The sequence below is a fragment of the Acetomicrobium sp. S15 = DSM 107314 genome, assembly GCF_016125955.1.
In the GTDB taxonomy this organism is placed as follows: domain Bacteria; phylum Synergistota; class Synergistia; order Synergistales; family Thermosynergistaceae; genus Thermosynergistes; species Thermosynergistes pyruvativorans.
In genome coordinates, this window is the sequence record NZ_JADEVE010000273.1 from 115,344 (window position 1) to 197,700 (window position 82,357).

The following is an 82,357-nucleotide window of genomic DNA, read 5'->3' on the forward strand; positions in this document are numbered from 1 at the left end:
GACGTAGCCCTCTGGGTTAGCGCCATTGCTATCGCCGTTTTAGGTATCCGAGGTATCATAGCTGTCATCTGATAGTTAAGCAAACCATTTTGAATGCTAAATAAAAGAGTATATGCTTGTTCTGGCGCTTGCCAATAAGAGGAGGCATTCCTGTTTCTCCCTTATTGGCAAGAATGTTGCTTAAAAGGCGTATAAATTTTTAAAATAGCGAAGACAACAGAAGCGCAACTTAAGACAAGGGTATCTATTGCGGCACGAGACATATGCGCGTCGTAACCCTTGTTCGGCGGTGTTAACGTGAGAAAAAGTATGTCTAATAAAATATTGCTTTGGCTAAGAAGGCAGAGCGACTAAGAATAAAATAAGGGGGTGTGTGCTGTGAATGGAGAGGAAGAGAAAAAGGGGTTTATGGATTGGTATTTTAAGTCGAATCTCCTGATGCGCATCCTCATCGGCCTAGTCCTTGGGGCTATTATAGGGCTATTGGCGGGGCCGTATATTTTGTGGGTGCAACCCTTTGGCGATCTCTTTGTGCGACTGCTGAAGATGATCGTTGTGCCGGTGATTTTTTTCAGCCTCATAGTCGGGACAGCCAGTATCTCTCCCAAAAGGTTGGGAAGAGTGGGGGTAAAGATCATCCTTTACTATTTACTTACCACGGTATTTGCGGTGGCGATAGGGTTGATCTTTACCAACCTCCTTAAACCAGGCACAGGCCTTGAGCTTGCTGCAGGCGAAGCTGCGGGAAAGGAGTTGATACGCCCTTCCATAGTTAACACGCTTCTTGCCATCGTACCTACCAATCCCGTAGAGGCGTTAGCCAAAGGGGACGTGCTGCCCATCATCTTTTTTGCTATTTTCTTCGGCATAGGGCTTGCCGTTTTGAGGGAGAGCGAAAAAGAGGAGATAAAATCTGCGGCGAACGTAGTGTTTGCTTTCTCTAACGGTGCAGTTGAGGTTATGTATAGAGTTGTGGGTTGGGTTTTGCAATACGCACCCATAGGAGTGTTCGCCCTTATAGCCGTGGTTTTCGCCAAACAAGGCCCCAAAGTGGTGGGTCCCTTAGCCTTGGCGACGCTTACAGTTTATCTCGCCTTGGCCGTTCACGTGCTCTTGGTCTATGGTTCCATCCTCAGGGTTTTTGGCTTAAGGCTCGGCAAATTTCTAAAGATGGCGAAGGAGGCAATGATAACTGCCTTTGTTACGCGGAGCAGCAGCGGAACGCTGCCGGTAACGATGAAAAACGCTGAGGATATGGGAGTCCCTCGAGGAATATATTCTTTTACCCTTCCCTTGGGGGCGACGATAAACATGGATGGCACATGCATTTATCAAGGAGTGTGCGCGCTCTTTGTGGCCTTCGCCATAGGGCGGCAGTTGGCGTTTTCTGAGCAGATGATCGTAATCCTCACGGCCACTCTCGCTTCTATAGGCACTGCAGGCGTTCCTGGAGCTGGAGCCATCATGCTCCTTTTGGTCCTCGATTCTGTAGGCCTTCCGGTAGAGCCGGGCTCTGCGGTGGCAGCCGCCTATGCAATGATTTTGGGCGTGGATGCCATATTTGATATGGGGAGGACTTGCATCAACGTGACGGGTGATATGGTTGGCACCGCTATAGTAGCTAAGAGCGAGGGAGAGCTCGATATCACCAAGTGGGAGGCTTAGGCTCGTAAAAATTAAAAGGAAACATAGCTCTGGGTCATGGCTTTTTACGCAGCATGACCCAGAGCTAAAGTTAAAAGTGCGATTCTTTTTAGCTTCTTTTAGAAGGCAAAAACTATGACGTCGGCTGAAGGGAGAAGAACGAATGCCTTTTTCTGTGGCTACGTTTAATGCCAATTCTGTGCGCAGCAGGCTTCACATAATAGAGCGATGGCTCAAGGATAACCATGTCGATATACTATGCCTTCAAGAGACAAAGGTTTCCGACGATGATTTTCCCAGGGAGGCATTTGAGGGATGGGGATACCGTGTGGTCTATAAGGGAGATAAGGGATACAGCGGCGTAGCAACGGCGTCGCTTATCTCCCCCGACGAAGTGTGGATTGGCTTCGACGATGGAGAAGAGCCCAACGACGGGGCGCGCCTCCTAAGGGCACGGTTTGGCGCTCTACACGTAGTCAACACATATGTTCCTCAAGGAAAAGCGATAGATCACCCGGATTACGCTTATAAATTCCGCTTCTTCAGGCGCCTCAGATCGCTCTTTGAGCGCAACTACACTGCAGATGATTTGGTTTTGTGGGTGGGAGACATGAATATCGCCCCTACCGAGATTGACGTAACTCACCCCGAAGCCAAGAAAAACCACGTATGCTTCCACGAGGACATACGAAAGCTCTTCGAAGAAGTGAAATCCTGGGGCTTTGTAGATCTCTTCCGCAAACATCACCCCGGCGAGGTAGAGTTCTCCTTTTGGGATTATCGAGTTAAAAACGCCTTTGAGCGCAACATAGGATGGCGCGTGGACCATATATTGGCAACACGCTCCTTGGCTGCGCGCTCCATCGATTGTTTTATAGATCGCAGGCCTCGTTCTTGGGACAGGCCTTCCGATCACACCTTCATGGTGGCGCTTTTCGAGTTATGATTTAGTCTTTCTGTAGTTAGCAAGCTTTGACATGTTCCGTGAAACGCGCCTCTGGTAGGCCCCCGAGGCCATGCCGAGGTAAGAGGCCAACGCTCCTTCGACGGAACCTTTTTCTCTCAGGTGACGGGAGAGCAACAGGCACCCTGCGGCGATCCCTTTCTCGGGGTCGCAGAGCTCCTGAGGTGAGAGTATGCCGTTGGCTTGCATCAGATCGCGATGGAAACGCCACATCACCTGCATTACCCCAAGTGCTCCTTGCCTACTTTTGGCTTTGGGGTTGAAGTGGCTTTCTGCATTCGCCACAGCCACTGCCAAGTCTACAGGCACATCATATTTGTTGCAGTAGTGGACGAAGGCAGCAGCTTCTCTCCAGGCAGTTTCGGCGCTCAGTCTACTGTTTTGCTCCTTTATATATCGGGCCAGTAGGGCGAGCTCTTTTTGTCCCCGAGGCTTCATTCCGTGGAGAAAGCGAAGAACCGAAGACGAATTGCTGCTCCATTGGAGGAGTTCTTCATAGGAGGCACCCGTAGCCTTTAAAGCCTCTTTAATAGCTGGGTCTAATATGACTATTCCTTGACCGCTCTTCATCGCACCATCTTTGGCTTCTACAGATCCAGGATAACCCCACATCATTGTCGACGCACACACGCTGAAAGCAAAGGCAAGAAGGAAAAGCTTTCTTTTGCTCATCGCAGCTTCTCCCCTTTCTTAAGGATTTGACACCCGTAGGCGTCAGTGTAAGAGGTGTGGTGATTATTATAGCATAAGCTGTGGATCGGCCTTGGCGAGGTCTGTAGTTATGTTGCAATCTCAGCATTGCGCTGTGATTTCGGTAGGCGTATTACGAACGCAGCTCCTTCTTTCGTCGGCTCAAGGAAGATATCGCCATTGTGGGCTTCTATGATTCTCTTTGCTATGGAAAGCCCCAGGCCGTATCCCCCTTTGCCGAAGCGAGATCGAGAGGCCTCCCCCCTCTGAAAGCGCTCGAAGATTTTATCGGCTACCTCTGGAGGGATTCCGACGCCGTTGTCCCGGACGCGAAGGGCCCAGTTGTTTCCTTCGTCAGAAAGCGCAATCGAAACCCTCCCGCCGCTCGAATTGCCGAAGCGCTGATGGACGTATTTGACCGCGTTGTCCAACAGGTTCCCTATGGCCCGCCTCAACTCCTCATAATGCCCTTTTAGCGGTGCCGAGGGGGGCAGAGAGCATTCGATCTTTATGCGGGAAGCCAGCGGATGTGAGGCATACTCCTTTGCGAGGAATGCTACGGTGTAAGCGAGGTCTATTTCACTCGTCTCCTCCAACGGTGGGCGAGACTCCAACCGTGACAGGAGAAGGAGGTCATCTACGAGGGCACTTATGCGCTCTTGCTGCTCTACGATGCGCCTCAGAATTTTTTCCTTTTGTGGCTCTTCTATGTCCGGGTTTTCTATCAGCAACTCCGCCGCTGCCCTGATGGCTGTGAGGGGTGTCTGCAGTTCATGGCTCGCGTCGGCCACGAAATTGCGCCGCGCCTCTTCAAGTTGATATTGTTCTGTGAGGTCTTCCAGCGTGACGAGGATGCCTTGACGAAGTGGCCTGGCCTGGGCCCTCAAGTAGCGCTCCGGCTCGGTTAGTGCCTTAAAAATGATGGGCTCGGGTGTTGTGCCAGAATGGACTACATCGGCCAATTCCAGCAGTTCGGAACGGTTCAACAGGCCAGTTATCGGCTTATTGGCCCATTCGCGGGGCAAGTTCAAAAACTTTTCAAGAGCGCTGTTCGCATAGCGCAGGCGACCGTGCTCGTCTGTGACCATCACGCCTATGGGTAGCGTCTCCAATATAGAAGCTAAGTCATCACGTTCCATCTGAAGGGTGGATAAGGCACTTTGCAATCGTTCAAGCCATCCCTTCATCTTTGCCGAGAGCCTTCTTATCTCGAGACTTCCGACGAGGGGAATAGATGTGGCTTCCCCGCGCTCCACGCTCTCTGCGGCCTCGGTCAGCTCCGTCAATGGATGCACTATATTGCGGACCACCCACAACTCTAAAAATAAAGTTATCGCCGCCGTGATCGTTATCGCCAGAAAAACTTGCGCTCTCCACCCAAATGAACTTCCGTGCAGGATGCCCTCTATGAGCAGCCAGCTCAATGCGAGGGCGCACACGGTAGCCGCAGCGACTAAGAGGGAAAGTTTTCCCTTAAGCGTTTTCACGCTCTTTCCTCTCGAAACGGAGTCTATATCCCCTGCCGCGGACGGTCTGGATGAAACGCTCCACATCGCCGTCGTCAGCCAATTTGTGGCGCAGCCTCCAGATGTGCACGTCCACAGTCCTGGAGTCGCCGAGCGTCGTACCCCATACTTTCGCCAACAGCTCGTCCCTGGAGAGGGTTCTTCCCTCATTGCGGGCCAAAACCTCAAGCAGCTTGTATTCCGTAGGGGACAGATCCAAGGCATTACCGTTGAGCGTGGCCTCTTGCGCTTCCATGTCAATCTTAAGTGGGCCTATATCCAAAACGGCGCCGAGGACACCCCGTCGACGGGATCTGCGCAATAAAGCCTTGATCCGAGCTGAGAGTTCGGATAGAGAAAAGGGCTTACTTACGTAGTCATCGGCCCCCAGTTCGAGCCCTTCAATTACATCGCGCTCGTCTCGCCTGGCTGTGAGCATGAGGATTAGGATATCCCTGGTGTTCCTTTCTGCTTTAAGTCTGCGGCATATCTCCCAACCGTCGAGCTTGGGCAACATAAGATCCAAGATCAAGAGATCGGGGAGCGTCTCGAAAGCCAAATCCAAGCCTTGATCGCCGTCATAGGCTATGAGAACTTGATATCCTTGTCGCTTCAAGGATTCTGCGATCAGCTCGGCTATGGCCTCCTCGTCTTCGATGATAAGAATGCGCTCTCCGGGCACACGCTATCCCTCCACAGGTTTTCTTCGCAGCTCAGAAGCGCGCACCCTTCTCCCCGTGGCGATCAGTATGATCCGCTCTGCGATGTTGGTGACATGGTCCCCGGCGCGCTCAAGTGTCCTCGCCACAAAGAGGAGATCGGTGGCTTGTTCTATGTTCTTCGGGTTTTCCATCATGAGTATCAATAGCTCGCGGAAGATTTGTTTCTCGAGCGCATCGATCTCGTTATCTTTGTTGCATACCTCTTCGGCCAATGCGGCATCGCGATTCATAAAGGCCAAAAGCGCCTTGTCGACCATCTCCCTGATCGTGGCCTCCATCCGGGGTATGTCGATCAACGGTTTTATCAATTTTTCCTTCGATAACCTCAAGGCAAATTTGGCTATATTCGTGCCGTAGTCTCCTATGCGCTCGAGGTCGATGGACATGTGGATGATCGAGGACACTATCCGCAGATCCACCCCCAGCGGTTGAAAGCGGGCCATGAACTTGAGGCAGTCTTCATCTATGGAATCGGCCAGTTCGTCCAAGGTGTTATCTCCATTTATTACCTCCACGGCCAAGTTGTCGTCTTTCTGCCGAAGTGCCCAGACCGCCTTCGAAAGTGCATCCTCGGCGAGTTTGCCGAGCTTAAGGAGCTTCTGCTCGATCTTCTCTAACTCCATATCCATGTGTTCTCTCGGGTTCACCGGTGTCATCTCTCGGTTCCTCCTCTCTTTTATCCAAAACGTCCAGTTACATAATCTTCTGTGCGCTTATCCGCCGGAGCTGTGAAAATGACCTCTGTGGGACCTACCTCTACGAGTTCTCCCATCAAGAGAAATGCTGTGATGTCAGAGATGCGGGCAGCCTGTTGCATATTGTGGGTTACTATGACGATAGTATAATGTTCTTTGAGTCTACGCACCAAATCCTCGATGCGAGCTGTGGCGAGAGGGTCGAGCGCGCTGGTAGGCTCGTCCATGAGGAGAACCTCCGGCCTTACGGCTATGGCTCGCGCTATGCAGAGCCGCTGTTGCTGTCCTCCCGAAAGGGCTACTGCGGACAATGTGAGTTTGTCGCTCACTTCATCCCACAATACTGCCTCTTTCAAGCTCCTTTCGACGATTTCGTCCAACTTCCTTCTGTCGGTTATGCCGTGTATTCTGGGACCATAGGCTACGTTGTCGTATATCGACAGCGGAAACGGGTTGGGCCGCTGGAACACCATGCCGACTCTCCGGCGAAGGCTTATCACGTCCGTGTTCGGCGCATAGATGTCTTCCCCGTCCATAAAGATCTTTCCTTCTGTTTTCACGCCCCGTATAAAGTCGTTCATTCGGTTCAGACAGCGCAGAAGGCTGCTCTTGCCACATCCCGAAGGGCCTATGAGAGCTGTAACGGCGTTACTCGGGATGGAAAATGACATCTTTTTGAGGGCCTCGAAGTCTCCGTAATATAGTGAGAGGTCTTGGATATCGAATTTGCTCTCCTTTAGCGAAACGCCGTTGACGTTTGTCTTTATCATATTTCTATCCATCCTCAATCCTTTAGCGCAATGCGCGCATTCTGATGCGGGCTCGCCATATGACACCCACTAACGTTACCCCCAAGACCAGCATCAACAGCACCAAAACGGTGCCATATTGGATGCTTCTGGTCTCGCTGATACGAGTTCCAGCCGTGGCCAAGATGTAAACGTGATACGGAAGGGCCATCACTTCCATAAACAGGCTTGTGGCGTATCGCGGCGCATAAAAAGCGGCACCAGTAAATATGATGGGGGCAGTCTCCCCTGCCACTCTGCCGACGCTCAGTATAACTCCGGTGAGGATCGATGGGAAGGCTGCAGGGAACACTACCCTGCGTATGGTTTGCCACCGTGTGGCTCCAAGCGCGAAAGAGGCATCCCTGTAATCTTGAGGAACAGCCCTTAGGGCTGCCTCCGAGGCCCCCACAATAAGAGGAAGGGCGAGGCATCCCAGCGTCAGCCCGGCCGAGAGCAGACACGGGCCGAACTTTAAAGATATAACGAAGAGCGAAAGGCCGAAGAGGCCATATACGACCGAAGGCACGCCTGCAAGGCACCTCACCGCTAATCTCAACGCTTGGGTGAAAGCCGTCTCTCTGGCATACTCGACCAAATATATGGCAGTGGCCACACCTATGGGAAAGGCAAACGCCATTGATACTGCCACGAGCTGCAGCGTCCCGACGATTGGGGTTGCGATCCCGCCCTTCGTCATGGAGTCTCTGGGTGGCTGGGTGAGGAACTCCCAGCTCAATGCTTTCCAGCCTCGTTCCGTCAGAAATGCTATGATGCCCAAGAGGATTAGGATCGCCATGGCCATAAACGTCCACAGCAGCACGGTAGCAGCCCTGTCCTTGAACAGCCTCCATCTCATGCATTCCACCTCCAGCGCCGCTCCACCCAGAGGGCTGTGAGGTTTATCGCGAGCGTCATGATTAAAAGCAACAACCCTGCGAAGAAAAGGGCGTGATAATGTGGAGATCCTACAGGCGCTTCGCCCATCTCTGCAGCTATGGCCGATGTAAGAGGGCGCACGGGATCGAAGATGGAGCGTGGAATTACGGCAGCACCGCCGGCGGCCATCAATACGACCATCGTCTCTCCCACGGCGCGCATGATCCCCAAGAGACATGCTTCTACTATGCCCGGGAGGGCCGCCGGGAAGAGGACATGGATTATCGTCTCAAGCCTGGTAGACCCCAAGGCGTACGCGGCATCTCTCAAGTCTTGCGGCACCGCCCTGAAGCTGTCTTCAGCTATCGAAGCCACTATGGGCACGATCATGATGCCCATCAAGACGGAGGCGTTGAACATGTTCAGGCCGGATAGGATATTTAAGTTCATCTGAAGCCACGGGGCCAAAAGCACCATTCCGACAAATCCCAACACGACAGATGGGAGGAAGCCTAATACCTCAAGTGTAGGTTTAAAGAACTCTCGCAAAGTCCTGGGGCACACTTCCGAGAGGAAGATCGCCAATCCCAAGCTAAGGGGTATGGCCAAAACCGAGGCAAGCAACGTGACGGCGATGGAGCCGATTATTAAGGGCAGCATGCCGAAGTCGGGAGGGTTATATGTGGGATACCAATAAATCCCGAACAGCAGGTCTTTCAGAGAGGTGATCTTCAGTATGGGGATGCTCTCTCTAACTAAAAAGACGAGGATGAAGATCAGGATGAGCAGCCCCACTGCCGCCACAATCGTTATAGCGGCTTGTGGCACCCTATCCCCCCTCATCGCTCCTTCTGTCGGCATGTTCGTCTTCACCACCTGGGGTCAAATTTATCGGGCCTGCCGGACGAGCAGGCCCGACTTAGTTCAATTTTACACGAACCGAGGTTTTAATAAAGGGCTATCGGATTGGGACGAACCCCTCGTTGGCCACAATCTTCTGTCCCTCATCGCTCATTACGAAGTTGATGAACTTGAGCGCGGCGCCAGTAGGCCAGCCGCCGGTGAACATGAAGAGATAACGAGATACGGGGTATTCGCCGCTGCGGGCGGTCTCGATCGAGCCCGTTATGCCGTTCACCGTTATAGCTTTCAACTCGTTGTTCAAGTAACCGATGCCGATGTAACCTATGGCGGCAGGATTGCTGGCCACAGTCTGGACCATGGCGCCGTTGGATGCGACTATCAAGGCCTGAGGCGCCACGCGATCGCCCTTCAGGACCTTTTCCTCCCAGACTTCGTAGGTACCGGAGCTGGTGTCGCGGCTCACTACAGCTATAGGCCTGTCTTGCCCGCCCAGCTCTTTCCAGTTCTTGATCTTGCCCGCGTAAATGTCATGGAGCTGTTCGATGGTCAGGTCCGCGATCGTATTAGACGGGTGCACGACGGGTATTATGGCGTCTATGGCTACGCCGAATGGAACGGGGTATCTACCTTTCTCCACAGCCATCTTCACCTCTTCCTGTTTAATGAAGCGGGAAGAATTGGCTATGTTAGCGGTACCGTCAATCAGGGCCTTGATGCCGTTGCCGCTGCCGCCGCCAGAGACGGATACCGTGATGTCGGGATTAGCCTTCATGAACTGCTCGGCTGCCGCCTGGGCGATGGGAAGGACCGTGGTGGAACCGTTGATCACCAACTGCTCCGCCGCGATAGCGCTGCCCGCCAAAAGGGCTCCTAAGGCCAAAACTGCTGTCGCTAAAGCAAATCTCCTCATGGAAACATTCCTCCTTGCGAGTTTTTTAAACCTTGCCTTCGTGCCCAGTATATGGGAGGTATGTAACGAATTCTTTACCGGCGAGTAACAACTTCGTTACACTTGCGGGTTTTGCCCTTCGCCGCTTACCCCATCTGATCCGACGGCTTTGGAGCCTTCCAAAGAAGGCTCTATGTGTATGGTGATGTGCGTATCTCTCCCGAATTTGTTCCTCAGCTTTTCCTCCAGATCTTCCGATATATCATGCGCTTCAACGATGGAAAAATCGCGAGAGACGACCACATGCACATCCACAGCATAATCTTTGCCGATCTTTCTCGTGCGCAGTTTATGATAGTTTACAACTTCAGGCACTTGAGCTATGACCCTTTCTATCTCTTCCTCCGTCTCGCGGGGGAGGGATCCCTCCATCAGCTCATGGAGGCTCAGGATCAATATGGATATGGCGACCTTGGCTATAAAGAAACTCACCGCTACGGCTGCTATGGGATCTAAAATCCTCCACCTTTCGCCCAAAAACATTGCGCCTCCGATGCCGGCGAACGTACATAGCGAGATGAGCGCATCGGATCTGTGATCCCAGGCTTTGGCGACCAGCGTATCGCTCGAAAGCTCTTTTGCTCTCCTTATCGTGTAACGGTATAGAGATTCCTTTGAGAGGAGTGTTGCGATGGCCGCCCCCAAGGCTATCGGGCCGGGTCTCGGCAAGTCTCTGCCGTGCATGGCGGAGGCGATCCTGCTGCCTCCTGACCAGAGGATGAGTATTGCCACGATCAACACAAAGGCTCCGACCACGAGCGAAGCCAACGTCTCGACTTTGCCATGTCCGTAGTCGTGGTTGTAGTCTATGGGCCTCTTGGATATATGGAAGCTCACCATGGCTATTATGTCGGTAAAGACGTCCGATAGGGAGTTGGCCGCGTCTGCGATCATAGCAGAACTGTTCCCCAAAATACCCGCTGTATATTTGAAAGCAGCCAGAGCGATGTTCGCCCAAAGCCCTACGCGAGAGGCCGCTATTGCCTTATTTGCCCTTTCTGTTGCAGTTAACCCTTTCATAGTCTTTTTTCCTCAATCCTCAAGCGAGGAACACGTTTTGAGCCAAGTTGAAGGTTAGCACTGAAGCGGTTTTTTGCCAAGCTTAAGGATGCCTCGATCCGTCTATCCCCCTTGACATATACCCATCATGGTATTTACACTTTACGGCACGGGGCAATGAGGCCTTTATTTCATATGGGAGGAGAAGCGTGATGGCGCCAGAAGCTTCCGTTTCTTTTGTAGTGGCCTTCTTTGCGGGATTGGCCTCCTTTATTTCCCCCTGCATCTTGCCCTTGGTGCCCGCGTTTTTATCTTACCTCGCGGGAAGCGCTGCGACTTTTGACGACCGAGGAAGGGCGAATGTGCGCGCCAAGGCCATCATTAGCGCCCTCGTCTTCGTTTTGGGGTTTACCCTCGTTTTTGTGGCCTTCGGTCTGTCGGCCAGCGCTATCGGGAGGTTTCTGATCCGGCATCAATTGATCGTGCAAAAGTTGAGTGGGGCGGCCATCGTCTTTTTTGGCCTCAATATGACCGGCGTTTTAAGGATAGGCGCGCTGGGGAAAGAAAGGCGCCTTGCCTTTGGGTGGAATAGAAGAGGGTGGATCGGTTCGCTGCTTTTGGGCATGGCCTTTTCGGCAGGGTGGACGCCGTGCGTAGGGCCGATCTTGGCCTCGATCCTTATCATGGCAGGAAGCAGCGCGAGCATGCGCTACGGTGCATTGCTGCTTGCCGTATATTCCTTGGGGTTGGCCCTGCCTTTTTTGGCGGCAGCTGCCTCTTTGGGGTGGCTTGAAAACTTATTAAAGCGGCATTCTGAGGAGCTCGCCTTGATGACGAAGGTAGGCGGATGGGTGCTCGTGGCGATAGGGGTCCTTATGGCGACGGGCACTTTGTCACGCTTAAGCGGCATGGCAGGCGCGCTGCTTTGACTTTGGCTTCACGATGAGGAGGTTCAACAACATGAGAGGCAAGACTACGATAGCGGCGATCACAGCGCTTTTTGTGGTGGCCGTGCTGTGGTTCGTTCTAAGGCCTTCAAGCGATGTTAAAACGATCCAAGAAGGAAGAAGCGCCGTGGAAACAGGCGTAGAAGTGGGTAAGGTCGCTCCTGATTTCACGGCGAGCGGGCTTGATGGCACCCTCATCAATCTTTCTGATATGCGCGGTAAGCCCGTGCTTTTGAATTTTTGGGCTACCTGGTGCCCGCCGTGCAGGGAAGAGATGCCCGTCATTCAGCGCTATTTCGAAGAGGCCGGGTCCGTTGTGCACATATTGGCCGTGAACTTGACGACTAACGAGAGCTCCCCGAAGGAAGTCGAAGAGTTTCTGCGCCGTGAGGGGTATAGCTTCCCTGTGGCTTTGGATGTTGACGGAAGCGCGGCAAAACTATATATGATACGCTTCATACCTACGTCTTTCTTCATCGACGAAGATGGGATCATCCGCCAGATCCACATCGGCCCACTCTCTCGAGAGATGGTCGAAAAGGTCTTTGGGGAGATGTAACTCAATATGCCTCCGGCAAGCGATCCTCGAAGACGGGGAGGAACCTTCGCACCTCGTCGACTTTGGCTATGTCAATTTCCGCTGTCCCGAAGGCTTCTTCTTCCCCCGCCTCATACAAGATCGACCCCCACGGGTCTATGATCATGGAGTGTCCTCCGAAGGTCGTGCCTGCAGAACTGCCGCACCTGTTGCAGGCGACTACGTACATTTGGTTTTCTATGGCCCTAGCTAAAAGTAAGATCCTCCAATGCTCTATGCGCTCTTTGGGCCACTCGGAAGAGACGAACAAAATCTTTGCCCCCTCTAAGGCGAGCCTTCGCGCCAATTCCGGGAAGCGGATATCGTAACAGATAACACAGGCGGCCTTTATGTTATCGAGATCGAAAAGGCATCTCTTTTTGCCGCGGATGAAGTATTTGTCTTCTTCCATGAGCCTTATCAGGTGGATCTTGTCGTATATCGCCACAAGTTCACCTTTCGGGTTTATTACCTGTGCCCTGTTGGCGAAGCCGCCAGTAGTTTTAGCCAGGACAGATCCGCCGACGAACCACATGCCGTATCTTTTTGCCAGCTCTCCCAAAAAGTGTGCGCTTTCTATCCCCTCTGGCGAGGCCAGTTCATCTGCCCTCTCTAAGGCGTATCCGGTGCTCCAAAGCTCGGGCAACACGAGGGCTTGCGGCAATACCCCCTTTGCGCTTTCTCCTTCGAGCATTTGGGCTACTTTTTTGAAGTTTTCCGCCGGTTTGCCAAGCTTTACATCGAGTTGAACTATGCCTACCTTCATATTGCAACCCCCTTGTTATTTATAAAGCTGTGCCATCGTCTTGAACATTTTAAAACTGTTTAATATATAATACACGTTGTTGCCTGAAATGACAATTGTTCTATTGGGGGGGTGCAGATGTTAAGCAGTTTAAGGGGAAGGCTGATGGCAGCGTTTCTTATAATTGGTATTGCAGCTGTCGGCGTTGTTGGCTACATCGCTATTGCTCACTCACAGAGGAGCTTGGTCGAAATAGCCCAAAGAGAAGGAGAAGCTTTGGTAGTGGGTTTATCAGGCGAAATTGACCAATACATTAAGAGTCGGCTTGCCTTTTTGGAGTTGCAAACTGAGATAGACGACATTAAATCCATGGACTGGGCCAGACAACAACCACTATTGGCTCGAGCTTTGAAGCGCTTTGGGGGCTTTGAACAGCTTGTGGTTGCAGATGTTGCAGGTAATACCATTTCCACACAGGGCTTTAGAAGTTCTATCGCTAATAGAGATTACTTTCGTGAAATGCTTAGCGAGCCGAGGACGCTTGTGAGCGAGCCCGTGGTGTCAAAAGAGACGGGCAACGTCGTTGTTGTAATGGCATGCCCTATTTTTCGCGACGGAGCGCTCGTAGGCGTGCTTGTAGGTCCTTTGGATTTGAAAGAACTGTCCAACATCATATTGAGCACAAAATGGGGCAAGAGCGGGTATGCTTATGCCGTGGACAAAAACGGAGTTGTACTTATTCACCCCGATCAAAGTCTTGTGGGCAACCTTAATGCATCTATAAAAGGCGAAGAGGTGTCAGAAGAACTCGCAGCGGGAACGAGGCAGGCGCTCGGAGGAAAACGCGGAGTTATGCGTTATACTTTTAAAGGAGTGGATAAATTTACAGCCTATGCGCCCATACAATCTGTCGGGTGGGCCGTTTCCATTACGTCTCCTACAGTGGAGTTTTTGGCGCCGATAAGCGCGTTGCGAAAAAATCTATTCATCACTATTGCTGTCGTCGCTGTGGCTATTGTTGCAGTTGCTTTGTGGATAGCAAGCGGAATTTCTCGTCCTGTGGCTGTAATAGCGGATAAGATGCAACAATTAGCAAGTGGAGATCTTTCTTCTAAACTTGAAGTAAAATCATCGCTTGCCGAGATAAAGGTTCTATCGCGAGCGGTAAATGACATGATACATGGAGTATCGGGTTTAATTGCTTCTGTTTCAGAAGAGGCGAAAAGCGTGACGACGGACGCTGAAGACATCAGTGCGAGTGCACAAGAGAATACCGCTTCTGTTGAGGAAATATCTGCATCCATGTCCAAGATAAACGAACGCGTGCAAGAGGTAGCGGGTGCTGTAGAAGAGACCACTGCTAGCATACAGGAGATAGCCTCTTCGGCACAGAATGGCGCTCAAGCTGCGGCCGAGGCAGGGGAGCAAGCGGAGGAAATTTCAAGACTTGCAGAAAACGGGTCGGAAGCGGTAAGTGAAATTGCCCGTAGAGCAGAGCTGGTCGATCGAGCGCGCCGAATGTCTGACGATGCCATGCGCAATTTGGTTGCCTCCGTGGAAAACATTTTGAAGTTCGTCAGCCTCATATCGGGTATCGCTGACCAAACTAATCTGCTTGCTTTAAATGCGGCAATCGAAGCCGCAAGGGCAGGCGAACACGGTCGCGGGTTTGCCGTCGTCGCCGAGGAAGTGAGGAAGCTGGCAGAAGAGACCTCTAAGGCGGCAAAAGAGGTAAGTCAAGTGGTGGCCCAAGTTAAACAGAGGACTGACGAGGCCCTTAATGACCAAGCGGAAGCCGCCAAAAACATAGAAGAAATGGCAAAACAGACTAAAGGTGCCCAAAGGGCTATCGTTGAAGTTGTGGGAAAAATTAAGGCCGTAGCGGATAAGGTACAGAGCTTAGCCGCAATCATGGAAGAACAATCAGCAAGCTCTCAAGAAATGGCGTCAGCAGTTGAGCACATTTCCAAAACCATTCAAGAAATAGCCGGCGACGTTGACAGTGTTACTAAATCCATAAACGAACAATCTAAAGCTATAGAGTCGCTCGCTAAGATCTCAGAAGACCTCCTTAAGTCAGGCGAAAACATGCGCAAAAGCGTGCAACACTTCAAGTTGGCACAAGAAGGAGGCGGTAACTTAGCTTTAGCGACAATTTAACTTGATAGCCGGGGCACACTATGACTTTATCAAACTTTATGTTTCTAAAGCTCAAGCGCTGCCCCGGATCCTGCCCAGTCCACGTCGAAAGCGGAGGCGAGCATCGCAGCGGCACGAAATCCCGTGCAGTGACAGGGCCTGAAAATGGCGATGGAGAACCTGTCGGCCAACGCGGCTACGGAGCGCTCGAGGAACTCCTTCGACTGCTTTTCCATGTGCATGCCCCCTATGACGGCATAAAAGTTTTTGGTGTCGAAGCGACGCGATGCGGCCCCGAGGATGTTGACCGCCCCGGCATGAGCGCAGCCCAAAATCACGCTGTAACCGAATCGTCCTTTCACTACCAAAGATAGGTCATCCTTTAATGGGTCTGAAATTAAATCTGTGCCCTCTGGCACGACAAGGTCCGGGTCTTTAGGCGCAAAATCTGGATTCCTCTCCTCGTCTGGGACGGAGATGGCCCAAATGCCTTCGATGATTTCGACACTTCCTTCGACGGGCTTGAAGTCGAAAGAGGCTTTGGCGAGGTGAGCGCCGCAGTAGCGAAGCCTTCCGCCTCTTTTGGTGTGGTGGGGCGCTTCAAAAGCCGGGTGCGCCCAAAGCGGGAGCCTGCCCGCCTCCTGGAGGACCTTGGGTATGCCCCAGGAGTGGTCGTAATGTCCGTGGCTTAAGACCAAGTGGTCCACCAGCCCCAAATCGAGCCCCAAGGCGTGCGTGTTGTGCGAAAGGCAGATTCCTTGCCCTGCGTCGAAGAGCACATTTCCCCTCGGCGTTTTGAGATATATGCTCAGGCCGTGCTCAGCCACCAGATCACTTCTGCCGTTGCAATCATCCACTACGATTGTGCAGTGCATTTCTTAAGCCCTCTCTTTCTTCTCATATGAGGCATTCGTGATCATTATATGTCATAATAAGCGAAACTAATTGTTTTGGGAGGGCAAAATATGTCTCGATGCGAACTCGCTGCGCAGGTAGAGGAGATCATAAAGGATTTTGTGCGCCACTATCCGGACAACTCGTTGAAAGATCCCTCAAACGAGAGGGCATGGGACGAGCCCATCGTGGGGTTTTCGTCCGGCGCCGATGAGCTCTATGAGTTTTACAAAGATCACATAGGACCTTTTCACTGGACACCTCACGAGATATTTTCACTCACCTTTCCCGATGTATCCGGCGTCAGTCCGAAGGACCTCGCCGTAATCTGTTGGATACTGCCGCAGACCGAGGCCACGAAGGCGGACAACCGCAAGGAGAGAATTTATCCGTCGGAGAGATGGGTGAGGGCTCGCGTATTTGGCGAGGAGGCGAACGAAAGCCTCCGAAGGCATGTGGTAGAAGCGCTTTCCGCGCAAGGATACAAAGCTGTAGCCCCTGTACTCTCTCCTTTTTGGAGCAGGGAGACCTCACCTCGCTTCGGGAGGGCTTCGCGCTGGTCTGAGAGGCACGCCGCGTATGTTTCGGGGCTTGGCACTTTCGGGCTGTGCGACGGTCTAATAACACCCCTTGGTAAGGCCATGAGGGTAGGTTCAGTCGTGGCGCTGATGGACTTGCCTCCGACGCCAAGGCCCTATAGCGACCACCGCCAGTATTGCCTCTTTTTCTCCGATGGCACATGCGGTAAATGTATGGGTCGCTGTCCCGTTGGGGCCATAACTAAGGAAGGGCATGACAAAGAAAAATGCTACCAGCACGTCCACGTGGCGGCAGCGGCATACGCAAAGGCCAAATTCGGAATAGACGGCTTAGGGTGCGGTCTGTGCCAGACCGGCGTTCCCTGCGAGTCTCACATCCCAACGGCCGAAGACGTTTAGTCGCCGCTTTTGCATCTCCAGGCGGCGTCGAAGAAATCGCGCTCGCAGAGCATGGCGTAGTTGTAAGTTTCGCTGACAGATTTAGAAGGAGTGGCGTATAGGTCCAAGAGGTTTTCGAGTTTTTGGCTTAGCGCCTCAAATTCTTGGCTGCTATAGCTATTTATCCAATCTATATAGGGATTGTCTTTGCGGCTGCATTCTTTGGCCACCTCTTGTCCTAAATGCGCGTAGAGGCGCATGCAGGGGGTGAGCGCGGCTGCCGTAACGCCTGTGTCGTATCCCCACGCGGTGGCGAGCAAAAAGTCCGTATACCGCCGTGTGGGGGCACTCGGCTTCACCTCGTTTAAATCGACGCCCCAGCGCGAGGCGTATCTCTTGTGGAGGTCGGTCTCTTCGATCGCTCCGGCCGCCAGGGCGTGAAAGGCCTTTGTGGCATCCCAATCCAACCCTTTCGCTGCGGCTATACAATATGCCCTGGTGAAGGCATGGAGGTAAAAGTAGTCTTGTCCGACGTACCAGGCGAAATTTCTTTGCGGGAGCGACCCACCCGCTATTCCTCGGATGAAAGGGTGCCTTAGGCATGCCCTCGCAAGATCCGCATTCTCGAGCCAAAGGCGTTCCGCCAAAGACATTTAAAGCCTCCTCCCTTTTTGAATTCTTTTTCTCAAGGGATTATACTGCTCTTTGAGGGGGCGGAGCCATGAAATGTCACGAATGTGCGGATAAACCTTGCAGGAACGGCAACCCTTGTGTCGCCAAAGATAGCCGTTCCTTGTACGAGGGAGAGGAACAAACGCTTCAAGTGGCGGCGGAAGTGGAGGCGTTGTTTTACGGCGAAATCTGCAGACTCGAGGAGATAATGGAGTACGCCCGCCGTATGGAGTACAGAAAGCTGGGGCTTGCTTTTTGCGTTGGGCTTTCTGATGAAGCTAAGGTTGTGGGGGATATATTGTCTAAGGAATTTGAACTGCATTCGGTCTGTTGTAAGGTCGGCGGTTTGGGCAAGGAGGAGATGGGGCACCCGTTGCGAGTCTGGCTTGGCCCGACGTCGTGCAACCCGGCCGAGCAGGCTCGCGTTTTAGATGAAGAGGGGTGTGAGTTGACTATCGTTTTGGGGCTGTGTGTGGGGCACGACTCGCTCTTTTACCGCCACATAAAGGCTCCCGTTACGACGCTTGCCGTAAAGGACAGAAAATTGGGCCATAACCCCATGGCAGCCGTATATTGCCAATATATAAGGAAACGGCTCGGAGGAAGGCCTAAGGAAAGGGAATTTTGAGGTGTGAGCGCATGGGAAAAGAGAAGATCATCTTAGACGTGGACCCCGGATCCGACGATGCCATAGCCATTGCGGTGGCCGGCAGGCATCCGCGCATAGAGCTTTTGGCTATAACGGTTGCGGCGGGTAACCAGACGTTGGAGAAGACGGCGAAGAACGCCCTCAAGGTTTGTTCACACTTGGGGATAACGGGAGTACCCATAGCGGCGGGCATGTCGCATCCCCTGGTGAGGGAGCCAATAACCGCTGCAAATGTTCACGGCGAATCTGGACTGGATGGGGTGGAGTTGGAAGAGCCCAAACTTGACCTCGACCCGCGACACGCCGTCGATCTCATCGTAGAAATGCTCTCCTCTTTGAGCGGCGATATAAATTTCGTCGCCACCGCTCCGCTGACGAACCTTGCAGTGGCCTTGAGGAAGAAACCAGGCATAGCAAAAAAGATAAAGAGGATCGTCATGATGGGGGGTTCCTATGGCCTCGGCAACATAACGCCGGCCGCGGAGTTCAACATCTACGCCGACCCAGAGGCGGCACACATCGTCTTTTCCTCCGGTGTGCCTATTGTTATGATGGGGCTCGACCTCACTCATCAGGCAGTGGTGACGCGGGATGTGACAAAACGCGTCGAGGACATAGACAACGATGCCTCTCGGCTCTTCGTCGGCCTGATGGGTTTTTACAGCGCCCGATACAGGGAGCGCTTCGGTTTCGACGGAGCACCGCTGCACGACCCGACGACGCTCGCCTGGTTGATAGACCCTTCAATTGTGGAGACAAAAGCTATGCATGTGGATGTGGAACTTAGAGGAGAACACACCTACGGGAGGACGGTTTGCGACTACTGGTGTGCATTGGGCAAGCCACCGAACGCCGACGTAGGAGTGAGACTCGAGGTGGAGCGCTTTTGGGACGCAATCTGCAAGGCGCTGTCTTTCTATTCATAGCCTTCGCTCTCTGGTAAAATGATCCGAAAATAAAATCCTTTGACTTTTTCCGCGAAGGGATGCAGATACTATATGGATGAGAAGGTTTTGAGAGGTTTAGCTCAAGATTTGGTCGGCGGCAAGCTTTCGGTGGACGATTTCCTCGTGCGCTTGAAAGAATTGCCCTATCTCGACATGGGAGATGTGAAACTCGATACGCACAGGGCGCTTCGCAAAGTTTTTCCCGAGGTGGTGTATTGTCCTGGAAAGAGTGATGACCAGCTCTTGCGGATAGCGGAGGCCATAGCCGAGAGTGATGGCCCGGCCCTCTTTTCCCGCGCTACGGAGGTTCAATATGCCATCATAAGGCGCGCTCTGTCCGAGGTGGAATATTTCCCGGTGGCGCGCCTTGTGGCTGCTCGCCTTCCGGCTGAGCATCCTTACGATGGCGTGGTGGTGGCGAGCGCGGGTAGCAGTGATGTGCCCGTAGCGGAGGAAGCTGCCATGGTTGCCATCGCCATGGGTTGTAAGGTAAAGCGCATTTACGATGTCGGTGTGGCTGGGCTCCACAGGCTTCTTGCCCACATCGAGGAGCTTCAGTCGGCCAAGGTCGTCGTGGCGGTGGCTGGCATGGACGGTGCTTTGCCCAGCGTCATCGGCGGCATTGTCTCTTGCCCCGTCATAGCAGTCCCCACCAGCGTCGGATACGGCGCATCGTTCGGCGGTCTTGCCGCGCTTCTGACGATGCTCAATGCCTGCGCCTCTGGCATTTCGGTGGTGAACATCGACAACGGCCTCGGTGGTGGATATTGTGCCGCTCTGATAGCTCGGCAAGCATGTAGAGAGAAGGAGTGAGCCTCTCTTGGAACGCATTCTTTACCTGAACTGTCTTTTTGGCATAAGCGGAGACATGTTTTTGGGGGCCATGATAGACCTTTTGAGCGACGACGGAGCGCTGGACACGGCCTTGAAGGGATTGCAGCTCGGAAATTACGAGATCGCAGTGAGTCGCGAGAGGAGAAGGGGCATCACGGGGGTGAGAGTTAGCGTAAAATTTGACTCCGAATCTCACCACGGTCGAAACCTCGGCGACATCGTTAAAATAATAGAAGATAGCAGCTTAAGCGATTTTGTGAAAAGCGAAGCTCGGGAAGCTTTCACCCGCCTGGCCGAGGTCGAGGGAAAAATCCATGGTGTTCCTCTTGAGTTCATCCACTTCCACGAGGTTGGAGGCATAGATTCCATAGTTGACGTAGTGGGAGCCTTTGCCTTGTCGGAGCGCCTCGAGGTGAACCGTGTTGTGTCATCTCCCGTCAATGTGGGTTCTGGCTTCGTAAATTGTGCCCATGGAATCTTGCCTGTGCCAGCTCCAGCCACGGCTGAGCTCCTTAAAGATGTGCCGGTGTTTTCCTTTGGCGAGCCTATGGAGCGCACCACCCCTACAGGGGCGCTCCTTTTGAAGATGCTCGCCTCCGCTTTCGGCCCTCTGCCGCTTGGTGTTTTGAAGAAGGTGGGCTACGGGGCTGGAGAGAGGGAGTCTTCCTTGCCCAATGTCCTCCAGGCCATATTGCTCGAGGGAGAGGCCCCACTTCAATGAAACACGAGAGGCATCGCGCCCATGTTTTCATGAGTGCCGACGCCGAAGGATATAGTGTTATCCTACAAGCGCTTCAGTATCTGCAGGCCAGGGCTTCCGTGCGCAGGCTCTCGTCGTTCTTCGAGCTCGCTCCTCGAGCAGCGAAAAAAAAGGGCCGCATAGGCGTTGCCTGCGAAGTCGACGTCTATGACGGCATAAATGCGTTATCTTCATTCTTGGAGTGGATCGAAAAGCGAACAGCGCACGGTGGCCATGTCTTTCCCGTCTCGGCGGAGCTTTTGGCTTACGACGGCCGCCTCTTGGACGATATATCGCCCCATGCGACGGCCGCCTTGATCGACATCGCCCCTCAATTATTTTCAGGCCAGGACTTTTCTGTGCCAGAAGGAGTTCGTCCTGTTAAGGAAATTCAGAAGGTTAACTCGGCTGAGGATGTGCAAGAGAGGTGCCCGACCGTGCCGATCGCCTTGAGCCGCGTGGGTATAACCGACGTGCGACGTATCATTCGCCTTGACGTAGACGGCGAGGTGAAGCTCTTTTACGCAAACCTCGATCTCTTTGTCCAGTTGGACTCCTTGCACTCCGGCATCCATATGTCGCGCTTCAACGATGCGCTCGAGGAAGTGGTGGAAGAGGTCACGAAGGAGCCGTCGCCCGATATAGAGTCCCTCGCCGAGAGGCTCGTCCTCCAGGTGGTGCGGCGGCAAAACGCCGCCTACGCGGAGGTTCGCATAAGAGCGCACTTTCCGCTGCGCAAAGTGACGCCTGCATCTGCCAAGAGGGTGGAGGAGTTGTATGAGTTCATCGGGATGGCCTCGAGCGATGCCGACAAGCGCGTTAAACGCGTCTCCGGCGTAGAGGTGGAGGGTATGACGGTCTGCCCTTGTGCACAAGGGATGATGGCGGCATATGCCGAAGAGCTGCTGGTCAAGGAGGGGTATTCTCAAGAAGAGGCAAGACGGATAGTCGAGATCTTTCCGGTACCGTCCCACAACCAGCGGGCCAGGGGGACACTCCTTCTGGGCTCTCCGGTCCCAATAAAAGCCGAAAATTTAGTTCACGTAGTGGAAGCTTCTATGAGCTCGGAAATTTACGAGTTGCTGAAGCGCCCCGACGAGTTTTTTGTGGTTAAAAAGGCGCATGAAAACCCGAGGTTCGTGGAAGACGTAGTGAGAGAGATGCTTAGAAATGTGATAGGGATATTTCCGGAGCTTCCGGACGAATCCTTCGTCCTGGCGAGGACGGAGAGCTCTGAGAGCATCCACCAGCACAACGCCTTTGCCGAGCGCTCCGGGTATCTGGGCGATATCAGGTGCGAGTTGGGTTCATCCGGTGCAATGATGAGGGGTCTTACCCTCGAAGAATATCTTCGCTCGTGAAAACTTGAGCGTAATGGAGGGATTATAGCGTGAAAGGTGCCGAGATTTTATTGAAGATACTTGAAGCCTATGGCGTGGAGCACGTCTTCGGTTTGCCGGGAGAGACGACGCTCCCCTGGTATAAAGAGTGGCATAAATACCCGCAGATTGAGCATGTGCTCACGAGGGACGAACGTAACGCCAGCTTTATGGCCGAGGCTTACGCCAAGGTGGCGTTTAAACCCGGCGTGTGTGAAGGGCCGAGCCCCGGCGCTGCCCATATGCTGCCCGGGGTGGCCGAGGCTTTCAAGGCTTCTGTCCCTGTGATAGTCTTTACGTCGGATGTGCCGCTCAATATGGAGCTCAGAAACATGCTCACCGGTTGCAACCAAACTCGCCTTTTTGAGCCGGTCACCAAGGCCGCTTTTACAGTCACAAATAGCGGTGAAATCCCTTTCATACTTCGCAGGGCCTTTCGTATCGCTACGACCGGCAAGCCCGGGCCCGTGCACATCCGGATTCCCTCGAGCGTCTTCGATGAGGAGGCAGACGCGAAAGACCTGTACGCTCAGGGTCCATTTGCAAGTTACCCTGGTCACTGCCCCGTGGCCGACCCGGAAGAAGTTTCTAAGGCTTTAAAGCTCCTTCTCGCGGCTGAAGCCCCCCTTATAATATGCGGTCAGGGCGTTCTTTACTCCCAGGCGTGGGATGAGGTTTCGAGGCTCGCTGAAAGGCTTGAAATACCAGTAGGAACGACGATGACCGGCAAAGGGAGCATCTCCGAACTGCACCCGTGGTCCATCGGAGTCGTGGGGGCGCGCGGCGGGACGAGCCTTTCTAATCGCTATGTGGAAGAGGCGGATCTGATCTTTTATATAGGGTCCAATACCGATTCGGCTGGCACGGATGGGTGGAAGTTGCCCAACCCCGCGTCGGGCAAGCGCTTTATCCAGCTCGATGTAAGCGAAGCCGAGGTGGGAAACGTCTATCCGGTCGACGTGGCCTTGATAGGCGACGCCAAATCTACGCTGAAAGCAATGCTTGAAATGCTTGAAAACACGAAACTGACCTTCGGCAGGCGTTTTACGGCTCGAGACATAGAGCGGATGAAGCTCGAGCGCGAGGCGCTCGTAAAAGAGGCAGAATCGTGTGATGACTTTCCCTTTCACCCGTTGCGGATACTTAAGGAATTTAAGGAAGTTATGCCCGAAGACGGCCTCATCGCCGTAGATGCTGGCGTGAGCAGCATATACAGCACTGCCTTTTACACACAAAAGAGGGCGGGTAGGCAATTCTTGTCCGGGTACTCCATGGGTGCTTTGGGTTATGCCATCCCAGCAGCTTTTGGGGCATGGGTCGGTGGCAATGGGAGGGTCGTTGCGGCATTGACGGGCGACGGCAGCTTCGCCTTTACGGTGGGCGAGCTTGAGACGTTGGTCAGGTTTGGGGCGAACGTGAAGATATTTCTCTACAAAAACGACGCCTATGGATGGATCCGCGGCGAGAGCGTCTGGGCGGAGAAGATGGAACCCTTCGCTGCAGATTTTTCCTCGGTAGACCACGCTGCGATAGCTCGCGCTTATGGTCTTGCTGCCTTCCGGCCGGTTACCGCAGCGGAGCTTTATTCCGCTGTAAGGGAGGCATTCGCCCACGACGGACCGGCCTTGGTGGAGCTCGCAGTTGCGACGCAGGATAGGCTCGTCCCACCGGTGCCTAAGTGGGTCGCCGAAGCGAAGATGATGAAAGCTCCTTATATCTATTAAATTAAACTTGAGGAGGTGTTTTGTGCTGTGACGAGCTTTTACTCGGCCAGGAGGGCAGTCTTGGGCGTGATAGTGGCCGTTATGGACCACGAGAGGAGCGACAGAAGGCTTTGCCTATTGGACGTTCCGTCGAGGATACTTAAGCGCGGCGAAATCCACGAGGTGATCCTCACCGGCGAAGAGCCTGGGGAGGAGAGGGTCGTAAATCATGCGGTATACTTGGGCTTCGTAGAAGTGACGCAGGGCGGACTCGTAATACCCGGGGATGAGCTTCTTATCAGGCATAACAACATAGGGAGACTTTTGGGCTTTGACGATACCCACATGCCCAATCACCTCAATCTGGTGGTCAAAGCCCAGAACATCGCAAGCGGGGCGAAACTCGGAATCCACCTCGACGATCCCGTCGAATTTGTCTCTATTTAATAATGGCGTTTAATGAACATTAAAGCAGTTTTGTTATAAAATAGCGTACTATTAGGAAACTGAGGTATATTTGCGCTTATAACGAAGGAGGTTCCTCGTTGGTCAACTTTAAGGTTCGCTCTGCATATATACTGATATTGAGTTTGCTTTGTTCGTTTAGCTCCGTTTATTCCCGAGCAGAAGCCGCTCCGTCGCTGATAGCTCGTGGCGACGGTAGGGCCAAGGTCGTAGCCCTCACCTTCGACGACGGCCCTTATCCCATTTATACGGAGCGCCTCCTTGCCGTCCTCGATGCTTATGACATTAAAGCCACGTTCTTTTTGGTGGGTGTGAACGCTGCATCGCATCCGGACTTGGTGCGAGAGATAGCGCGTGGTGGACACGTTGTAGGAAATCACAGCCATCGTCACTTGAGAATGAAGGATCTTCCTGAGGAGGATATCAGGTGGGAATGGCAGATGTGTTCTCACACGATAAGGGCCATCACCGGAAACCTACCTCGCTTTTGCCGCCCGCCGGGCGGAGGGTATAACGGCACGATAGTTTCAGCTGCCCGCAAAGAGGGGCTTTCTGTCGTGCTTTGGACGGCCAACGGCGCTGATTATACAGGTATATCGCCCAAAGCCATCGAAAGGCGCGTTTTGGGCGCCACGGGCTCTGGCGGCATCATCCTACTTCACGAAGGGGTGGACAACACGATCGAAGCCTTGCCCGTGATCATCGAGACGCTCCGCTCCAAGGGTTATCGCTTCGTAACAATTGATAAGATGGTTGCCTCTTTTTAGCTTTTTCAAGGCAAACAAAAATGTGTATACAATATGGAACAGTTGTGGTATCACGATAGGGAGCTTATAATAAAAACAATCAAATGGGGGGTGAAGTAGGATGCGAATTAGATCGGTGTCGTGTTTGGCAATATGCGCGATGGTGCTATCCCTGGGATTTGCCGTGATCGGTTCTCCAGCTGAGGCCGCTGAAACGGTGAAGATCGGCGCTGTTTATCCATTGAGCGGCAACCTGGCGAGGTTAGGCGAAGAAAGCTATAGAGGTGCAGAGCTTGCCAGGATCGAGAGGAACGCCCAAGGAGGCGTGTGGGGGAAACAGGTCGAGTACGTGGTGGCCGACGCGCCGGATACGAACGCTGCCAGGTCCGAGGCGGAACGGTTGATCACAAGATCTAACATGAAGCTCCTCTTGGGCACTTATTCAAGCTCTTTGGCGTATGTAGCTACAGAAGTGGCCGAGCGCAACAGGGTGCCCTTCTTCGAGTTCGGCGCTATATCCGATCCCATTACAGAGCGAGGGTTCAAATATACTTTCAGGACCTGCGCACCTGCCTCCGGCTTTGGGACGATAGCCGTCAGAGTCATAGCAGAACTGGCAGCGCCGAAGATGGGCATGGCACCTAAAGACATCAAGCTCGCCATAGTTTATGAAGATTCCCTTTACGGCACAACCTGCGCCAAGTATGCCAAGGCTGAAGCGGAAAAGGTTGGTATGCCCGTCGTAGCCGATGAGCCGTACAGCGCTAAGACCAACGACCTTTCGCCGGTTATCCTAAAGCTCAAGGCTGCAAACCCAGATGCGGTGATTCATACCGCCTACATCGCCGATGCGATCCTCTTCTCGAGACAGGCTAAGGAGCTCAACTTCGACGTGAAGGCCTACGTGGGGCAGGGTGGAGGCCATTCCATGTTGGATTGGGCTAAGGCCATCGGTGATGTCTCCGGGTTTTTGAACGTGGACTTTCCCCAATTTAAGATCAATAAGGCCTATACGCCGGGTTTGGATGAGTTCATTAAGCTTTACGAAGACACGTACAAAGAGCCTCCTCACTCGGGCCATTCGCTGGTCAACTACTTCGGGGCTAAGGTAATGTTCGACGCTATGGAAAAGGCTGGTAGCCTCGATGCCGATAAAATAAGAGAGGCTGCCCTCTCTCTCGACGTGCCGGAGGGACAGACCTGCACCGGGTGGGGGGTCAAGTTCGACCCGAAGACCGGGCAGAACGTGAGGGCTTTGCCTTACGGCCTAATGTGGACCAAGGATCAAGAACAGGTGACGATTTATCCTTCAGAGGCTGCGGTGGCTGAGATCATCGTCCCCATGCCCACTTGGCGCGAACGGGGACAGTAGCCTTGCTTATCGTTCAGCGTGGATGAATTATTAGAAATAGGCCCCGCATCCCTTATGAGCTTACCGTAAGGGATACGGGGCTTCTGTGATGTCTTCGCGAAGAGGTGGCCACTTTGATGAGTTATACGTTTATTCAAGTCTTGATCTCCGGTGTACTGCTCGGGGGCATTTATGCCCTCATAAGCATAGGCCTCACCTTAATATTTGGCGTCATAAAAGTAATCAATTTTGCCCATGGCGAGTTCCTGATGCTCGCCATGTATTTTGCCTACTGGATGTGGCATTATTGGGGAGTGGATCCATATGCCTCTGCCATCGTGCTCGCCGCTCTCCTTTTCCTCATAGGAGCAGCCACTCAAAGAGGAATAATCCAGCCGCTGCTGAAGTCGCCCGCATCTATGCAGATATTTGCCACTGTCGGGCTTTCCATAACGTTGCAGAATGTGGCGCTGTTTTTGTGGAAGGCCGACTACAGGACGATTCAAACGGCTTATCAGGCATCAAAAATAACCATTGGCGAGCTCGCTATAGGTTACCCTCGTCTTGTAGCCTTTGCCGGAGCCACGGCCATGACGATCGTCATATTTTGGTTCCTCAAAAACACATTCACCGGCAGGGCCATAAGGGCCATAGCTCAGGATAGGATGGCGGCGATGCTCATGGGGATCAACCAAAAGAAGATGTATATGCTCGCCTTCGGTCTCGGCTCGGCATGCGTCGGAGTGGCCGGCGGACTGCTCATGCCCATATATTACGTCTTTCCCACCGTAGGCACGTATTTTTCGCTCACTGCCTTTGTAGTGGTCGTGTTGGGCGGCATGGGCGATATTAGGGGAGCATGGATAGGAGGCATCATAATAGGCCTTGTGGAGGCTATAAGCGGCTTCTATGTGCCCGCCCTGAAAGAGGCCGTGTATTTTGCCATATTCATTTTGATACTTCTCTTCAGGCCTTCGGGGATCCTTGGGTTGGGGCGCGGTTTTGAGGAGGTCGCTCAGGAATGAAGAGGCTGGTATGGAGCCTGTTTATTTTGGCCTTGCTTTCTGCATTGCCTCTGGTGGTGAGGACCCAGTTTTATCTCCACATCTTCATATTGACCTTCCTCTACGCCTCCTTTGCCAACTCATGGAACCTCATCGGTGGATATGCGGGGCAGCTGTCATTGGGACACGCTGCGTTTTTCGGGATAGGCGCCTATGCCTGTGCCATAGGGAGCGTAAAGTTCGGCATTTCCCCTTTCATCGGGCTTGCGATAGGCGTAATAATAGCAGTCCTTGTGTCAGGAGCAATAGGTTACCCTTGTTTTAGGCTTAGGGGACCCTTTTACACGCTTTCTACCATTGCCTTTGCCGAGGTGGTTAGGCTTTTGACTCTTTACTGGAGGGATCTGACCGAGGGAGCCGTGGGCATATTGATACCGTTCAGACCCGGCGTTGCCAACCTGATCTTTTCTGGCAAAGTTCCTTACTACTATATAGGTCTGATCATGATGGCTCTCTCGACACTTCTCTGCTATCACGTGGAAAGATCAAGGTTCGGCTATTACTTAGTGGCCGTGAGGGAGGATGAGGATGCGGCGGAAGCGTGCGGCATACGTAGCGCGCGATACAAACTCTACGCCGCGATGATTAGCGCTGCGATTGCAGCCATCTGCGGAGTCTTTTATGTGCAGTATATGCTCTTCATAGATCCTGAAGGGGTGTTCAACCTCAACGTCTCCATCCAAGCTGCCCTTATGGCGATCATCGGCGGAGCCGGGACTTGGCTTGGCCCCGTCGTGGGAGCTGCCCTGCTCATCCCCTTGGGAGAGTTTTTGCGCGGTTGGTTGGGCGGAGCTGCCAGGGGGTTGCACATGGCCTTTTATGGTATCGTCCTCATCGTGGTAGTGATGGTTATACCTCAGGGGATAGTTGTCACCGTAAGGAACTTGCTTAAGGTTAAGGCCGCCCGTAACGTTGAGGAGGAGAGAAGATGAGGCGGAACGTGCTTGAGGTAAAGGACCTCACCAGGCGTTTCGGCGGCTTGGTGGCCGTCGATGGCGTAAGCTTTCAAGTAGCCGAAGGGGAACTTATGGGCCTCATCGGCCCGAACGGCGCTGGAAAAACTACAATATTCAACCTCATATCTGGACATCTCCTCCCTACCTCTGGCAGCATTCGCTTTTTAGACATGGACATCACGCATCTTAAGCCGCCGGCTGCGCGCTGTTTGGCTGGAATAGGCAGGACCTTCCAAATAGTCAAACCTTTTGGAGGCCTGACGGTCTGGGACAACGTTACTATAGGGGCTCTTGCACGGCATCCTGATATGGGCGAAGCCAGAGAGAGAGCAAGGCAGATGCTCGAGTTTGTCGGACTGTGGAGATATAAAGAAGTTGCGGCGCGCAGCCTCACCCTCCCCGGCAGGAAAAGACTCGAAATGGCCAGGGCGATGGCCACAGAGCCCAAACTGTTGCTCTTGGACGAAGTCATGGCCGGGCTTACGCCGACCGAGATCTCAGAGGTGCTTACCATGATCAGGCGCTTCGCGGAAGAGTTTAACGTAGCTATCGTCGTGGTAGAGCATGTAATGGCTGCAGTTATGCGACTTTGTGAATGGATAGTGGTGATCCATCATGGCAAAAAGATCTCCGAAGGCACTCCCAAAGAGGTTACCAAAGACCCTAAGGTCATAGAAGCCTATCTCGGCGAAGAAGCGTTTATAGCGTGAGAATTTGGGGGCGATAGAGCGTGATCTCTGTTAAAGAATTGGATGCCGGCTACGGGGACATACAAGTGCTTCGAGGTGTCTCTTTGGAAATAAACGAAGGCGAGATCGTAAGTCTCGTGGGGGCTAACGCTGCCGGCAAAAGCACCATGGTGAAGGCCTTGAGCGGCATTATAAAGCCATGGCGCGGCCAGGTTTTGTTCGACGGCGTTAGGGTCGATACTCTCGAGCCTCACGAGATCGTAGAGTTAGGGATCATCCAGGTGCCCGAAGGCAGAAGGCTTTTCCCCCAAATGAGCGTGCTGGAGAATCTGCTTTTGGGCGCATATACGCCCAGAACGAGGAGGGATTACGAAAAGACGCTCGGAGACATCTTTGAGATGTTCCCCATTCTCAAAGAAAGGCAAAACCAGCTGGCCGGTTCTCTCTCCGGCGGGGAGCAGCAGATGTGCGCTATAGGCAGGGGGCTAATGGCCAAGCCCAAGCTTTTGATGCTGGATGAGCCTTCTTTAGGGCTTGCCCCTATCTTGGTAGCTCAAGTTTTGAGCATGGTGAAGACTATAAGAGAGCAGGGGGTCACCGTGTTGCTGGTGGAGCAGAACGTAAGACAGTCGCTATCTTTAGCTGACCGAGGCTATGTCTTGGAAAACGGCAGAATAGTAATGGAAGGGCCTTCGGCAGCACTCCTCGCCGATGACCGCTTGAGGCAGGCCTACCTCGGTATGTAGTGGCGCCGGATTCAAATAATCGCCCGTTTCTAAGGCCGCGATAGCCAGCGATCGGCAAAATAAGGCGTCATCAGTCAAGCTGGGAGCGAGCTAATGGTGTCACATTATGCCATTCAGCCTATGCAAGCCCGTTCTCTATTCATTGCCATCGAAGTTGCCTGGGGCGTCATAGATTTTCGCAGCGATCCCTCTCTTTGAGCTGTTTTTGCCCCTCTTGAGCATCTGGCAAGCGCTGCACAAGAGGGGTTATAGTTAAGTGCATAAATATCCATAATTAAAGGCTATTCTGGATAGGAATTTCGCTGCCCATGACTTAGTAAAGCTCAGCTTCTGGGAGAGCCTGCAGAAACTGCTCCCTATTATCTCTTTCAGTTCATCGACATGCTTAACGAAGCTCACGGAAATGACCCTCTTTATAGCCTTCCAAATGAATTCTATGGGATTGAGATCTGGAGAATACGGCGGCAGATATACGAAGTATATCCCCATCTCCTGGGCCCTCCGCCTTACCTTCATGCTTCTGTGGGTGGAGAAGTTGTCCAGGACTACGATGACGGCCTTGTATTCCTCGTTACGTCGCCTTACCTCTTCCAGAAAGTCGAGGAATCGCTCTATCTTAGAATCGATGGCGAACTCCCAAACTGCCTCTCCTCTCAATGGGTAAAAGCCCATGGTATTGGCTCTCATCTTCTGGGTATTTTTCCTCACCCCTACTTTGCCTGAGCTCCATACCCTTACCGTATTGGCTGTAAGTTGCGGAGATCTCTCATCGGCAAAGCCGATGGCTATCTCCTCAAACCTGTAGCCTTTTGCCTCTATAAGATATTTGTAGGTCAACTCCAATTGCTCCTTGAGAGACTCCTCTGCATTATCGGGTCTTCGATAATCCTTTGGATAGGGTTTAGCGAAGTTCAACCTAAGTTTGTGCTTTAGAATCCTCCTCACCTGATGCTCCGACAGCTTCACTCTAAATTCCTCCAGGATAAGCCTTACAACTTCTTGGGTCTGCCAAAACTCCTTTCTCTTGAGTAGCTCCTCGAGCTTTTTTAATTCTTCAGGCGTAAGCTTGGAAGGCCTGCCCCTTTTTGAACCCTCTTTAGAGGCTATTCCTTCATATCCTGCGCTGTTCCACTTCCTTATCCACTCATATGCTGTAGGGTGAGGCAGGAGGAATATCTGTGTAGCCTGCTCAAATGGGAGCTTCAGGTTTGCTACAGCGTTCAAGAACGCGAGTTTCCTCCAAATGCCCCAGTCCTCTTCCTTTTCCAATAATTCCTTTACGAGTTGAGGATCTTTAACTGCTATCCTTTCACCTTTCATAATGGTCTCATTATAGTAATTATGGAGATTTTTGCAAGATACTATAAAAACACAAAAGCAAAGACTTGACCTCGAGGGTCAGTTTTGGGGCTGAGCTATGTCTATGTATCTCTCCATGTGAGAGAGGGCATAATTCTCTGCTTCCTTCGAGACCTCGTCCATGTCTATGAAAAAGCCCTGGGGGAACAATGCTCCCCAGCCATAGGGAGGATTATCCGTCCAGCGTATGAGGCCGAACGATTTTAGCATGTTGAGTTGATCGGCGATGATATCGTTATAAGCAGCTATCAAGCCGGCAATCCTTATTATGACATTGTCGAGGGGCTCCATGATCTCCTCTGGGACAAATTCCGCGCCGTCCAAAAACTCATCTGCTATTGATTTGATGGCTATTTTCATGCCTGCGTAGTTTGCAAGGGTTTTAAAGACTGAATTGCGCCATGAAGCTATGAGTGCCCTAGCCGGCTCGTCATCTGAGATACAACTGTTTGCGTACCAGCTATCCTCAATTCCCTTTTCTTTTAGAGAAGAGATTGGAACGGGAATGGAGAGTTGCATTTTAGTCGTTGCCAAGATGCCTTGCTCGCGAGACGCTTGGAGGTTTAGTGCCTCTCGGGGCAATTTTACCAGATGGATTTGCTCAGGCTCGATCTCGTGTTCGATGGTGAAGACATTGAAACCGGCTATCTTTGCCGTTTCATCGCTTTCATGTTCTTCAATCCAATTGTTCCATGACCGTATCATTATGCCCTTTTCCCTTTGAAAGTCTCCTTCGTTGAGGTATCGTTCTTCTTTGCTGAAGTAATCATCTATGGAGACATATGCCCTCCCATCGATGACGCGCTCCTCCAGCTCTAAGGATGCAAGATGCCTTTTTGCCTCTAAGAGGATGGCGTATTGCGTCTCTTTGTCTAAGATTTCGGGCTCCTCCTCCTCCTCCTCCTCTTCTTCTTCTTCTTCTTCTTCTTCGTCGTCGTCGAATTCTTCTTCGGTCGCACTTTCAGCGTAGTCCTCTTCAGACAAGGAGTCGTCCTCGGATTCTTTTTCGTCTTCTTTTAGCTTGAATATGATTGGCCATGCAAGAGGATTATTTTCTTCCAAATAAACTGTTTCATACCTTCTGTCCAGAAGGATTTTGACCCACTCGAGCAGCTCAAGGGCTGCCTTGTCTATCCATTTTTCTTCGATCAAGGGTATATTCGCCATGAAGTAATTGGGGAAATCGTCCGGCTGCAATATCTCACCTGTTTCGAATACGCCGGCATGCGAAAGTGATTCCACCTCTTTCACCAAAGCCTCGACAGCCCTGTCGAATTCTTCGTCCCTTACGTCTGCAAGGCCGTGAGTGAAGTCTCTTTTGTTTAGGAAGTCGTCAAAGGCTTCGGGAGATTCGAAGATCGAACGCGCTTCTTCTATCTCTTCGCTAAAAATGCTTTCCGCGCCGCTCTCTGAGGGGTTAGAAGCACGCAGCAGGTGTAGCCATCGTAATGGTATTTCCTTCTTGCCCTCCATTACGAAGCTTTCTTTTACCATATACGGCAATATCCTTTCTTTCATTTCATTACAAGGCTCCAGGGCATGTTCATTGAGGCTCAAAAGTAGATCGGCCATTCCTTCGGAGAGCGGGTATGGCATGCTCGACAGGGATTCAAACGTTAGCCTGGCTAATTCAGAGGTCGTCAAGGCTCCAACGATCCTCTTGAACTTTTCCACAAGCAGCGCTGTTTCGAGGCTCATCTCTCTGCGCTTTTTATCGATTTCCTCATTTATGCTGTAGATCAAGGAACCCACGAATTCGATCTGCGGCTTCAGTTCGTTGAATGCTTGCTTTACAGCCTTAGGCCCCTTACCCTTCTGTTCTCTCATGAGGGCCTTTATGATTTTTTCTCCCAGAGTCTCTACGGAATCGTCGGATTTTTTATCTTTAGGCTCAGGGGCCAACATGGTCTCGCTGAGCCATTCCTTAACGGCCTCTTTCACTATCGGAGATATATCATTACCGCTGGTAAACGCCCCAAGTTTGCCCAAGGGATCCACTCCTTCGTTGACTTTCGGTGAATTTTGCCTATTGTAAAACTTTCGAGGTTAGAATACAAATAACGAGTCGGCTTAAATTGTAGAAGGGGATGAAATCATGGAACGCAATGTCGCATTAAAAGAACGTGCTGCTGAGCCGTATGCGATCGAGGTTTCGCCGGACGTTACGCTCACTCTCTTGGATTTGCCTGTGGATATGGAAGGGTTTCACCATTTCATAGGTATATGGCTGATCCAAGACCGGCATTTAGGCAGGACGCTTCTCGTAGATGTGGGGCCCGCCTCGGCATCGCCCCTGCTTCTGGAACGGCTTTCGGATCTGGGCGTTCGCGCAGTCGACTTTTTGCTTTTGACCCACGTGCACATCGACCATGCTGGTGGAGTCGGACACCTGGCGAAAGCCTTCCCAGGCCTCAAGGTGGTTGCTCCCGAAAAGGGAAAACGCCACCTGGTCGATCCTTCTGTTCTTTGGGAGGGGAGTTTAAAGACCTTGGGAAAGGTGGCCGAGATCTACGGCAAGATGATACCGTTGCCGGGAGACCGCCTCATAGAAGGCTTAGAGGGAGTTACACCGATAGACACGCCGGGGCATGCTCCTTATCATAACTCTTATGTTTATGCCGCCTCTGGGCGCAAAATCCTCTTCCCAGGCGAGGCAGCAGGTGTGTTTCTGCCCAAGGGCTTAGCATATCCGGACGGGACATCGACCGACTTTCCTTACATTCGTCCGGCCACGCCGCCCAAATTCTTCTTCGATGTCACATTAGAATCACTGAAGAAAGTGGAAGCCGTGGGCGCTGAGTGGATATGTTACCCCCATTTCGGTCCCTCTCATGAGCCGGAAACCCTCCTGCGCCTTCACGAAGAGCAACTCTTTCGATTTAAAGATACCACAATTCATGTGGTGAAAGAAGGCGCAGGAGAGGGTGAACAGGCGGTCGAGATCATCTTATTAAGACTGCTCGAGGAAGACCCCTTGCTCTCCGAGTTTGCGCGTTTGCCGGAAGATATTCGCTCGAGAGAACGCTTCTTCTTGCAAAACAGCATAAGGGGCTTCCTCGACTACGTCCTAAGAGAAGGACCGAAAGCTTAGAGCGTCAAGGGTCCTTGGGACTCTTTGAGGTCAAGCCTTAACGGCTGCCTCTTGCAAGATTCGTGCGGCCCTCACCTGATTGAATATGCCACAAGGGCATAAGACGGCGAGTTCCTCAGCTGCTTTTTCTGCGGACTTCCTGCCCTTTTTGACCTCTTCCATTTTCTTTCGGATGAGGTTAGCAGCAATCATGTGGTGGCCGCACATAGAGGTTACGGCGAGCACGTCCTCCTCTGGGAGGAGGTCCTTCTTTCCCCAAACGCCCAAGGAGTAGTTTATGGTGTGAGGGGTAAGTTCTGCCTCCTCGCAAGACGGCAGGACCTCATCCAAAAGACCGCTTATGATGACCGAAAGACCTAAGTCCGCCTTCTTCATCTCCTTCAGGAATTCGACCACCTGTTCTCTTTTGGTAAAGACGCCCCTGATGCGCGATTGCCTTGAGAGGTTGGTCACTATTTCGTTCACTGGGCATTTCAGTTTGCAGCCCAATTTGACGTCTCCCCAGTTTTCTGAACCGCACTTTTCCGCTATGGTTATAGCTCGGCGCGCCTTCTCCTCGAAGTCAACATCGTTTATCCCCTTCGATTGATAGATGAACCATACGAAGTCGTTTCGTTGGGATTCTATGCTTCCGAACCTGTGCAGCGAGTGTGTCATATTCGCCTACCTCCTACTATTATGGGATGAGAGGCCTGCCCAGCCCTACGTTCACCTTGCCCCTGAAGGGCTTCGGTATGCCCAACTTCTCCAAAGTCTCGAAGAAGAAAGAGACTTCCTCCTGCTCTGCACGCGAGACTATTCCCAGGCAAAAGGTGGTCTCTATCTCTTTTTCTACGCGCTGTAAAGCCATTAAGACGTCTGGCAGTTTCTCCTTTGGGCATTTCCCCTCTATGATCACTGAGAGGACGTTTGTGTCCAAGGCCTCATCTATGAGTTTGCCGGTCTTTATATCGGTCATGAGCGTAGCCAGCGGTGTGATTTCCGGCCCTTCGAGCACAACTCCGGCTTGCGCTACGGCCATCGCCACTTTTTCGGCATCTCGCAGGCGGCAGCCGATTCCAGGGCGCCCCATGTCTATGCAGATGCCGAACTCTCCCCTTCCATATCGCCCGGTTACGTCGTTCGTTTTTGCCTCTTCGGTGCCCCTACCGGGAACGCCCGTCCCTTCACTCGTAACTGTGGGGTCCGAGATGACGTGTTGAAACTGCTTCATGAAGTTATCGAGACTGCTCTCTTCGATGGCGCCGACGGGGCACACTTTATTCCTTATGCACACGTAACAATTCGTGCAAATCCCTTCGTCGACATATACTTTCCTTTCTTCTGCCTCTTTTTTAAAGGCTTCGACCGGGCAGTAGGGTATACAGGTTGCACATCCCACGCAGAGTTTCCGGTTGATCTGAACCAATGCAATCCCTCCATATAGTTATATAGATTGTTGTCTTTTATTTCATATGAGCAAGAGTTGCAGCACATGCGTTTTGCAAGTGCTCCTTTAAGAGACGATCCGCCTCTTCTGTCTTTTTTTCTTTTATTGCTGCTACGATCTCTTTGTGCTCGGCGAGGGCTGCCTTGGGCCTCCCAGGAAGATGGAGCGATTGAAAGCGGAAGCGCTGGATGTTGTCCTGTAAGGTCTTGAGCAAGGTGCATAGGATACGGCTCTTGCTGGCCTGCGCAATAGCGTCGTGAAAGAGGGCGTTGGATTGTACTACTCCGTCCAAGTCGCCGGAGGCTGCGGTTTCCTCCATCCTTAAGATCGCTTCGTCCAGTTTTTGTATGTCGTCTTCATCGGCATTTTCGATAGCCCATCTTGCTGCCAATCCTTCGAGTTCGGCCCTGATCGAGTAAAGTTGGACTATCTCTTCTTTGTCGGCCCTGGATACTACCACTCCTTTCCTAGGGATGCTGACGACGAAGCCTTCCGCCTCGAGCCTCCTGATGGCTTCCCTAACGGGGGTGCGGCTAACGCCCATCTCCTGGGCCAACGTTTGCTCGACGAGTTTTTCCCCCGGCTTGAAGTGTCCCTTTATGATGGCTTCCTTTATTTTCTCAAAGGCTGCCTCTCTCGCGTTCTTGTAATCCCTGATCTTGAGATCTACAGTATCCACCTTCTTTCACCTACCTAGGATACAATATTCGCTACTCCAGTTTATTGTATCCACGCAGGGGGCATTTGTCAACATAGCTTTATATGGTTTTGCTGATAATTAGGGGAATTTGAGATGAGTTTCAGTAAGCTTCACTCTGCTAAAACCGTAACCTCAAGCTGTCCAGGCTACTGCCGCATGACCTCTAGTGGGAGTTCGTCTTGGCCGGGCCTCAAAACGGCGTGACGGTTGACTGTATCCGAATAAATGTTTTGCGGCGGCATCGCAAATTATTTAAAATGCCTGCGATGCCGCCGCTTTACTGTGTAAGTCTTAATGCTTGAGGCTCAGTTCGTGGCAGTTTGATCTTATGGTGACTATTAGCGTGTGTGTGTCGGAATCGAAAGTTATGAACTCCACAATTCCCGAGATGGGCGAGTGCACCGTCTCCAGCGTATTGAGCTCCTTTCCCACAGGGTCGCCTTCCGCGACGTGGACACCCGAAAGGACGCGCACGCCTGCGGTGGCGTCGACTCGGACGTTAACGCGCCTCATTTTGATATAGCACCAACTGCGGTTAATTCCTTCTCGCCCAAGTTTATCGCAAATGACCGATCCGACAATTCTCCTACCTGTTCTGCGCCCGTCTTGGTCTCTTCGGCCTTGACGAGCTCAGTCTTAGCCATCTCGCGCACCAACGAATCTGGGTACCAAAACGTGTTTACTGAGAGTTTATCGCCTGATAGCTCCATAACGCGGTAGGCAAGCGGATAACTGGATATCGCTGGGGATGAGATATCATAGAGGCCATCTTCTTTGGTGATGTCTGTCACATGGAGGTGGCCGGTTATGACCGTCTTGACTCCGCCCTCGCGGAGGATTTTCTTGACGGCGTCGGCGTTTTCCGCGTAGTTTCTGGGGTCATCCTTGCCCTCGTGCTTTATGAGCGCGTGGTGCACCATGACTATCACCTTTTTGTCCTTATTTGCCTTAAGCTCTTCTTCAAGCCACTTGAGCTGTTCGTCGCTTACTTTGCCGCCCCAGGAGTTGGAAAATTTAGGATCTGAAGCCGAGTCCAGCCCTATTAACTGAAGGCCAGGAACAGGATCTACGCTGTACCACGACTTGCCGCTTCCGTCATAACCGTGCCCCGCATAATAGCGGGCGAAATCGGCGACCCCGAGGTTGCCCTGAGGCATCCAATCCTTCTTGACATCGTGGTTGCCAGGAATGACGTAATACGGGACGTTGAGCTTGTCGAGCATTGCCTTGACGGCTCTTTGGTTGTGAGGCTCGGAATCCTTGGTGAGGTCGCCTGGCACCAATACGAAGTCTATGTCTTGCTTCTCGTTGATCTCGTCGATGGCCCAGGAGAGGACATCTTGGTTGTAGTGAAACATCTTCCACGTGTTTTCTGGCTCGTTCAAGGCCATGTGGAGATCGCTCAAGACGGCGAAGGCGACCTTTTTGGCAACGCCGCCCTGAAGCTGGAATATGGTTTTACCTATGTAGGTATTGTCTTTGATGCCGGAAAAGAGCGCAGACCCTGGCCCGTAGGCAAACAGCGGAACCATGCAGCCGTCATGTTCGTGCGTAGTCCAACCAGTGTTGGCACGCACGTTTATCACAGCCACGACGGGATCGGTGGCTGCCCATTCGCCTTCGATTGTAAGCCCTCTTTGAATGGCGGCTACTTCTTCATCGGATAGATCCGTTACACCCATATACTCAGCTGCAATCCTCTTTATAGCCTCAGGGGAGGGGTCTTTCTTCAGCATCGGTGCGATCTTTTCCTCGGCCGATCCTTTCACGGCAAAAAACACCTCGGGTTTTGCCCACTGTTTTTCGCCCATGCCTATGGAAAGTCCTCCGTTGGCATGGTCTGCCGTCACGATTACGAGAGTATTACTGTCTGCCTTGGCGAAATCGAGGGCCGCTTTGACGGCCTCGTCGAACGCCAGCATATCAGCCATCGTCGTCGGGGCGTCGTTAGCGTGCGAAGCGTGGTCTATCCTTCCCCCCTCGACCATGAGGAAGAAGCCTTCAGGGTTTTCCTTCAAGATCTCTATGGCTGCTTCTGTCATCTCCGCGAGGCTTGGCTCTTTGTCAGGGTTTCTGTCGAGCTCATAGCTCATGTGGCTGCCTTTGAAGAGGCCTAAAATTTTACCCCCGTTGTTAGTAGCATCCAAGAGTCCCTGGCGATCCTTTACGAAAGCATATCCCTTGGCTTCCATTTCTTTGACCAAATCCCTGTCGTCATTCCGCTTGCTTCCTTGTTGCCCTTTTGGGATAAAATGGCGCAAGCCTCCACCCAATAGGATATCTACGCCGGAGTCCACATACTGCTCCGCTATGGCGTTTTCGTTATCCCTGTCATCTATGTGTGTAGCAAATACCGCAGGCGTCGCATGTGTTATGCGAGTGGTGGTCACAAGCCCCGTGGCTTTCCCCTTGTCGCGGGCGTTTTCCAAAACCGTATAAAGCGTCTTACCCTCTGGCGTCTGGGATACGATCCCGTTGTCGGTCTTATATCCCGTGGCCAACGCCGTGCCTGCTGCAGCCGAGTCTGTGATGACGCCGCTCGACGGCAAAGGTTGTGTCGTCATAGCCCCTCCTACTTGGCACTCCTCTATGGCGAGGCTACCTTTGGCCAGTTTCCCTAAGGTGAGCTGGGGGAAGCCCATGCCGTCTCCGATCATCAAGATGACGTTTTTGGGCATTTCGCCGTCAGGAGCGGCGGCCATAGCCCATCCCGTGAAAAAGGTTGCGAGGAGCAGGAAAGTCGCTCCCCATTTTGCAAAGATGCGCCTCTTCATTTCGAAAAACCTCCTTTTGCACATTTTGTCTTGCCCGAGTACGGGCGTTCCGCTAAACCGCAGTGCTCTCGGCAGTTTGTTCGCTTAAAAAAGAAGCCTCCCCCCTTCGAAATAGCATTTGTCATGCAACGGCTTAATTCTATTTATCTAGTGTTTCAGATTTGTTGAAATCTCATTAACATTACGTAAAAGCTTTTGTCTCTTTGTACCCTTTAGGGTTCAGGTTTTCACTTTTTGTCCTTCTTGGCCTCCACCTTTCACTTTCTAAAAACAGGACCATCGCGAGATTGACATTACTCACTCCTTGTCCATAGAATTGATGCGGCTTGAAATATTACTGAGATCTAAAGAGGAGGACACGCGTAATGTCAAAGGGAGCTTACAATGCTTTGATCATGCATGAAAATGACAACGTAGCTACTGCGATCAAAGATTTGGAGGCAGGGGATATAGCCATAGCCAAGGGCGAGTCGGGCACGTTTGAGGTGAAGGTCCTCAAAAAAATCCCTTTCGGCCACAAATTTGCGCTAAAGGATATCCCCGCCGGTTCCGCGGTGACGAAGTATGGCGAGACGATCGGCCTGGCTTCGCAGGATATAAGAAAGGGAGATCATGTTCACGTTCATAACGTTGAGGGAACGCGCGGCAGGGGAGACAAAGTTAGACAGGGGGCACATTAAATGAAGATAATGGGATATCTAAGGCCCAATGGGGCCGTAGGGATTAGGAATCACCTTTTGGTATTGCCATCTGTAGTGTGTGCCAACGATGTGGCCAGAAAGATAGCGGAGCAGCTGGCCGGTGCTGTGTGGGTCGATCATCAGCACGGCTGTGCCGAGCTTGCGCCCGATGCCGAACAGACCCACAGAACGCTCGCAGGGTTTGCCAGCAATCCAAATGTGGGAGCGTGCATCATCGTGGGATTGGGCTGCGAGGTGGTGAACGCCCATGGTTTGGCGGAGGCTGTGGCAAAAACTGGCAAGCCAGTTGAGTGCTTCGTAATTCAGGAGGTAGGAGGCACCGTAAATACGGTCGCAGCGGCGGTGAAGGCGGGAAGTCGAATGCTTGAGATGCTTTCTAAACAAGAGAGAGAGGAGTGCGACCTCTCGAGCATCATCCTGGCGCTCGAATGTGGTGGCTCTGACGCCTGTTCCGGCATTGCGGCCAATCCCGCAGTGGGGGCGGCGAGCGACATGCTCGTCGAGCAAGGGGGAACTTCTATCTTGTCCGAGACTCAGGAGCTGATAGGCGCCGAACACCTTCTGGCTAAGCGTGCCGTCTCTCCCGAGGTCGCCGAGCGCATTTGGTATATCTGCAAGCGCGCCGAGGATGGGGCACTCAAGATGGGCGTTGACATAAGATACACAAACCCGGCCCCCGGCAATATCGAGGGGGGCATAACCACGCTTGAGGAAAAATCCCTCGGTTGCATACACAAGGCAGGCCATGCCCCGATTCAAGAGGTGCTCGAATACGCCGAGGCACCCAAAAAGAAGGGGCTCGTCATCATGGACACCCCTGGCCACGATGTTGAATCGATCACAGGCATGGTGGCCGGAGGCGCACAGATTGTGGTCTTTACTACTGGCAGAGGAACGCCCGTGGGCTGTCCTATAGCTCCAGTCATAAAGGTCGCGAGCAACACGACCATGTACGAGCGCATGAAAGACAACATGGACATAAACGCCGGCGAGATCGTCGATGGCAAGAAGAGCATCCGCGACGTTGGTAAGGAGATCTTCGACGAGATCATAGCTGTGTGCAACGGCAAGAAGACGAAGGCCGAAGTCCTCGGCTTCGGCTCCTTTGCCATAAATCGCATAGGACCTACGCAGTGATCGCGCTTTCGCCGCAGGTGGGCAATGTGAGGGCATGAAAGAGGGCGCTGAGCCGCATCGGACTCAGTGCAATTGGCGTAAGGCGGGAAGGGAGGGGAAGGGTATGTTGAACAAGGCGGAGCCGTTTTTCGTCTCTGCGCTGGAGGATATGGAGCATTCCGGACGGCGCAAAGGCAAGGAGAACATCGTCGTGGGCGTCAAGAGGCCGGAGGACGGCAAAGGACCTCGTTATTTGGTCAGGGGAAAAGAGGGGCAGGAGTTTATTAGGATGAACTCAAACTCCTATCTGGGTTTTTCCTTAAACGAAGAGCTCCTTGTCGCCGAGGAGACCGCATCCAGAGCATACGGTGTCGGGCCCGGTGCGGTGCGCTTCATCAGCGGCACATACAAGCCGCATAGGGACCTTGAGAAGAAGTTGGCCGCTTTCCACGGCAGGGAAGAAGCGATGGTCTTCAGCTCCGCCTATTCGACGGTCGTAAGTATCCTTCCCTCGCTCGTCACGGCTGAGACTGCGGTGATAAGCGACGAACTGAATCACAACTGCATCATAAACGCCGTAAGGCTCTCAAGGCCTAAAGATAAGGCGGTGTACAAGCATCTGGACATGGCAGAGCTTGAGGGGTGCATCATAAGTTTCATAGAGCAGTCGCGCCGCCTTATCGTCGTGACCGACGGCGTCTTCAGCATGCGAGGCGATTATGCGCCCTTGAAGGCGATCGCTAACGTGGCACAAAAATACGACGTTCACTTTCCGGAAGGGATTTTGGTGGTCGTCGACGACTCGCATGGCGTTGGGGCCTTTGGAGAGACTGGGCGAGGAACGGAGGAGTTCACGGGAGGGCGCGCCGACATCCTCATCGGGACGCTGGGCAAGGCCTTCGGCGTCAACGGAGGTTATGCCGTTTCGAGCGATGCGGCCATTACATACCTTAGAGAGACCGCCCCTATGTATATCTATTCCAACCCGATAACACCTGGCGAAGCCGCCGCCGCTCTCAAGGCCTTAGAGATCCTCGAAAGCCAGGAGGGGAAGAGGATTTTGGCTCACCTCAGGGCCATTACGAAGCGCTTTAGGAGCGCAGTCTCGTCGTTGGGTTATGAGGTCATAGAGGGCGATCACCCGATAGTCCCCATAATGATCAGAGATACGAAGAAGACAGCGGAGCTGATCTCCTTCCTCGCCGAGCGGGGGATCCTGGCTACGGGCATGAACTACCCCGTCGTGCCCAAAGGTGACGAGGAAGTCCGCTTCCAGGTGAATGCGGATCACACAGAAGGCGATATAGATTACGTTATAGAGGCGCTGAGAGAATATAGGCGCAAAGGTGGGTAGGCTTTCGTCTGAAGGCACAACAGAGGCCCGCCTACGGCGATGCTGGTTGCCTTTTTGTGCCATCTACGCAGTTTTACCCTGTCTTTTAGCCCGTCCGGTTGTTTATGCTCTCGCGTGGGAGGTATGTTCAATGAACAAACGGTGTCTATCGTTGGTAGCCGTTATGAGCGTATTTGCTCTCGGCTTCAATGCTTTATATGCTCCGGTTGCCAGTGCGCAAGCGTCACAGGATAAGGCGAACGAAAGCCGCTCTTTGGCACTCGAGGCCCTCGAAGCTCAGGTGTGGGAGAAGGCTCGCCAGCTCGCGCTGGAGCCTTATCAAGAGCCTTCCGAGAAGGCGCCGGATCTCTTGAAAAGACTGACGTATGATCAGTGGCGCGACATCCGCTTTAAACCGGAGAAGGCCCTTTGGCGGGATGAAGGACTGCCCTTCCAGCTCCAATTCTTTCACCTTGGCTTTTATTACGATTATCCGGTCAAGATCAACGTAGTTACCGATCAGGGCATTACACAAGTCCCATTTTCTCCTGAGCTTTTTGACTACGGCAAAAATGCGTTGCCCAAAGAGGAATTGGAGGGGTTGAGCTTCGCTGGCTTCAGAGTCCATTATCCTATCAACAAGCCCGATTATCACGATGAGCTAATCGTATTTTTGGGCGCGAGCTACTTCCGCGCTCTCGGGAAAAATCAACGCTACGGAATCTCTGCGAGGGGGCTTGCTGTGGATACAGCTTTGCCTAAGGGCGAGGAGTTTCCCCATTTCAGGGAGTTTTGGATAGTAAAGCCAACCCAGGATGCCAAGAGCCTCACTATCTATGCGTTGTTAGATAGCCAAAGCCTCACCGGAGCTTATAAATTCTTCGTGCAGCCAGGTGAAAATACGGCTGTAGATGTCAAGGCGACGGTTTTCCGCAGAAAAGATATAGAGAAAATTGGCATAGCCCCTTTGACCAGTATGTTCTACTACGGCGAGAACAGCCGCAATCGCCCCGACGACTATCGCCCCGAGGTTCACGATTCCGACGGTCTAATGATAGCGCTCAGGAGTGGAGAGTGGTTGTGGAGGCCGCTGAACAATCCTCCCCGCCTTACAACCTCCGCTTTTCAGGTCGAAAAACTCGCGGGCTTTGGCCTGCTCCAGCGCGACATGGATTTCGATCATTATCAGGATCTGGAGGCTCGTTACGATCTGCGCCCCAGTGTCTGGATCTCTCCCAGGGAGGATTGGGGAGAAGGGCATGTGGAGCTGATCGAAATACCAACCGCATGGGAGACCACGGACAATATCGTAGCATTCTGGGTTCCTAAATCGCTGCCGGCGCTGGGCGAACCCGTCGATTTCTCCTACAGGATGAGTTGGCACTTCCCAAAAGGTTCGCCTCACGGCGGAGGTTGCGTGGTAGCTACCCGTACGGGAAAGGGAAAGGACGAGGGCGTAAGGCGATTTGTTGTAGATTTTGAAGGAGGAGCCCTCAATGCGATACCGACCGATGTCGGTCTCACCAGCGTGGTTACGGTCACTGAGGGTATGGAAATTTTGGAGAAGATTCTGATGAGAAACGAGGTCACAGGCGGGTGGCGTCTCGTCCTCGAGGTGCGCCCCGCAAAGGGCGGCCCCATAGAGCAGCTCATCCCTGAGAGGAGGCCCAGGGTTGAAATGCGGGCCTTCCTAAAGAAAGGCGAGGATCTGCCCGATGTCCTCACCGAGACGTGGAGCTACGGCTACCAACCGTGACGGGCACGAGGTTTTCTACATGGATAAGGTCTGGTATGAAGTCGAGAAGCGGATTTTGCTTTACATTTGGGCTATAGGCGTTGTGCCTATCACCTCCCTTAAGCTTGCCGTTGAGGTAGTTAACCGCGCATTTTCTCGCAAAGACGACTCAAATCCGGTCAAAAAAGCCGTAGAAGAATTGCAAGCCATCCTTAGCAAAGGGGACGTTACCATAAGACATCCGAGATGGCGCCGTCTGGGCGAGGCGGCCTCGCCGCTGATTTTGACCGAAGGGTGTGGGGGAACCGCGTCAGCGCCGCCGCTGAAGCGCGTCTCTATGGCTCCTAAGGGGTTTGAGCTGGGTTTGCGCAGTCTCTTTTCCACGAATAGAGAGGTTGTTGACGAAAAGCCGCCGCTGTGGGAGCGCGCAGCCGGTCGCAGGAGGTTTTTGCTCACCGTTCTTGTGGTGATTTCAACTTCTGTGGCGACTTCTATCATGGGAGTTGCGATGCCGCACAAGGGCGGAGCGCTCCTTGAGCCCCTCATGATAATAGCGTTTGCGGCGCTTTTTGCGTGGATATCCGTGGGTTTTTGGACAGCCATAGCGGGTTTTTTCACGATTCTTAGGCGTTTCGACCGTTTTGCCCCCAAGATCGAACTGAAAGAGATCTCGCCAGATGTGCGCGTCGCCGTACTGTTTCCCATTTTCAACGAGGAGACCGAACGCGTCTTCGCAGGAGTTGAAGCGACATATCGCTCCCTTGAAAAGACCGGCGAGCTCGAGCACTTTGATTTCTTCGTATTGAGTGACACCAACAACCCAGACATATGGATCTCGGAAGAGCTGGCATGGGCTGAGGTGTGCGAGCGCCTCAATGCCTTAGGGAAACTCTTTTATCGCCGCAGGTGGAGGAATACGAAGAAAAAGAGCGGCAACATCTCCGACTTCTGCAGAAGGTGGGGCAAGGATTATCGCTACATGGTTGTCTTCGATGCCGACAGCGTAATGAGCGGGGAAGCCTTGGTGAAAATGACGTGTGCCATGGAGGCAAACCCAAAGATCGGGATATTGCAGACGGCTCCGAAGGCTGTGAGAAGGCGCACCCTTTACGGTCGCATCCAACAATTTGCGAGCCACGTCTATGGTCCGCTTTTTACGGCCGGCCTCCATTTCTGGCAGCTCGGCGACGCGCAATATTGGGGACACAACGCCATTATCCGCGTCGAGGCGTTCATGAAGCATTGTGCTCTCCCCAAATTGCCCGGAAAGCCTCCATTAGGGGGAGAAATTTTGAGCCACGACTTCGTCGAGGCAGCTCTCATGAGGAGAGCGGGTTTTGAGGTCTGGCTGAGCCACGACCTTTCGGGCAGTTACGAGGAGGTCCCTCCGACGTTGTTGGAGGAACTGTCGCGGGACCGCCGGTGGTGTCAAGGCAACCTCCAGCACGTGAGGCTGTTTTTGTTGAAAGGGATAATCCCGACTCATCGTTTTCTTTTTTTAAACGGCGCCATGATATATGGCTCTGGCTTATTATGGTTCTGTTTCATATTGATGAGTTCGCTTGAAGCCATCTTGGAAGTTTTGATCGAGCCGGTCTATTTCCCGGCGGAGTATGCTCTCTTTCCCCAATGGCCTGTGTGGTATCCTCAATGGGCGTTGATACTCCTGGTTACGACGTTGATCATTCTCTTTCTTCCAAAGCTCTTGGGCGCATTTTTGGTCTTGATCAAGGGGGAGGCCCGTCTTTTTGGCGGTGTGAGGAGGCTTTTTATGAGCATGATCCTCGAGGTGTTTTTTTCCATCTTGTTTGCCCCCATAAAGATGCTATTTCACAGCAAATTTTTCTTTTTTGCCCTCCTGGGGCAGCAAGTGGCGTGGGGGCCCCAGGAGAGGAGCGATGTGGGTACCTCTTGGAAGAGGGCTTTGCGCTTTCATTGGAGCGGCACTTCCATAGGGCTCCTGTGGGGAGCCTTAATATTGATCGTAAACCCCTCGTTCTTCCTGTGGCTCTCCCCGATAGTGGTCTCCTTCGTGCTATCGCTGCCGCTTTCAGTGTGGACGAGCAGGGCTACCGCAGGTGAGGCCTTCAAAAGGAAGGGGCTTTTCCTGACCCCCGAGGAGACGAGGCCCTCTCGTGAACTCGACCTTTTAGAAAAAGCCTTGTCGAAGGATCTCCGTCTTCCCGAAAGCGGATTTAGGTCCGCCGTTTTAGAGCCGTGGGTGAACGCCTTTCATAGAAGTCTATTGCGAAAGAAGGGCAGGATGCTAAAAAGAGAGGAAAATCTCCTTTCGCGAGCCCTCGAGGTCGGCCCTGGTGGCCTTTCGAGGTCTGAGGTGATGATGATCTTGAAAAACCCCAGCCTGCTCTTTGCGATACACAGGGGTGTTTGGGAGGCATCGGGCAACGATATCGGAGAAAGGTGGATGCTTCTCGGGACAGTGCGGGCGTGGCCTTATATTTAACGTCCGCACTGCCTTGTGACCTCGTATCCCTTTAGATCGATCCGGCAGCGCAATCCGCTTCGGACTGCGGCTTCTAATATCCTCACCCTCAATTTGCCCGCGTAGCGCTGGGCTTCACCGCGATCGAAGAATATTTTTCTCCACAGCGGCAGTAACTTAGGAAAGCGTTTCGCCAAAAGCGGGTAGCAGGCGCGCCAAACGCCGCTCCTCGCGTGGATCAGGTCCACCCAGAGGCCTTGAAGGGGCAATCGGCGGATGCGTGCAAAGAGTTCGCTCAAACTATCCACGTCGTCGCTCAGGCCCGGCAAAAGAGGCGAAAGCGAGAGGTATATGGGGATGCCGTATTGTGCAGCCTCTGTGAGGATCCTTAGGCGTTCCTCGGGGGGCGAAGCGCGAGGCTCCCATAATAGATTTAGTGGCGGCGGAGTACTCAGCGAGACGCCCAGCGTCACCATGTTTCGATATTGGCTCAGTACATCAAAATCCCTTCTGATCAGATCTGATTTGGTCAGACAACGGAGCGGGAAACCTCCTTTTAGCAAAATCAATAGGCACTCTCTGGTTATGCCAAAGTGCTTCTCCGGCCATTGCCAGGCATCGCAGACCGATCCAACCATGACCTGCTTTGGAGGGTAGCGCTTAACTTCCCTCGCCAGTACGCTGGGCATGTTCGTCCTGGCGTGGCAATATGTTCCCCATGGCGGGGGATTGTCCTCGAAGCACTGCATCATGCGACAATAACCATACACGCATGCGTGCAGGCAACCGCGATAAGGGTTCAACGTATATTCATCCCATGGCGGGCGCTGTAGTGCGCTGCGGCAGGTTGTCTCTTCTATTTTGACCTCTTCGCGAGACGAAGGGGAGCCTTTATTTTTGGCTACGAAGAGCTCGAGTTGTCTCATCCCTCGCTCCTTTGCTCATCCGAGGCATGGGTAGGAGCCCAATAGGCGGAAACGGGCACTCCTGCTTTTAACTTTCTCCAACATTTTTGCGACGACTTCATCGCTCGCGTCGCCTTCGAAGTCGACGAAGAAGTTGTATTCGAAAGGGTTGCCCGGCAGCGGTCTGGATTGTATCAGAGTCAGATTGAGCTTCGCCTCGTAAAAGGGTTCAAGGGCCTCAAATAACGTTCCAGGTTTGTGGGGGACGTTGAAGAGTATTGAAGTTTTGTTTCGAGAGAAGGGCTTGTTGGGTTGCCTCCCCACGACCCAGAAGCGGGTGGTATTGTGGGGTTGGTCTTCTATGTGTTCTATTGCGATATCGAGGTTGTGAATTTCAGCGGCAAGGCGGCTGCATATCGCTGCTTTTCCTCTTTGCCCCTTCACGAAGGCTGCCGCAGCGCTCGTGCTCGAGGCGGGGATTTGTCTGGCGCGAGGGAGGTTGGTCCTCAGCCAAAGCCTGCATTGGGCCAGGGCCTGTGGATGAGAGTAGACTTCGTCGACCTCATCGATTGATGTTTGCCAAGTTGCCAGCATGTGAGCTATGGGCAGCCTGACCTCGCTCAATATGCGTATGTCTTGAGGGGCGGTCGAGAATGCGTCGAGCGAGGCGTACACTGTCCCTTCTATCGTATTTTCTACAGGTACGACCCCTAAATCCGCCCTCTCCCTTGCCAGAGCATCGAATACACCTTGGGGGTTATCGACAAAGGCGACATCTATATGAGAACCTAACGCTTTAACCGTGGCCTCTTGAGAGAAAGAGCCGGCGGGCCCCATGCACGCTGCTCTGAGCTGCTTTTGGACTGCCCTGCACAGAGAGATTACCTCTCTGTATATGGCATCCAGCGCCTTCGCGTCTATATCCGGGCAAAGGTTGTGCAGGCGCTCCATCAGGGCGAATTCCCGCACGGGATCATATATGGCCCCCTCTTTCATCCCTCCCATAGCCCGCGCAACCTCGACGCGCCGCCTCAAAGACCTCGCTATCTCCTCGTCGATCGAGTCTATCTCTCTTCGCAGCTTCTCTATCTCTGTCATAACCTTCCCTCCTAAAGTCGGTTAGCGCAGCCGCGGGCGGACGATGTCACTTACGGCTAAACTCTCGCCCTCTGCTACAGAGACCGCCTCGACAATGGCCCAATCCTCGGAGAGGGATACCACCTCGACGACGGCTATGTGGCTGGGTATCTTAACTATCGTCCCCTCTTTTGCATAGATCTCCTGCACGCGATATGCGTCGAGTTTGCCTTTTTCCCTCAATCCCTTTGCCATGCCTATATTCACGAGATATCTATCGCCTCCTCCGGATTCTTGGGGTATGATCCTTACTATGCGCCCTTCGAGCGCGAGCATCTCGGAGGCCCCGTTTAAAAATAGATCGCACAGCTCCTCTATTGCTACTTTACAGGCGGCCCAATAGGGGGATCTCTCGAACTCATCCCAAGTGAAATGCCCCTGCGGTTCTGTCTTGAATTCAGGAGTCCACCTGTCGATTTGTTTTTCTGCAACGCGGGAGAACAGGAAATTTCCACGGCCGTCGTAGGCTACCAATCGAACAAGGGCCCTTCCCTTCATTTGACTCCCCAAGACATCGCTTTTAATGCGCCTTAGCTCGTGAAGGGATAGCTCCGCTATCAGGTCGATTTCGTCGGGAGAGGCCTTGCTCTCGGTGGAATATACCTCAAGAGAAGGAAAGCGCCTCAAGAGGGTTGCAAAGGCTTCGGCCGTTTCGGTGGGCAAGGGATCCGACGGGTCGAAGCGGTTTCTCCATACAGGAAAGCCCGACTGATTCTCAGCCGTCGACACCAGGACGCCGATTGCCCATTGAGAAGCCCAGGCTTCGGGCATATATAGCAAAAGCAGGGCCAAGAGTGTACCGAGCAGTATCGCCTTTTTCATAAAAGCTTCAACTCCTCGTTCACAGATCGAAAGAACTCGTCTATGTCGGCATCCACCCTCAGCGCGACTCGGCTTGAGGGGAGATAAAACTCCGAGACCTCTCCTTTGTTGACCACTACGATCTCACCCGACGTGGCAGATGGTATCATCGCTGCCGGCGTCACCACGAGCGATGAGCCTACGACGAAGAAAAGGTCAGCTTTTCTGGCCAACTCGAAACACTCGTCTATGTGTTTTACAGGTTCGCCGAAGAAGACGATGTCGGGCTTTATAACCCCGCCGCAGTTGTCGCACCTCGGGATCTCTTTTTCGAATGTCATCCTCTTGCTCGTCTCATAGTCGAAAGACTTGCCGCATTTAGTGCAATGGCTTTCCCAAATGCCACCGTGAATCTCATATACCTTGTGCGAGCCGGCCCTCTGGTGCAGCGCATCGATGTTTTGGGTTATTACGCCCAACAGTTTACCCTTCTTCTCTAAGGCGGCGAAGAAGAAATGGGCAAAGGTGGGCTTCGCGGCATCGAGTGCCTTCAAAAGCTCGCGGTGAAATGAATAAAACAAAGAAGGATCCCGATAAAAATACTCTATATCGAAAATCCTCTCCGGGTCAGGTATGCCTGCCCTTTTGTAAAGCCCTTGAGGTCCTCGGAAATCGGGGATCCCGGCGTTCGTGGACATGCCGGCGCCGGAGAGAAGGACTATGGCATTGGCCTTTTTGATCATCTCAGCGCACTGGCTTGCCTCTTGTTGCAATGCTTTCACCCCCTGAAGTTATTATAATGATTTTCACGGGAACGATTTACGAAGTAGGATAGCGTCAAAGCCAAGCGGTGGTGGCTGTTCTTAAGGTCAATATGCAGTAAGTTTTCCAGATCATTTAAGTAATTGCGTATCGTATTGTAATGAAGGTGCAGAACCTCAGCTGCTCGTTTTGCATTGAAGTCGCACTGGATCAAAGAGCAGGCCAACTGCAGGGTGCTGATCGCATGTCGACCCGGCTTGGATTCCAAAAGAGGTTTCCAATAGCGCTCCCACAAGGATTCTGCCTCTGGGAGCCTGCCCAGGTTTGAGAGTAAAGCGTAAAGGGCGAGTTCGTAAAAGTGATACACACCTGCAGGCGCATCGAAATTTCTCACCCAATCCAAAGCCCCCTTGACCTCCTGGTATGAGCGATAAATCTCCAGCGGTCCGGAGGCTTGCGTTCCTATCAGAAACCATAGACCCTTGGCTTCTGCCAGAGCCTGAAGTTCCTCTTTTTTGTATTCTCTTGTATCCGCGATGATCACCCATGAGTTTCCCATGCGGTACGCGAGCCTAAACGGAGGCGCCCAGCGATGGATATCGTCTCCTGAGGTGGGCACTCCCAATATGACCGACGAAGGGAACGACAGGTTTAAGCCCAACTGTTGGGCCCGTTCGTTTATGATAGCGGAATTGTTGTAAAACCCCAAGCACAAGTTTTCCAGGAAGCGTTCCCGTCTCGCCACATCCTTGTTTGATGCGTAGACGGCCTCCAGCGCAAGAACCCGCAGAAGGCTTACGGCCCTGATCATCAGCTTATCTTGGTGTTTTGAGGGCGACCGCTCGCCTGACGCCAATATCACTCCCAATTCCATAGGCGTCTCGTGAGGGATGTTGTATGTCGCCATCCATCGGGGCGGAGAATTTTTGATCAACCTCAACCCTACCGACAAGGGCCCCCTTTGCGACACCTGAGCATCGATCCTTTCTCCTTGCAGAAGAGCCGCTGCGTCTTCCATCTTCTCGTTAACCTCTTCGACGCTGCCGTTTGGGTGAAAGATGTGACATAAACCTAATTGAGGCGATCTCGCAAAGATTTTACGCTGCACCTCGGCGGCAAGCGACAAGAGCAACTTGTGAGTATCGGCTAATTTGCCGGCCAATAGCACTTCGCTCATGCTTTCGTCCTGTTCCGTATGCCTTCGTTGTCCTTCCTGGATGAGCTGGCGGCAAATTACGTCGATTACGTCCGACCACCTGTACGATACGGGAATCTCGATCAGCGGAAGGTCAAATTCGTCGGCCTTATCGATCGCCTCTTGCGGCAGTTGCGGCAAAAAGCGATCCAATTTGATCCCTAAAGCTGCGATCTCCTTGCTCGAGACGTCGGATAAGAAATTTAGGAAAGCCTTGAGCTCCTGCTGAAAGACGAAACCACTGCTCAAAAGCAGTTCGCCTCCGCGCATCCAGCGATAGCCATCCGGTGTATCCAGCACGCTGACGGCTGTGATCTCCCTGCTCAAGCCTTCACTTCCGGCTGCCAACTTGAAGTCCTGAAAGAAATCTCTCTTGAAAAGGTCCGCCACTTTCATTTTCGCCCTCCAAGGTCACGCCTTTTGCGGTCTGTGTATATAGATCACCGGCAAGTAGGTAAAATATGTCACTCATTGCCATTTACACTCATGGCTCTTATACATACCATAGTAAATAGCTCAGCTTTTATCTTATGGTTTTGAGATTGATATGTCAAATATCTCGATCGTTATAGGCTAAAGCATTTTTTGCTCCCTATGGCTTGCGGATTATGTCAGCATATCATAACATGGCGTTTCTTCCTGGAGCCCTCGCGGAACTGTAGTACAATTTTCGTATCCAAATTTAAAGCGCATAGGAGGCATCGGAAATGACCAAAACTTTGGAGGATTTAGTGGTATTGGACTTCAGCCGAGTGCTGGCGGGCCCTTTTTGCACCATGATGCTTTGCGACCTTGGGGCTACGGTCATAAAAGTAGAGAGGCCCGACAGTGGCGACGATTCCCGCACATATACCCCTTTCGTTAAAGGTGAAAGCGCCTATTTCATGAGCATCAACCGCGGCAAGAAGAGCATAACGTTGGACTTGAAGCACCCGAAGGGCAAAGAGATCGCTTTAGAGCTCGCAAAGAGATCCGACGTCTTAGTAGAGAATTTCAAACCGGGGGTTATGGACAACTTAGGCCTCGGTTACGAGGCGCTGAAGGAGATAAACCCGCGCCTGGTTTACGCTTCGATCTCTGGCTTCGGATACACCGGCCCCTATAGCGAGCGCCCCGCCTACGACCTCATCATCCAGGGTATGGGCGGCATCATGAGCATAACCGGCCCTGACGAACATCACCCGACCAAGGTGGGCAGTTCTATCGCCGACATCTTTGCCGGCCTGTTTGCGGCCATAGGCATACTCTCGGCCCTCCACAATAGGGAGCTCACCGGTCGCGGGCAGTGGGTGGACGTGGCTATGCTCGATGCCATGGTAGCGGTGCTGGAGAACGCCGTATCGCGGTATTTGGCTACAGGCAACGTCCCCAAGCCCATAGGCAACCGTCACCCTTCGATAGCGCCTTTCTGCTCCGTCGAGACCACTGATGGATTTATAAACATAGCCTGCGGCAACGACGAGTTGTGGCGGCGTTTCTGCCGCATCGTCGGGTTGGATCGCCTTGCAGATGATCCTCGCTTTTTGACGAATGCGGATCGCGTCAAGAACTTCTCGGAGTTGGAGCCCCTGATAAACGAAGCCACCCGCAAGAGGGCTTCGGCCGAATGGCTAAAACTCTTGGAGGAGGCAAAAGTCCCGTGCGGTCCGATAAACGATATAGCCTCGGTAGTTAAGGATCCGCAGGTGGCCGCGCGAGAGATGCTCGTTGAGGTCCTTCACCCGGTCGCCGGCGTTTTGAAGCTGCCCGGTGTGCCGATCAAGCTTTCGGGTACGCCGGCTTCCATAGCGGGGCCGGCCCCCCTGTTGGGCCAGCACACAGAGGAAGTGCTCAGCGGGATGTTGGGCATGGGGCGCGGCGAGATAGAAAAACTCAAGGAAGAGGGCGCGATTTGAGCTTTGCGGGAAGGAGCTCTGATTGGCAGATGGCGCCGCTTCGCTTCGTCGTCGCAGAGCGCCATAAGAGCGTGATAAATCTACGAAGCAGAGCGGGAAGACGCTACAGTGTGGTTACAGAGTGTGGGGATATGGGGCCTCGGTCTGTATTGTCCAAGCGCCTACCCCATTGGAATGTGGGCGAAGATGTGACAGTTTTCGCAGAGGCGATAGCTGTATGCTACGACCCGGAGATCCCCACGTCCCCTCCGTCGAGGCGATGGCGCCCTCTGTGGCTTGAATGGCTCGACTTTTTGGCGGAGCCTCCGCTCGACGTCGTAGGGAAAGAGCTCATAGAGGGGGGTCTTTCCTCTGTCGCCGGCATGGGCCCGGGTTTGACGCCGGCCGGCGACGATCTCCTCGCCGGTTATATGACGGCGACTAAGTTGAGGGGCGAGACGGTGCCAGCTCAGATCTTTCCCGAAAGAGACACCACTACATGGCTCTCTTTCGATATCCTCCGCGATGCCTTTGCCGGATTGGTTTGGAGGCGCATCAAAGATCTCTGTGATGCCTTGGCTGGCGAAAGGGCATCCTTGCTCGAAGAGAGTTTGATCTCTTGTCTGGCCATGGGCCACACATCCGGCAAAGCGTATCTTGCCGGTATGGCCCTGGGTTTTGAGGCTTAATTGTGAGGTGGTGATGCTGTTGCAGCGAATTCACGTTGAAAAAGGCGCATATTATGACAGCGTGACGCTGATGCTCGTGGCAAGGGAATTACAAGGCATGGAGGGAATAGAAGAGGCGTCTTTGAACATGGCCACAGAGGCCAACCTGAAGATTTTGGCCTCCGCCGGGTTTGACGTGTCAGGCATTCAAGCCGGCCAGAGCGATCTTCTGATCGCCGTCCGCGGCGACGGATCGGTTTTAGAAGCGGCGATCGAAAGGGCGCGCGAGCTTTTGAAAAATCCGCCGGGCCGCAAGAGCACCCCAGGGGAGTATAGGCCCAAGAGCTTAGATGGTGCCCTTTCTATCCTTCCGGAGGCCAATATAGCCCTCATTTCCATAGCGGGCCGCTATGCCGGAGACGAGGCCGATGAGTGCCTCGACGCGGGGCTTCACGTGATGCTTTATTCGGACAATGTTCCCATAGAGAAAGAAATAGCGCTGAAACACAAGGCCAAAGAGAAAGGCCTTCTCGTGATGGGTCCGGATTGCGGCACCGCTGTGATCCGAGGGGTTGGACTCGGCTTTGCGAATGCCTGTCCCACCGGCCCAGTGGGGTTGGTCGCGGCGGCCGGTACCGGTCTGCAGGAGGTGCACGTTCAATTGGCGCGCAGGGGGGTAGGCGTGCTCCATGCCATCGGCACCGGAGGCAGAGATGTGAAGGAAGAGGTAGGGGGCATCACGTTTTTGATGGGTTTAGAGGCGTTGCTTTGCGATGATGAGATCCAGGTTGTGGCACTCATCGGCAAGCCGCCGGCCCCGAGCGTGGAAGAGAGGATATTGAAGATCCTCGAAGGTGGAAAGAAACCGGCAGCGGTGGGGTTCATCGGCGGAAAAGCTTCTGGCGACAGGCCTCCCCTTTACCTTTGCAGGGAACTTGAGGAGACGGCAGCCGTAGCTGCTGCGCTGGCAAATGGCAAAGCCCCTTCGTCGGTCAGAGAAGAGCTTTTTAAGAGCTATGAGAGACTAAAGGAAAAGGCTGCGTCCATGAGGCGCAAGGGCTTCATCAGGGGGCTTTACTCGGGCGGCACCCTCTGTTACGAAGCGCAACTGATAGCCGCCAGTCTGATAGGGCCGGTTTACAGCAACGCTCCGCTTGAGCCCGAGATGAAGCTCGCCGATAGTCTCAAGAGCCGGGGTCATACGATGGTGGATTACGGAGAGGACGAATTCACCCAAGGCAGGCTTCACCCCATGATGGATAGCACCTTTAGGGCCGAGAGGCTCATGTTTGAATCCGAAGATCCAGATGTAGGGGTTATACTTTTCGATTGCGTCCTCGGCTATGGGTGCCATTCCAACCCAGCGGGCCAGATGGCGGAGGCGGTCGAGAAGGCGCGCAAAAAGAGGGGCGATCGCATAGCCTATGTGGCTTATGTCTGCGGTGTCGATGCCGATCCTCAAGACGCGGCAGGGCAGCGCAAAATACTTGAGGAAGCAGGCGTAACGGTTTGCGACAGCAATGCCGAAGCTGCGCGTCTGGCATGTTATATCGTGGGGTGACGGAAATGACGGTGAGCGAACTGCTCAAAAATGGACCCAAGGTGATAAATATAGGCGTCGAGCAGTTTTATGAGGATTTGAAAAGCCAAGAAGTGCCGGTAGTGCAATTGGATTGGAGGCCGCCGGCTGTCAATTCGGAGTTGCTCCTAAAGTTGCGCCGTTTAAGAGGAGGCGGCAAAGCTCAATAAAGGTAATCAGGTAAATAAAATTACAGGAGGTTGATGACAGATGGCGAAGAAGATCTACGACCTTTCCCAGAAGCTGGGCATCGACACGCAGTTTTGGCCTTTCTACCCGCCTTTTGAGGCCAAGTACTTCAAGAGGAAACCGGAGCACGGCGTAAATGCCCAGTATATCCAGACCTCTAACCATATAGGGACGCACCTCGATGCTCCTCATCATTTCGTCACCGCCGGCATCACGGTTGAAAAAATCCCCTTGGAGTGGCTCTATGGCCCTGGCGTCATCGTCGACCTGCGAGATGCCTTGGACGACTTGGATGTTTATACGCCCAAGATGATCGAAGATCGCGTTGAGGTCAGAGAAGGGGACATATTGGTGCTGAACACGGGTTGGCACAGGTTCGCTCCCGACGGAGCCGAGCCGGACGAGGAGCGCTACATTTTGAGACATCCTGGCGCACATCCTGATATGGTGAAGTGGCTGCTGGATAAGAAGATACGTCTATGGTGTGTAGATGCGGTATCCACCGATCACCCGATGAACCTGCCCATAGGAAGGTTCTTGGGCAAGGGTACGTTCGGCCAATGCGACAAGGTTCGCAAAATCTGCGAACAGAAGTTCGGCGGCAAAGAAGGTGTTGAGAGGCTGTTCCCTGAGGACCACTATCAGCTCACCCACAATGCCCTGTTCCGCCACAATTGCATCCACGCGGAAAACCTGGGCGGAGACGATATGGATGCGCCGGAGATCCAGAACAAGAGGCTAACCATCGGCTGCTTCCCGTGGAAGTTCGAGGGAGGGGAGGCTGCCTTTTGCAGGATGGTAGCGTTCTTGGACAGATAAGGCGATAGATAAAAGGGGGAGGAGATAATCGTTTCCTCCCCCTTTTACCAGATGGCGAAGCGTTTGGAGGGGGTTTAATGAGAGAGTTTGTTGTGGCAGGCGTCCAGCTTGCTCCTGTGCCTGGAGATGTCGATGCGAACATAGAGAAGGCCTTGAAGGCTCTGCCCAAGGCCATTGAGGTGGGCGCCGAGCTGGTCGTTTTTCCCGAGACGGCGACCACAGGCTTCGATACGGGGCTTTCGAAGGAAGAACTGTGGGATTTGGTCGATTTCGTTCCCGGTAAAGCCACAGAGAAGATCCAGGAGGCCGCAGCCGAGCACCGCATTTATATCGTATGGCCCACTTATGAGCGCGGTAAAGATAGGGGTGTAGTCTACAACAGCGCCATCTTGATAGGTAGAAATGGCGACATCGTCGGCACTTATAGGAAGACCCACCCGTTCCCAGGGGAGTTGGTAGAGTTCGGGGGGTGGACCACGCCGGGCGATCGCGCTGATGTCTTCGAGACAGACCTTTGCACCTTGGGGATGATCATCTGCTACGACGGCGACTTCCCAGACCTTTCCACGACGCTGGCCCTGAAGGGTGCGGAAATCATAGTGCGGCCTTCGGCGTTACTCCGCACGTATGAGCATTGGTGGGCCACCAGCTTCGCCAGGGCATATGACAACCACGTTTACGTCGTTGCGGTGAACGCCGTGGGCGGCGATGGCGGCGGCAATTATTACTTCGGCCACAGCATGATCATAGCCCCGAACGGCTGGAAGCTCGCCCAGGGGCGGTGCGCCGAAGAGGTGGTCTACGCCACGTTGAAGGAAGACGCGTTGAAATATGTATACGGCGGCATGACGACTCTACAATCTTTCGATCACCTTGAGGATAGGAACTTGAAAGTATATGACGTGATGAAGCCGGGGAGGTCTCGATTTAAGCCCGGCCGCCACGTAAGGGGAGGTGCATGAGTTTTGATCGATTTAGAAAAAGCTAACCAGGAAGCGCTGAACAGGCTGCTCAGCGCTCAGCCAGTTTTGGTGGATATGGGCATAGCCAAGGACACAATTCCTGGGCTCAATGAGAGGACCTTCCTGCACGCCGGTCCGCCCATCAAGTGGGAAGACATGTCTGGTCCCATGCGGGGAGCCGTCATCGCCGGCATACTCTTTGAGGGATGGGCCAAGACGCCCGAGGAAGCGGAAAAGCTTGCCTCTGGCGGTGAAGTCGCTTTTGAACCGAATCACCACCATCATGCCGTTGGGCCTATGGCCGGCGTTATAACACCGAGCATGCCGGTGTTCGTCGTGGAGAACAAGGCCTTCGGCAACAAGTCCTACACGAACATAAACGAGGGCTTGGGGAAAGTCATGCGCATGGGCGCCTACAGCGAGGAGGTCATAGAGCGCCTTCGCTGGATAAAGAGAGTGATGTATCCGGCGATGCAGGCCGGCATCAAGCATGCTGCGCCCGACGGAGGAATAGACCTGAAGTTTATCATCGCGCAAGCGTTGCACATGGGGGACGAGCTGCACAATCGCAACAAAGCTGCCACATCTCTGTTTGTGAGGATGCTCGCGCCGCACATGATAGAGGCTGCACCCGTCGTCAAAGATGTGGCGGATGTAGTACGCTTTTTGGACAAAAGCGACATCTTCTTCGTGAATTTGGCTATGGCTGCGGCCAAGGCGTCTCTCGAACCGGCTCACGGCGTTGAGGGTTCGAGCATGGTGACGATAATGTCACGGAACGGCACGGAATTCGGCATCAAGGTATCCGGCCTTGGAGACGACTGGTTCACCGCTCCGGCGGCTATTCCCGAGGTGCTCCTCTTCCCAGGGTTTACAAAAGATGACGTAAATCCGGACATAGGCGACAGCGCGATCATGGAGACGCTGGGCGTGGGAGGGTTCGCTCTGGCTGCTGCTCCGGCTATAGTGCAGTTTATAGGCGGCTCGCCCCAGGACGGCGTCAACTATACCATGGAGATGTACGAGATAACGGTAGGAGAGAACAACGTCTATACGATACCCTACCTCAATTTCCGTGGCACGCCCACGGGCATAGACATTCTCAAAGTGGTGGAGACCGGTACGACTCCCATCCTCGATACCGGAGTGGCTTGTAAGCGGCCGGGCGTCGGACAGGTTGGAGCCGGCATAGTGCGCATGCCGATGGAGGCGTTCGAGAAGGCGGCCGAACGCTTCGCGGAAATGTATCTGGGCTGAAAATGGGCATGTGCTAAGGAGGGAGGTGATATATTGCAAAAATAGCTATCTAACCCCGGACTATCCCTAATGAAAAGGGGGCGTGGAGAGATATGGTGGAAGAGTTTAACGTAGTCCCTAAGGGTTACAAAGAAAACCCCGACCTGATGCCGATTCCGCCGAGCCAAAGGCATTACGGTACGCGCACCTTCTCTTTCATGATGTTCAGCTTGAGCGCAAATATACCGCTCTTCTTTCTTGGACCCATGGGGAAAAGCCTCGGACTGGATATCATCCAAACTGGCGTTGGAGCCTTTTTGGGCAATTTGTTTGCCATAATCCTCGCTTGGCTCATAGGCGTAGCTGGTGTCAAATACGGCATTACGTATCCCGTACAGCTCAGAGAGTCCTTTGGTTTTAAGGGCGCCCATGTGCCTCTGGTGTTGAGGGGAATTTCTGGCACCGTATGGTTCGGCATAGAGATATATGCCGGCTCTCTTGCTCTGATGATGATATTGCTGATGGCTTTAGGCGTTCCTTCCGACGAGCTTGTAATGACTGCTATCCGCTGGATACCCATAGCCTGTGCGCTGTACGTGCTGTCGTTTATATTGGTCATGAGGCATGGATTGAAGGGTATCGGAGCGGTGGCAGACTGGGCAGGCCCTATCTTGCTTCTGTATTTTATCTGGCTCGTCCTATTTTTGGCGACGAGGGAAGAGTTTTCCGCGAAAATTCCGGGGATCTTTGAAAGCAGCGCTGGCTACTTCAGCGCTAACTTCGCCATATACCTGGCAGCTCAGACCAATTGGTGGGCGACCATCGCACTCAACGTTTCCGATCTCTCAAGAGGAATAAAGATCGGGGAGCCGCGTGCCTTGCCGATAGGGCTATTGACAGGCATCGTTGGCGGCATGACGTTGGGCTCTGTGCTCGGCCATGCTGCGGTTACTATGACCGGCGTAGTGCTGCCGCAGGAGATCATTTTGAGGTTTGCGCCCGGCGTCATTGCAATTCTCCTGGGGCTTTTCTTCTCCTTCCTGGCGCCGTGGACTACCGACCTCACCGCAAATTCTCCGCCTCTCATCGACCTGATCATGGTCGAGGGCAAGCTCTCGTGGAAGACGTCTACGATTTTGGCGGGCATCATAGCGTTCTTTATCGCCCCGTGGTGGGCCGTAGGGAGCGGTCCCGATTTCGTCAACTATATCACCGCCTGGGCCTCTAATTACGGCATCCTCTTAGGTCCTTTGGCGGGCATCATGATTGCGAACTTCTGGGTGACTAGGAAAGGGCGCTATGATCTACAGAGGCTTTACACCTATGGGCCAGAAGGTCCTTGGTACGCCAACGGTTGGAGTAAAGCTGCCTTTGCGTCTCTCGTCCTTACTTGGGTGCTTTGTTACATCATAGCGTATCCCACCGGTCAGATTGCTTACCTTGCAGGCGTTCCGTTCCCTGGAGGGGTTATAACATATCCTGCTGTGGTGATTTCTTTTATCCTTTATGCGTTTTTGGCGAAGGCCTTTGGGGAAGACAAGGTAGCGCTCTTTGAAACTGCGTCCGGTGCTGAGCCGTTAGCCTAATGGAATTACGCGGTATTTGAGCTTAGATAAATTGCCGCCATTTAAAGCTTTAAATGGCGGCAATTAGCAAAAGGGGTGATGACAAGTGTTAGCCTTTGAGTTGGAGCGACCACGGTCGCTCCAAGAGGCGATATCGATTCTGGAGAAATTTGGCAACCGTGCCATGCCCAAGGCCGGAGGCACAGATCTGCTCATGTGGATGAAAGACAGGCTTGTGACGCCGGAGGTGGTGGTGGACTTAAGTCTCATACCGGATTTGGCTGGCGTTAATTTCTCTAAAGAGGGATTGCGCATAGGCGCTATGGCTACCTGCACGGAGGTGTTGGAATCCGCTGCGGTCGAAGACCATTTTCCGGCCCTCCGCGATGCCTGCCTCTCGCATTCGGATTGGTTGATCCGCAATAGGGCTACCGTAGTTGGAAACGTCTGCTCGGCCGTGCCCTCTGGCGATGTGATGCCGGCTCTTTACTGCTACGATGCGACGATCCGCATAGTCGGGCCGAGGGGTGAAAGGTCTATCCCCATAAATAAATTCATCTTGGGACCTCGCAAGAAGGACATGATCGCCGGCGAGATTGTTACGCACGTCTTCCTCCCCCTCCCCGAGGGGAAGTCGTCCGGATGCTACCTAAAGCTCGGGAGGAGGAACGCCCTCGACCTTGCCCAGGTCGGAGTTGCCTGCGTTGCGATAGACGGTAAAAACGGCAGGGAGTATCGCCTGGCCTACGGCGCTGTGGCTCCTACGCCAGTGAGAGCGCCCATGGCCGAAAAGGCGCTCCAAGGCGTAAAAGCACCCGACGATGCCCTTCTTGGAAAAGTCTCTGCACTTGCCAAGGAGGCCGTGAAGCCTATAGCTGACGTCAGGGCGGGCGTGGAATACCGCTTGGCCATGGTGGGCGAGCTGACCAAGCGGGCTATCGATACTTGCGTCGAGCGCCTCAAGGAGGAATAGCGCCATGATAAAGAGAGAGGTGCACTTTACCCTAAACGGGAGATCCGTGACGTATGAGGTGGAGCCCAGGACGACGCTCCTTCGGGCATTGAGGCATCATGGCGTAACGAGCGTGAAGAGGGGATGCGAGGAGGGCGAGTGCGGTACTTGCACAGTGCTCTTGGACGGCGTTCCCGTGAAGTCGTGCACGGTCTTGGCCCTTGAAGTAGAGGGCAAGAGCGTGCTGACCGCCGAGGGGCTTGTGGGCAAGGATGGAAAGCTCCACCCCGTGCAGCAGGCCTTTGTGGAGGAAGGCGGCATCCAATGCGGTTTTTGCACCCCAGGCATGGTGCTTACGACCTACGCGCTGCTTAAGAAAAATCCCAATCCGTCCGAAGACGAGATACGCCTCGCACTGGCTGGAAACCTCTGCAGGTGCACCGGTTATACCGGCATATTCAGGTCCGTCAAGCGCGCCGCTGAGTTGCTCAAGGGGCAGGCGTAGGAGGTGATGACTGTGGGAAAGAAGAGCATGATAGGCGCCTGGGTCACGAGAGTCTATGATCCCGAAAAGGCCGCCGGCACGTTGAAATTTACCGATGACTTGAGCTTTGGGCCCGAATTGCTGCATGCGAGGGCGGTGAGATCTACGATACCATGCGGAAAAATCGTAAATATAGACTACAGCGAAGCGCTAAAAGTTCCGGGCGTGGTCAAGGTCATCGTGGGAAAGGACTTCCCCATACACTTTGGCATATATCTCAAAGACAGGACGGCCATGGCCGTGGAAAAGGTTCGCTACATAGGGGAGCCGGTGGCGCTTGTGGTGGCGGAGAGCGAAGACGCTGCAGAAGAAGGAGTGCTCAGGGTGAAAGTTGAGTATAAAGAAGAGACACCGGTGTTCGACGCAGCGGAAGCCATGAAAGAAAACGCTCCTTTAGTGCATCCCGACCTCGGCAGCTATGAGCACGTCTCCTTCGTAACTCCGGTGCCCGGCACGAATATAGCCCAGCACTTCAAGATTCGCCGCGGAGACATAGAAAAGGGTTTTGAAGAGGCGGACCAGGTGCTCGAAGAGAGTTTCTCTTGTCCGCAGATAGCCCACGCTTTCTTGGAGCCGCACGCCTGCATATGTCTGCAGGATCCCGTTAGCCAAGAAGTGACCATATGGTCGACGGCTCAATCGGCCTTTACGTTGCGCGAGCTTGTGGCGAAAGGGCTCGAATTGCCGCTCCATAAGGTGCGCGTCATAGCTCCTCCCATCGGTGGCGGATTCGGCGGCAAGGCTGGGATCACCGTAGAGCCTCTATGCCTGGCGGCCGCTTTAGACCCAGACATAAAAGGGAGGCCAGTTAAGCTCTTTGTGCCTCGAGAGGAAGTCCTCACCACTTCCTGGGTTCGTCAGGGATGGAACACGAAAGTGAAGATGGGCGTAAAGAAGGACGGCACGATCTCTGCCATGAAGGTGGAGCTCGTCTTCGACACGGGGACCTCCGCCGAGTACGGAGCAAACCCTGTGAGGAGCGCTGGTTATACCTCCATGGGCTGTTATTATGTCCCCAACATATGGACTGACAGCTACGGTGTTTACACGAATAAGCCCTTCGGAGGCGCCTATAGGGGCTTCGGCCTGCCGGAGCTTATGGGAGGCCTTGAAGCGGTAGTAGATGCCATAGCATACAGGATCGGTATGGATCCCATCGAGTTTCGTCTGAAGAACCTCCTGAAGCCCGGCCTTCCGACCTGTACGGGTATGCCCATGCCGCCTCACGCGCTCGATAAGATCATAAAGAAAGTGGCCGAGAAGATCGATTATCACCGAGAAGAGCCGCCCGTCAGGAAAGGTTGGAAACGGGGCAAAGGCATCGCCTTGGCCATAAAGGCTCCGGCAATGCCTGCCGATGCGTCGTCTTCGGCCACGATCGAGATTTTAGGAGATGGCTCGGTCAAGGTCTTGGCTGCGACCATGGACATGGGACAGGGCGCATACACAGCTTATGCCCAAATCGTTTCGGAGGAGCTTGGAGTGCCCATGGAGCGCGTAAAGTGCTACTATCCGGACACGGCCGCTCAGCCCTACGATTGGCAGACCGTAGCGAGCCGCTCGCTTTGGTCGACGGGCATGGCCATAAAGCGCGCCTGCGAAGACGCGAGGAGCCAGCTTTTAGCCCTGTATGCCGAGTATTGGCAGTGCAACCCAGAAGAGATTACGATCGAGGATGGCATCGTGAAATGCCCCAAGTTGGGCAATGCCGAGCCTATCGATGAAAAAGTGCAGAACGGCTTCAAGATGCCAGACGGAAAGTATAAGGGTGGCCCTATCATCGGCAGGGGGCACTTCGTCCCTCCAGATGTCGTTTATCCGGACTTAGAGACGGGGCAGTCTGAGAAGAGCGTCGTCCACTTCACCGTTGGCGCCGTCGGACTGGACATAGAGGTGGATCCCGGCACCGGCGAGATCGTCGTCAATAAGGCTGTGGCTGGATACGATGCCGGTAAAGTCATCTCCCCCCTAAACGTCAAATGTCAGATAGAAGGCGGCACCGTCCAGGGGTTGTCGGCGGGGATGTTCGAGGGGATCTACTACGACAAAAACGGAAAGCTTCTAACGCCAGATTTTACCGATTACAAGATCGCAACGACGATGGATGTGCCGTGGGAAATAGAGAGTTTCTGCGAAGAGACGCCGGAGGACCCGTCTCCCTACGGCAACCGCGGTGTGGGCGAACACTCCATGATCTCTCCCACTGCCGCCTTGGGGAACGCGCTTTACAAGGCGCTCGGAATCAGGATCCATCAATATCCCTTTACGAGGGAACGTGTCTATATGGCGATCAAGGCCGCGGAGAGAGGAGAAAAGGACTTCTGGGGTTAGTCTGAGCTTTTGCCGTTGCGAGTTAAATGCCGGCAAGAGCACGATGGTGGCGGTTCCTCCGTTCCTGTGATATAAACACGGTGAAAGGCCGAGTTGTCCTTGAGGAAAGGAGGTGCTGCCACCATTGTGACGTGCGAGGAGTAAGGCGAGAAGAAGTATAAAAAGGAGGTGTTGATTTAATGGCGAGGAAAAAGATAGTCTACGGCCTTTTGGACAAGCCTCCGCTTCCCATCATGATTTTAGCCGGGGCACAACATGTGCTCACGCTCTTCGGTGCCACTACGTTGGTGCCCCTCATCTTCGGCCCGGCTATGGGGATGTCGACAGCGCAGTTGGGGTTTTTCATCTCTTGTGTATATCTGGCTATGGGGATCGCCACTTTGATTCAGACTCATCCGAAGCTCGGTTCCGGCCTTCCTATAGTTCAGGGTTCGTCTTTCAGCTTCATTCCTCCCATCATGACCATAATCGGAGCTTACGGGGCTCTCGGTCCAGAGGGTATCATGCAGTACGTGGGCGGCGCTTTGATATCCGGCGGTATATTGCTTTCCGTCATAGGCTACAGCCGTTTGATAGGCATAGTTAGGCGGATTATAACGCCCGTCGTCATCGGACCGACGATAATGGCTATCGGTTTTTCGTTGGCGGAAACGGCAGTTAGACTCAACGCTGCAAATTATTGGCCTTTATCGCTTTTGGTTGTGGTGTGCATCTTCCTCTTCAGTCTCGTGAGTCGCAATCGTTACCTTAATATATTCGCAGTTTTAAGTTCTATTGTTTTAGCCTATTTGGTAGCTTTGGTCGGCAGTCTCGCAGGAGTTTTTCCTGCTGGTCACCCTGCCTATGTCGACCTCAGTTCGGTCGCCCAGGCTCCGTGGTTTCGTTTCACTGGACTGATGCCATGGGGGCCACCAAAATTCAGCTTGTTGGCCTTCGGAGCCATCATAGCCGGTTTCTTCGCCGTCACCATCGAGTCAATAGGCGATTACCATTCTTGTTCCTATGCGGCAGGTTTAGATGATCCCACGCCAGATGTGATCAGCCGCGGGATCGGCGCCGAAGGGCTCAATTGTGCCATCGCGGGATCTCTCGGCGCAGTCGGCACTACTTCCTATACCGAAAACATAGGTCTCATCGGTTTGACGGGCGTAGCCTCGAGGGCTGTGGTTCGAACTGGTGCGATAATCCTCATCTGTCTTTCTCTCATAGGCAAACTTGGGGCCCTCATAGCCACGATTCCCTCTCCCGTCATCGGCGGGGCTTATATCGCTCTCTTCGGCACGATAGGTGCGCTGGGCATTCAGGTCCTCATGAGGGCGGATATGGGAAGCCAGCGCAATGTGCTCATCGTCGGTTTCGCTTTCCTCATGGCTCTTGGCCTGCCGCCGTGGGTGCAAGGGCAACAGGAAGCCTTTTTCGCGTACGGAATCCTCGGGCAAGTTCTTTGGGCGATTTTAAAAACCAATATGGCAGTGGCCGGGATATGTGCGGCTGTTTGCGATAGCCTGGTCCCAGGCACTCCAGAGGAGCGAGGGATAGGAGTCAAGGCTAAATAACTCACGGGTTCACAACTCGGCGGTTATGTCGGAGAGGTGAAGCGAAGCCTTTACCTCTCCGAACTCTGTTGTTTGCAAGATCGGGAGGAAGAAGATGTGGGAACGCTTTTAGAGGCGGCAAAAAAGCGACGCAGCGTCAGATCGTATAAGCCCGATCCAATTCCAGATGAAGTTTTGAGCGAGCTCTTAGAGGTATTTCGGTGGGCTCCCTCGGGCGCAAATTCGCAACCCTGGGAGGTCGTGGTGACGAAGGATAAGGTCACGATAAGCGCTATAGCCGACATATTCATTGAACAGTATGAGAGGCAAAGGCGCAAAGACCCAGACTTTCCTGGAAATTGCAAGGAGTACCTGAAGGAAGTGCCGGTTATCATCGTAGTGTGTGGCGATCCAAGGCTAAAGGACGCATATCCCAAAGCGCTGGGCAATAGAAGAAGAAACGCCATATACCTATTCAGCGTAGGCGCTGCTATAGAAAATTTGCTGCTTTCCGCTGCCGAACAAGGCCTTGGTACGGTATGGATAACGCCCGAAGAGGAAGACGAAGTCAAGTTAAAAAAATTGCTCTCCATACCGGAAGCCCTTGAGGTATGGGCCTGTATACCCGTGGGTTATCCTAAGGCTACGCCTGGGTCGCGTCAAAGGAGACCTTTGGATGAGTTCGTACACTGGGACTCTTTAGATGTTGGGAAGCTTCGCTCGAACCTTCAAATTCGGGAATTTATCGCGACAGGAAGAGCAAAACTCATGTATGGTCCTGGTTGTAGTAAGCCGTCGAATTCAGGCGATGGAGGTGGCAAAAGTTGAAGGAACCGTCGACTGACTATGTCGCGCAGAAGGACAATCGCGACGATGAGGCGGTTTGGGAGGAAAGGCCGGAGATCGTCACTCCCATATTGAAGATAGAAGAAAGGCCCGCATCGTGGTGGGAGTGCCTGCTCTACGGTTGGCAGCATACGCTGGTGGATATATCGCCCTTCGTATTGCCGCTTTTAGTGGCTACCGCAGCCGGGCTTTCGGAGGCAGAAGGGGCCATATGGGTGAACAGAGGGCTTTTTACCATGGGCATAGCGACGCTCATTATGACCATTTTGGGCAACAGATTGCCCATAATTCAAGGGCCTTCGGCCACGCTGACCGGTGCTCTATCTTCGGTCGTATCGTTGTATGGCATACCCGCCATGTGGGGCGGCGTTTTGGCGGGCGCCTTGATGGAAATGGTCGTAGGCCTGTCAGGCATCCTGAGGCTCCTGCGAAAGGTTTTCCCCGTGGCCGTCTCTGGGGTGGTGGTTATAACCATAGGTTTTTCTCTGGCTAAAACGGCCACCATTTGGATCGTGGGAAAGGGCGATCCTGTGAATTTCGCTTTAGCCGCTGCCACCGTCCTCTCCATATTCCTCTTGCAATTCTTGGGCGGCAAGGCTGCGGGCGGGATAATCTCCAGGGGTTCGATATTTTTCACGATATGGATTGTCGGCTTGGGTTTGGCCGGGATCATGGGTCAGGTCAGATGGGACATCATAGCCTCGAAGCCGTGGTTTGACCTGCCGAAGCTCTTTCCTTATGGAGGGCCCGGCTTCGGTTGGGAGTTTGTGGCGGGAGCAATAGTAGGGGCCTTGGTGGGTTATCTCGGCTCTATGTTGGAATCTCTCGGAGATTACGCGGCTGTGTGCGCCGTGAGCGGCGAGGTTTATAAAGTTAGACACATGAATCGGGGCATAGCGGCTGAAGGGTTCGGCTGCCTCGTGGCGAGCCTCTTCGGAGGCATCCCTGTTACCAGCTATACGCAAAACATAGGCGTTATCGCCACGACCAAGATAGCTTCCCGCTTCGTCGTTCAAATCGCAGCGCTGATATTGATGCTCTACGGCCTTAGCCCCAAGGTGGGCGCCCTCTTGGTGGCAATTCCAAGATCGGTAATAGGGACGGTCTTTTTGGTGGTATGTGGAACTATAACTGTTTCCGGTTTGAAGCTCGTGACATCTGCTAAGCTGGATACGGCCAATACGCTTCTCGTCGGCACAACGCTGATGCTCGCCATTAACTTGCCCATATGCGCCACATACGTAGTCGGCAGCTGGACGAAGACGCTTCCCCCTATAGTCCAGCTTTTTCTGACCAATTCTGTGGTCATAGCTGTAGTGGGTGGCATAGTGTTGAACCTTCTAATCAATTTTATCTTGGTGCCGCTCTCCGAGAGGAGATGAAGCGAGGCATGGCAGAGTTCTTCCCTATCGCGATTCGATATATTGGGTTTACCTTCAGGCTTTCGTAGCAGCGAGGTCTTTTCTAATGAGGGTTGACCCGGTCCTGTGGGCGGCAGTGCTGGCGGCAGGAGAGGGTAAAAGAATGGGCTATGTCAAAATGCTTCGGCCCATCGCAGGGAAGGCGATGCTGCTTTGGACTTTGGAGGCGGTCGTCGCAGGCGGAGTGCACGAGAGTTCCCTCGTCGTGGTGGTCGGGTACAAAGGTGAGGAGGTGGCCGATCTCGTTTCTTCGGCCTTTCCGAAAGCTACAATTGCGGCAAACCCTGACTACCGCAGGGAGATGTTCTCTTCAATCAAGGTTGCGGCCGAGTGCGCCCCCCCTGCGACACCGCTGCTTTTGGCCCTTGGTGACCAACCAGCGGTAAATCCTAAAACGATTGAAAGGTTGATTTCGGAAGCCGCCTGCGAGAAGGTCGTGCAGCCTGTGTATGAAGGAAAGGCTCATCATCCCCTGATCCTGCCGCCGCACATCGTAGATGCCGTGAAGAGTTCTCCCGTATATGGCACATTGAGGGAGCTGTTGCCGCCGCTTTCTGAGCGGCACTTGGTGGCCGTAGATGACCAGGGGGTTGCGTTGGATGTCGATACGGAGGAGGACCTCAAACGCGCGGAATCGATCCTTGCAGCTCGGGCGCGGCCGTGAGCGGCGAGCGAAGCGTCTTTAGGTCGGCGCCCTTTTCTACGGCTATTATCTCCGCGAGGATCGATATAGCTATCTCTTCGGGCGTTTCGGCCTTTATGGGCAAGCCTATGGGCGCATATATTCGGTTCAGGTGTTCCTCGGATACGCTATCCTTGAGCAGGTTTTCTTTCATCACGGCTATTTTACGCTTGGAGCCTATGACGCCGAGATAGGCGAAGAGCTTTCCCTCCAACGAGCGCACCACTTCGCTGTCGAGGGCGTGTCCTCTGGTGACCACGACGACATAGCTTTTGTTGCTCAAGCGTATTTCCCTGTCCAGTGCCTCTTCCAATGGCATACAAACGACGCGCCCCCAGGGGATGTTATCAGGATTGGCGAACTCCTGACGCTCGTCCCATACGGTTACCCTGTAGCCGGTGATCGTCGCCACATGGGCCAAAGCCTTCCCCACGTGTCCGGCGCCGAAAATGACGATCTCTCGCCTCTTTCCTATCACCTCGAGAAATACCGCTGCGCTTCCCCCACAAGCGGCGCCTTCCTCTGCGGCTTCCGTCGCCGTGAACGACTCCCTGTACAGGCGAGCGCGGGCATTTCCCTCGAGCAACTTGAGCGCTTCGGCGATGACGTGATGCTCCAATATGCCTCCTCCTATAGTTCCGACTATGCTGCCGTTCGGGAAGACCCACATCTTCGCACCCATGCTTCGCGGGGTCGAGCCTGTTTCTTCTACGACGGTGCAGAGGACTCCCTCGGGTCCCTCCTTTAACGCCTTATCTATAGCTCTGAGGATGGCCTCGTCCATTGAAACAACCCCTTCCTTCGGCGGTTTATGGGTCCATTTTAACATGGCCGGCCGTCGTGCAGCGCCTCTTGGCGCTGCCTGCTTTGGGTGGGTTAGGGCGGCAAATCCTGCGCGGCAATGCACAAGTGTATAATCTCAGATAGGGCCTATAACTGCAAGGCAAGGCTACAATTTTTCGAAACAGGATGGAGGAAATTGTCGTGCGAAAGTTCCTTAAAATGCCAAAGCCGATCCTCGAGGCCGGCACGGAAGATGTGAGAGCCGCGGTCGAGGACATAATAGTGGCCGTTAGAGAAAAAGGGGACGCGGCTATAAAGCTCATCTCTCAGAGGATAGACGGCGTAGAGGATCTGCGCATCCAAGTGCCCTCCGAAGAGGTCGCCAAGGCCTATCGTTTGGTTCCGGATTCAGTGGTAGAAGATCTGCGCTTTGCGGCCAGGCAAGTCCACAACTTCGCCCGAGCTCAATTGGAATCCATCAGGCCCTTGGAGGTCGAGATCCTCCCGGGTGTGCATCTCGGCCACCGGGTGATCCCGCTTGCCTCGTGCGGAGCCTATGTCCCCGGGGGGCGCCACCCTTTGCCTTCGTCGGCGTTGATGTCCATCATTCCAGCGCGAGTTGCCGGCGTAAAGCGAATTATCGCCTGTTCTCCTCCGTCCCGCGATATCCGTGGCATAAATCCGGTGACTTTAGTGGCCATGGATATAGCCGGGGCCTCCGATATCTATGCTATCGGCGGGGCTCAGGCCATCGCCGCCATGGCCTACGGCACCGAGACGGTCGAGGCGGTAGACCTCATCGCAGGGCCCGGCAACCAATATGTAACCGAGGCCAAAAGGCAGGTCAGCGGCGATGTGGGGATAGACTTCCTTGCAGGACCGAGTGAGGTTCTCATAATAGCTGACGAAAGCGCCAGCCCCGCTTATGTAGCCTGCGATTTGTTGGCTCAGTCCGAGCACGATCCTCAAGCGAGGGGGATTTTGGTCACCACGAGCGAAGAGTTGGGGCAGAAGGTCATGCGTGAAGTGGAATCCAGGCTGGAGGGGCTTCCCACAGCAGATGTCGCCAGGGCTTCGTGGGAGAATCATGGCCAAGTGATCGCAGTGGACGATATGGGGGAGGCGATAGACATCGCCAACGAGATCGCCCCCGAACACCTGGAGATGCATGTCGAAAACCCGGACGGTTTAATTGGATGTTTACGGAACTACGGATCTTTATTTATAGGTGGATTATCGGCCGAAGTTTTTGGGGACTACGCGACCGGGACCAATCACATCCTCCCGACGATGGGGAGCTCACGATTCACCGGGGGGCTTTGGGTTGGGACCTTCTTGAAAGTGGCCACTCACCAGCGCCTCGAGTCGAAGGGGGTCAGGCAAATTGCCCACGTGGCCGGGCGCCTCGCTGAAGTTGAGGGGCTATTCGCACATCGGGCCGCGGCCATGATCCGCATCGAAGACCAAACACAAGGTGCAGGTGCTGATGTGGAGGACAAGGGATAAAAACCGGCTACGGTGGTTTCCCTGAATGGGCTTTGAGGATTTGTGCGAGGTCAAAACCTCGGGTCGAGAAGAAAGATGGTCGATAGAGAACTGCCTTTAGGAAGGGAGAATGGCAATGAAAAACAAGATACCCGTTAGGCTTAAAAAGGAACCATTGCTCGAAGCCGTATGGGAAATTCGCTTCTCCGGAACCAAGGCATCTGTCGCTGACTTAATGCCCGGGATGCTTTTCAGTACACTATCAGGCAGGTATAAGGATATCATCAGATTGCCCGCAGCAGATATCCCAGCTACTATCGTTGAGCACGATCCTAACCTGCGCTACGCGCCTAAAATAAGGTTGGAGGACGGCAATCAAGTTGTTCAAATAGGCGAACATGTCATTTCTTTGAACTGTCGCAGGCCATATTCTGGGTGGACGCAATTTTCCGCCGACATTCGTGAGCTCGCTAAAGCTGTTCAAGATACCGGCTTGATTGAAAGGCTGGAAAGGTTTTCTCTGAGGTATATAGATTTGATCCAATTGGCACAACCCATTGGCCTTGATTGCCTTAATCTTATATTAAAGATGGGAGAATACGAGATCAATACGAGACCTGTTGAATTGCGAACCAAAATTGAGGAAGATGACTTAATCCACATCGTTCAAATCACCTCGCCTGCCGAGGTTGTAATCCCTAAGGAGGGGGGACGACTCAAAGGTGTCCTTTTGGATATTGATACTATCAGATTGCTGGCCGAAAAAGGATCGTGGTATGATATAAACGAACATCTTGATGATGTGCATATGGCTTGCAAAAAGATGTTTTTTAGCTTGTTGAAGCCAGAGACGATTGACAAATTAGAACCGGAATACGGGGTGTAAGATATGACTTATTCCTCAACTTTGACGAGTGAAATGCTGTGGCGAACGGACGTTGGCGTTATGTCTCCGCTTTTGCCTGACGTATTGCCCTGCTTTGTCGAGCGAGAGCGCAAGAATGGATATGAGTCTCCTCAACTGCTGACCGTTTTTATGTCGCCGGTCAGCCGGGAAAAGAGCACTACTCAGGTAACCGAGGCTATCTCGTCTAAATGGGAAACTGGCTTTACCCCGCAGACGGTTCTGGGTAAAAAGCTTATAGCTTTACGAAACAAGGCTATTGCCGCGGGCGTGCAACTTCTCAGCGAAGAGGGAGTACTTGAAGAGGTAAAACGGCGCCGGGGAGAGCTTGAAGGCGATGAAACGGACCTATATTGATGCGAATGTTCTCATTGCAGCTTTTCAAGGCGAAGAGTCGGTTGCCAGGCGTGCCTTTCAGGTGTTGGATGATCCAAACCGAGAGATAGTGGTCAGCGACTATCTCAAGCTTGAAGTGCTCCCCAAGCCGACATTTCTTAAAAAACAGGAAGAGGTCGAATTCATGAAGGCTATCTTCGATAGCGCATCGGAGAACGTAGTGACGTCGTCAAGACTGACCGAGTGCGCACTCAACATGGCGTCAAAATACGACATGACGCCCATCGATGCACTTCATATCGGGGCCGCGATCATATCCGGCGTCGATGAACTTGTGACGATGGAGAAAGCGACAAAGCCGATGTGCAAGGTAGCGGAGGTCAAAGTAGTATCCCTGCATTCATAACCCAAGTTGGCTAATACAATTGGCTCCTGCATGCTATCCGATCAACGTTAAGATTGATGTTAAATTGATCGGATAGCTGTGTCTATGAACTCGGCCGGCGCGTTTGATTATTTTCTGGCAAATCATGGTTGATTTTTATTCCTAATGCAACTGAGTTGCATTTTGTAAAAGACAGTGTTAATCTTTGTAGAAATATGTGGAGGTGGATGTCCGTGAAATGTAAAGCCCGTCTATGTGCGATTATCGTGGTAGCCTTAGCAACCTTCGTCCTGCCCAAAATAGGTGCCATTGAAGCCTCTGAAGACGTGGTGGCTGTCGCTGCGAGCATACATGAGGTCGCTTTAGAGCTCGCAACTGCCTTTAAAGAGGCCCGTTTAGGCCAAGCGCCTCAAGTAGTGTCAGGAGCTTCTGGAAAGCTCGCAGCGCAGATAATCGCCGGCGCGCCTTTCGGCCTTTTCTTATCGGCAAGCCCTGAATGGACGGAAAAACTCCAAAAAGACGGTTTTCTTTACGATATCGCTCCCATGGCCAAAGCTCCTGCCGTGGTTTGGTGGCCTAAGGGCGAAGCGATCTCCCTGGAGACTTTGAGGGGCGAAAAGATCCGCATTGCAATTGCAGACCCTGCCGCAGCTCCTTTTGGCAAAGCAGCCGGCGAATATCTTGCCTCTATAGGGTTATACGATACGCTGATGAAAGAGGGAAGACTCATCGTCATGGGCTCAGTGGAGCAGGCTATGCTCGCCGCGACGAGCGGCGGCGCTGACATGGCCATGGTATCGCTCTCTTTGGCCATAAAAGCGAACGAGGGATCATATGTGAAACTGCCCATAGCGCCGCTTGAGAACTCGGGAGGGTTGGTAAAAAGCCGTGCCACCGAGAATATAACCGAATTTTGGCGCTATATCAGATCGGAGACGGCGGCGCCTGTTTGGGAAAAGTGGGGTTTCGAGCCGGTGAGGGATAATTGATCTCTTCGCTGGTTTTGAGCCTCAAAGTGCTCGCCGTGGACGTTCCGCTCCTTTTGGTCATAGGCACCTCCTTGGGTTGGCTTTTGGCGAGGCGAAATTTCCGCGGCAAGGAGGCCTTGAGTTTGTTGATCCTCCTACCCGTAGTGCTTCCGCCGTCTGTGCTCGGGCTTTACCTATTGATGCTATTGGGGCATGTACCGCTTATGCGGGAGTTAGGGTTGCTATTTTCCTTTCCCGCCGCTGCGATGGCTCCTCTTTTTCCGTCGCTTCCGATCATGGTTCAATCGGCGCGGTCGGGCTTTGCCTCTGTCGACGTCGGGCTCGAAGATGCTGCGCGGACATTGGGCGACAGCGAACTTGCTGTCTTTTGGAGAGTCTCTTTCCCGATCGCCAAGCGATTCCTGATGGCGGGGTTGGCGCTCGCCTCGGCGCGAGCCTTGGGGGACTTCGGCGTCACGCTTATGATAGCCGGAAACATCCCGGGCAGGACGCAGACCTTGCCGCTATACATCTACAGCCGTGTGGAAGCTTTAGACTTTGCCGGTGCCAACATGGCGGCAATCCTTTTAACGGGTGTAGGCGTGATGAGCTTGTGGCTCGTGAGGCGTATGGAGGGCGTACATGGAGGAGCGTCTTGACGTTCGGTTCCTTAAAAAGCTCGGCTCCTTCAGGCTCGACGTTGCGCTGACTCTCGGTACGGAGATAGGCGTTATCTTCGGTCCCAGCGGGGCAGGCAAAAGCCAAACATTGAGGGTGCTCGTAGGGCTTTCAAAGCCCGACGAAGGATATATAAAGCTGAACGGCCGGGTATTGGCCGACGCGTCAAAGAAAATTTCAGTGCCTCCTAAAGACAGGCGCATCGGACTGGTGTTTCAGGAACTATCCCTGTTCCCTCACCTGACCGCGCTGGAAAACGTCGCTTACGGACTCAAGTGTGGCGACAGGTTAGAGGTCGCGGCTGAGTGGTTGCACATGGTGAGGCTCGATGGGCTATCCGACAGATACCCTCATCAACTTTCAGGGGGGCAGCGCCAGCGCGTTGCCTTGGCGCGCGCGCTCGCCCCGGGACCTGACCTCTTGCTCCTCGACGAGCCCTTTAACGCCCTCGACGGTCCGGTGCGGAGAGCGTTGAGGCGGGAGCTGAAAGATCTGTTCAACGAGACGAAGACGCCTATCATATATGTGACTCACGACATAGAAGACGTCTGCTCCATGGCAGACCGCGTCTTTTTCATTCGCGACGGAGAGCTCGCTGCCTCGATACCGGTTCAAAGCCTGTGGGATCCATCTGTTCAAGGCTCAATCTGGCACTCCCTCGGCTGGGGCACCCTCGTCCACGGCACAGTTGAAGAAAGAAGCGGCCTTTGTTGGATAGTCTGGGACGGCGGACGCCTTGTGCTTCCACCTACCGTGAGGGTCAAAGGGGACGTGACGGCCTTCGTGGCGCCGCACCACGTGAAGCTCCTTTACCACGATCTTCCCGTAGATCTTGAGCTCGAGGATAACGTGATGGAAGGAGTGGTGGCAGAAAGGGTCGTGCTCGGCGGAACCACTCGCCTTTTCGTGCGCGCCTGCAACCTTCAATGGCAGGTTGAGTTTCTGAACGGATCGTATGTCACTATGGAACTTTCGGAGGGTCAGAGGGTGCGCATGGCGGTAAAACCAGGATGTATTTACATTTTGGGCAGTGCTCCCAACTCTTGCCCTCTTGACCCTTGCACAGAAACACAGTTTGAACAGGAGCGCAGCGCGCCTTTCCCAGCGCTCGACGAGAAAGGAGAAATGGCATATGAAGGTGAAGACCTTGACCATCGAGGAAGCCTTGGGGCTTCCTCTCTCGCACGATCTCACACAGATCGACGCTAATAGCGGCTATAAAGGGCCACGCTTCAAAAAAGGACACGTGGTGACCGAGGAGGATTTGCCGACCTTGCGCGCCATGGGGCGCCAGCACGTAAGCATCTTGGAATTGGAAAGCGATGAGCTTCACGAGGATGACGCGGCTTTGGGATTGGCAAAGGCCTTGGCGGGCCAGGGTTTAAAGATTACCGGGCCCGATGAGGGCAAATGCAACCTCGTTTCTGAAGTGGCGGGCCTTTTGATCTTCGATGAAGGTTGTATCCATGCGATAAACGAGGACGACCAGTGGTTATTGGCCACGTTGCCGCCCAAGGCTTCGGTCTCATCTGGCGAGGTTGTGGCTGCCATGAGGATAAGGCCGCTTTTTATGCGGCAAGAGCGGGTGGCCAGAGCAGTTGCCCTTGCCAGGCCCATGAAGGTAGCTCCCTTTATCAATTTGCGCGTAGCGCTTGTGACCACGGGGAGGGAATTGGTCGACGGGTTGATATCTGATGCCTTCCGCCCCAAACTCGAGAAGAAAATCCGTAGGTTCGGAGGCTCGCTCATCGGGCAGGTCGTGGTGGGTGACTCTCGAGAAGATATAGATGGTGCCATCAAATCGTTTCTGGATGACGGGGCCGATCTCGTAATATGCACGGGCGGAATGAGCGTCGATGCGGATGACTGCACGCCGTCAGCCATAGCATCTCTGTCCGATGAGGTGATATTCCAAGGAGTGCCGGCACTTCCGGGCACCATGTTGATGCTCGCCAAGCTGGGGAGCGCCTTCATAGTTGGAGCTCCGGCGTGTGTCGTGCACGATGAATGGACTACGCTGGACCCGTTGCTCGCCGGGCTTTTTGCCGGAGTTGTGCCGCTCAAAGAGGAGGTGAGGCGATGGGGTGTCGGTGGGCTTTGCCGTCACTGCGCCGTGTGCAACTTCCCCGTATGCTCTTTCGCCAATAGGCCATGACGACTTACAGCGAGATTTTGGAAAGCGCGGGCCTGAAGCCCACGAATGCCAGGGAGGCGGTCTTGAAAACCCTGTATCGCATCGGCAGGCCGGCTTCTCACGGTGAGGTGGCCGAGGCCTTGGGAGGACAATTGGATCGGGTCACCATATACAGGAACTTGTATCTCTTGGAGGAAGCAGGAGTTGTGCACAGGGTCCAGGGTGTCGACGGCAAGTGGAGGTTTTGCGCCCACGATCCCGACGTTGTTGGTTGCCCGGGCGACCATCCCCACTTTCTTTGTCTGAGTTGTGGCAAGATGATCTGTCTTTTGGGTCAAACCCTTCCCCACGTCAATGTGCCCGACGGTGTGAAGGTGCAGGGTAAGCAGCTCGTCGTCTACGGCCTCTGCCCGGAGTGCTGCCGAGATCGCTAAAACAAAGTGCATTTGCCTTTTTGCGGCCTTACTGTAAACTAAAAGCATCATCTGAAGGTCGAGGGAGCGACATGCGCAATCGCTTTGATGTGGTAGTTGTTGGAGCTGGTCCGGCCGGGATTTTTGCGGCTCGGGAGTTGGTGAATAGCGGTTTGGACGTGGCCATCATAGACAAGGGCAAATCCTTGGGCGAACGCTTTTGCCCTCTTAAAGCAGGGACGACATCCTCTTGTGCTCACTGTAACCCCTGTGGGGTGCTTTCGGGTTGGGGCGGGGCAGGGACTTTTAGCGACGGCAAACTCACCCTGACTCCGGAATTCGGTGGAAACTTGGAGCGCTACGTGGGCCGGGAACGCCTCTGTGCTCTCATTGAGGAAGTCGATGCCGCTTATATGAGATACGGAGACGATACCCCTCTCTATGAGCCCGATCCTTCCTTCGCAGCCGAAGTGGTAAAAAAGGGGAGGGGTGCTGGCCTTCAAGTTATTCCGGCCAAGATCCGCCACGTCGGCACGGATAAGTCTTCGTTTATCCTCCGCGGCTTTTACGACGAACTCAAGGGCAAAGCCGCTATGTTCATGGAGACTGAGGTTGCGGGGGTGGTCGCAGAGGGTGGAAGCGTAAGAGGCGTCACGTTGAGCGATGGCAGCTTCATATCAGCTCAAGCCGTGATCCTTGCGCCGGGGAGAGTCGGAGCTCCGTGGGTTGAGCGCCTGGCCAAGGACCTCGGTCTTCCTATCGACTCGATCCCTGTAGACGTGGGCCTCCGCTTGGAAATGCCGGCGGAGTGGAGCGAGGCGATAACGCAACAATTCTACGAGGTCAAGGTGCTTTTCAATGCTCCCACCTTTGACGATAAGGTCCGCACGTTCTGCATGTGTCCTCATGGGGAAGTAGTGACGGAGTACCAGAGCGAATGGGACGTGGTAACCGTAAATGGCCACAGCTATCGCGACCATAAAACAGACAACACTAACTTCGCCATATTGGTGAGCACGGAGTTCACGGAGCCCTTTAAAGACCCAAACGGCTACGGAGCCCACATCGCGAGGTTGGCTAATATGCTCGGCGGCGGAGCCTTGATTCAGCGCCTCGGCGACCTAAAAGCGGGGCGCAGGTCGACGCGCTCGAGGATAGAGCGCGGCCTCACTCGTCCGACGCTGAAGGATGCAGAGCCGGGGGATATATCCTTTGCCCTTCCCTATCGCCACCTAAAGGACATTTTGGAGATGGTGAGCGCCCTCGATGCCATAATGCCGGGGATCGATGGACCACATACTCTCCTTTATGGAGTTGAAGTGAAATTTTACAGCCTACGCTTATCAGTGGACGGTGACCTTCAGACGCCGATTCAGGGCCTTTACGCTGCAGGAGACGGGGCCGGCATAACGCGAGGCTTGATACAATCCTCAGCCAGCGGCATTGTAGCTGCTCGCGCGGTGGCGCAGGCGGTGAAGGGTGCGTCTTGAGGCTATCGAGGCTCTCCTATAATCCCTATAATATCGAAAAACGATTGCACGTCGTCACAATTTTGGGGCCGCAGAACGAAAGAGATGGATAGGGTAAATATGGACAGGGTAAATTATGACGAATATATAAATAGGCTTAAAAAGAAATCGTCACGTTTCCACATAGCTTGGGAGGCCCAGTTCGGCAGAGGTGCACGTTCCGGTAGGCCTCGCGATGCGGAAGAAGATATCGTTCTGTTCTTGTTGGATCGTAAGCGGTGGCAGAAAGCCTTAGCCGATGGAAGCGTAGAAAAGATCGGTCCACGGAGATATCGCATGAGATGAACAAACGAAACAGAGGGGGTATGCCTTGTGTCTGCTCAGGACCGACGGGGTATTGCATGGAATGAACAGACGGTTGATTGACTTTCTTGACAGCCTAAAACGAGAAAAAAACCCGCTTCGGCGTGCCTTCGGCGTACTTGCGGTCTTGACGGAAGCGCTTAAACCTCAAGGGGTCAAACCTATTTTGGTTGGGGGTCGAGCGTTGGAATTTTATACCTTGGGCGGATATGCCATGAAAGACATCGACCTGGTGGTTAGCGGAAGAGAGCGGGTCAAGCCCGTTTTGGAGGAGATGGGTTTTTCGCGCCGGCCTGGCGAACGGCATTGGTATCACGAGGAGCTCGATGTTGCGATAGAAATACCCGACGAAATTTTAGCAGTTCTTCCGAAAAAATAGTCACCGTAGAAATAGACGACATGGAAGTTTTCGTGATCGGCATTGAGGATTTGGCGATAGACAGGCTGGTTGCGGCTAAGTTTTGGGAAAGCCGCGCGGATGCTCAGTGGGCGGCCAAACTGCTTGCGCTTCACATGAACGATATCGATTTGGAATACCTCAAAAAGGCGGCCCGGGAGCGGCATGTGGAAGATGTTTTAGCTGAAGCCTTAAAACAAGCCGAAGCTTATATCAATGCTGCCGAAGGTTCGGAGTTGCCCTCTCAGGATAGGCCTCTTGATACTTGAAGCTTTAATCCTCCGACTGCAGACGGCAGTGTGTTAGTAGGAGATCCCGCCTGTTATGGACGTTTCGGATTCAGGGACATTTCCTACCTGTCCTTGAAAGGCATTCGCAGAATTGCTCCCTTGTTTTTGTCGTTAGGCAAAAGCAGACCCACGAGCACTGTGAAATTCCACGAAAGCTTCATGCAACCAACTGATTGAGCTGGCGTGATTGGCTTCAAGGTGCTATTTATGCCGTAACGGCACATCGTTTTATTGGAAAGAATAACCGTTTATCAGCTCACCAAGCTCCTACAATGTCGAAAGACGACGGCACGCCGTGGAGCGCGTGTGCCTGCTGGACGGCGCGGACGATCGCCTGGGCGACCAATGTGGATGCGATATGACCCAGCAGCGTCACGTCTATCTCTACTTCGCCCGTCCCTATTGCGAAGACGCTATCTCCGTCGTACATGGTGTGGGCCGGACGGATTGCGACCGAGAAGCCGTCCTGCGCCATTTGGGCAACCTTCTTGGCCTGGGCCTTGGTGAGCACGGCGTTGCTGACGAAGGCACCTATGGTCGTGTTTCCCCCTTCGAATGCTCCCTTCAGGGAAAATTTATCGATCATGGCCTCTCCTGTGTTTACAAAGCCCTTTTTGTCTTCCGTGAGCGCTCCGGCCAGGACCACCCCACTCTTCGGGTCCACCACGTCGCCGAGGCAGTTTACAGCCACTATAGCAGCTGCCGCAAATCTCCCTCTATCAAACGTCGCCACCCCTAATCCGCCTTTTGTGGCCCTTTCTGGGCCGAACGCCTTCCCGACGGTGGCTCCCGTGCCGGCCCCTACGTTTCCCTCCTCCACCAGGTTCGAAGCATTGATGCATGCCCTATAGCCCATCTCTGCGTCAGGCCTCGCCTTGGGGTCGCCAATATCCAGATCGAACAACACAGCTCCCGGAACTATCGGCACGACGCCGTAAGCGGTCTTGAACCCCGCGTTTCGCTCTTCTAAGTAGCGCATGATCCCCGATGCGGCGTTGAGCCCGAAGGCGCTTCCTCCGGCCAAGAGGATGGCATTTATCTTATCTACAAAGTTTATCGGGTCTAAAAGATCGGTCTCTCTCGTGCCCGGCGAGCTGCCGCGCACGTCAACTCCGCACACCGCTCCGCTCTCGCAGAGCACGACGGTACAACCTGTTGCACCCTTCAAGTCTGTCGCGTTTCCTACTTTTATGCCGTATACAGGAATCTTGGTGACCATTTCTAACCCCCCGTAATCACTTTGATAATGGCCAATATCATGCCGGTTACGCCTTCGCCTCCCAAAAATCCCGATCCTATTAATGTGCCCTTTTCGGAATGAGCCGGTGCAAATCTATCCACTAACAGCCTGGTCAGGCCTCCTATGCCTGCGGCTGACGAAATCGCCATGGGTAAATATACTCCTATACCCAGCGTCATTCCGGGAATGCCAAGGAAATATAATATTATGCCTATGGCAAGTCCGAAGGCGAAGGCTTGAGGATTGGGAAGCCCCTGCACCATGGCCGAGACCGCATATGCCTGTGGCGCTACGAGAGCGGTGCCGGGTCCCATGGCTCCATACGCCCTGTGGAGGGTATAGAGGGCCAACACCGAGACGAGGGCGCCTACGATGGCGCCGACGCCCTCGGAGAACAGCTGTGCCTTCGGATCAGTCCCGAGCAGATATCCGGCTTTGAAGTCTTGTAGGACATCTCCGGCAACACCGCTTGCGATGGCTACGACGGCGGCCAGCAATATCGCCTCCGTGGCATCGAGCGGCACGAGTAAGCGAATGGCCAAAAGGGCAAGGATGCCAAAAATCTCCATGGGATCTATGCCGGTCTGTCCAGTCAACGTGGCTGCCATCGATGTGGTGACCCACACGCAGAGCACCAAGAGAATACTTGCGCCGAGAGGAATTAAGCCAACCCACGAAAGGAGCACGACAATTGCAGCCAAAAGCACGGCAATGCCGCCCGAAGTTCTTCCCCTGGTCCCTTTGAGAAGCGGGGCGAAAATTTCCCTCGCCCTCGGGATCACTCCTTTGACCAGTACACCTATCCCAGAGCCGACGACTAAGCCTATCCCAAGGCTATTTTTGAACGCCTCGGCTGAAGCCACGTCGAGAAACCAGCCATAAGAGAGCCCAACTGGAATTAAAAAGAAATAGCTTACGCAAGCTCCGAGGAACCATGTGCCCATGTAGAGAGGTCCGATTATGTAGCCTATTCCTACCGCCATTGGAGAAATCCATAAACTGAAAAAGACATTTTTGGCCGTTAGGGTTTGAGAGACGATAGCCGCGGGGATTTTGCCAAATTGATCTCGCAGCGCTGTCACAACAGCCGCAATAGAAAGAGCTCCGAAGAGATAACCTGCCCGCGCGCCGCCTTCATAACCCGCCTTCAGCGTTTCCGAGGCAGCTATGCCCATTGGGTAAGGAAGCCTTTCCCCCTCGATGAAATAAGGACGGATCATGGCTGTGAAAGCAAGGCCGAGGAGGGCGCCGCACAGGGATATTGAAAGTAATCGCCATATCGACTCTTGGGCTGTCGGATTGAGCATCCATATTGCAGGCACGGTGAAAGCAAAGCCTCCTGCAACCAATCCTCCAGCCGACATGGCCGTATGTGTTACGTTGACCTCGTTGATGTTTGTGTGACCCAAAAGCCTGAGAACGGAGAGGGATAAGATGGCCACGAAGACCGTAGGCCACGGAAGCGCTCCTAACCTCAGAGCCACATAGGTAGAACTTGCCGTCACAACCACCGAGCCAGCAGCACCGATAATGATCCCTCTCAGCGTAAGCTGTTGGTTAAACGGAACCCCCTTTGGCGACTTCCCCACGACCCTTCCCTCCTCATATAAGTAAGTTTAATTTCATTTGTATTTTAACAAAACCTCACGGCGGAGGTGGAGAAGTAGATCATGCATGTGTGTCGATGAGAGATGTGCCGATTCGCGAAGACGGGTCTTGTGCTCGTGCGAAACCGATAAGGTATCAGCTCCCACAGGTGCCATAGCGACGATAGCCGATACCTTTTGTTCCACATTAGTTCTTCATCTTATACTTTGTATACAAGACATGCAGCTTGACTCCCAAACATGCAGGCTATATATTTGTCCTGTATCTCGATATCATAAAGTCCGAACGCGACAACCAAAAATCCATAAGGAGATGGTTAATCATGATACAAGACTTCATGTGGGGGGCGATGCGCATCTCTT

Annotated in this window: 81 protein-coding genes (1 of these 81 running past the window's edge); 54 read left to right on the forward strand and 27 right to left on the reverse strand. The window is 53.4% G+C overall.

Annotated features, from left to right (window positions below; genetic code table 11):
• The 3 genes from EZM41_RS07840 to xth form a co-directional block, all read left to right on the forward strand.
• On the forward strand, positions 1–72 hold the 3' end of the coding sequence (locus tag EZM41_RS07840) for an Nramp family divalent metal transporter (protein WP_198470562.1). 1,287 nt of this gene lie to the left of the window's left edge; 72 of the gene's 1,359 nt are visible here — the last part of the coding sequence; the start codon falls outside the window, past its left edge; it ends in the stop codon at positions 70–72.
• A 306-nt stretch (positions 73–378) separates the two neighbouring features.
• On the forward strand, positions 379–1,665 hold the full coding sequence (locus EZM41_RS07845) for a dicarboxylate/amino acid:cation symporter (RefSeq protein ID WP_342449267.1): 1,287 nt from the start codon (positions 379–381) through the stop codon (positions 1,663–1,665).
• A 142-nt stretch (positions 1,666–1,807) separates the two neighbouring features.
• Complete coding sequence (gene xth, locus EZM41_RS07850) at positions 1,808–2,590, forward strand: exodeoxyribonuclease III (protein WP_198470563.1); 783 nt, start codon at positions 1,808–1,810, stop codon at positions 2,588–2,590.
• Here the strand turns inward: xth and EZM41_RS07855 are convergent.
• The 9 genes from EZM41_RS07855 to EZM41_RS07895 all read right to left on the reverse strand — a co-directional run bounded on the left by EZM41_RS07855 (position 2,585) and on the right by EZM41_RS07895 (position 10,720).
• Positions 2,585–3,280: a transglycosylase SLT domain-containing protein gene (locus EZM41_RS07855; protein WP_198470564.1), complete on the reverse strand. Its 696-nt coding sequence runs from the start codon at positions 3,278–3,280 to the stop codon at positions 2,585–2,587. The two genes, xth and EZM41_RS07855, sit on opposite strands and share 6 nt — an antisense overlap.
• A gap of 107 nt (positions 3,281–3,387) precedes the next feature.
• Positions 3,388–4,785, reverse strand: coding sequence for an ATP-binding protein (locus EZM41_RS07860; protein WP_198470565.1), 1,398 nt, complete (start codon positions 4,783–4,785; stop codon positions 3,388–3,390).
• Entirely contained in the window at positions 4,772–5,485 is a 714-nt protein-coding gene (locus tag EZM41_RS07865) for a response regulator (protein ID WP_198470566.1), read from the reverse strand. Before EZM41_RS07865 ends, EZM41_RS07860 begins: the two co-directional genes overlap by 14 nt.
• Positions 5,486–5,488: 3 nt before the next feature.
• On the reverse strand, positions 5,489–6,181 hold the full coding sequence (gene phoU / locus EZM41_RS07870; RefSeq protein ID WP_198470567.1) for a phosphate signaling complex protein PhoU: 693 nt from the start codon (positions 6,179–6,181) through the stop codon (positions 5,489–5,491).
• Positions 6,182–6,201: 20 nt separating this feature from the next.
• Positions 6,202–6,990, reverse strand: a complete 789-nt coding sequence (pstB, locus tag EZM41_RS07875; RefSeq protein WP_198470568.1) for a phosphate ABC transporter ATP-binding protein PstB — start codon at positions 6,988–6,990, stop codon at positions 6,202–6,204.
• Positions 6,991–7,012: 22 nt separating this feature from the next.
• Positions 7,013–7,867, reverse strand: coding sequence for a phosphate ABC transporter permease PstA (pstA, locus tag EZM41_RS07880; protein ID WP_198470569.1), 855 nt, complete (start codon positions 7,865–7,867; stop codon positions 7,013–7,015).
• Positions 7,864–8,748 (reverse strand): phosphate ABC transporter permease subunit PstC, encoded by an 885-nt coding sequence (gene pstC, locus EZM41_RS07885; RefSeq protein ID WP_232619188.1) that lies wholly within the window; start codon positions 8,746–8,748, stop codon positions 7,864–7,866. The genes pstA and pstC overlap by 4 nt, the downstream gene beginning before the upstream one ends.
• 97 nt (positions 8,749–8,845) lie before the next feature.
• Entirely contained in the window at positions 8,846–9,661 is an 816-nt protein-coding gene (locus tag EZM41_RS07890; protein WP_198470570.1) for a phosphate ABC transporter substrate-binding protein, read from the reverse strand.
• Positions 9,662–9,757: 96 nt separating this feature from the next.
• Positions 9,758–10,720, reverse strand: coding sequence for a cation diffusion facilitator family transporter (locus EZM41_RS07895; protein ID WP_198470571.1), 963 nt, complete (start codon positions 10,718–10,720; stop codon positions 9,758–9,760).
• A 191-nt stretch (positions 10,721–10,911) separates the two neighbouring features.
• On the opposite strand from EZM41_RS07895, the gene EZM41_RS07900 reads away from it, so the two are divergent.
• Together EZM41_RS07900 and EZM41_RS07905 are read left to right on the forward strand one after the other, a co-directional pair.
• On the forward strand, positions 10,912–11,628 hold the full coding sequence (locus tag EZM41_RS07900; RefSeq protein WP_198470572.1) for a cytochrome c biogenesis CcdA family protein: 717 nt from the start codon (positions 10,912–10,914) through the stop codon (positions 11,626–11,628).
• 31 nt (positions 11,629–11,659) lie between these two features.
• On the forward strand, positions 11,660–12,205 hold the full coding sequence (locus EZM41_RS07905; RefSeq protein WP_198470573.1) for a TlpA family protein disulfide reductase: 546 nt from the start codon (positions 11,660–11,662) through the stop codon (positions 12,203–12,205).
• A 1-nt stretch (position 12,206) separates the two neighbouring features.
• Here EZM41_RS07905 and EZM41_RS07910 read toward each other — a convergent pair whose 3' ends face one another.
• Positions 12,207–12,989, reverse strand: coding sequence for a carbon-nitrogen family hydrolase (locus EZM41_RS07910; protein WP_198470574.1), 783 nt, complete (start codon positions 12,987–12,989; stop codon positions 12,207–12,209).
• A gap of 144 nt (positions 12,990–13,133) precedes the next feature.
• Between EZM41_RS07910 and EZM41_RS07915 the strand changes: the two genes are divergently transcribed.
• Entirely contained in the window at positions 13,134–15,128 is a 1,995-nt protein-coding gene (locus EZM41_RS07915; RefSeq protein ID WP_198470575.1) for a methyl-accepting chemotaxis protein, read from the forward strand.
• Positions 15,129–15,172: 44 nt separating this feature from the next.
• On the opposite strand, the gene EZM41_RS07920 is transcribed toward EZM41_RS07915, so the two are convergent.
• Positions 15,173–15,982, reverse strand: coding sequence for an MBL fold metallo-hydrolase (locus EZM41_RS07920; RefSeq protein ID WP_198470576.1), 810 nt, complete (start codon positions 15,980–15,982; stop codon positions 15,173–15,175).
• A 90-nt stretch (positions 15,983–16,072) separates the two neighbouring features.
• Here EZM41_RS07920 and EZM41_RS07925 point away from each other — a divergent pair, with 90 nt between their 5' ends.
• Positions 16,073–16,939 (forward strand): hypothetical protein, encoded by an 867-nt coding sequence (locus EZM41_RS07925; RefSeq protein WP_198470577.1) that lies wholly within the window; start codon positions 16,073–16,075, stop codon positions 16,937–16,939.
• On the opposite strand, the gene EZM41_RS07930 is transcribed toward EZM41_RS07925, so the two are convergent.
• A complete protein-coding gene (locus EZM41_RS07930) occupies positions 16,936–17,571 on the reverse strand; it encodes a TenA family protein (RefSeq protein WP_198470578.1) in 636 nt (211 codons plus the stop codon). The genes EZM41_RS07925 and EZM41_RS07930 overlap by 4 nt on opposite strands.
• Before the next feature lie 68 nt (positions 17,572–17,639).
• Here EZM41_RS07930 and EZM41_RS07935 point away from each other — a divergent pair, with 68 nt between their 5' ends.
• The 13 genes from EZM41_RS07935 (at position 17,640) to EZM41_RS07995 (ending at position 29,858) form a co-directional block, all read left to right on the forward strand.
• Complete coding sequence (locus tag EZM41_RS07935; RefSeq protein WP_198470579.1) at positions 17,640–18,218, forward strand: DUF1847 domain-containing protein; 579 nt, start codon at positions 17,640–17,642, stop codon at positions 18,216–18,218.
• 11 nt (positions 18,219–18,229) lie between these two features.
• Entirely contained in the window at positions 18,230–19,165 is a 936-nt protein-coding gene (locus EZM41_RS07940) for a nucleoside hydrolase (protein ID WP_198470580.1), read from the forward strand.
• 72 nt (positions 19,166–19,237) lie between these two features.
• Positions 19,238–19,999, forward strand: a complete 762-nt coding sequence (larB, locus tag EZM41_RS07945) for a nickel pincer cofactor biosynthesis protein LarB (protein WP_198470581.1) — start codon at positions 19,238–19,240, stop codon at positions 19,997–19,999.
• A gap of 7 nt (positions 20,000–20,006) precedes the next feature.
• Positions 20,007–20,741 (forward strand): LarC family nickel insertion protein, encoded by a 735-nt coding sequence (locus EZM41_RS07950; protein ID WP_198470582.1) that lies wholly within the window; start codon positions 20,007–20,009, stop codon positions 20,739–20,741.
• A complete protein-coding gene (mptA, locus tag EZM41_RS07955) occupies positions 20,738–22,120 on the forward strand; it encodes a GTP cyclohydrolase MptA (protein ID WP_198470583.1) in 1,383 nt (460 codons plus the stop codon). The genes EZM41_RS07950 and mptA overlap by 4 nt, the downstream gene beginning before the upstream one ends.
• A 29-nt stretch (positions 22,121–22,149) precedes the next feature.
• Complete coding sequence (locus tag EZM41_RS14365; RefSeq protein ID WP_198470584.1) at positions 22,150–23,862, forward strand: thiamine pyrophosphate-binding protein; 1,713 nt, start codon at positions 22,150–22,152, stop codon at positions 23,860–23,862.
• 27 nt (positions 23,863–23,889) lie between these two features.
• Positions 23,890–24,288, forward strand: a complete 399-nt coding sequence (locus EZM41_RS07965; protein ID WP_198470585.1) for a DUF6917 domain-containing protein — start codon at positions 23,890–23,892, stop codon at positions 24,286–24,288.
• A 98-nt stretch (positions 24,289–24,386) separates the two neighbouring features.
• Positions 24,387–25,073, forward strand: a complete 687-nt coding sequence (locus EZM41_RS07970) for a polysaccharide deacetylase family protein (RefSeq protein WP_198470586.1) — start codon at positions 24,387–24,389, stop codon at positions 25,071–25,073.
• A gap of 100 nt (positions 25,074–25,173) precedes the next feature.
• Positions 25,174–26,424 carry an ABC transporter substrate-binding protein gene (locus tag EZM41_RS07975; RefSeq protein ID WP_198470587.1) on the forward strand — a complete coding sequence of 417 codons (1,251 nt, stop codon included), beginning with the start codon at positions 25,174–25,176 and terminating at the stop codon, positions 26,422–26,424.
• 116 nt (positions 26,425–26,540) lie between these two features.
• The gene (locus tag EZM41_RS07980) at positions 26,541–27,428 is read left to right on the forward strand and encodes a branched-chain amino acid ABC transporter permease (protein ID WP_198470588.1); all 888 of its coding nucleotides are present in this window, start codon (positions 26,541–26,543) and stop codon (positions 27,426–27,428) included.
• Positions 27,425–28,399 carry a branched-chain amino acid ABC transporter permease gene (locus tag EZM41_RS07985; RefSeq protein WP_198470589.1) on the forward strand — a complete coding sequence of 325 codons (975 nt, stop codon included), beginning with the start codon at positions 27,425–27,427 and terminating at the stop codon, positions 28,397–28,399. The genes EZM41_RS07980 and EZM41_RS07985 overlap by 4 nt, the downstream gene beginning before the upstream one ends.
• Positions 28,396–29,133, forward strand: coding sequence for an ABC transporter ATP-binding protein (locus EZM41_RS07990; RefSeq protein WP_198470590.1), 738 nt, complete (start codon positions 28,396–28,398; stop codon positions 29,131–29,133). The genes EZM41_RS07985 and EZM41_RS07990 overlap by 4 nt, the downstream gene beginning before the upstream one ends.
• Positions 29,134–29,153: 20 nt before the next feature.
• The gene (locus tag EZM41_RS07995; protein ID WP_198470591.1) at positions 29,154–29,858 is read left to right on the forward strand and encodes an ATP-binding cassette domain-containing protein; all 705 of its coding nucleotides are present in this window, start codon (positions 29,154–29,156) and stop codon (positions 29,856–29,858) included.
• Between the two features lie 252 nt (positions 29,859–30,110).
• On the opposite strand, the gene EZM41_RS08000 is transcribed toward EZM41_RS07995, so the two are convergent.
• Both EZM41_RS08000 and EZM41_RS08005 read right to left on the reverse strand, forming a co-directional pair.
• Positions 30,111–31,178: an IS630 family transposase gene (locus EZM41_RS08000; protein ID WP_198470592.1), complete on the reverse strand. Its 1,068-nt coding sequence runs from the start codon at positions 31,176–31,178 to the stop codon at positions 30,111–30,113.
• 78 nt (positions 31,179–31,256) lie between these two features.
• Positions 31,257–33,206, reverse strand: a complete 1,950-nt coding sequence (locus tag EZM41_RS08005) for a hypothetical protein (RefSeq protein ID WP_198470593.1) — start codon at positions 33,204–33,206, stop codon at positions 31,257–31,259.
• Between the two features lie 106 nt (positions 33,207–33,312).
• Between EZM41_RS08005 and EZM41_RS08010 the strand changes: the two genes are divergently transcribed.
• Entirely contained in the window at positions 33,313–34,308 is a 996-nt protein-coding gene (locus tag EZM41_RS08010) for an MBL fold metallo-hydrolase (protein WP_198470594.1), read from the forward strand.
• A 30-nt stretch (positions 34,309–34,338) separates the two neighbouring features.
• Here EZM41_RS08010 and EZM41_RS08015 read toward each other — a convergent pair whose 3' ends face one another.
• The 5 genes from EZM41_RS08015 to EZM41_RS08035 all read right to left on the reverse strand — a co-directional run bounded on the left by EZM41_RS08015 (position 34,339) and on the right by EZM41_RS08035 (position 39,211).
• Positions 34,339–34,965: a hypothetical protein gene (locus EZM41_RS08015; protein WP_198470595.1), complete on the reverse strand. Its 627-nt coding sequence runs from the start codon at positions 34,963–34,965 to the stop codon at positions 34,339–34,341.
• Positions 34,966–34,984: 19 nt separating this feature from the next.
• Entirely contained in the window at positions 34,985–35,716 is a 732-nt protein-coding gene (locus tag EZM41_RS08020) for an indolepyruvate ferredoxin oxidoreductase subunit alpha (protein WP_198470596.1), read from the reverse strand.
• Positions 35,717–35,753: 37 nt separating this feature from the next.
• The gene (locus EZM41_RS14205) at positions 35,754–36,416 is read right to left on the reverse strand and encodes an FCD domain-containing protein (protein WP_198470597.1); all 663 of its coding nucleotides are present in this window, start codon (positions 36,414–36,416) and stop codon (positions 35,754–35,756) included.
• Positions 36,417–36,728: 312 nt separating this feature from the next.
• Entirely contained in the window at positions 36,729–36,950 is a 222-nt protein-coding gene (locus EZM41_RS08030) for a glycine cleavage system protein H (RefSeq protein ID WP_198470598.1), read from the reverse strand.
• Positions 36,947–39,211, reverse strand: coding sequence for an alkaline phosphatase (locus EZM41_RS08035; protein WP_198470599.1), 2,265 nt, complete (start codon positions 39,209–39,211; stop codon positions 36,947–36,949). The genes EZM41_RS08030 and EZM41_RS08035 overlap by 4 nt, the downstream gene beginning before the upstream one ends.
• Before the next feature lie 365 nt (positions 39,212–39,576).
• Here EZM41_RS08035 and EZM41_RS08040 point away from each other — a divergent pair, with 365 nt between their 5' ends.
• The 5 genes from EZM41_RS08040 (at position 39,577) to mdoH (ending at position 46,560) form a co-directional block, all read left to right on the forward strand.
• Positions 39,577–39,891: a UxaA family hydrolase gene (locus EZM41_RS08040; RefSeq protein ID WP_198470600.1), complete on the forward strand. Its 315-nt coding sequence runs from the start codon at positions 39,577–39,579 to the stop codon at positions 39,889–39,891.
• Entirely contained in the window at positions 39,892–41,049 is a 1,158-nt protein-coding gene (locus EZM41_RS08045) for a UxaA family hydrolase (RefSeq protein WP_198470601.1), read from the forward strand. It begins immediately after the preceding gene.
• A gap of 103 nt (positions 41,050–41,152) precedes the next feature.
• Positions 41,153–42,382: an aminotransferase class I/II-fold pyridoxal phosphate-dependent enzyme gene (locus EZM41_RS08050; protein ID WP_198470602.1), complete on the forward strand. Its 1,230-nt coding sequence runs from the start codon at positions 41,153–41,155 to the stop codon at positions 42,380–42,382.
• 130 nt (positions 42,383–42,512) lie between these two features.
• The gene (locus EZM41_RS08055) at positions 42,513–44,117 is read left to right on the forward strand and encodes a glucan biosynthesis protein (protein WP_232619189.1); all 1,605 of its coding nucleotides are present in this window, start codon (positions 42,513–42,515) and stop codon (positions 44,115–44,117) included.
• Positions 44,118–44,136: 19 nt separating this feature from the next.
• Positions 44,137–46,560 (forward strand): glucans biosynthesis glucosyltransferase MdoH, encoded by a 2,424-nt coding sequence (gene mdoH / locus EZM41_RS08060; RefSeq protein ID WP_198470603.1) that lies wholly within the window; start codon positions 44,137–44,139, stop codon positions 46,558–46,560.
• Here the strand turns inward: mdoH and EZM41_RS08065 are convergent.
• The 5 genes from EZM41_RS08065 to EZM41_RS08085 are packed head-to-tail and all read right to left on the reverse strand — an operon-like array spanning position 46,557 to position 51,735.
• On the reverse strand, positions 46,557–47,465 hold the full coding sequence (locus EZM41_RS08065; protein ID WP_198470604.1) for an SPL family radical SAM protein: 909 nt from the start codon (positions 47,463–47,465) through the stop codon (positions 46,557–46,559). The two genes, mdoH and EZM41_RS08065, sit on opposite strands and share 4 nt — an antisense overlap.
• A gap of 15 nt (positions 47,466–47,480) precedes the next feature.
• Positions 47,481–48,542 (reverse strand): prephenate dehydratase, encoded by a 1,062-nt coding sequence (gene pheA / locus EZM41_RS08070; RefSeq protein WP_198470605.1) that lies wholly within the window; start codon positions 48,540–48,542, stop codon positions 47,481–47,483.
• Positions 48,543–48,563: 21 nt separating this feature from the next.
• Positions 48,564–49,403, reverse strand: a complete 840-nt coding sequence (locus tag EZM41_RS08075) for a hypothetical protein (protein WP_198470606.1) — start codon at positions 49,401–49,403, stop codon at positions 48,564–48,566.
• Entirely contained in the window at positions 49,400–50,164 is a 765-nt protein-coding gene (locus EZM41_RS08080) for an SIR2 family NAD-dependent protein deacylase (RefSeq protein ID WP_342449268.1), read from the reverse strand. The genes EZM41_RS08075 and EZM41_RS08080 overlap by 4 nt, the downstream gene beginning before the upstream one ends.
• Positions 50,161–51,735: a PucR family transcriptional regulator gene (locus tag EZM41_RS08085; RefSeq protein WP_198470607.1), complete on the reverse strand. Its 1,575-nt coding sequence runs from the start codon at positions 51,733–51,735 to the stop codon at positions 50,161–50,163. Before EZM41_RS08085 ends, EZM41_RS08080 begins: the two co-directional genes overlap by 4 nt.
• A gap of 311 nt (positions 51,736–52,046) precedes the next feature.
• Between EZM41_RS08085 and EZM41_RS08090 the strand changes: the two genes are divergently transcribed.
• From EZM41_RS08090 to EZM41_RS08160, 15 genes are all read left to right on the forward strand, one after another.
• Positions 52,047–53,234 carry a CaiB/BaiF CoA transferase family protein gene (locus tag EZM41_RS08090; RefSeq protein WP_198470608.1) on the forward strand — a complete coding sequence of 396 codons (1,188 nt, stop codon included), beginning with the start codon at positions 52,047–52,049 and terminating at the stop codon, positions 53,232–53,234.
• Positions 53,231–53,902, forward strand: coding sequence for a DUF2877 domain-containing protein (locus EZM41_RS08095; protein WP_198470609.1), 672 nt, complete (start codon positions 53,231–53,233; stop codon positions 53,900–53,902). Before EZM41_RS08090 ends, EZM41_RS08095 begins: the two co-directional genes overlap by 4 nt.
• A gap of 13 nt (positions 53,903–53,915) precedes the next feature.
• Complete coding sequence (fdrA, locus tag EZM41_RS08100; protein WP_232619191.1) at positions 53,916–55,442, forward strand: acyl-CoA synthetase FdrA; 1,527 nt, start codon at positions 53,916–53,918, stop codon at positions 55,440–55,442.
• Positions 55,443–55,447: 5 nt separating this feature from the next.
• The gene (locus EZM41_RS08105; RefSeq protein WP_198470611.1) at positions 55,448–55,630 is read left to right on the forward strand and encodes a hypothetical protein; all 183 of its coding nucleotides are present in this window, start codon (positions 55,448–55,450) and stop codon (positions 55,628–55,630) included.
• A gap of 40 nt (positions 55,631–55,670) precedes the next feature.
• Entirely contained in the window at positions 55,671–56,468 is a 798-nt protein-coding gene (locus EZM41_RS08110) for a cyclase family protein (RefSeq protein ID WP_198470612.1), read from the forward strand.
• Positions 56,469–56,545: 77 nt separating this feature from the next.
• Positions 56,546–57,430, forward strand: coding sequence for a carbon-nitrogen hydrolase family protein (locus EZM41_RS08115; RefSeq protein WP_198470613.1), 885 nt, complete (start codon positions 56,546–56,548; stop codon positions 57,428–57,430).
• A gap of 3 nt (positions 57,431–57,433) precedes the next feature.
• The gene (locus EZM41_RS08120) at positions 57,434–58,687 is read left to right on the forward strand and encodes a DUF1116 domain-containing protein (protein WP_198470614.1); all 1,254 of its coding nucleotides are present in this window, start codon (positions 57,434–57,436) and stop codon (positions 58,685–58,687) included.
• Between the two features lie 92 nt (positions 58,688–58,779).
• Positions 58,780–60,252 (forward strand): cytosine permease, encoded by a 1,473-nt coding sequence (locus EZM41_RS08125; protein ID WP_198470615.1) that lies wholly within the window; start codon positions 58,780–58,782, stop codon positions 60,250–60,252.
• Positions 60,253–60,337: 85 nt separating this feature from the next.
• On the forward strand, positions 60,338–61,204 hold the full coding sequence (locus tag EZM41_RS08130) for an FAD binding domain-containing protein (protein WP_198470616.1): 867 nt from the start codon (positions 60,338–60,340) through the stop codon (positions 61,202–61,204).
• Positions 61,205–61,208: 4 nt separating this feature from the next.
• Entirely contained in the window at positions 61,209–61,688 is a 480-nt protein-coding gene (locus EZM41_RS08135; RefSeq protein ID WP_198470617.1) for a (2Fe-2S)-binding protein, read from the forward strand.
• A gap of 12 nt (positions 61,689–61,700) precedes the next feature.
• Positions 61,701–64,058, forward strand: a complete 2,358-nt coding sequence (locus tag EZM41_RS08140) for a xanthine dehydrogenase family protein molybdopterin-binding subunit (RefSeq protein WP_342449269.1) — start codon at positions 61,701–61,703, stop codon at positions 64,056–64,058.
• A gap of 179 nt (positions 64,059–64,237) precedes the next feature.
• Positions 64,238–65,614, forward strand: a complete 1,377-nt coding sequence (locus tag EZM41_RS08145; RefSeq protein ID WP_198470619.1) for a uracil-xanthine permease family protein — start codon at positions 64,238–64,240, stop codon at positions 65,612–65,614.
• Positions 65,615–65,710: 96 nt separating this feature from the next.
• The gene (locus tag EZM41_RS08150) at positions 65,711–66,421 is read left to right on the forward strand and encodes a nitroreductase family protein (protein WP_198470620.1); all 711 of its coding nucleotides are present in this window, start codon (positions 65,711–65,713) and stop codon (positions 66,419–66,421) included.
• Positions 66,418–67,821 carry a uracil-xanthine permease family protein gene (locus tag EZM41_RS08155; protein ID WP_198470621.1) on the forward strand — a complete coding sequence of 468 codons (1,404 nt, stop codon included), beginning with the start codon at positions 66,418–66,420 and terminating at the stop codon, positions 67,819–67,821. The genes EZM41_RS08150 and EZM41_RS08155 overlap by 4 nt, the downstream gene beginning before the upstream one ends.
• Positions 67,822–67,906: 85 nt before the next feature.
• On the forward strand, positions 67,907–68,524 hold the full coding sequence (locus EZM41_RS08160) for a nucleotidyltransferase family protein (protein WP_198470622.1): 618 nt from the start codon (positions 67,907–67,909) through the stop codon (positions 68,522–68,524).
• Here the strand turns inward: EZM41_RS08160 and EZM41_RS08165 are convergent.
• Positions 68,481–69,326 (reverse strand): XdhC family protein, encoded by an 846-nt coding sequence (locus EZM41_RS08165; RefSeq protein ID WP_198470623.1) that lies wholly within the window; start codon positions 69,324–69,326, stop codon positions 68,481–68,483. The genes EZM41_RS08160 and EZM41_RS08165 overlap by 44 nt on opposite strands.
• Before the next feature lie 200 nt (positions 69,327–69,526).
• On the opposite strand from EZM41_RS08165, the gene hisD reads away from it, so the two are divergent.
• The 13 genes from hisD to EZM41_RS08230 all read left to right on the forward strand — a co-directional run bounded on the left by hisD (position 69,527) and on the right by EZM41_RS08230 (position 79,126).
• Positions 69,527–70,831 carry a histidinol dehydrogenase gene (hisD, locus tag EZM41_RS08170; RefSeq protein ID WP_342449270.1) on the forward strand — a complete coding sequence of 435 codons (1,305 nt, stop codon included), beginning with the start codon at positions 69,527–69,529 and terminating at the stop codon, positions 70,829–70,831.
• A 115-nt stretch (positions 70,832–70,946) separates the two neighbouring features.
• Complete coding sequence (locus EZM41_RS08175) at positions 70,947–71,696, forward strand: TIGR04255 family protein (protein WP_198470624.1); 750 nt, start codon at positions 70,947–70,949, stop codon at positions 71,694–71,696.
• A 60-nt stretch (positions 71,697–71,756) separates the two neighbouring features.
• Positions 71,757–72,071: a hypothetical protein gene (locus tag EZM41_RS08180; RefSeq protein ID WP_232619192.1), complete on the forward strand. Its 315-nt coding sequence runs from the start codon at positions 71,757–71,759 to the stop codon at positions 72,069–72,071.
• Positions 72,052–72,456 carry a type II toxin-antitoxin system VapC family toxin gene (locus tag EZM41_RS08185; RefSeq protein ID WP_198470626.1) on the forward strand — a complete coding sequence of 135 codons (405 nt, stop codon included), beginning with the start codon at positions 72,052–72,054 and terminating at the stop codon, positions 72,454–72,456. The genes EZM41_RS08180 and EZM41_RS08185 overlap by 20 nt, the downstream gene beginning before the upstream one ends.
• Before the next feature lie 212 nt (positions 72,457–72,668).
• Positions 72,669–73,424, forward strand: coding sequence for a molybdate ABC transporter substrate-binding protein (gene modA, locus EZM41_RS08190; protein WP_446697825.1), 756 nt, complete (start codon positions 72,669–72,671; stop codon positions 73,422–73,424).
• Entirely contained in the window at positions 73,421–74,062 is a 642-nt protein-coding gene (locus EZM41_RS08195) for a molybdate ABC transporter permease subunit (RefSeq protein ID WP_198470628.1), read from the forward strand. Before modA ends, EZM41_RS08195 begins: the two co-directional genes overlap by 4 nt.
• Positions 74,046–75,290: an ABC transporter ATP-binding protein gene (locus tag EZM41_RS08200; RefSeq protein WP_198470629.1), complete on the forward strand. Its 1,245-nt coding sequence runs from the start codon at positions 74,046–74,048 to the stop codon at positions 75,288–75,290. The genes EZM41_RS08195 and EZM41_RS08200 overlap by 17 nt, the downstream gene beginning before the upstream one ends.
• Entirely contained in the window at positions 75,214–76,236 is a 1,023-nt protein-coding gene (locus EZM41_RS08205; RefSeq protein ID WP_198470630.1) for a molybdopterin-binding protein, read from the forward strand. The genes EZM41_RS08200 and EZM41_RS08205 overlap by 77 nt, the downstream gene beginning before the upstream one ends.
• Positions 76,233–76,649 carry a Fur family transcriptional regulator gene (locus tag EZM41_RS08210; protein WP_198470631.1) on the forward strand — a complete coding sequence of 139 codons (417 nt, stop codon included), beginning with the start codon at positions 76,233–76,235 and terminating at the stop codon, positions 76,647–76,649. The genes EZM41_RS08205 and EZM41_RS08210 overlap by 4 nt, the downstream gene beginning before the upstream one ends.
• 71 nt (positions 76,650–76,720) lie before the next feature.
• Positions 76,721–78,118, forward strand: coding sequence for an NAD(P)/FAD-dependent oxidoreductase (locus EZM41_RS08215; protein ID WP_198470632.1), 1,398 nt, complete (start codon positions 76,721–76,723; stop codon positions 78,116–78,118).
• A gap of 99 nt (positions 78,119–78,217) precedes the next feature.
• Positions 78,218–78,442: a hypothetical protein gene (locus EZM41_RS08220; RefSeq protein WP_198470633.1), complete on the forward strand. Its 225-nt coding sequence runs from the start codon at positions 78,218–78,220 to the stop codon at positions 78,440–78,442.
• Positions 78,443–78,467: 25 nt separating this feature from the next.
• On the forward strand, positions 78,468–78,839 hold the full coding sequence (locus EZM41_RS08225) for a hypothetical protein (RefSeq protein ID WP_198470634.1): 372 nt from the start codon (positions 78,468–78,470) through the stop codon (positions 78,837–78,839).
• 20 nt (positions 78,840–78,859) lie between these two features.
• Positions 78,860–79,126: a hypothetical protein gene (locus EZM41_RS08230; protein WP_198470635.1), complete on the forward strand. Its 267-nt coding sequence runs from the start codon at positions 78,860–78,862 to the stop codon at positions 79,124–79,126.
• A 277-nt stretch (positions 79,127–79,403) separates the two neighbouring features.
• Here the strand turns inward: EZM41_RS08230 and EZM41_RS08235 are convergent, their stop codons facing one another.
• The gene (locus EZM41_RS08235) at positions 79,404–80,366 is read right to left on the reverse strand and encodes a P1 family peptidase (RefSeq protein ID WP_198470636.1); all 963 of its coding nucleotides are present in this window, start codon (positions 80,364–80,366) and stop codon (positions 79,404–79,406) included.
• 2 nt (positions 80,367–80,368) lie between these two features.
• On the reverse strand, positions 80,369–81,976 hold the full coding sequence (locus EZM41_RS08240; protein WP_198470637.1) for an OPT/YSL family transporter: 1,608 nt from the start codon (positions 81,974–81,976) through the stop codon (positions 80,369–80,371).
• Positions 81,977–82,357: the final 381 nt, after the last annotated feature.

What these genes read in the sequence shown, in the direction of transcription:
- EZM41_RS08065 (WP_198470604.1), bottom strand. Translation starts at nt 47,465, where the DNA reads ATGAGACAACTCGAGCTCTTCGTAGCCAAAAATAAAGGCTCCCCTTCG.
- EZM41_RS08230 (WP_198470635.1), top strand. Translation starts at nt 78,860, where the DNA reads ATGGAAGTTTTCGTGATCGGCATTGAGGATTTGGCGATAGACAGGCTG.
- EZM41_RS08105 (WP_198470611.1), top strand. Translation starts at nt 55,448, where the DNA reads ATGACGGTGAGCGAACTGCTCAAAAATGGACCCAAGGTGATAAATATA.
- fdrA (WP_232619191.1), top strand. Translation starts at nt 53,916, where the DNA reads ATGCTGTTGCAGCGAATTCACGTTGAAAAAGGCGCATATTATGACAGC.
- EZM41_RS07900 (WP_198470572.1), top strand. Translation starts at nt 10,912, where the DNA reads ATGGCGCCAGAAGCTTCCGTTTCTTTTGTAGTGGCCTTCTTTGCGGGA.
- EZM41_RS08010 (WP_198470594.1), top strand. Translation starts at nt 33,313, where the DNA reads ATGGAACGCAATGTCGCATTAAAAGAACGTGCTGCTGAGCCGTATGCG.
- EZM41_RS08075 (WP_198470606.1), bottom strand. Translation starts at nt 49,403, where the DNA reads ATGAAAAAGGCGATACTGCTCGGTACACTCTTGGCCCTGCTTTTGCTA.
- EZM41_RS08125 (WP_198470615.1), top strand. Translation starts at nt 58,780, where the DNA reads ATGGTGGAAGAGTTTAACGTAGTCCCTAAGGGTTACAAAGAAAACCCC.
- EZM41_RS07920 (WP_198470576.1), bottom strand. Translation starts at nt 15,982, where the DNA reads ATGCACTGCACAATCGTAGTGGATGATTGCAACGGCAGAAGTGATCTG.
- EZM41_RS07855 (WP_198470564.1), bottom strand. Translation starts at nt 3,280, where the DNA reads ATGAGCAAAAGAAAGCTTTTCCTTCTTGCCTTTGCTTTCAGCGTGTGT.
- EZM41_RS07975 (WP_198470587.1), top strand. Translation starts at nt 25,174, where the DNA reads ATGCGAATTAGATCGGTGTCGTGTTTGGCAATATGCGCGATGGTGCTA.
- EZM41_RS08055 (WP_232619189.1), top strand. Translation starts at nt 42,513, where the DNA reads ATGAACAAACGGTGTCTATCGTTGGTAGCCGTTATGAGCGTATTTGCT.
- EZM41_RS08145 (WP_198470619.1), top strand. Translation starts at nt 64,238, where the DNA reads ATGGCGAGGAAAAAGATAGTCTACGGCCTTTTGGACAAGCCTCCGCTT.
- EZM41_RS07895 (WP_198470571.1), bottom strand. Translation starts at nt 10,720, where the DNA reads ATGAAAGGGTTAACTGCAACAGAAAGGGCAAATAAGGCAATAGCGGCC.
- EZM41_RS07990 (WP_198470590.1), top strand. Translation starts at nt 28,396, where the DNA reads ATGAGGCGGAACGTGCTTGAGGTAAAGGACCTCACCAGGCGTTTCGGC.
- EZM41_RS08110 (WP_198470612.1), top strand. Translation starts at nt 55,671, where the DNA reads ATGGCGAAGAAGATCTACGACCTTTCCCAGAAGCTGGGCATCGACACG.
- EZM41_RS08040 (WP_198470600.1), top strand. Translation starts at nt 39,577, where the DNA reads ATGTCAAAGGGAGCTTACAATGCTTTGATCATGCATGAAAATGACAAC.
- EZM41_RS07915 (WP_198470575.1), top strand. Translation starts at nt 13,134, where the DNA reads ATGGCAGCGTTTCTTATAATTGGTATTGCAGCTGTCGGCGTTGTTGGC.
- EZM41_RS08030 (WP_198470598.1), bottom strand. Translation starts at nt 36,950, where the DNA reads ATGAGGCGCGTTAACGTCCGAGTCGACGCCACCGCAGGCGTGCGCGTC.
- EZM41_RS08015 (WP_198470595.1), bottom strand. Translation starts at nt 34,965, where the DNA reads ATGACACACTCGCTGCACAGGTTCGGAAGCATAGAATCCCAACGAAAC.
- EZM41_RS08035 (WP_198470599.1), bottom strand. Translation starts at nt 39,211, where the DNA reads ATGAAGAGGCGCATCTTTGCAAAATGGGGAGCGACTTTCCTGCTCCTC.
- EZM41_RS08175 (WP_198470624.1), top strand. Translation starts at nt 70,947, where the DNA reads ATGAAAAACAAGATACCCGTTAGGCTTAAAAAGGAACCATTGCTCGAA.
- EZM41_RS08235 (WP_198470636.1), bottom strand. Translation starts at nt 80,366, where the DNA reads ATGGTCACCAAGATTCCTGTATACGGCATAAAAGTAGGAAACGCGACA.
- EZM41_RS08160 (WP_198470622.1), top strand. Translation starts at nt 67,907, where the DNA reads ATGAGGGTTGACCCGGTCCTGTGGGCGGCAGTGCTGGCGGCAGGAGAG.
- EZM41_RS07985 (WP_198470589.1), top strand. Translation starts at nt 27,425, where the DNA reads ATGAAGAGGCTGGTATGGAGCCTGTTTATTTTGGCCTTGCTTTCTGCA.
- phoU (WP_198470567.1), bottom strand. Translation starts at nt 6,181, where the DNA reads ATGACACCGGTGAACCCGAGAGAACACATGGATATGGAGTTAGAGAAG.
- pstA (WP_198470569.1), bottom strand. Translation starts at nt 7,867, where the DNA reads ATGAGATGGAGGCTGTTCAAGGACAGGGCTGCTACCGTGCTGCTGTGG.
- EZM41_RS07935 (WP_198470579.1), top strand. Translation starts at nt 17,640, where the DNA reads ATGAAATGTCACGAATGTGCGGATAAACCTTGCAGGAACGGCAACCCT.
- EZM41_RS07980 (WP_198470588.1), top strand. Translation starts at nt 26,541, where the DNA reads ATGAGTTATACGTTTATTCAAGTCTTGATCTCCGGTGTACTGCTCGGG.
- mdoH (WP_198470603.1), top strand. Translation starts at nt 44,137, where the DNA reads ATGGATAAGGTCTGGTATGAAGTCGAGAAGCGGATTTTGCTTTACATT.
- EZM41_RS08185 (WP_198470626.1), top strand. Translation starts at nt 72,052, where the DNA reads ATGAAACGGACCTATATTGATGCGAATGTTCTCATTGCAGCTTTTCAA.
- EZM41_RS08000 (WP_198470592.1), bottom strand. Translation starts at nt 31,178, where the DNA reads ATGAAAGGTGAAAGGATAGCAGTTAAAGATCCTCAACTCGTAAAGGAA.
- EZM41_RS08090 (WP_198470608.1), top strand. Translation starts at nt 52,047, where the DNA reads ATGACCAAAACTTTGGAGGATTTAGTGGTATTGGACTTCAGCCGAGTG.
- EZM41_RS07940 (WP_198470580.1), top strand. Translation starts at nt 18,230, where the DNA reads ATGGGAAAAGAGAAGATCATCTTAGACGTGGACCCCGGATCCGACGAT.
- pstB (WP_198470568.1), bottom strand. Translation starts at nt 6,990, where the DNA reads ATGATAAAGACAAACGTCAACGGCGTTTCGCTAAAGGAGAGCAAATTC.
- EZM41_RS08180 (WP_232619192.1), top strand. Translation starts at nt 71,757, where the DNA reads ATGTCTCCGCTTTTGCCTGACGTATTGCCCTGCTTTGTCGAGCGAGAG.
- EZM41_RS08205 (WP_198470630.1), top strand. Translation starts at nt 75,214, where the DNA reads ATGAAGGTGAAGACCTTGACCATCGAGGAAGCCTTGGGGCTTCCTCTC.
- EZM41_RS08115 (WP_198470613.1), top strand. Translation starts at nt 56,546, where the DNA reads ATGAGAGAGTTTGTTGTGGCAGGCGTCCAGCTTGCTCCTGTGCCTGGA.
- EZM41_RS08200 (WP_198470629.1), top strand. Translation starts at nt 74,046, where the DNA reads ATGGAGGAGCGTCTTGACGTTCGGTTCCTTAAAAAGCTCGGCTCCTTC.
- EZM41_RS08210 (WP_198470631.1), top strand. Translation starts at nt 76,233, where the DNA reads ATGACGACTTACAGCGAGATTTTGGAAAGCGCGGGCCTGAAGCCCACG.
- larB (WP_198470581.1), top strand. Translation starts at nt 19,238, where the DNA reads ATGGATGAGAAGGTTTTGAGAGGTTTAGCTCAAGATTTGGTCGGCGGC.
- EZM41_RS07925 (WP_198470577.1), top strand. Translation starts at nt 16,073, where the DNA reads ATGTCTCGATGCGAACTCGCTGCGCAGGTAGAGGAGATCATAAAGGAT.
- EZM41_RS08165 (WP_198470623.1), bottom strand. Translation starts at nt 69,326, where the DNA reads ATGGACGAGGCCATCCTCAGAGCTATAGATAAGGCGTTAAAGGAGGGA.
- mptA (WP_198470583.1), top strand. Translation starts at nt 20,738, where the DNA reads ATGAAACACGAGAGGCATCGCGCCCATGTTTTCATGAGTGCCGACGCC.
- pheA (WP_198470605.1), bottom strand. Translation starts at nt 48,542, where the DNA reads ATGACAGAGATAGAGAAGCTGCGAAGAGAGATAGACTCGATCGACGAG.
- EZM41_RS07890 (WP_198470570.1), bottom strand. Translation starts at nt 9,661, where the DNA reads ATGAGGAGATTTGCTTTAGCGACAGCAGTTTTGGCCTTAGGAGCCCTT.
- xth (WP_198470563.1), top strand. Translation starts at nt 1,808, where the DNA reads ATGCCTTTTTCTGTGGCTACGTTTAATGCCAATTCTGTGCGCAGCAGG.
- EZM41_RS07930 (WP_198470578.1), bottom strand. Translation starts at nt 17,571, where the DNA reads ATGTCTTTGGCGGAACGCCTTTGGCTCGAGAATGCGGATCTTGCGAGG.
- pstC (WP_232619188.1), bottom strand. Translation starts at nt 8,748, where the DNA reads ATGCCGACAGAAGGAGCGATGAGGGGGGATAGGGTGCCACAAGCCGCT.
- EZM41_RS08215 (WP_198470632.1), top strand. Translation starts at nt 76,721, where the DNA reads ATGCGCAATCGCTTTGATGTGGTAGTTGTTGGAGCTGGTCCGGCCGGG.
- EZM41_RS08220 (WP_198470633.1), top strand. Translation starts at nt 78,218, where the DNA reads ATGGACAGGGTAAATTATGACGAATATATAAATAGGCTTAAAAAGAAA.
- EZM41_RS08045 (WP_198470601.1), top strand. Translation starts at nt 39,892, where the DNA reads ATGAAGATAATGGGATATCTAAGGCCCAATGGGGCCGTAGGGATTAGG.
- EZM41_RS08050 (WP_198470602.1), top strand. Translation starts at nt 41,153, where the DNA reads ATGTTGAACAAGGCGGAGCCGTTTTTCGTCTCTGCGCTGGAGGATATG.
- EZM41_RS07910 (WP_198470574.1), bottom strand. Translation starts at nt 12,989, where the DNA reads ATGAAGGTAGGCATAGTTCAACTCGATGTAAAGCTTGGCAAACCGGCG.
- EZM41_RS08085 (WP_198470607.1), bottom strand. Translation starts at nt 51,735, where the DNA reads ATGAAAGTGGCGGACCTTTTCAAGAGAGATTTCTTTCAGGACTTCAAG.
- EZM41_RS07905 (WP_198470573.1), top strand. Translation starts at nt 11,660, where the DNA reads ATGAGAGGCAAGACTACGATAGCGGCGATCACAGCGCTTTTTGTGGTG.
- EZM41_RS08135 (WP_198470617.1), top strand. Translation starts at nt 61,209, where the DNA reads ATGATAAAGAGAGAGGTGCACTTTACCCTAAACGGGAGATCCGTGACG.